The sequence below is a fragment of the Parabacteroides sp. HGS0025 genome, assembly GCF_000969845.1.
Classification (GTDB): Bacteria; Bacteroidota; Bacteroidia; order Bacteroidales; family Tannerellaceae; genus Parabacteroides; species Parabacteroides gordonii.
Genome location: NZ_KQ033902.1, coordinates 3386057 through 3501399, shown reverse-complemented (window position 1 = coordinate 3501399; position 115343 = coordinate 3386057). Strand labels below are relative to the sequence as shown.

General features: G+C 47.2%; 83 protein-coding genes and 1 CRISPR repeat array (1 of these 84 cut by a window edge). Of the genes, 48 read left to right on the top strand and 35 right to left on the bottom strand.

Going from position 1 to position 115343, the window contains the following annotated elements:
- On the top strand, nucleotides 1-2085 hold the 3' portion of the coding sequence (locus HMPREF1212_RS13790; RefSeq protein WP_232430100.1) for an InlB B-repeat-containing protein. It extends 1341 nt beyond the left edge of the window; the window shows 2085 of its 3426 coding nt (coding positions 1342-3426); its start codon lies off the left edge, out of view; it ends in the stop codon at nucleotides 2083-2085.
- A gap of 43 nt (nucleotides 2086-2128) precedes the next feature.
- On the opposite strand, the gene HMPREF1212_RS13785 is transcribed toward HMPREF1212_RS13790, so the two are convergent.
- Together HMPREF1212_RS13785 and HMPREF1212_RS13780 are read right to left on the bottom strand one after the other, a co-directional pair.
- Complete coding sequence (locus tag HMPREF1212_RS13785; RefSeq protein WP_046149744.1) at nucleotides 2129-2812, bottom strand: queuosine precursor transporter; 684 nt, start codon at nucleotides 2810-2812, stop codon at nucleotides 2129-2131.
- A 95-nt stretch (nucleotides 2813-2907) separates the two neighbouring features.
- Nucleotides 2908-3576 (bottom strand): DUF2490 domain-containing protein, encoded by a 669-nt coding sequence (locus HMPREF1212_RS13780; RefSeq protein ID WP_046149743.1) that lies wholly within the window; start codon nucleotides 3574-3576, stop codon nucleotides 2908-2910.
- 97 nt (nucleotides 3577-3673) lie between these two features.
- Here HMPREF1212_RS13780 and HMPREF1212_RS13775 point away from each other — a divergent pair, with 97 nt between their 5' ends.
- Both HMPREF1212_RS13775 and HMPREF1212_RS13770 read left to right on the top strand, forming a co-directional pair.
- Entirely contained in the window at nucleotides 3674-4345 is a 672-nt protein-coding gene (locus HMPREF1212_RS13775) for an SGNH/GDSL hydrolase family protein (protein ID WP_046149742.1), read from the top strand.
- A gap of 264 nt (nucleotides 4346-4609) precedes the next feature.
- Nucleotides 4610-5164 (top strand): GNAT family N-acetyltransferase, encoded by a 555-nt coding sequence (locus HMPREF1212_RS13770; RefSeq protein WP_046149741.1) that lies wholly within the window; start codon nucleotides 4610-4612, stop codon nucleotides 5162-5164.
- Between the two features lie 4 nt (nucleotides 5165-5168).
- Here the strand turns inward: HMPREF1212_RS13770 and HMPREF1212_RS13765 are convergent, their stop codons facing one another.
- Entirely contained in the window at nucleotides 5169-5933 is a 765-nt protein-coding gene (locus tag HMPREF1212_RS13765) for an exodeoxyribonuclease III (RefSeq protein ID WP_046149740.1), read from the bottom strand.
- A 126-nt stretch (nucleotides 5934-6059) separates the two neighbouring features.
- On the opposite strand from HMPREF1212_RS13765, the gene HMPREF1212_RS13760 reads away from it, so the two are divergent.
- From HMPREF1212_RS13760 to HMPREF1212_RS13750, 3 genes are all read left to right on the top strand, one after another.
- Nucleotides 6060-7301, top strand: coding sequence for a PLP-dependent transferase (locus HMPREF1212_RS13760; RefSeq protein WP_046149739.1), 1242 nt, complete (start codon nucleotides 6060-6062; stop codon nucleotides 7299-7301).
- Nucleotides 7298-7945, top strand: a complete 648-nt coding sequence (locus tag HMPREF1212_RS13755) for a response regulator transcription factor (RefSeq protein ID WP_046149738.1) — start codon at nucleotides 7298-7300, stop codon at nucleotides 7943-7945. Before HMPREF1212_RS13760 ends, HMPREF1212_RS13755 begins: the two co-directional genes overlap by 4 nt.
- 91 nt (nucleotides 7946-8036) lie before the next feature.
- Complete coding sequence (locus HMPREF1212_RS13750) at nucleotides 8037-8354, top strand: HU family DNA-binding protein (protein WP_255353068.1); 318 nt, start codon at nucleotides 8037-8039, stop codon at nucleotides 8352-8354.
- A gap of 86 nt (nucleotides 8355-8440) precedes the next feature.
- Here HMPREF1212_RS13750 and HMPREF1212_RS13745 read toward each other — a convergent pair whose 3' ends face one another.
- The 5 genes from HMPREF1212_RS13745 to HMPREF1212_RS13730 all read right to left on the bottom strand — a co-directional run bounded on the left by HMPREF1212_RS13745 (nucleotide 8441) and on the right by HMPREF1212_RS13730 (nucleotide 12950).
- Nucleotides 8441-10045: an MFS transporter gene (locus HMPREF1212_RS13745; RefSeq protein ID WP_028726796.1), complete on the bottom strand. Its 1605-nt coding sequence runs from the start codon at nucleotides 10043-10045 to the stop codon at nucleotides 8441-8443.
- A 15-nt stretch (nucleotides 10046-10060) separates the two neighbouring features.
- Nucleotides 10061-11131, bottom strand: a complete 1071-nt coding sequence (locus HMPREF1212_RS13740; RefSeq protein ID WP_046149737.1) for an HlyD family secretion protein — start codon at nucleotides 11129-11131, stop codon at nucleotides 10061-10063.
- Between the two features lie 20 nt (nucleotides 11132-11151).
- Nucleotides 11152-12072, bottom strand: coding sequence for a TolC family protein (locus HMPREF1212_RS27490; RefSeq protein ID WP_255353075.1), 921 nt, complete (start codon nucleotides 12070-12072; stop codon nucleotides 11152-11154).
- Between the two features lie 82 nt (nucleotides 12073-12154).
- Entirely contained in the window at nucleotides 12155-12529 is a 375-nt protein-coding gene (locus tag HMPREF1212_RS27485; RefSeq protein ID WP_255353066.1) for a TolC family protein, read from the bottom strand.
- A complete protein-coding gene (locus HMPREF1212_RS13730; protein ID WP_046149736.1) occupies nucleotides 12507-12950 on the bottom strand; it encodes a MarR family winged helix-turn-helix transcriptional regulator in 444 nt (147 codons plus the stop codon). The genes HMPREF1212_RS27485 and HMPREF1212_RS13730 overlap by 23 nt, the downstream gene beginning before the upstream one ends.
- A gap of 457 nt (nucleotides 12951-13407) precedes the next feature.
- Here HMPREF1212_RS13730 and HMPREF1212_RS27000 point away from each other — a divergent pair, with 457 nt between their 5' ends.
- The 3 genes from HMPREF1212_RS27000 (at nucleotide 13408) to HMPREF1212_RS13720 (ending at nucleotide 18043) form a co-directional block, all read left to right on the top strand.
- Nucleotides 13408-13755 (top strand): hypothetical protein, encoded by a 348-nt coding sequence (locus tag HMPREF1212_RS27000; protein ID WP_157317017.1) that lies wholly within the window; start codon nucleotides 13408-13410, stop codon nucleotides 13753-13755.
- Nucleotides 13756-13767: 12 nt separating this feature from the next.
- Nucleotides 13768-14565 carry a DUF6261 family protein gene (locus HMPREF1212_RS13725; RefSeq protein ID WP_046149735.1) on the top strand — a complete coding sequence of 266 codons (798 nt, stop codon included), beginning with the start codon at nucleotides 13768-13770 and terminating at the stop codon, nucleotides 14563-14565.
- 127 nt (nucleotides 14566-14692) lie between these two features.
- On the top strand, nucleotides 14693-18043 hold the full coding sequence (locus HMPREF1212_RS13720) for an InlB B-repeat-containing protein (RefSeq protein ID WP_046149734.1): 3351 nt from the start codon (nucleotides 14693-14695) through the stop codon (nucleotides 18041-18043).
- Nucleotides 18044-18117: 74 nt separating this feature from the next.
- Here HMPREF1212_RS13720 and cysK read toward each other — a convergent pair whose 3' ends face one another.
- Nucleotides 18118-19065 (bottom strand): cysteine synthase A, encoded by a 948-nt coding sequence (gene cysK / locus HMPREF1212_RS13715; protein ID WP_028726790.1) that lies wholly within the window; start codon nucleotides 19063-19065, stop codon nucleotides 18118-18120.
- 149 nt (nucleotides 19066-19214) lie between these two features.
- Between cysK and HMPREF1212_RS13710 the strand changes: the two genes are divergently transcribed.
- From HMPREF1212_RS13710 to HMPREF1212_RS13680, 7 genes are all read left to right on the top strand, one after another.
- Complete coding sequence (locus HMPREF1212_RS13710) at nucleotides 19215-19757, top strand: RNA polymerase sigma-70 factor (protein WP_046149733.1); 543 nt, start codon at nucleotides 19215-19217, stop codon at nucleotides 19755-19757.
- A gap of 98 nt (nucleotides 19758-19855) precedes the next feature.
- The gene (locus HMPREF1212_RS13705; protein WP_046149732.1) at nucleotides 19856-20836 is read left to right on the top strand and encodes a FecR family protein; all 981 of its coding nucleotides are present in this window, start codon (nucleotides 19856-19858) and stop codon (nucleotides 20834-20836) included.
- Nucleotides 20837-21066: 230 nt separating this feature from the next.
- On the top strand, nucleotides 21067-24375 hold the full coding sequence (locus HMPREF1212_RS13700; RefSeq protein WP_082099883.1) for a TonB-dependent receptor: 3309 nt from the start codon (nucleotides 21067-21069) through the stop codon (nucleotides 24373-24375).
- A 39-nt stretch (nucleotides 24376-24414) separates the two neighbouring features.
- Nucleotides 24415-26022 (top strand): RagB/SusD family nutrient uptake outer membrane protein, encoded by a 1608-nt coding sequence (locus tag HMPREF1212_RS13695; RefSeq protein ID WP_046150394.1) that lies wholly within the window; start codon nucleotides 24415-24417, stop codon nucleotides 26020-26022.
- 95 nt (nucleotides 26023-26117) lie between these two features.
- Complete coding sequence (locus tag HMPREF1212_RS13690) at nucleotides 26118-29030, top strand: glycoside hydrolase family 2 TIM barrel-domain containing protein (protein ID WP_046149731.1); 2913 nt, start codon at nucleotides 26118-26120, stop codon at nucleotides 29028-29030.
- 204 nt (nucleotides 29031-29234) lie between these two features.
- A complete protein-coding gene (locus HMPREF1212_RS13685; RefSeq protein ID WP_046149730.1) occupies nucleotides 29235-30890 on the top strand; it encodes a glycoside hydrolase family protein in 1656 nt (551 codons plus the stop codon).
- A gap of 134 nt (nucleotides 30891-31024) precedes the next feature.
- Nucleotides 31025-32122: a 6-bladed beta-propeller gene (locus HMPREF1212_RS13680; RefSeq protein WP_046149729.1), complete on the top strand. Its 1098-nt coding sequence runs from the start codon at nucleotides 31025-31027 to the stop codon at nucleotides 32120-32122.
- A 14-nt stretch (nucleotides 32123-32136) separates the two neighbouring features.
- On the opposite strand, the gene HMPREF1212_RS13675 is transcribed toward HMPREF1212_RS13680, so the two are convergent.
- On the bottom strand, nucleotides 32137-32697 hold the full coding sequence (locus tag HMPREF1212_RS13675; RefSeq protein ID WP_028726780.1) for an RNA polymerase sigma-70 factor: 561 nt from the start codon (nucleotides 32695-32697) through the stop codon (nucleotides 32137-32139).
- A 661-nt stretch (nucleotides 32698-33358) separates the two neighbouring features.
- On the opposite strand from HMPREF1212_RS13675, the gene HMPREF1212_RS13670 reads away from it, so the two are divergent.
- The 7 genes from HMPREF1212_RS13670 to HMPREF1212_RS13640 all read left to right on the top strand — a co-directional run bounded on the left by HMPREF1212_RS13670 (nucleotide 33359) and on the right by HMPREF1212_RS13640 (nucleotide 46719).
- On the top strand, nucleotides 33359-34243 hold the full coding sequence (locus HMPREF1212_RS13670; RefSeq protein WP_046149728.1) for a FecR family protein: 885 nt from the start codon (nucleotides 33359-33361) through the stop codon (nucleotides 34241-34243).
- Between the two features lie 214 nt (nucleotides 34244-34457).
- Nucleotides 34458-37829, top strand: coding sequence for a TonB-dependent receptor (locus HMPREF1212_RS13665; protein WP_232430099.1), 3372 nt, complete (start codon nucleotides 34458-34460; stop codon nucleotides 37827-37829).
- 22 nt (nucleotides 37830-37851) lie between these two features.
- Nucleotides 37852-39714, top strand: a complete 1863-nt coding sequence (locus tag HMPREF1212_RS13660) for a RagB/SusD family nutrient uptake outer membrane protein (RefSeq protein WP_046149727.1) — start codon at nucleotides 37852-37854, stop codon at nucleotides 39712-39714.
- A 29-nt stretch (nucleotides 39715-39743) separates the two neighbouring features.
- On the top strand, nucleotides 39744-40232 hold the full coding sequence (locus tag HMPREF1212_RS13655) for a DUF5018-related domain-containing protein (protein ID WP_046149726.1): 489 nt from the start codon (nucleotides 39744-39746) through the stop codon (nucleotides 40230-40232).
- A gap of 104 nt (nucleotides 40233-40336) precedes the next feature.
- A complete protein-coding gene (locus HMPREF1212_RS13650; RefSeq protein ID WP_046150392.1) occupies nucleotides 40337-41842 on the top strand; it encodes an endo-alpha-N-acetylgalactosaminidase family protein in 1506 nt (501 codons plus the stop codon).
- Between the two features lie 20 nt (nucleotides 41843-41862).
- The gene (locus HMPREF1212_RS13645; RefSeq protein WP_046149725.1) at nucleotides 41863-44886 is read left to right on the top strand and encodes a glycoside hydrolase domain-containing protein; all 3024 of its coding nucleotides are present in this window, start codon (nucleotides 41863-41865) and stop codon (nucleotides 44884-44886) included.
- A gap of 108 nt (nucleotides 44887-44994) precedes the next feature.
- Nucleotides 44995-46719: an endo-alpha-N-acetylgalactosaminidase family protein gene (locus HMPREF1212_RS13640; RefSeq protein WP_046149724.1), complete on the top strand. Its 1725-nt coding sequence runs from the start codon at nucleotides 44995-44997 to the stop codon at nucleotides 46717-46719.
- Between the two features lie 11 nt (nucleotides 46720-46730).
- Here HMPREF1212_RS13640 and HMPREF1212_RS13635 read toward each other — a convergent pair whose 3' ends face one another.
- Entirely contained in the window at nucleotides 46731-48023 is a 1293-nt protein-coding gene (locus HMPREF1212_RS13635; RefSeq protein WP_198293266.1) for a tetratricopeptide repeat protein, read from the bottom strand.
- A 77-nt stretch (nucleotides 48024-48100) separates the two neighbouring features.
- Nucleotides 48101-50242, bottom strand: coding sequence for an outer membrane beta-barrel family protein (locus HMPREF1212_RS13630; RefSeq protein WP_046149722.1), 2142 nt, complete (start codon nucleotides 50240-50242; stop codon nucleotides 48101-48103).
- A gap of 151 nt (nucleotides 50243-50393) precedes the next feature.
- Between HMPREF1212_RS13630 and HMPREF1212_RS13625 the strand changes: the two genes are divergently transcribed.
- Together HMPREF1212_RS13625 and HMPREF1212_RS13620 are read left to right on the top strand one after the other, a co-directional pair.
- A complete protein-coding gene (locus HMPREF1212_RS13625; protein ID WP_046149721.1) occupies nucleotides 50394-51866 on the top strand; it encodes a sensor histidine kinase in 1473 nt (490 codons plus the stop codon).
- A 9-nt stretch (nucleotides 51867-51875) separates the two neighbouring features.
- Nucleotides 51876-52550: a response regulator transcription factor gene (locus HMPREF1212_RS13620; protein ID WP_046149720.1), complete on the top strand. Its 675-nt coding sequence runs from the start codon at nucleotides 51876-51878 to the stop codon at nucleotides 52548-52550.
- Here HMPREF1212_RS13620 and HMPREF1212_RS26995 read toward each other — a convergent pair.
- Nucleotides 52543-52728, bottom strand: coding sequence for a hypothetical protein (locus tag HMPREF1212_RS26995; RefSeq protein WP_157317015.1), 186 nt, complete (start codon nucleotides 52726-52728; stop codon nucleotides 52543-52545). The genes HMPREF1212_RS13620 and HMPREF1212_RS26995 overlap by 8 nt on opposite strands.
- Before the next feature lie 111 nt (nucleotides 52729-52839).
- Here HMPREF1212_RS26995 and HMPREF1212_RS13615 point away from each other — a divergent pair, with 111 nt between their 5' ends.
- A complete protein-coding gene (locus tag HMPREF1212_RS13615) occupies nucleotides 52840-53067 on the top strand; it encodes a DUF4248 domain-containing protein (protein ID WP_028726768.1) in 228 nt (75 codons plus the stop codon).
- Nucleotide 53068: 1 nt separating this feature from the next.
- Here the strand turns inward: HMPREF1212_RS13615 and HMPREF1212_RS13610 are convergent, their stop codons facing one another.
- From HMPREF1212_RS13610 to HMPREF1212_RS13580, 7 genes are all read right to left on the bottom strand, one after another.
- The gene (locus HMPREF1212_RS13610) at nucleotides 53069-53524 is read right to left on the bottom strand and encodes an HU family DNA-binding protein (RefSeq protein WP_046149719.1); all 456 of its coding nucleotides are present in this window, start codon (nucleotides 53522-53524) and stop codon (nucleotides 53069-53071) included.
- Nucleotides 53525-53652: 128 nt separating this feature from the next.
- Nucleotides 53653-53967, bottom strand: coding sequence for a type II toxin-antitoxin system RelE/ParE family toxin (locus tag HMPREF1212_RS13605; protein WP_052725000.1), 315 nt, complete (start codon nucleotides 53965-53967; stop codon nucleotides 53653-53655).
- Nucleotides 53958-54236: a hypothetical protein gene (locus HMPREF1212_RS13600; RefSeq protein ID WP_147337558.1), complete on the bottom strand. Its 279-nt coding sequence runs from the start codon at nucleotides 54234-54236 to the stop codon at nucleotides 53958-53960. Before HMPREF1212_RS13600 ends, HMPREF1212_RS13605 begins: the two co-directional genes overlap by 10 nt.
- A gap of 58 nt (nucleotides 54237-54294) precedes the next feature.
- Nucleotides 54295-55815: a CHC2 zinc finger domain-containing protein gene (locus tag HMPREF1212_RS13595; protein ID WP_052724999.1), complete on the bottom strand. Its 1521-nt coding sequence runs from the start codon at nucleotides 55813-55815 to the stop codon at nucleotides 54295-54297.
- Nucleotides 55812-57209: a replicative DNA helicase gene (locus HMPREF1212_RS13590; protein WP_046150389.1), complete on the bottom strand. Its 1398-nt coding sequence runs from the start codon at nucleotides 57207-57209 to the stop codon at nucleotides 55812-55814. Before HMPREF1212_RS13590 ends, HMPREF1212_RS13595 begins: the two co-directional genes overlap by 4 nt.
- 26 nt (nucleotides 57210-57235) lie before the next feature.
- Nucleotides 57236-57685 (bottom strand): hypothetical protein, encoded by a 450-nt coding sequence (locus HMPREF1212_RS13585; RefSeq protein ID WP_157317013.1) that lies wholly within the window; start codon nucleotides 57683-57685, stop codon nucleotides 57236-57238.
- 383 nt (nucleotides 57686-58068) lie between these two features.
- Entirely contained in the window at nucleotides 58069-58545 is a 477-nt protein-coding gene (locus HMPREF1212_RS13580) for a hypothetical protein (protein WP_046149718.1), read from the bottom strand.
- An 857-nt stretch (nucleotides 58546-59402) separates the two neighbouring features.
- On the opposite strand from HMPREF1212_RS13580, the gene HMPREF1212_RS13575 reads away from it, so the two are divergent.
- The 3 genes from HMPREF1212_RS13575 to HMPREF1212_RS13565 all read left to right on the top strand — a co-directional run bounded on the left by HMPREF1212_RS13575 (nucleotide 59403) and on the right by HMPREF1212_RS13565 (nucleotide 64877).
- The gene (locus tag HMPREF1212_RS13575) at nucleotides 59403-62660 is read left to right on the top strand and encodes a SusC/RagA family TonB-linked outer membrane protein (RefSeq protein WP_046149717.1); all 3258 of its coding nucleotides are present in this window, start codon (nucleotides 59403-59405) and stop codon (nucleotides 62658-62660) included.
- 19 nt (nucleotides 62661-62679) lie between these two features.
- A complete protein-coding gene (locus HMPREF1212_RS13570; RefSeq protein WP_046149716.1) occupies nucleotides 62680-64176 on the top strand; it encodes a SusD/RagB family nutrient-binding outer membrane lipoprotein in 1497 nt (498 codons plus the stop codon).
- A 158-nt stretch (nucleotides 64177-64334) separates the two neighbouring features.
- Nucleotides 64335-64877, top strand: a complete 543-nt coding sequence (locus HMPREF1212_RS13565) for a hypothetical protein (protein ID WP_157317011.1) — start codon at nucleotides 64335-64337, stop codon at nucleotides 64875-64877.
- A gap of 139 nt (nucleotides 64878-65016) precedes the next feature.
- Here HMPREF1212_RS13565 and HMPREF1212_RS13560 read toward each other — a convergent pair whose 3' ends face one another.
- Nucleotides 65017-65925 (bottom strand): energy transducer TonB, encoded by a 909-nt coding sequence (locus HMPREF1212_RS13560; protein ID WP_046149714.1) that lies wholly within the window; start codon nucleotides 65923-65925, stop codon nucleotides 65017-65019.
- 75 nt (nucleotides 65926-66000) lie between these two features.
- On the bottom strand, nucleotides 66001-67263 hold the full coding sequence (locus HMPREF1212_RS13555) for a Gfo/Idh/MocA family protein (RefSeq protein WP_046149713.1): 1263 nt from the start codon (nucleotides 67261-67263) through the stop codon (nucleotides 66001-66003).
- Nucleotides 67264-67498: 235 nt separating this feature from the next.
- Here HMPREF1212_RS13555 and HMPREF1212_RS13550 point away from each other — a divergent pair, with 235 nt between their 5' ends.
- From HMPREF1212_RS13550 to HMPREF1212_RS13535, 4 genes are all read left to right on the top strand, one after another.
- The gene (locus HMPREF1212_RS13550; protein WP_028726757.1) at nucleotides 67499-68035 is read left to right on the top strand and encodes a hypothetical protein; all 537 of its coding nucleotides are present in this window, start codon (nucleotides 67499-67501) and stop codon (nucleotides 68033-68035) included.
- A gap of 113 nt (nucleotides 68036-68148) precedes the next feature.
- Complete coding sequence (locus tag HMPREF1212_RS13545) at nucleotides 68149-71331, top strand: SusC/RagA family TonB-linked outer membrane protein (protein ID WP_046149712.1); 3183 nt, start codon at nucleotides 68149-68151, stop codon at nucleotides 71329-71331.
- 14 nt (nucleotides 71332-71345) lie between these two features.
- Nucleotides 71346-72833 carry a SusD/RagB family nutrient-binding outer membrane lipoprotein gene (locus HMPREF1212_RS13540; RefSeq protein WP_046149711.1) on the top strand — a complete coding sequence of 496 codons (1488 nt, stop codon included), beginning with the start codon at nucleotides 71346-71348 and terminating at the stop codon, nucleotides 72831-72833.
- An 11-nt stretch (nucleotides 72834-72844) separates the two neighbouring features.
- Nucleotides 72845-73951: a metallophosphoesterase family protein gene (locus tag HMPREF1212_RS13535; protein WP_082099882.1), complete on the top strand. Its 1107-nt coding sequence runs from the start codon at nucleotides 72845-72847 to the stop codon at nucleotides 73949-73951.
- 104 nt (nucleotides 73952-74055) lie between these two features.
- On the opposite strand, the gene HMPREF1212_RS13530 is transcribed toward HMPREF1212_RS13535, so the two are convergent.
- Nucleotides 74056-75222: an MFS transporter gene (locus HMPREF1212_RS13530; RefSeq protein WP_046149710.1), complete on the bottom strand. Its 1167-nt coding sequence runs from the start codon at nucleotides 75220-75222 to the stop codon at nucleotides 74056-74058.
- A 139-nt stretch (nucleotides 75223-75361) separates the two neighbouring features.
- Here HMPREF1212_RS13530 and HMPREF1212_RS13525 point away from each other — a divergent pair, with 139 nt between their 5' ends.
- The 7 genes from HMPREF1212_RS13525 to HMPREF1212_RS13495 all read left to right on the top strand — a co-directional run bounded on the left by HMPREF1212_RS13525 (nucleotide 75362) and on the right by HMPREF1212_RS13495 (nucleotide 84612).
- Nucleotides 75362-76663 (top strand): phenylacetate--CoA ligase family protein, encoded by a 1302-nt coding sequence (locus tag HMPREF1212_RS13525; RefSeq protein ID WP_028726751.1) that lies wholly within the window; start codon nucleotides 75362-75364, stop codon nucleotides 76661-76663.
- 20 nt (nucleotides 76664-76683) lie between these two features.
- Nucleotides 76684-77109 (top strand): amino acid-binding protein, encoded by a 426-nt coding sequence (locus HMPREF1212_RS13520; protein ID WP_028726750.1) that lies wholly within the window; start codon nucleotides 76684-76686, stop codon nucleotides 77107-77109.
- 67 nt (nucleotides 77110-77176) lie between these two features.
- Complete coding sequence (locus tag HMPREF1212_RS13515; protein WP_028726749.1) at nucleotides 77177-77989, top strand: outer membrane protein assembly factor BamD; 813 nt, start codon at nucleotides 77177-77179, stop codon at nucleotides 77987-77989.
- A gap of 26 nt (nucleotides 77990-78015) precedes the next feature.
- On the top strand, nucleotides 78016-78348 hold the full coding sequence (locus tag HMPREF1212_RS13510; protein WP_028726748.1) for a DNA-directed RNA polymerase subunit omega: 333 nt from the start codon (nucleotides 78016-78018) through the stop codon (nucleotides 78346-78348).
- A 76-nt stretch (nucleotides 78349-78424) separates the two neighbouring features.
- Nucleotides 78425-78886 carry a DUF4293 domain-containing protein gene (locus tag HMPREF1212_RS13505; protein ID WP_028726747.1) on the top strand — a complete coding sequence of 154 codons (462 nt, stop codon included), beginning with the start codon at nucleotides 78425-78427 and terminating at the stop codon, nucleotides 78884-78886.
- 367 nt (nucleotides 78887-79253) lie between these two features.
- On the top strand, nucleotides 79254-82547 hold the full coding sequence (locus tag HMPREF1212_RS13500; protein ID WP_232430098.1) for a SusC/RagA family TonB-linked outer membrane protein: 3294 nt from the start codon (nucleotides 79254-79256) through the stop codon (nucleotides 82545-82547).
- Between the two features lie 13 nt (nucleotides 82548-82560).
- Nucleotides 82561-84612 carry a RagB/SusD family nutrient uptake outer membrane protein gene (locus HMPREF1212_RS13495; RefSeq protein ID WP_046149708.1) on the top strand — a complete coding sequence of 684 codons (2052 nt, stop codon included), beginning with the start codon at nucleotides 82561-82563 and terminating at the stop codon, nucleotides 84610-84612.
- Nucleotides 84613-84895: 283 nt separating this feature from the next.
- Here the strand turns inward: HMPREF1212_RS13495 and HMPREF1212_RS13490 are convergent, their stop codons facing one another.
- Both HMPREF1212_RS13490 and HMPREF1212_RS13485 read right to left on the bottom strand, forming a co-directional pair.
- Entirely contained in the window at nucleotides 84896-88003 is a 3108-nt protein-coding gene (locus HMPREF1212_RS13490) for a glycoside hydrolase family 2 TIM barrel-domain containing protein (protein ID WP_052724996.1), read from the bottom strand.
- Nucleotides 88004-88028: 25 nt separating this feature from the next.
- The gene (locus tag HMPREF1212_RS13485) at nucleotides 88029-90344 is read right to left on the bottom strand and encodes a glycoside hydrolase family 20 protein (RefSeq protein WP_046149707.1); all 2316 of its coding nucleotides are present in this window, start codon (nucleotides 90342-90344) and stop codon (nucleotides 88029-88031) included.
- A gap of 631 nt (nucleotides 90345-90975) precedes the next feature.
- Between HMPREF1212_RS13485 and HMPREF1212_RS13480 the strand changes: the two genes are divergently transcribed.
- Complete coding sequence (locus HMPREF1212_RS13480) at nucleotides 90976-94779, top strand: hybrid sensor histidine kinase/response regulator transcription factor (RefSeq protein ID WP_232430097.1); 3804 nt, start codon at nucleotides 90976-90978, stop codon at nucleotides 94777-94779.
- A gap of 5 nt (nucleotides 94780-94784) precedes the next feature.
- Here the strand turns inward: HMPREF1212_RS13480 and HMPREF1212_RS13475 are convergent, their stop codons facing one another.
- Both HMPREF1212_RS13475 and HMPREF1212_RS13470 read right to left on the bottom strand, forming a co-directional pair.
- Entirely contained in the window at nucleotides 94785-95447 is a 663-nt protein-coding gene (locus tag HMPREF1212_RS13475; RefSeq protein WP_046149705.1) for a porin family protein, read from the bottom strand.
- Nucleotides 95444-97225: a LysM peptidoglycan-binding domain-containing protein gene (locus HMPREF1212_RS13470; RefSeq protein ID WP_046149704.1), complete on the bottom strand. Its 1782-nt coding sequence runs from the start codon at nucleotides 97223-97225 to the stop codon at nucleotides 95444-95446. The genes HMPREF1212_RS13475 and HMPREF1212_RS13470 overlap by 4 nt, the downstream gene beginning before the upstream one ends.
- An 81-nt stretch (nucleotides 97226-97306) precedes the next feature.
- Here HMPREF1212_RS13470 and HMPREF1212_RS13465 point away from each other — a divergent pair, with 81 nt between their 5' ends.
- The 7 genes from HMPREF1212_RS13465 (at nucleotide 97307) to nhaA (ending at nucleotide 106176) form a co-directional block, all read left to right on the top strand.
- Nucleotides 97307-98671 (top strand): T9SS type B sorting domain-containing protein, encoded by a 1365-nt coding sequence (locus HMPREF1212_RS13465; RefSeq protein WP_046149703.1) that lies wholly within the window; start codon nucleotides 97307-97309, stop codon nucleotides 98669-98671.
- On the top strand, nucleotides 98652-99623 hold the full coding sequence (locus HMPREF1212_RS13460; RefSeq protein ID WP_369800838.1) for a lytic transglycosylase domain-containing protein: 972 nt from the start codon (nucleotides 98652-98654) through the stop codon (nucleotides 99621-99623). The genes HMPREF1212_RS13465 and HMPREF1212_RS13460 overlap by 20 nt, the downstream gene beginning before the upstream one ends.
- A 19-nt stretch (nucleotides 99624-99642) precedes the next feature.
- Nucleotides 99643-102489 (top strand): excinuclease ABC subunit UvrA, encoded by a 2847-nt coding sequence (gene uvrA, locus HMPREF1212_RS13455; protein ID WP_046149701.1) that lies wholly within the window; start codon nucleotides 99643-99645, stop codon nucleotides 102487-102489.
- A 152-nt stretch (nucleotides 102490-102641) separates the two neighbouring features.
- The gene (locus HMPREF1212_RS13450; RefSeq protein WP_028726734.1) at nucleotides 102642-102860 is read left to right on the top strand and encodes a hypothetical protein; all 219 of its coding nucleotides are present in this window, start codon (nucleotides 102642-102644) and stop codon (nucleotides 102858-102860) included.
- Nucleotides 102861-102863: 3 nt separating this feature from the next.
- Complete coding sequence (locus HMPREF1212_RS13445) at nucleotides 102864-103460, top strand: IMPACT family protein (RefSeq protein WP_046149700.1); 597 nt, start codon at nucleotides 102864-102866, stop codon at nucleotides 103458-103460.
- A gap of 103 nt (nucleotides 103461-103563) precedes the next feature.
- Complete coding sequence (locus HMPREF1212_RS13440) at nucleotides 103564-104769, top strand: cation:proton antiporter family protein (protein ID WP_046149699.1); 1206 nt, start codon at nucleotides 103564-103566, stop codon at nucleotides 104767-104769.
- 60 nt (nucleotides 104770-104829) lie between these two features.
- Nucleotides 104830-106176: a Na+/H+ antiporter NhaA gene (gene nhaA / locus HMPREF1212_RS13435; RefSeq protein ID WP_046149698.1), complete on the top strand. Its 1347-nt coding sequence runs from the start codon at nucleotides 104830-104832 to the stop codon at nucleotides 106174-106176.
- 12 nt (nucleotides 106177-106188) lie between these two features.
- Here nhaA and HMPREF1212_RS13430 read toward each other — a convergent pair whose 3' ends face one another.
- From HMPREF1212_RS13430 to cas6, 8 genes are all read right to left on the bottom strand, one after another.
- The gene (locus tag HMPREF1212_RS13430; RefSeq protein ID WP_046149697.1) at nucleotides 106189-106629 is read right to left on the bottom strand and encodes a Riean_0653 family protein; all 441 of its coding nucleotides are present in this window, start codon (nucleotides 106627-106629) and stop codon (nucleotides 106189-106191) included.
- 29 nt (nucleotides 106630-106658) lie between these two features.
- Nucleotides 106659-107309: an outer membrane beta-barrel protein gene (locus HMPREF1212_RS13425; protein ID WP_046149696.1), complete on the bottom strand. Its 651-nt coding sequence runs from the start codon at nucleotides 107307-107309 to the stop codon at nucleotides 106659-106661.
- A 132-nt stretch (nucleotides 107310-107441) separates the two neighbouring features.
- Complete coding sequence (locus HMPREF1212_RS13420) at nucleotides 107442-108713, bottom strand: hypothetical protein (protein ID WP_028726728.1); 1272 nt, start codon at nucleotides 108711-108713, stop codon at nucleotides 107442-107444.
- A gap of 216 nt (nucleotides 108714-108929) precedes the next feature.
- On the bottom strand, nucleotides 108930-109997 hold the full coding sequence (locus HMPREF1212_RS13415; RefSeq protein WP_046149695.1) for a CRISPR-associated protein Cas7/Cst2/DevR, subtype I-B/TNEAP: 1068 nt from the start codon (nucleotides 109995-109997) through the stop codon (nucleotides 108930-108932).
- A gap of 20 nt (nucleotides 109998-110017) precedes the next feature.
- Nucleotides 110018-111337, bottom strand: coding sequence for a hypothetical protein (locus tag HMPREF1212_RS13410; protein ID WP_046149694.1), 1320 nt, complete (start codon nucleotides 111335-111337; stop codon nucleotides 110018-110020).
- A 2-nt stretch (nucleotides 111338-111339) separates the two neighbouring features.
- Nucleotides 111340-113502 (bottom strand): CRISPR-associated helicase/endonuclease Cas3, encoded by a 2163-nt coding sequence (locus tag HMPREF1212_RS13405; protein ID WP_046149693.1) that lies wholly within the window; start codon nucleotides 113500-113502, stop codon nucleotides 111340-111342.
- Nucleotides 113499-114092, bottom strand: a complete 594-nt coding sequence (locus HMPREF1212_RS13400; protein WP_052724994.1) for a hypothetical protein — start codon at nucleotides 114090-114092, stop codon at nucleotides 113499-113501. Before HMPREF1212_RS13400 ends, HMPREF1212_RS13405 begins: the two co-directional genes overlap by 4 nt.
- A gap of 10 nt (nucleotides 114093-114102) precedes the next feature.
- On the bottom strand, nucleotides 114103-114762 hold the full coding sequence (cas6, locus tag HMPREF1212_RS13395) for a CRISPR-associated endoribonuclease Cas6 (RefSeq protein WP_028726724.1): 660 nt from the start codon (nucleotides 114760-114762) through the stop codon (nucleotides 114103-114105).
- Between the two features lie 221 nt (nucleotides 114763-114983).
- Nucleotides 114984-115343: direct repeats of the CRISPR family, unit length 28 nt; unit sequence CTTTAAATACCACTAAGGTACAATTAAA.

Below are 115343 nucleotides of genomic sequence, written 5' to 3'. Positions count from 1 at the left end.
GGACAAATGCAAGGAAAAGCCATAGCTGTAGAGGGTAAATTAAGCATCTCCATAGAAGGAGGAAGCGTCATAGAATCCATCATGTCCGGCAATGAACCCCACGGAAGTGAGTACAAAGATTGTACATTGACACTAAAAGGTATCGGCAGTGAGAACCAGCCCTATAACTTACCGCAGATAAGAGGAATAAACAATCTGGTTCTCGATAATACGATTGCAACATGCAGAGGAAGTATTCAAACCGAAGGTGGTTCCTATAATTTGGGAGGATTTGCTTTTAATGAAGATAATCCTATACACATCAGTGGTGACGGTAAATTAGTCGGTCGCGACATCTTACTTCAAACAATGGATCTTGGTGCTTTACCGCCTAATATACCTCTGGTTGTTACTGGAAATCTACCTAAAACAACCACCTTCGCAGGGCTTGTAAGGCTGGAGAGTGGCATTACCCCTGTCACCACTCTTATTTACAAAGCCGGTCATACTTACCGTCTGAAGAAAGCAGAGGAAACGCTATATACCGTAGGTATTGCCACCCCCGAAACAGAAGGCATAGGGACTATTTCCGTAAAATGGGATCAATATGCCGCAACAGACGTGATGCTCGAAGATGGCGATCAGGTGCCGAATACGGCAAATATCACACCTACAGCTACACCAAACGATGAAGGTATCACTGCTACCCTCAAAAATGGAGAAACAACCATCACAAACGGAAGCACACTCACACTCTCAGCCGATGCCTCTTTCCAAGGAGAATTTGAGATACAGCCTTTAGATCTGAATGAAAAGAACGAAGACATCACCATCTCCAAAGACGGAAATATATGGAAATACATGAAAGCTGCAATTACCCGGTCAACCCCTTCCTTACTCTCTTTCAACGGCACAATAAAAAACACCCTTGCCGACACAAAACGCATGCTGATTGATGAAACCGCCCAAGGCGTCTTGACGTTCGAGAATGCAAAAATCAACTCATCAACAACAGCTGCCCCTGCGCTGACAATTGCCAACGGAGCTAAGGTGTCTTTCAGAGGTAATTTAGAAGTGAAAGCCGGAGAGGCCAACCAGTATGGTATCTCAAATAACGGTAGCCTGACAATCACCGGAAAAAATACAGAAATCACAGCGACTAACACGACTACCGATAGTGACAAAGGGATCAAAGTGAACCTCCAAGCCTCCATGGTTGCTGAAGCAAATACAAAGTTAACCACTTCCGGCATGGATAATGCAGGAACTGTTGTCGTAAAAGAAGGTGCTACGGCTGAAACTACCACTCAGCAACCTTTGCAAAAGACCTATCTCGTGACCGTACTTGATCCGGGCAACGGAAACGAGCTGGTTCTTACAACCGGTACTGACATTACCGTCAGCAATCAAGATAAGGTAGCAAGCAATACCATACTTACTGTCAGTGGAATTCCGGCTTCCGGCTACGCATTGGAGTCTATCACCGCCACCCCGAAAAGTGGTCAGGCAGCAACACTCAGTAACAACAGCACATACACGATGCCGGAAAGCCCAGTCGCTTTTTCCGCTACATTCAAACAACAGATAACACCGCCTGAACCACCTGCAACGGTCTATTACAATGTTACCCTACCGGTCGTTGAGGGAGCTGTAACCGATCCGGTTGCCGGAGCGTATGAAGTGGAGTCATGGGGTAGCTTCCGGTTCTATCTCTCGCTCGACAAGGAGTATGACCAGTCAGTTCCGTTAGTAACGACCAGTCGTGGCGAAACCATCACCCCCCGTACGAGTGACGGTGCATATATCATTGAATATGTTCGTCAACCGCTCGATATATTCATCGACGGCATCGTGAAGAACAACCCGGTGGCCAACGAAACCCTGGCGACCGTCCCCGCCACTGTCCGCGTCTTCGGCAGTGCCTTGTCGATCACTGTCCCGCAGGCCACGACCGCCATCATCTTCGACCTGGCCGGTCGTCCGCAGCGCAACCTTCGCCTGCCTGACGGCGAGACGCGTGTGGAAGGTTTGCCTTCCGGTGCCTATATCGTCAAGTTTGAAAATGGGGAAGTGGTAAAGGTGATAGTAACCCGTTCCCGTACATAGCAAAAGCCCCGCGTCTGTAACAGGCGCGGGGCTTTTCTTCTTCTTATATATCTTTTACTTTCAACACATTGTAAGACGTCCCGATATCATACACATCGCTTCCATCCACTTTCTTGATATACTTCACCACGCGGATGGTGACAGGCAGGATCAGTACTTCATAAAGCGATTTCAGTACGGCCTGTGTCCCGATCATGATCAGCAGCTCTCGGGGCGGTATCAGTCCGAGGAAAGCGATCGGGAAGAAGATCAGCGAGTCGGCACTTTCGCCCGCCAGTGTCGAAGCGATGGCACGCAGCGAGAAGTTCTTCCCTTTGGAAGCGATCTTCATTTTGCTCATCACATACGCATTGAGGAACGAACCCACCAGAAACGCGATCAGGCTGGCAATGGCGATACGCGGCGCCATCCCGAATACGAAGTTGAACCCTGCTTCCCCTTCCCAGAACGGGGCGGCGGGAAGCATAACGGCCAGTTGGGCGAACCCGATCACAAGGAAGTTGGAGGCAAAGCCGCTCCAGATGATCAGGCGCGCCTTTTTAAATCCCCATACCTCGGCGATACAGTCGTTGATGATATACGAGATAGGGAATACGATCAGCCCGGCAGTGGCAGTGATGCCGAATACCTGGACTACTTTGGTTTCCAAAAGGTTGGAAGCGACCAGGCATATATTGAACAGGATGCCCAGCAGCATGAAGGGGATTGAAACAGTTGTCTTCTGCATAATTCTTGTTTTTTACGAGGTTTATCAAGTACTCGGGAAAGCCGGGGCTTTCCGTATCATGTCTTTTAATTTCGGGGGCAAAGATAAGTATTTTTTTAGAACCGGTGTGCATAGGTCAGGCCTATTGCATGTTTATAGTTCACCGGGTCGTATACATTAAATATATGGTAGCGGTAATACAGTTGCAGCGAGTTCTGTTTGTTTATCTTGTAGTCGCTTCCGGCGGACAGGCGTATCCGGTCGGCATGCATCCGCCCCTGATACCCCGTGTCGTTGAATACCTCGGCATAGGCGAAAGGGCAAATGCCTGTCTTCCAGATCTTGTAGGAGAGGGTGAGCATGCTGCGGAGATAGTTCTTGGGATGCTGGCCACCTGTTTTGTATGTGCTCTGGAAACGTTCGCGGAGCGACAGGGTGAAGTTGCCGACCGGGTAGTTGGCCGAGGCGTAGACGTAGTAACGGTTCCGCAGTTCTTCGGATGCTTTATATTGGCAGAGCAGCATGTAGGCGATGCCTGTCTTGAGGTAACGGTTGAAAGTGTAGTTCACCTCTCCGGTGGTCAGGAACCACTCCGCCTGCCGGAAGTCGCTTTGGGGACGTATGTCTTCTTCCACCAGGAAGGAGAAGCGGCGGTATATCTTCCCGGATAAACTGACCTTGAATGCCATTCCCGCCCCGTCCATAGCAGCGATGGGAGAGAGGGTTGCCGCAAAGAGGAGAATGCATAGAAGAAAGAAACGATTTCGTTTGAAATAGCTTTTCATGGAGCCTTATAAGTGTTTTTGTTCAGTATCGCTGCAAAGATAATGATAAAACGACTATTTTTGTACCTATTGTAACCTAATAAAAGAAATTCATCGTATGAAGAACATGAGAAAATGGTTTGTGTTGGCCATGTGTACTTTGGCCACTTCCTCACTCTTTAGTCAGCAGAACGATTGGGCGCAGTTCGGTCGTTATGCGGAAGCCAATAAATCGGTCGAGACACCTACGCGGGTGGTCTTTATGGGAAACTCCATCACGGACGGTTGGTGGAATACCGACTCTTTATTCTTTAAGAACAACCGTTACATAGGCCGTGGGATCGGCGGACAGACGACCGCCCAGATGTTGGTTCGTTTCCGTGCCGACGTGATCGACCTGCAACCTAAAGCGGTAGTGATCCTGGCCGGTACCAACGATATCGCCCAGAACAACGGCTATATCGCTCCCGAAAATATCCTGGGCAACATCATCTCGATGGCCGAGCTGGCTAAAGCCAACAACATCGATGTCGTCCTTTGTTCCATCCTGCCCGCCTATGAATACGGCTGGCGCAAAGGCCTGGAGCCTGCCGATAAGATCATCGCCCTGAACAAGATGATCAAGGAGTATGCCGACCGTCATAACCTGACTTATGTGGACTATCATTCCGCCTTGAAAGATGCCCGCAACGGACTCCCCGAAAAGTATTCGAAAGATGGCGTACACCCTACTATGGAAGGGTATAAGATCATGGAACGCTTGATCTCGGAAGCGCTTAAGAAATACTAGAACACAGTGTATAGCCCTGTCCGTGAAGGGTGGGGCTACATGTTAATATCCTGCATACCTATTGCATTTCCCGGAAATTCAGATATCTTTGCCCCGAATTATAATAACTGCTTTTTGAACACACAATCTTTACATATAGGTGCTTAATAACAGCCTGTAACTCTTTTCAGGCTGGCCACTTCTATTCTTTTGGGTAATAATCTCTACCCGAACCGATTTCTTATTTCCCTGTTTCTCTCTTTATACTTATATATAAATAAAACAATGATGGAAAATGATGTTCAGATCAGAAGGGCAACTTCTGACGATTTTAACGACGTGATGCAGATCGAAACACTCGCTTTCGGTAGTGCTAAAGAGGCTGAATGGGTAGCCGAGGTCATAGCCGTTGAGAATACGGAGCCGTATCTCTCCCTGCTGGCCTTTTACCGGGGGGAAGCGGTAGGCCATATCCTCTTTACTCCGGGGGTAGCGGAAGGTTCCGCCGACACTTCTTCGATCTATATACTTGCCCCGCTTGCAATAAAGCCGGCGTATCAGAAGCAAGGCCTCGGCGGACTGCTGATCGAAGCGGGCTTACGGTATCTGCGGGAGTCCGGCGTAAAACTGGTTTTAGTACTGGGGCATAAAGAGTATTACCCCCGGCACGGCTTCAAGGGCGATGCGGAAAGCGCAGGTTTCTTCCCGCCTTATCCGCTGCCCCGTGAGTATGCCGACTACTGGATGTACCAATACCTGACCCCCGACACGGATAACATCCCGAAAGGCCGTATCCGCTGTACAACGGCCTTGGACAAACCGCAGCACTGGCGGGAGTAATCGTTTATAGTTCTACTTCCAGTACCGCCGGGCAATGGTCCGAATGTACGGCGTCATTCAGGATGTAGGCTTCTTTCAATAAGGGTTTGACCGGTTCGCTTACCATACAGTAATCGATGCGCCAGCCCTTATTGTTCTTGCGTGCACTGAAACGGTAGCTCCACCAGGTATACTGCTGCTTCTCCGGGTTCAGGTAACGGAAGGTATCGATAAAGCCGGCATTGAGGAAGCGGGTCATCCATTCGCGCTCTTCGGGAAGGAAACCGCTGTTCGTGGCGTTGCGTACCGGGTCGTGGATGTCGATCGGTTCGTGGCAGATGTTGTAATCGCCGCAGAGGATCAGCTTCTTTCTTGTTTTTTGCAGTTCCACCACATAGTTCTGAAAGTCTTCCAGCCATTCCATCTTGAAGGTCTGCCGCTCGTCACCGCTTGTTCCTGAAGGGTGGTAAACGCTTACAACGGAAGTGTCGCCATAATCCGCACGGATGAAACGTCCTTCGTTATCATACTTTTCTATCCCCATGCCGATCTCCACATGGTCGGGTTCCCGGCGGGTGAGGATGGCAACGCCGCTATATCCTTTCTTCTGTGCACTGAAGAGGTAGGGTTTGTAGCCCAATCCTTCAAACGCTTCAGCAGGAAATTGTTCCGGTTGGAGTTTGGTTTCCTGTATGCAAAGTACATCCGGTTGTTCCTGTGCCAACCATTCCGGCAGGCCTTTGGTTACGGCGGCACGCAGGCCGTTGACGTTGTATGTGATGATCTTCATAAATCTGACTTTTATTTTGTTTATATGAACCCAAAGGTAGTATTTAACATTCTGATGTGCTAATTTTTGCCGAATGAATAATACTTTTGTAGCGGCAAAAAGAAAACAACGCTAGATTAGTACAGAATGGAAGATATTAGTTTTGAGGCCCGCGTGCTTCATACCCCTTACGAAAAGCCGGATGCATATAACGCATTATCCATGCCGGTATATAACACGGCTGCATACGAATTCGATACCGCCGAAGCGATGGAGGCCGCCTTTTGCGGAAACACATCCGACCATGCTTATTCAAGGATCACGAATCCTACCGTACAATATTTTGAAGACCGTGTACGCGCCATTACCGGAGCCATGAGCGTTACCGCCCTGAACTCGGGAATGGCCGCTATCTGCAATACGCTGATGACGATCGGACGTGCCAATGCAAATATCGTTACGTCGCCGCACCTGTTCGGGAATACGTTTTCGCTGCTGAAGAACACACTGGCCGCTTTCGGTATGGAAGCCCGCTTCTGTGACCTGACAAACCCGGACGAAGTACGTGCCAACATCGACTGCAATACCTGTGCCCTCTTTCTGGAAGTGATCACGAACCCGCAACTGGAAGTAGCCGATTTGAAGCTGCTTTCTTCTATCGGAAAAGAAGCGGGCATTCCGTTGATTGCCGACACGACGATCGTACCTTTCTCCGTCTTTCGCGGAAAGGAATACGGTATAGATATAGAGATCATATCCAGCACAAAATACATATCCGGCGGTGCGACCAGCATAGGGGGACTGATCCTGGATAACGGTACTTTCGACTGGAGCCATTTCATCACCCTGAAACATTGGTACGAACAGTTCGGCGAACGCGCCTTCACCGCTCGCCTGCGTAAAGAGATCCATCGTAACCTGGGTGCCTATATGACTCCCCAGGTCGCTTATATGCAGACCCTGGGACTGGAAACGATGCAGGTACGCTTCGACCGCCAGGGAACGACCTGCCTGGAACTGGCCGGACGGTTGCAGGCATTGGACGGCATTGTCTCCGTCAACTATACCGGGCTGAAAGATAATCCTTATTATAAACTGAGCACGGCACAGTTCGGTAAATACCCCGGTGCCATGCTGACGTTCGACCTGGTTTCGCGCGAAGCCTGCTTTGCCTTTATGAACCGTCTGAAGCTGATCCGCCGTGCGACCAACCTCTTCGATAATAAGACACTCGCTATCCATCCGGCCAGTACCATCTATGGCAGTTTCACGGAAGAACTGCGGCAGAGTATGGATATCAGCCAGCAGACCATCCGCCTGTCGGTCGGCCTGGAGTCGGTGGACGATCTGTATAACGATATCAGGCAAGCTTTAACCGCTGACGTATGAGAACCCTTGTCATAGCCGATAATCAGGATATCACTAAAGCCGGCATCTTATATCTCACAGATAAGATGCCGGAGATCGGTCTGGTGACTGAAGCGGCCGACAAGAAAGAATTGCTCCGGCTGCTGGTGCGTTATCCCGATGCGGTCGTCCTGCTGGATTATACACTTTTCGACCTGAATAGTGCCGATGAGTTGATCATCCTGCAAGAACGGTTCAAGCGGATTTCCTGGATACTTTTCAGTGAAGAATTGAGTGAAGATTTCATCCGCCGGATAATTTTCAGCAGCGAAACATTCAGTATTGTACTAAAAGATTCTTTTTTAGAAGAAATTCGTACGGCAATATTTTCCGCTTTTCGTTCGCAGTGTTTCATCTGTAACCGGATAAATAATTTACTGTCCGACAGGAAAGCCGGACAGCAAAAAGAACATCCCGTGCTGACATCTACGGAAACGGAGATATTGAAATCCATCGCTTTAGGTAAGACGACGAAGGAGATTGCCGCCGAACGTTTTTCAAGTATCCACACCATAACCACACACCGGAAGAACATCTTTCGCAAACTGGAAGTGAACAATTTACATGAAGCGACCCGCTATGCACTTCGTGCAGGAATTATAGATTCTGCCGAGTATTATATTTAAAATAAATTATTTCATTATCTTTACGGCGATTTTAGTCGCCATCGCTTGGTTTATAGGTTCTGATGAACATTCTCCGGGAGATGGTTGTTTAATGACTATAATTCTTATTTTATTAAATAAAAACTCAATGAACAGAGCAGAACTCGTAGCAGCCTTAGCCGAAAGAAGCGGGCTACAAAAACAGAAAGCAAGCAAGGTGCTAGAAGCCTACATGGAGATCGTAACTGAAGTTTTGTCAGCGAATGACGAAGTAACCCTTATTGGTTTTGGAACTTTATCACCCAGACCGCAGAACAGCCGTATGGCCCGTAACCCCAAAACAGGAGAACCTGTTATGATCGAGGCCAGAAGAACTGTTAAGTTCAAACCCGGTAAGTTCTTATTGGAAGCGATGAATGACAAGAAATGAAAGAAATGAAAAAGCGTCCTTCTCTGTGACAGGGAGGGACGCTTTTTTTATGGCCTGACCTTGCGTCAGAAGATTACTTATCTGATTTACACCATATCTTCCCCTGTCTTTACAATCTCCACCTTCAGCGTTTTATGGAAAGGAGTGAAGCGCGAAATCACCATCACGACAATAGCAAAGATCAGTACGTAGCCGATGATTGTCTTTAAGGCAAGCAGCAGGCTTTGCGTTTGGAGTGTCGTGTAAAGACTGTTACATGCCAGTGCTGTCGCGTCGGTCATACTGTGTCCCTGCGCCAGCATGCCTGTCCTGGATTGCTCATACAACTGTGCTGCCACCGGATTATCCATACGCATATTCTCCGATAAGATCGTCATGCCCTGCAACTGAACGCGGTAAAGCATATTGTTGAAGAAAGACGATGCCAGTGCCGGAGCAATCACCGAGCGGCAGGTGATCAGGAAGAAAGCATTATATATCATTAGCTTCGGGTTCATATCTTCTACGACAAATACGCCGAAAGCAATAAACAGGATCATCATACCCATTCCCCGGAGAAACATCGGAAGGTATAACATCTCATATCTCCCGTCGGGAGTGATCCCGAAATAAAGGATGGTGAGGTAAATCACATAACACAACATTCCCCCCGAAATAAGTACCCTGAAACGCCATCGTTGCCACCGGAACCACCAGAAACAAATCACCGCCCCGCATATAAAGCCCGGTAGCATCCACAGGTTGAGGAAGTTGGCATGTACGCTGTCTACCCGTATAATACTATTCATATAACTGGTAACCAGCGAACTGGTTGCAGAAAAGAACATGACCAGCATCATGTAAAAGTAACCGATCAATGCTTTGCTGCTGTTCAGCACTTCCAACCGGAGATAAGGATTCCGCGTCGTCTTTTGCCGGAACAGGAACAGCCAGACCAGGACGGGTAGCGACAACACATAAACCGTTATCTTTGTCGACGAAAACCAGTCGAGCGTCTTGCCATAGGTGGCCGACCAGATGGTAAAAAGCAGGATAGATGCCATGAGCAGGATACTTTTCCAGTCGATCTCCTTAAACGGGAAATAAACCGGACGCCTGGCATACCGGAAAAACATCAGGATAAAGGATATGGCCACCAACAGCAGCAAGATAACAAAATAATACATATACTGCCATTGATAATAATAAGCCAGCTGCGCCGTCACCGCCATCGAAACCTGCCCGGCGGAGAACACGATCGGGTAGAAGTAAGCATAAAACTCGCTGCGGACATTCTTCGGACTGAACAGCGGACGGATCATCAAAATAATCTCCAGCATTGCAAACGCTTTCAGGAAACCGATAAAGAAGCTGCATACAATAATTATATCCATCTGGTTGACCTGCGCGCAGATAAAGCTGAGTATCACCTGCAACAAAAGGTCGATCAGCAGGATCGTCTTGGTCGTCACCACCGGGCGTACTTTCGGGATCAGTGGATAAGCCACCGCCATACCCGCCGAAGTGGCATAATAAGCCATGCTGATATCCTCGCTCAACACCCCCAACGTGCCGGAAACCTCGGTGATATTTCCGGTATAGGCACCGTTGATCAGGATGATCGGGAGCATCACGACAAAAGCCGTAACGATACCCAACCAGCGGGGAACCCAGGGACGTATCGGTACACTTAAAAGTGCTTGGTTAGCCATTTATCCTACTTGTTTTTAGTCTTTTTTCAATGCTTCCGTCTCCACCATCATCCCGGCGCGGAGCCTGTTCATGTCGTCGGGTGACGCATCTGTGAGGTCGATCCTGACGGGGATGCGCTGTTGCACCTTGATGAAATTGCCGGCGGAGTTGTCGGTCGGCACCAGCGAATATTTAGAGCCGGTCGCTTCGGATATAGCCGTCACTTTACCGTGGAAGACGCGGTTGTCGATGGCATCCACCTTGATACGCACCTCCTGGCCGATATAAATGTTACTGATCTGTGTCTCCTTGTAGTTGGCCGTTATCCATTTGTCGTCGCCGCGTACCAGGTTGCTCAACGTTTGGCCGGCCTGCACCAGTTGCCCGGTTTCCAGCGTGCGGCGACCCATATATCCGTCGAAGGGAGCAGTGACGACCGTGTAGGAGAGGTTGAGCTGCGCCATTTCGAGGTCGGCTTCTTTGCGCAGGATCATGGCTTCCACGCTGCCGCTCTTCTTGCTCGTTTCCGAATATTGCGACTGCGCGGCACTTTTCTGGCGCAGCAAAGCATCGTAGCGGGCTTGCATGGCTTCGTAATTGGCCTTTACCTGTTCGTATTGCTGTTGCGATACCGACTCCTCGGCCAGCAGGTTGGCATAGCGGCGGTAATCCTGTTCCAGTTGCCACAGGCGGGCTTTCGTTTCGGCGATATTGGCCTCCTGTACGCTGACGTTGACCTCCGAAGTCCGTATGCCGGAGCTCAGGATATCTTTCGAGGCGCGGGCATCGAGCAGGGCGGCTTCTGCATCTTTCAGCTTGATACGGTATTCGCGGTCGTCGAGTATCAGCAAGGTATCGCCCGCTTTGACATGCTGGTGCTCGGTGAAACGGACTTCGCTGATATAACCGGATACACGGATGTTGACCGGGGTGATGTACTGGTCGACAACCGCATCGTTGGTTATCTCGTAGTTCACGTATTTCCAGAAATAATTGACTGTCCAGGATATCCCGCTAAAAGCCAGCAGGATACATACCGTGTTGAGGGTGATGTTACGTATCCTCAGTCGTCTGAGTTGTTTTCTTTTCTTATCTAATCCGGACATATCGGTTTGTTTTTATCTGTTTATAAATTCCCGCACGAACGCATCAATTGGTAATAACTGTAAATAACTTCCGTCCGTGCATTCGTTAGTTGCAACTCGGCTTCCAACCGGATGCTGCTGGCATCCAGCAAGTCGGTCAGGATGGAAAGCTGGTTGAGATAACGGTTCCGCACGATCCGGTAATTCTCTTCGGCTTGCCGGACGGAGAGGAGCAAAGCCTCTACCCGGTCGAGCGCCTCATGGTGCTTGATCCAGGCACTTTTTACGTTGACACGGATATCCTGCCTGACCTGTTCTTCCCGGTTCTTCCGGATATTTACATATTGCCGCGCTTCGTGCACCTTATGCTTATTTTGGTAGAGCGAAGACAGGTTGTAAGAGAGACTGAGCGCGATGTTCCAGTTGTTGGAAAACATATCCTCCATCGTCGTGCTCAACGGGCGCGCCAGCGTATTGGCGGCACGGAGCGAAAGCGAGGGGAGATAATCTGCCTTCGACAGGCGGATATCGTTTTCCGCCAGCCGCGTATTGTAGCGGGCAATCTGCAATTCAGGATAATTATCGTAAGCCTGCCGCACATATTCGTCACTGCTTTCGAGCGATACCGCCGTGTAGAGCAACCCCGTATCGGGTTGGAGCAGCAAGGTTTCATCCAGTCCGAGGACGACATCCAACTGCTGGGAGACGATGGCGATATTGTCATTCGCTTCCCGGTAAGCCAGTTGGTCGTTAGTCAGTTGCAACTCACTGCGCAACTCATCGTTGCGGGTGACGATCCCCTCTTTCTTCAAACGGCGGATATCTTCCAGCCGTCGCGCCGACTCCTCCACGTTACGGGCGAATACCTCTTTTTGCTTGTACAAGCTGAACAAATCCATATATTGGCCGAGCAGCAACAGCTTTATTTCGGCTTTGTCGTTGGTCGAATTTAAAGCGGCAATCTGCTTTTCCAGCGACGAGCGTTTGATCGTATAATGTATCTTGCCGCCAGAATTTGCCAGTACCGCAAGGACTTGCGCTTACTTATCGTTTGATCGTATAATGTATCTTGCCGCCCCGGTAGATCGGTTGCGTCACCTCTACATTATAATTATGCGACCAGTCCGGCATGTCGGGATGCACGGGTTGCGAAAGGCCCTGCCGGAAGACGGTCGGCCGTCCGATATATCCCGTGGTAGCCCCGATACTGATGTCGGGCAGCCGCGAGGTTTGTGCTGTTTTTTCCTTGTCGGCGGCTATCACCTCCTGCATGCGGGTGGCTTGCAGCCGCAGGCTATTCTCCGTACCCAGCCGAAACAGTTCGTCGAGGGTAAGAGAATAAGCCTGTTGGGAACGAGTCGCAACAGGCTTCAAAATAAACAGTAACAATAATAAACTATATCTTATCGAATATCTCATTTAGCTTCGTCAATTGCTTTATGCAGGAACCCATTTGCCGGGGATTCATTTGTTCGCCCACCTGATCGTACATACCTTTCAGTATGAACTTTATACGTCTGGCCATTTCTTCCCCTTCGGGAGTGAGGAATATCAGTTTATTCCGCCGGTCGCTGGTATCTTCCTGCCTGACAACCCAGTTTTTCTTTTCCAGGTTGTTGATCAGGTTGGTAAGGCAGGCCTTGTCTTTCGCTGTTTTCTCGGCCAGGGTTTGCTGGCTGACTCCCTGTTCTTTCCACAGGCAGTGCATAATCTGCAACATTTCGAAAGTCATGTCGACATTATTTTGTTTGAGCAACCGCTGGATGCTTTGGCGGAAGGTCATCCGTGTTTTTAATACCAGTAGATTGAGTTCGTGAGCTAATTCCCCATTTGTTGTCATGCTGTTTTTTCCCTTTGATGGCGCAAAGGTATGTATTTCTTTTGATATTAGTTTAATGTTTGACTATTTATTTTTTCGGAAAGATTAGAGATCAAAGACCCGCTGTTTTATACTCGATCATAAAAGAAAAGACTGTGTAAGTATATAGTCAATAATTATTTTTAGACGGTATTATCTATTCTATATACTGAAAATCAATTAGATATAAGTGAAAAATGAATGACTAAAAAAAACGATCGTTTTTTCTAGTCACTCATTTTGTATTGGCGCAAAGTTAAAAACAATTATTTGTAAAACAACTAATATTCAATATTTCTTTCTAAAAATCAACTGAATACAAGATGAAAATTAAAGTCGGCATAAATGTTTATGTATGTTAATTGTTTGCGAAAAAAATGACTATAAAAAACGATCGTTTTAGCTAGTCATTCTATCAAAAACACTAGTATTCTTAAAGATGAAAGAGCGAATAAAGCCATCCACCTACCCGAATGAAATAACGCATTCATACGCTATTTTACCGAAGGCCTACGACGACACGATGCAACGTTGCAAAATGCCTTCGTACCCCTACAACGACAGGGTGCAACGTTGCACGACACCGTCGTACCCCTACGACAGCACAATTCACCGTTGCAAAACGTTGTCGAAGGCCTACGACGGTACAATGCAACGTTGCAAAACACTGTCGTACCCCTACGACGACATAATGCAACGTTGCACGGCACCATCGTACCCCTTCGATACTATACATTATTATTATATACTATCAGCAAATAATATCCGACTAAATACTAATCATTAAATCATCTACATTATGGCAAACATCCAAACATGCCCTAAGACACGGTTAAGAGCCAACGAATTTCTAACCTTTTGTATCGCTGTAAAAAACGAAATCCAGCGGGCCGACAGGGATATTTCACTTTATAAACCCGAGTTCGAGAGTTTCGACGCCAATATCATTCAATTCGACAATAGTCTGAACCGTTTGAGTAAAAGTGAATATACCAGGAAGTCGAACGAATCGAAACGCAGGCTGAATGCTTCGCGCGACGGACTTTTCAAGAAGATAGCGGCAGACCTGAGTAATTCGCACGACGATTTTGTGGCGGCAGCTGTCAGCCTGATGATCGTTGTCGATCAGTTTAAATATATCAGCCATCTGTCTTTCGAGGATATTATCGGAAAGACGGACAGTATCGTTGCTTATTTTCAATCGGATGATTATAAGGATCTTATCAAATTGCTTAAGTTGGACGATCGTGTTACCCAATTGCAGATAATCAACAATGAAGCGAAAAATATCCTTAGTAAAAAAGCTACGGAAACGGGTCGCCGCAACATGCCTCGTAAAACGCCGATCACCCGCCGTGAACTGAATGTCTCTTACGACAAACTGGTCGACCAGTTGAATTTCCTGGCTCGTCGCGACGGTGATACGGATTACCTGACCCTTTTTGCCTTTTGGAACGCCCTGATCGACAAGATGCGTGTCACGATCTCGCTCCGCAGCGGAGAAGCCAAAGGCGGTAAAACCGACAGTGGCGCAAGCAACCAGCCGACCACCCCGCCATCGAGCGGTGGCGAAGACGACCGCCCCGTAATCGAATAACTATCAGCCGATAGTAACCTTTCCCCTCTCGAGAGGGGGCAGGGGGTGTGTCATAGCCCCGCCCTAAAACGGCCTGTAACACACCCCTTTATCACTAACAAATCATCATCAACCAACTACAATAAAAATGAGGACAATATTAATTTTATGTTTATCCATCCTGTTTCTTCCGCTGACGCTGGCGGCAGAAGGATTGACAGTTACAGGAGGGGAAGAAGGTACGGATTATTCTTATGCAGAGAATGTGTATACTGTACTGACTGAAACAGCACTAACCTTTTCGGGGACGACAACGACGGATCGGATTGTGATTGAAGAGGGAGTGACGGCGAATGTAACAATCAACGGTTTATCTATTGATATTTCAAGTATAGATTATGCAGCAGCTATCCAATTGAAAAAACAGGCAAAACTGATATTGAGCCTGTCGGGAACGAATGAAGTGAAGAGTGGTAGAGATAAAGCGGGTATCCATTTGGAGGAAAATAGCTATCTGAAAATTACAGCTGAAAACACCTCTCATAGTTTAAAGGCAACAGGAGGAAATAATCCGGATAGCAGGGGAAAAACAGGATCCGGTATTGGAGGATGCAGAAATGACTCTTATGAAGCAACAATCGAGATTGAAAACGGAAAAATTGAGGCTATAGGAGGTAATGGTACCAATAATCATATGGGGTATAAAGGAGCGGGAATAGGTTCGGATAATTTAAAGATTATCTTTAAGGGGGGAGAGGTTATTGCGAAAAAAGGGAACGGAGACTATAGGGCAAAAGAAATAGAAGACATCCATGGGATAATTACTGTGCATAGTGGTACTTTTGATCCCTGTAGCTTTGGCGGTGAAACCTCCGTTGATGATGGCACCTTCACCAACTGCACCTTCAATAATGTAACTATTAATGGTGGTACTTTCACTAACTGTCCTATTTCAGGAGATAAAGCGATTATAAACAAAGGAACAATCAATAATACAGATGGTAGTCGGATAACTTCAGATGAAATTATTATTAATGGAGGTAATATAAAAATTACTATTCCTCAAAGAGAGAATGGAATAGGTATACATTCTATTGAAACTAAGAAGCTGATTATTTATGGTGGAAATATTTTTATTGAAGGTCAATCTTTTAGAAATGCTAATGGCGGTTATGATAGTAAAGGAGGAAATGCTATAAATGCAACAGAATCAGTTGAAATATATGGAGGAACAATTTATTTATTAGGTGGTAGTGGAAATCCTGTTGGTGGCTATGCAGACCCTGGATTAGCAATCAATTCACCTAAAATAATTATAGGTGGAGGAAGCTTATATGCAAAATGTGGTAGTCCTTGGACTGTTTTTCCATTTGATAAGTCTATTATTAAAAATCAGAATAATAATGATATTTATCTCGGCATTACTCCCGAAATAGCAAATGCAACCGATGTATCAGTCGATGGTGTTCCTTATTATATTAGTGGGAACCATCCGGAAGGTGATAATAAGTTGTATCTTTATATGACAGGTGTGAAACATACTATTACTGTGCGTACAAATGATAACAAAGTTACAACTTACCCAGCAACTTATGTTCCTGGTGGTGTAGATGGTGATGGAAATAGTAAAGGATACTTTACATTTGATGCAGGTTCGACAACTACTCCCTCCGACAACTCTGCAATTACTTTTGAAGCCAAAGATATTACTACGACCTATAATAAAGAAAATAATGAACTGAAAGTAAAGCTCACCGTTACAGAAAAAGTAACAACCCGCAGCGCCGCCATGAACAGCGTACAACTGACATTGACGGATGGAACAAATACTTACTATTCCGATCGCCAAACAGTTACTGGTTCAGACGAATATACATTTACCTTTGATACGCAAGGATTAGATGCGGGCAACTATACGCTTACCGCTAATTATGGCGGCTCGGCAACAAGCCTGACTGCTGACGAGCAGACAAAGACTTTGACAATCGAAAAAGCAACACCAATCTATATTATACCTTCTGGCTTATCTGTTACCTATGGTAAGACATTGGCAGATATAAATTTGCCGGATGGTTGGGCTTGGAATGCTTCGGAAACTTCCGTAGGTAATGTAAGTTCATCCCCGAAAACTTTTGCCGCTACCTTTACACCAGCCGATACAAAGAATTATAACACAGTCGTGGAAAATCTTTCCATCACAGTGAATAAGGCAGAGGCTAGCAATCCGAAAGATCCGGAAGTTACTTCATCATCCCCTGTAACATACGGAGCAAAGCTATCCGATATAACAATCACTGACGATTGGCAATGGGAGGACGGAACGATTGTACCGACTGTGACTAATTCCGGTTATATGGCTTATTATCCTGTTACAGATTATGATAATTATGATTGGAGCAAGATCAATGATTATGATGAAGCTAATCATCGGGTTAGACGGAGTGTTTCCGTAACAGTCAACAAAGCTGATTTATCTGCTGCCGACTTTACCTTTACCGCCCCGACCGATCTCGTCTATAATGGTAATAAAAAAGCCGCTACGATTAAAGCTAACGACGGTTTAATGGGTGTTGGCAACATCACCCTTAAATATTACAAGGAGAGCGAGACAGCACCTGTCGATCCGACTGAAGTCGGTACCTATACCGTAAAGATTGACGTTGCAGAAGGCGATAACTACAATTCCGCCAACGATCTGAATGTGCCGGAATGGACATTTACCATTCTTCCGAAACAATATGCCATCGCCATCGATCCTGCGATCGCAAACGGCACAGTCACTGCCGACAAGACGCAAGCCATTGAGGGCGAAACCGTTACCCTGACCGTTACCCCGGCGCAAGGCTACGAACAGGAAACGTTGTCTTATACTACTGACGGTGGCACAACGGAAACCATCACCGGAACAACCTTCGTGATGCCTGCCGCCGACGTAACGGTGACGGCTACTTTCAAAGCATCGTCCGTACCGCCTGTTAATCCGCCTGTCATTCCAGATGATCCCGACGACCCCGCCCCGGTTCGCTACACCGTCACCCTTCCCACCGTGGAGGGCGCGGCAACCGATCCGGCAGCAGGCAGCTACGAGGTGGAGAGTTGGGGCAATTTCAGCTTCCTGCTTACGCTCGGCGAAGGATATCGAAAGGACTCGCATCCGGTCGTGACGGCTCGCGGTGAGACGCTTACCCCGAATGCATCCACCGGCAAATACATCATACCGAATGTACAAAGCGATATAACGGTCGGGATCACCGGCATTGTCAAAGACGTTGCCACCGGCAACGAATCACTGTCCGACGGCTTCCATATCACGACATCCGGCGGATTGCTACTGGTCACCGTGCCCCGCGCTACCCGCCTGTATCTCACCGATACATCCGGTCGCCTGATCCTTTCGCGCCTGCTTCCGGCAGGAGATACCCGCATCGACGATCTGGCCGCAGGTGTCTATCTCCTGACGCTGGAGGGAGAGAAAACAAAGAAGATAATCATAAGATAAATGAAAATGGGCTATCCTCCTTCAAGGGTAGCCCATCTTTATATGTAATAATACCAGGTGGATTCCAATTCTGTTTACAACGGATATTCTTCGAACGCATATAACACGGTAGACAAATACCGCTCTCCCGTATCAGGCAGCAGCGCGACGATTGTTTTACCCGCATTCTCCGGCAATTCGGCCAGTTTCAGGGCGGCATATACGGCGGCACCGGAAGAGATACCGACCAACAGGCCTTCGGTCTGAGCCAGTTCGCGGCTGGTGCGGATGGCATCGTCGTTTTCCACTTGGATTACTTCATCCACAATCTTACCATTATATATCTTAGGGATAAAACCTGCACCGATACCCTGTATCTTATGCGGGCCGGGCTTACCGCCGGAAAGGACAGGGGAGTCGCTGGGCTCTACGGCTACGATCTTTACGTTAGGGTTGTGGGCTTTCAAACCTTCGCCGACACCGCTGACGGTACCGCCCGTACCTACACCGGCAACGAATATATCGACCTTGCCGTCCGTATCGCGCCAGATTTCCTGTGCCGTTGTCTTTACGTGCATGGCAGGGTTTGCCGGGTTCTCGAATTGTTGCAGGATAACAGAGCCCGGTGTTTCATCGCGCAAGGCTTCCGCTTTGGCGATAGCACCTTTCATGCCGTCGGCTCCGGGGGTCAGGACGAGGTTGGCGCCGAGTGCTTTCAGCAGGTTACGGCGTTCCAGGCTCATGGTTTCCGGCATGGTCAGTATCAGTTTATATCCTTTGGCGGCAGAGACGAAGGCCAGTCCGACGCCGGTATTTCCACTGGTGGGCTCGATGATGGTGGCTCCCGGTTTCAGGATGCCTTTTTCTTCGGCATCTTCGATCATTGCCAGGGCGACGCGGTCTTTCACACTGCCTGCCGGGTTAAAGTATTCCAGTTTTCCGATCAGTTTAGCTTTTAATCCTTTACTTGCATTGAAATTAGAAAACTCCAACAGGGGAGTGTTTCCTACCAGATCGGTCAGTTTTTTTGCTACGTTTGCCATATTCTTTTATAATTCTAGTTGTTCTTATTTATACAACAAAGATAAGGCCTGATTGGGTTACGGGAAATACCATAAACAGGGTATATTTTGTTTTTGTTTCTTAACAATAAAATAATTCTCTTATCTTTGTACTATTCCGAATGTAACAGATGGAAGAGAACGAACTTATTTTATTACTAAAACAAAGTAACCAGGAAGCTTTTACTACTTTATATAAGAAGTACTGGAAGCAGGTGTACAATTTCAGCCGGCTTTACCTGACGAGTCAGAGTGTAGCGGAAGAAGTTGTGCAGGAAGTCTTTATTAAGGTATGGGAGTCGCGCGACTTTATGCGGGAGGAGGATAATTTTAAGGGATTGCTTTTTATCATCACCCGCAATCTGATCTTTAATATGCATCGTAAAAACCTGAATGAGGACTTCTATAAGATGACTGTTCTTTCCGCTATGGAAAACTCATACGATATCGAGGAAGAGATCGATGCGAAGAACCTGAGTGAATATATCGATCTGTTGATTGCCGACCTGCCACCCCGCCGGCGTGAAATATTTAATCTGAGCCGGAAAGAGAACAAAAGTTATAAAGAGATCTCCCAACTCCTGGGTGTTTCTGAAAAGACCGTTGAAAATCAAATTGGTGAAGCACTGAAGTTTTTGAGGAAGAATCTCATATTACTGTCCCTGTTTTTATAGAACCGATACCACTCCTTTCTTTTCACGAAAAAAAATTGCGGCCGGATAGGGGGTACCCGTCTGTTCGCGTGTATTTATTATAAAGTAGATAAATAGACATGGAGCACAACGATACAAAATATATATTGAAGAAACTGATGCAGGACGCATTGGCTGAACAGGAACAGGCCGCCCTGAACGATCAGGATGCCGTGAAGCGGCATATGACCGGACAATGGGAGAATGCTCCGGATGCGGCCGCTTCCGATCACGTTAACGGAAAACAGATCTGGTACCAGATCTGTCAGAGGCTTTATTCCAAAGCCTCTGACAATAGATATCTATATTATAAAATATATAGTGTAGCGGCTTCCATACTTCTGCTGCTGGCGGTAGGAGGTATGACCTTCTATTTCGCTAAAGAGAATAAGAAAGAAGCTCCGGTCTATATCGTTACTTCGGGCATCCAGAATATGCAGTCGGTCTATTTGCCGGACGGTACGGTCGTGCAACTGGGCCCCGGCAGCAAGTTGACCTATCCTTCCGTCTTCTCCGGTGATGCGCGCGAAATCCATCTGGACGGACAAGCCTTCTTCGATGTCCATAAAAATCCCGGCAAACCGTTTATCGTACATACTCCTCACATGGATGTACAGGCATTAGGCACGGCATTTGAAGTCTTTAACTATGCAATAGAGAACAAACTCGAAACCGTCCTGCTGAACGGTAAAGTGAAAATCGGGCTGAACAATCCTACCGGGGAGCGCAAAGAGTTTATCCTATCCCCGAATGAAAAGATCGTACACGATAAAAGAAGCGACCTGACTTCCATCCTGGATGTCGATGCTGATAAATATACTTCCTGGCGGAAACAGAAAATACTGAGCTTTGAGAATGAGAAGTTATCCATGATCATACCGCGCCTTGAACAATGGTACGGGCGTAAGATTATGTGCCAGCAGGATTTGGCAGAGAAATACCGTTTTACATTTAAAGTGAGGGATGAATCGCTGGAACGCATCTTATTCATGATGGGAGAATCTTCCCCTTTAGGACATCAAAAGACCAATAATGGAAATTTTATAATAGAACTGAAATAATTAATAACTTAAATTTATATGCCTATGGACAGTTAGAGAAGTTAGCCTAAAAAAATTGGAAGATACCTGCAAGTACCTTCCAATCTACGAGTTTTCGAAAAGAATGCAGGTCAAATAGAGTATAAAGGTATGACTTGCATCCGAGTATTTATCAAAAACAATACAAAGTTATGAAAAAAAACAATGACAGGGATTGTTATGTCCCGTTATTTAGAAAAACAATTCGCGTTATGAAGATCACAACCTTATTTTCGTTAGGCGTTGCCTGTTGTATATCTGCTTCTACTTATGCGCAGAATTACAAAGTATCGATCAACAAAAAGAACAGTAGTATAATTGAGATCTTGAAGGACATCGAGAAGAACAGTGAATTCTCGTTTTTCTTTAACGACAATCATGTAAACGTCAACAGGAAAGCAAGTGTAAAAGCCAAAGATGCCACTTTAGAAGAGGTCTTAGACCAGGTGTTCCGGGATACCGGATATAATTACCAGATCATCGACCGCCAGGTACTGGTAAAGGCCGACAATGCGGAAAAGACTGTCGCCGGTGTGATGGTGGCACAGCAGAACAAGATGGTGAGCGGTGTTGTTACCGATACTAACAATGAACCGATTATCGGGGCGAATATTATCGTGAAAGGGACTACGGTAGGGAGTATTACCGACCTGGATGGTAAATTCATGCTAGAAGTGAAGAACGGGGATATTCTCCAGGTTTCCTTTATCGGTTATCTGACACAGGAAATTCCTTACACCGGACAAGCTATGCTGAATGTGAATTTAGTGGAAGACACACAAAAGCTGGAAGAAGTTGTTGTGGTAGGTTACGGTGTACAAAAGAAACTGAATATGTCGGGCGCTGTTGCCCAGGTAGACAGTAAGGTATTGGAGAATCGCCCGGTGCAGAACGTATCTTCCGCCCTTCAGGGAATCATGCCCGGTGTGACGGTTACTTCCGGACAGGGACGTCCCGGACAGGATGGTGCAACGATCCGTGTGCGTGGTGTCGGTACGTTGAATACCGCCGACCCGTATATCCTGGTGGATGGTGTCGAGACCGGAACGATGAACTCGGTAGACCCGAACGACATCGAAAGCATTTCCGTATTGAAAGATGCCGCATCGGCTGCCATCTACGGTTCGAAAGCATCGAACGGGGTTATCCTGATCACGACGAAACGGGGTAAGAGCGGCAAACCGCGCATTTCCTATAACGGGTATGTCGGCGTTCAGCGGGCAACGGAGATGATCGACCGCATGAGCTCCTACGATTACGCACGTCTCTATAACCAGTCGTTGGTGAACGAAGGATTGAATCAACGTTTCTCCGATAGTGAAATACAATTGTTCAAAGATGGTACAGACCCTAATTACCCGAATACGGATTGGTATGACGAAGCCTACCAGACAGGTGTGCAGCATTCTCATAACGTAAGTATCAGTGGTGGTACGGAAACAGCCAAATACATGGGATCGGTCGGCTACCTGCACCAGACGGGTATCCTTCCGCATTCCGAAAGACAGCAGTTCAACGGCCGTACCAATATGGATATGAAGCTGAACTCCCGATTGACTGTCCGTCTGAACCTGGCTTATATCAAGAATGACTATTCCGACCCGAACTCATCCTACGCAAGCGGTAGTTCCGACCAGATCATCCGCCAGTTGAACCGTATCGCCCCGTGGATCGTGAACCGCTACGATGACGGTACTTACGGCACGATCTCCGACGGTAACCCGATTGCCTGGCTGGATGCAAACCAGACTGTCGACCGCAAGAACCAGAACTTCTCCGGCACGTTGGCAGCCGATTATAAGATACTCGACGGCCTGATGGCAACCGTTACAGGTTCTTATGTAAATAACAAGCAAGATTATACCGCTTTCCAGAAATATATCGAGTATAATCCGAATAAGAAAACAGAGCCGAATAAACTGAATAAGCATTTCTACGGCTGGCACCGTGCCTCTTTCGACGCTTTGCTGAATTACGACAAACAATTCAGTAAGCACGGCTTGAAAGCAATGGCCGGTTGGCATACCGAGAAATATGATTATAGCGAAAGCAAAGTGGAACGTAAAAACTTCCCGACAAACGACCTGACAGACATCAATGCCGGGGATGCAGCGACACAGAAGAACGAAGGCTTTACTCGTGAACTGGCCATGATCTCCTGGTTCGGTCGTGTGAACTATGATTATATGGGCAAATACCTCGTGGAAGCCAATATCCGTGCGGATGCTTCTTCCCGTTTTGCCGACGGTAACCGTTGGGGGTATTTCCCTTCGTTCTCCGGTGCATGGCGCATAAGCGAAGAAGGTTTTATGGAAGACACGAAAGGTTGGTTGAACAACCTGAAAATACGCGGTTCATGGGGTAAACTAGGTAACCAGGATGCTTTGAAGGATTATTATCCCTGGATGAATACCTATGACCTGGATGCCAAATATCCGTTAGGCGGTTCTTTGCAATCGGGTTATTATCAGAAGTCTTACAAGCTGTCTACCATTACTTGGGAAAAAGCCCGTACCTGGGGACTCGGTCTAGATGCGACGATCAACAACAAGATCAACTTCACTTTCGATTATTACGACCGCAAGACAACCGGTATCATCATGGACGTACCCGTACCGCAGGAGTTCGGTCTGGATGCTTATAAAGATAATGTAGGCGAAATGGTAAACAAAGGAGTTGAAATCGTTTTGAGCTACAACAATACATGGGGCGACTGGTCATTCGGTGCAGCCGGTAACTTTGCCTACAATAAGAACGAGGTACTGAACCTGGGTGGTGTAACCGACATGGTAGACCCCGACAACGGTAACATTCTCCGTCGCGTAGGCGAACGCCTGAACTCCTACCGTGTCTATAAGGCAGATGGTTTCTTCAATTCCGACGAAGCAGCACAAGCCTGGATGGATAAATATTCCACACAAGCCGGTTATCCGTTCGGTACCCGCAAGTTCAAAGCCGGAGACCTTATCTATCAGGATACGGACAACGATGGCAAGATCACGGCAGACGACCGTATCATGGCCGGTTCGAAAGATCCTTCCGTTACCTTCGGTTTAGATCTGAACGCAAGCTATAAAGGTTTCGACCTCTCCATGAAGTTCTCCGGTGCAGCAGGTGTACACCGCCTGATCAACCAGGAAGTGACCGGTTACTTCAACGGCGACGACTCTCATCCTGCCACTGTCTGGTTGGATGCCTGGACACCCGATAACCAGGATGCCAAGATGCCGCGCATTGCCTATTCGACTACTTCTCCCAGCTTATCGTCAAATGTGATGTCTGATTTCTGGGTACAGAATGCCAGCTATCTGCGCATGAAGAACCTTCAGTTTGGCTATACCATTCCGAAGAATATCCTGAAACCGGTCGGTATCGATAACCTACGCGTTTATTATTCGGTAGAAAACCTGTTTACGATCCATAACATGCTTGTCAATGTCGACCCGGAAATCTCCAGCGAACGTGCTTCCAGTTTCCCGTTGACCCAGACACATGCTTTCGGTGTGAATATAACATTCTAATAGGAACGATTAGTTATGAATAAAATAAAAGGATATAATATGAAACGCTTATATATATATATGATAGCCGGAATGACTTTGGCCGGCACATCCTGTTCAGATTTTTTAGATACAGTACCTAAAGATGCACTGTCTCCCGCTACCACCTGGCAGACAGAAGGTGATGCCGAAAAGTTCCTGATCGGTTGTTACGACGGTTGGGGTGATGAAACCGGTATTATGTATTGGGATTGCGGGTCGGACTTCGGCTTCAACTACCATATTCATGAGAACTGGAAGAATGTCGGCAACGGTAGTATGACAGCCAGCAACCAGGTTGCGGATTATTATGATTTCTCCATGATCCGCCGTTGCAATGACTTCCTGACCAATATCGAACCGCTTGAGTTTGCCGATTCAAAGAAGAAAGACAATATGATCGGCCAGGTAAAGACAATCCGTGCTTATCAGTATTTCAACATGAACTGGTGGTATGGCGGTGTTCCTATCATCGACTCTTACGAAACAGCCGATGACGCAAAGGTAGCCCGCAATACGGAAGATGAAGTAAAGAAATTCATTTATGACGAACTGGATGCCGCTATTCCTTTATTAAATGATGCACCTGCCGCAATAGGTTATATCGCGAAAGGTACCGCCCTGGCTCTCAAAATGCGTTCGGCGCTATACTATGGTGACTATCAGCGTGCAATAGATGCTTCAAAGGCAATTATCGCTCTGGGACAATATGACCTGGATCCCAGTTTTGAAAATCTTTTCACCATCGCAGGACAAGGATCGAAAGAAATCATCGCTTCTGTTCAGCGCGACGAAAACCTGTATGATAACTGGATGATCGGAACGATGTACAACAATGCCGATGGAGGTTGGTCGTCGATGGTTCCGACTCAGAACCTGGTAGACGCCTACGAAATGAGTAATGGTTTGACCAAGGAAGAAGCCGGAAGCGGTTACGACGCTACCCATCCGTATGCCAATCGCGACCCACGTATGGCTATGACCGTTCTTTTCCCCGGAATGGATTGGGAAGGTGGTATCCTGAATACACTGGATGCTACGATCGACGGAAATAAAAATCCAAATAATCCGGATGATGCCGATAATGCTTCCAAAACAGCGCTTACCTGGGGAAAATACCTGTCAGACAAGTCTCAATATACTGATATGTGGGCTACCAGTGCAGCGATGATTATCTTCCGTTATGCCGAAGTATTATTAAGTTATGCCGAAGCCGAAAACGAATTGAATGGCCCTTCTGCTGAGGTATATAATATGTTAGATCAGGTTCGCAACCGTGTCGGTATGCCGGCAGTAGACCGCAGTAAATATGCCACGAAGGACAAACTACGTGAACTGATCCGCCGCGAACGCTCTATCGAACTGGCTGGTGAAGGTCTTCGACGTGCCGACATCCTTCGTTGGAAAGACAGTAGCGGTAAGATGCTGGCCGAGACCGTACTGAACGGTCCGTTGACCCGCCCGGCAGGAACAGTAAATGTCAATGAACCGGATCCTTACAAACGTGCAACAATTAGCGGTACGAGCCTGATTGAAAACCGTTCATTCGCCACTCATAACCGTTATCTGCCGATCAAACAGGATTATCTGGATAAGAACCCGAACCTGAAACAGAACACAGGTTACTAATAGGTATTAGTGTATTATACTAATTAGTTTATGAGGGATATATTGGATTCTTTCTGATATATCCCTTCTTTTGTAAAGAAAAACACTTGAATCATATGAAGTATTATAAATCACTCTGTTTTATCCTGCTTTTCGCTAGCCTTCTATCTGGATACGGATGCAGTTCCTCTTCCCCTGTACGGCAGGTATTGGATATGAATACCGATTGGGCTTTCTACCGGGGCGATGTGGAAGAAGGCCATAAGGCAGACCTGGATGACTCCGGCTGGATGCCTGCCGTTATACCCCATATCATGCAACTGGAGACAAAGCATTGCGGCGGAAATTCAATCTATGACGGCATTGGCTGGTATCGCCGTTATTTCAAGCTACCGGCGGAATATAAGGGTAAACGCATTGTCGTTTCTTTTGAAGGTGTCATGACAAACTGCGATGTCTATTTGAACGAAGAAAAGATAACGACGCATCACGGCGGTTATATGGGATTTGTGGCAGACCTCACGGATCGTATCAATTGGGATGGAAACAATATACTCGCTGTCCGCGTCTCTGCCGAATATGATCCGCTGACACCTCCGGGAAAGCCGCAGGATAAGATGGACTTTTATTATTATAGCGGCATCTACCGGGATGTAAGCATGGTGATCACCGATAAGGTCTACATAACAGATCCTTTGCAGGAAAATATCATAGCCGGCGGAGGACAGTTCGTCACCTTCCCGGAAGTCACCAAAGAACGGGCAAAAACGCATCTGTCTACGCATATCCGTAACCTGACGGACGAATATAAGGATCTGACAATCCTTTCCCGGTTAAGGGATACCACAGGCCATGTGGTTGCTCAGACAGAGACTCCGGTACGCCTGCTAAAACAATCGGACGAGACTGTGGAACAGGACTTGGTTATCGACAGCCCAACCTTATGGCATCCTTATACACCTTATCTCTATACGTTGCAGACGCAATTATTATCCGGAGATAGAGTGCTGGATGAAACAAATAAAAAGATCGGTATCCGTACGATCCGTTATACAGCGGAAGAAGGTTTTTTCATCAACGGGGAGAAACTGTACATGCGCGGAGCTAACCGTCACCAGGCTTATGCTAATATAGGAGATGCAGCCTCCAACTCGATGCAGGCCAGGGATGTGATCGACCTGAAACGCGGAGGTTATAATGCCGTCCGCGCCGCCCATTATCCGGCTGATCCGGCTTTTCTGGATGCTTGCGACCAATATGGCTTGCTGGTTGTCGAATGTATCCCCGGCTGGCAGTTCTACAATCCCGACTCTACGTTTATCAGGCGCCTTTATGATATCGGGCGGCAGATGATCCGCCGTGACCGGAACCATCCTTCGGTTGTGCTTTGGGAAACGGCATTGAACGAGTCCCGTTATCCGGTTTCCTTGGCCAAAGAGATACAGGAATTATCCCATGCGGAGTATCCGGGTGACCAGATGTACACTGCCGGCGATTATTTCGGGCATGCTGATATGGAACCCTATTACGATGTCTTTTATAAGCAGGTATCCCGCTTTCCGAAAGATGGCGATGTGATGAGCAATTATCCCGAAGATTTTATTTCGGTCAAGCCTTTATTCACCCGTGAATGGGGCGACGGTGTAGGAGAGAAGCCGCGTGTCAGCCTGAAAGAGAATGAAGAAGAACAGATGCGCCAGTGCCGTAGCCGTATCGAACAGCTGAACGGACAGGGATATTTCGACTGGTGTATGCTGGATGCCAATCCACATATGGGAGGGCATTTCGTATGGAGTTACAATGATTACGCGCGGGGGAGCCAGGATGAAACGATGTATAGCGGTGTGGTCGACATCAACCGTTATCCGAAGTTCAGCTATTTCATGTTGCAGAGCATGCGCGATCAATCTGTTTCCCAGCCGGGATTATATGAAGGCCCGATGGTTTTTATCGCCTCTTATAACGCTTCGGAAGATTTTAGTTCGTCCACGACAGATATTACGGTCTTTTCCAATTGTGAAGAGGTCAGGTTATACCGTAACGATAAACCGGTAGGAAAACAGACGCGGGAGGAAAGAACCCCATTCTATCGTTCGATAGTAGAAAAAGGAGGAAGCCCTGCCTTTATTTTTAATGCCGGGGCATATGAAGCCGGAACATTAAGAGCGGAAGCCTTAACAGATGGGAAAGTAATAGCCACCCATAACGTGACAACACCGGAAAAGGCAGATCATCTGGTTGTCGATATTAAAACCAATGGCATAACTCCCGCAGCAGACGGCTCGGATATGATTCCCGTTTATGTAAAGGTCTGCGATAAAAATGGTTCTTTAGTCTATAATTCTCAACAGGAGATACGGATCAAGGTGTCTGGTGAAGGCATATTGATAGGCGACACGATCAGCCGGATCGGTATCAATCCGCAAAAGGTGGAGGGCGGTATCGGTTTTGCTTTTATACGGACAACGAAGAAAGCCGGGAATATAACGGTAGAAGCTACAGCAGATGGACTGTCTGCCGGGAAAGCCGAAATTAGAACAGTTCCCGCTGAAATTTCTTACCTGCTGGATGGAGAACATACCGCATTTACCGGTACAGAGGAAGATAATGTAATCGTGAAGCCATCTTCCTGGCAAAAACGTATGCTGGAAAGACCTCGTTTAAAGATCGCTTCCGTACAGGTCGGTAGTAGCCAGAACGGTTACCCCGCATCAAATATAATAGATAACGACGATCATACCTGGTGGATCGCAGGGGAAGATAAACTCCCACAGGTGGTTACCTTGTCCCTGGATCGTCCGGTTTATGTAGCGGCCAGCCGTATCCTTTTCCAGAAAGACAGTTCTTCCTACAAACATAAAGTAGAAACTTCCCGTGACGGCGAACATTGGGAACCTCTTTACGAACGGGAATGTACCGGCTGGGAATTTAAGCCGATGACGGTAGACCGTGAAATAAAATATCTCCGTTTAACCATCGAGGATGTCTCGGAAGGACGTGCAGGGCTGGGGGAGATATCCCTTTATTGATTTCGAGGAACAAGACAACTGTCTTGACCTACTCTCTTTATAGTGCTGAAAAGAAGCTATAATAGTCCTGTCAAACCAGCACAATAGTGCTATTCTCCTATAAGAACTACGCAAACCTTTGCGTAGTTTTTTTTCGTATAAGCGGCTGTACCCAAGCAGCAAAAGTTATACATTTGATCCATTAATAACTTAATTCTTAATACGATGAAACTCTATTCTTTATTCTTATGCGCATCAGCCGCCCTCTTACTGGGCACTCAAAATATAGATGCACAGGTCACCGAAAGACCGCGCCCGGCAGAATGGGATCACCTGGTGGAAGGAGCCCGGTTTATGGATCGTTTTCTTCCGATGCCTGCCGGAAAATTAAGTAGTGACGTATGGGGCGCAAAAAATGTAATCCCCCGATATATAGATAACGGCATTGAAGATGATGTACGTTCCTATTGGGGAGGAAACATTATAAAAGATAATGCGGGGCAATATCATCTATACGTCTGCGGATGGCCGGAAAACTCACCTAAAGGTCATATGTTCTGGCCGAACTCGACAGTTTACCACGCAGTATGCAACAATTCCATCGGCCCTTTTATGATTAAAGATACCATCGGCCCGGGACATAACCCCGAAGCTTTTCGCCTGAAAGACGGCCGTGTTGTTGTTTATGTCATCGACGGTTATTACCTGGCAGACGATCTGAATGGCCCCTGGACATACAATAAGTTCGACTTCGATAAACGCGACCGCCCTATAATCGAAGGCTTATCGAACCTCACTTTCTCCCAACGCGAGGACGGCTCTTATCTGATGGTATGCCGTGGCGGCGGTGTATGGATCAGTCAAACAGGGCTTTCCCCTTACAATCAGATTACGGATAAACGGGTATATCCCCCAGTAAAAGGCGAGTTCGAAGACCCTGTTGTCTGGCGTGATCATGTCCAGTATCACCTGATCGTGAATGACTGGCTGGGACGTATCGCCTTTTACCTGCGCTCGAAAGATGGTATCAACTGGGTAACCGATCCGGGTGAAGCCTATCTTCCCGGTATCTCTGTCCATGAAGACGGAAAAGTAGAGGACTGGTTTAAATACGAACGTATTAAAATCCTGCAAGACGAATACGGCCGTGCCATCCAGGCCAACTTTGCAGTGATCGACACCCTGAAGCATGAAGACCTTCCGAATGATAACCATAGCTCTAAAAATATCAGTATCCCGTTAAATCCGGGCTTACTGCTGACAGTCCTCGACACAAAACCTATTACACCGAATACGAAAACGATCCGTATAAAGATCGCTGCCGAAGAAGGATTTGACCCGCAAACGGATATCGATCTCAACTCCTTACGCTTCGGTGCTTCTACGGAAGTAAATTTCGGAAAAGGAAGTAAAGTCTTAAGTACTGCGAAAGAAGGGAAAGACCTGATTGTCACTTTAGATGCCAAAGGTAACGGTATCACAGCCGAAGAGTTCGCTCCCAAGTTATTAGGAAAAACAACTGCCGGCAAACTACTCTACGGATATGCCCGTCTCCCCTGGGTCAGCTATAACGATCCGATCCTTTCTGCCCGTATGCCTGTCTTTGCCGCAGATGGTCGGAATATGACTATCGAAGTGGAGAATTTCGGCCAGATAACATCCAAACCGGCCGTTTTGAAACTGAAACAACTAAAGGATGGCAAAAAGACGGAAATCGGACAAACCAAACTCCCGTCACTCGCTCCTTATGGGAAAACGAAAGTGACACTCTCCGGTAAATCGAATTTCAGTAAAGAGGAAGCCGGCAATTTCATACTGACTATCCGGACAACAGATAATATAGTCTCTACTTTCACTTATCAGACGACCCCAAATAAGTAGCAATAAAATCTGAACAGATATTCCTCTTTAGTTATAAAACATTAATAAAACAGTCATTTATAAGGGTTTAATATAATATGCCTTCTCTTTATATAAAGAAGGCATATTATATTATACTTTTTACTTGATAGATTATGAAATACTGTTTAGCTTTCCTGTTATTTATTTTATTAGCTTGTCAACAGAATCAAAAAGGTACAGTGCCTGAGATAAATCCGGATCTGTTTATTAATAAAGAAATAAAGTTGTCGGATATAGCAGACAGTGTCATATATGTATCATTTGATACGACTGTAATTTTTCGTGGCATCCGGCATTGTGAATATATGGATAGCTTCATTTTAATAAGTACGGGCGATGAATTACTAAAGTACGACAATTCCGGCAACTATATACAATCGATCGGTTCTTTAGGCCCCGGACCGGAAGAATATACCCGGTGTTTACAATTTACTGTCGATAGGGAAGATAAAAGAATTTTCATATTATGTAATCCGGAAGTAATTGTTTATTCATTAGATGGTTCTTTTCTGAACCGGATCAAATTGCCGGATAATCTTAATCCTATTTATATTAAATACCAGAATCAAAGCTTATATTGTTTTTCATTGATTCATACATCAATAAATCAATCTCCTTATCTTTGGGGAAGAGTGGATGCAAATAATGGCCGGATAATAACGCTTAAACCAAATACTGATATAAAATTCACCTCTGATGAAATCTCTATTCGAGGCAATTATACCTGTCAATCTGCAGATGGTACATTACTTTACTGGAATCATTTCAATGATACTATTTTCCATTTGAATGATTCACAAGAAAGTATGGCATATCTATGGTCACAAGGAAGTTTTCGGCTTACACCGGCAAAAATGACGGATAAAACGGATAATTCTTGTCTGAAAGCAAGAACGATTTTAGATACTCCTAATTATTTATTCATCGAGTATCGTCAGAACAGCGAATATAATCTTTGTCTGTATGATAAAAGTCGGGATCTGTTTTTCCGCCATCCGGCAAGAGAAATCCTCAATGATATAGATGAAGGTATTCCTGTATCAATTTACGATTGTTGGTCTATTGGAAAAAGAAAATATCTAATCTTTTCTTATCTTGCTCAGGAGGTAAAAGAAAAACTATCTCATACTACAAACAGGAAGCTTGCAGAATGGGCGAATGGGTTGAAAGAAGAAGACAATGATGTATTGATATTAGTTCGGTTAAAGTGATTCTTCAATTGTTTTCAATCTGCTTTTTTTAAATACGCATAAATTTTCTTGTAAGCTGTTGCAATATGTGCTTCAACCGTTTTTTGTGATATAGCTAGTAAGACTGCTATTTCCTTTTGTTTGAGTTTATCCGAAAGAAACAATCTGAATACTTCCCTGCATTTTTCTGGTAAAGAATGGATTGCTTTCTGTATAAGCTCCTGCTGCTCCTGGGCTAATAATTTAGCTTCCGGATCACTTCCATCCGAAATTATTTCTATATGATATAGCTCCAGCGAGTCTTTTTCCGGTTCATTTGTTCTCCGTATATAATGTAATGCCTGATTTTTAACAGATGTATAAAGATAGCTTTCAATGTTCTCAATCTTGTCCAACGTCTCCCGCTTCTTCCACATAATAAAGAATACATCAGACACTGCTTCTTCCGCTTGCTCTTTTGAAGATAAATAATAAAGTGCATGATGGAACAACTGTTGATAATACATGTCGAAGAGTAGACGAAAAGCCTTTTCGTCTCCCTTGGCTATATTATCGATCAGGGATGATTTAGCGTATCCTCTTGTCCTAAATTTCATACGTTCAGAGTTCAGTGGTTTATCTCGATACTAAAGAAAATAAGTAGTTTTTACAGGAGTAAATATACAGCTTTTCTTTTACGTGCAGTTTGTTCTCTATCTTTTTAATGAAATAATTAACGTAGTGATATTCCAGTAAATCAGAGGAATACAGGAGTGATTGTGGCGATGAGCTTTTATAATTCATAAGGTGACCTATTTGTGTTACCCGGAAATTCCCCGTCCGGATTGAACATAAAGAAAGCGTGGGAACTGCTGAATATACCTAAATACGAGGTTCTAGACTACCCTATAGACGATATAAACAACATCCCACGCTCTTTATTTGATATATTAGGTACACCCATGGGCATACGTACGTATATAACAAGATAAAGAACATGAGCGTTTGTTGTCTACTATCCGTCTATAATGAAATTGTCTAGATTTCGTATTTAGGACAATATTTTTAACGCTTATGTTTTTACTATGTGAATGTGCCGCAACGCTTTGCTTTTTAAGCACGAAACAAATATATATAAAAAAGTCGGAAGCTGTATCTCCCGGCTTGTTATTTTATATCTCATTTCTTTAAATGTTAAAAGTGAACTTCCTTATTAGGGTTTTTTCTGAGACCTGTCATCTATATATATGAATGGGATAATTATTATAAATAAAGAAGATGTCGAATATAAAAAAAAGAAAAGATGAAGAGATCATGAGACGCATTCAGTTCAAGCCGGTAGAAACAGAACCGGATGTCGTCTACGATAAATTATGGCAACGAATCATGAATTCAGATACGATCATTATGGGAGTATCTTCCGTATGGAAGTACACATCTATCGCTGCTTCGATCGCCTTACTTATTGTTTCCTCTTTTTTATATAAGATACATACCGAACCCAGGCCATTGGCGTATATGGAAATTACCTCTATGGCCGGTTCGAAGACACGGGTACTTTTGCCGGATAGCACCACCGTATGGCTGAATGGTAATTCATATATCCGTTATCCCGAAGTTTTTGATAAAAATACACGGCAAATAGAATTGATAGGGGAAGCATTGTTTGATGTAACCGAGAATAAGGAAAAGCCTTTTATCGTGAACCTGGAAGGAATGCGTGTACAAGTGCTGGGTACGGAATTCAATATCCTGGCAGACGCACACTCAGGAGTGATCGAGACTACATTGATAGAAGGATCGGTTGCATTATACAATGAAAAGAACAGTACTGCGACAGCCGACAGGATACTGGTTCCGGGCGAACAGGCACTGTTTGACAAAGAGAGTGGAAGTATAGAGGTACGTCCCGTCAGGACTTCTTCTTATACTTCGTGGGTGACAGGTGACTTCTTTTTTGAGAAAATCACATTTGGAGAGATCCTTGGTGTTTTGGAGCGTTCTTTTAATGTGAAGTTTCATTTAAAAAATGAATCGATAAAAGAGGTATTCTTAACAGCACAGTTTACGCATAAGGAGTCACTGGAGGAAATATTGTCTATTCTGCAAATCTCAATGCGCTATACCTTTGAGATAAAGAATAGGGATGTGTATATCAGATAAATAATTGTTGAACCTTAAAAATTAATTGAAGACCATGAACAGTACGTAAGACCAGGTAAAAAAAATTGGGAATGCTACCAACATCCCCAATTTATGCTCTAAGCGCAGATCATTTAAGTAAACGGCAACTACCAATTGCCATAAATAATCAATTAGATTTTGCAAATGTATGAATAAACATTTAATTAGAGTGTTTCATGGGGTAAAAAGCTCTATGAATGAGGAGAATATTTCTCCTAAGACACGCAATCCGATTTTAAAAATCACAAAATTAGCCTTATTGTTCCTCTTTGTTTGTATATGGGAAGCCACAGCATCTCTTTCTTATTCCCAGGTAACAAAATTGAACCTTGAAGTAAACGGAACGATCCTTCAGGTCTTGAAATCCATCGAGAATCAGTCAGAGTTTACCTTTGTCTACAAACTGGATGAAGTAAATCTCAATGAGAACGTATCCGTAGATATGAAAAATAAATCTATTAATGAAGTATTGGATGCCCTGTTACGTGACAAATCATTGGGATACCGGATTACGGACAGGCATATTGTATTATTTAAAAAAGAAGAAGTAAAGCAGCAGGCACAACAAAACAATACAGTTGTGACCGGTACGATTGTCGACGACTTCGGTGAACCGGTGATCGGTGCCAATGTCCTTGTAAAAGGGGAAACCGGTGTAGGTACAACTACCGATATGAGAGGTAAATTCTCTTTAGACCTGAAAGATATCAAAGCTCCTGTATTAGTTATCTCCTTTATCGGTTACACTACACAGGAAGTTGTGGTTGGCGGTAAGACGACCTTGAATATTACATTGAAGGAAGACTCGAAAGCGTTGGAAGAAGTAGTTGTTATCGGTTACGGTACAAACTCTAAACGTAATCTTACCTCTGCCGTATCTACCGTAGATGCAGAGAAAATCAAGAACGTTCCGGTTCCTAATATCACAGACGCGTTGGCCGGACGTGCTGCCGGTTTGATCGTTACACAAGCGGGTGGTGGTCTTGGTAAAAAGTCTACTGTGTCTATACGTGGTGGTGGAACACCGATTGTAGTTATCGACGGCTTTGTTTCCGAATATGATGACTTTGTTAATTTGAATACAGATGATATAGAGTCGATGTCTATCCTGAAGGATGCTGCAGCCGCTGCTGTATACGGTGCTCGTGCAGGTGATGGCGTTTTGGTAGTTAAGACAAAAGGAGGGCTGAAAGGACTTCGTGTAGATTATAGCTTTAACCAGAGTTGGAGCGAACCGACTTACCTGGAAGAAAAACTTAACTCGTTTGAGAGGGCTTCTTTTGATAATACGGTTCGTGATCTGTATGGTCTCGAAAGAAGATGGACGGATGATGAATTGAATAAGTACCGCACCGGTTCCGATCCGTATAATTATCCGAATGTAGACTGGCAAAAGGTAATGCTTCGTAACTTTGCACCTGAAAGCAAGCATTCATTGGCCGTTCGAGGCGGTTCGGATTTCAATAAATATTATGTTTCCTTCCAGGCATACGACCAGGGATCGATGTATAAAGGTAGTGCTGAAAGTTATAAGCGTTATAATATTCGTATGAATGAATCTTCCGAATTTAAAGATTTAGGTCTGACCTTAAACTTTGGACTGGACGGATATATTGAGAATATGAAAACACCCCGTTCACAATATTCTACCGGTTATTGGGCAACATGGAGCCATATTCAGAATAAAAGCCCGATGGAACTCGATCGTAATCAAGACGGACAGATCTATATTGGTTATGATAATCCGTTAGCGGAGATATCTTCAGAATCAGGTTATTATAAAGAAGACTTTAAAATGGTTAACGGCTTATTTAATGCCGAATGGAAGGTGATAGGTGTCGAAGGATTAAAACTAAAGGTTAGCGGTAACTATCGCTTCGGTATGTTCGATACCAAAACTTGGACAAAGACGGCTCCGCAATATGACCTGGAAGGCAATACGGGCCCTGACTATCCTGTTAGTTTAAGGTATAATACAGGAAGTTATCGCCAGTGGACTATGCAGTACTTTGCCGACTACAATCGCTCCTTTTTAGATGAAACACATAATGTTTCGGCTACTATCGGATATGAACAAAGCTATCAATTTTACCGTGGATTTAATGCTCTGCGTAAAAATTATATATTTATGATCGACCAGTTGGGAGCAGGCCCTTCCGACACGATGGAAAATGGTGGCAGTGAAAGCGAAGCAGGGCAAGCCGGTCTTGTAGCCAGGGCTGCTTATAATTATAAGAAGAAATATTATATTGAAGGTTCTCTCCGTCATGACGGTAGCGATTTATTTCCGAAAGATCGTCGCTGGGGTAACTTCTTTTCGGGATCTGCAGCCTGGGCTATATCGGAAGAATCATTCTTTCAGCCTCTTAAAGACCGTAATATCCTGAACTTCTTTAAAGCACGTATTTCTTATGGACAAGTAGGGCTTAATGCCGTTTCTCCATTCAGTTATCTTACTTCATATAATTTAAATGAACGTGGCTATGTGATAGATGGCAAGATTGTCCCGACCTTTGGCGAAGGTGCATTGATCAGTGATGATATTACCTGGTACACTCGTAACTCTTTCGACGTTGGTTTCGACTTCAATACATTGGGCGAACGGCTTGCAGGTAGTTTTGACTACTTCTATATGCGAACAACCGGTTATCTGACCTCTCCTTCAAATGTAGATTATGCAGACCCACTGGGACTGTCGCTTCCTAAAGTTAAGTCAAATGGCGAACATCGTCGCGCAGGTTACGAATTTAATCTCTCCTGGAAGGATCATTTTGGTGATTTTAATTATGAAGTGGGTGCTAACTTTACCTATTTCGACCAGTTGGTATCCAATGCCTGGGATGAAGACCTGGCCAGCCAGAAGAACCCGTATAAACGTTCTGTTCAACAAACCGGATACTGGGGTAGCGGATATACGAACCTGGGATATTATAAGAATTCCGATCAGGCAATGAATATGCCTCGCCGGGATGGTTCGACCAACCTTGTTGCCGGTGATATTATCTATAAGGATATGAACGGTGACGGTATTATCGACGATAACGACCAGTGGCGTATCGGTAAGAATAATTTCCCACGTGGTAACTATGGTATTTATGCTAACCTTTCTTATAAAGGTTTTTCTGCCAATATTCTTTTCCAGGGAGCAACCTCACGCGATATGTATCTGGATGATGTAGTACGCGGACAATCTACCGGAGGTTATACAATGGTATATCCTTATCAGCTGGATTACTGGATGCCGGATAATACGGATGCGAAATACCCAAGAATTGCAATGAACTCCAATGTGAATGGAAATAACAACTATCAGACTTCAGACTTCTGGCTGGTGAACGGACGTTATATCCGTCTTAAATCATTGCAGTTCGGTTACGATTTCCGTGCAAAGTTGCTGAAGAACGTTAAATGGCTCTATAAGTGTCAGGTAGTATTGAGCGGACAGAACCTATTTACAATCTCTCCTGCAACAAAATATGGTTTCGACCCAGAAAACGGTAGTACCAATAACTACGATTACCCGGTGCAACGTGTGTATTCAGTTAGCTTGAATCTAGGATTTTAATCACTAAATAAAGAATAGACTTATGAAACTTAAAAATATAGTATCATTAGCATCCTTATCGATTTTACTTGGAATAACTTCCTGTAATGTATTGGATACGCAGCCTTTCGAATCGTATGATGAAGCAACCGTATGGGGATCTAAATCAACGGCTGATGCTTTTGTTACCGGAACGATGAGTGATATAATGTATGGTTACATCAACGGAAACCAGACAACTTGGGAAGAACGGACAAGTAATGCCGTACACTCAAATGGAGGGATCGGCTTCGTTCGCGAGCAACTTGACCGGTATACAGATGTGCATGATTTTAAGAATCAGTTTTCTAAAATCCGTCGTTGTAACCTGATCATAGAGAAGGCGACAGAATATACCGGACAAGGACTTTCTGAATCGGACGCAAAAGATCTTGTTGCTAAAGGTAAATTACTTCGGGCTTTATTCTATTATCAACAAGCTCGTACGATGGGACGTTTTGTGTGGATAGACAAAGTGTTGGCTCCAGCCGATACAGCCAATGCCGGTTTGATGATGCCTACCACAAAAACGACTACCGAAAGTTACACCTATATCCTGAATGATATAGATGCGGCTATTCCTGATCTGCCAACCGCTCCCAAATCCGGTGAGCTGTCACGCAACATGGCTTATGCTTTCAAATCGGAGATCGCTCTGCAGGCTGCCGCTTACGAAACGGACGCTAACAAAAAGAGAGAATGGCTGAAGGCTTCCATAGCCGCAGCCGATGCAGTGGAAGGTGCTTCGCTGGCTTCTGATTTCGGGAATATCTTCAACGAGAAAGACCGTTATTCAAACGAAATCATCTTTGCCATTTACCGGGATAAGGCTAATACCAATACGGATCATATTGCCCCCTTGCAGAACATAATGCCAAACACCAACAATGACAACCTGATCAAGAATGGCTGCGGTCCTTTGTTCCAGACAAACGGCGGACAACCTTTCATCGGTTGGTTGTGGTGGGCTCCGACACAGAACCTGATAGATTGCTATGACGTGATCGACGAGGCTACCGGACAAGGCGTTCCCTGGACCGAATCATCCCAGTTCAAAAATAATATAACTCTTACCCAGGGATCAGCCCCCGCCTGGACTATCGAACAGGAAAAAGCGGAAGTATTATTCTACGGTAATGCAAAAGGTGACAAGTCAGTTAGCGAGGTCATGTACAACAACCGTGACGCCCGCTTCTACGGAACATTCGCTTACGATGGCTGTACCTGGTGGAATGAGGATATTTATATGACGGTAAACGGTAACTTATGGCGTAAATCAAACGGCGGCTTAGGCCCTCACATGGGACTGACCAATTATTACTGGAAGAAAGGCGTATATAACGTAGATCCTCGTGTATTGGCCGGCACACCGACCGACTACCATTACGTTGTGACCCGTTACGGACGTGTCCTGCTGAATAAAGCCGAAGCCATCTTGTGGTTGGCCGGAATGGGCGAAGGTAACTATGCGGATGCAGTCGCCATCTGTAACCAGACCCGCACGGTGCACGGTAAACTGCCGGCCAAACAGGTAAACAACCTGCAGGATGCCTGGAACTTCTACAAACAAGAACGCCGTTGCGAACTGCCGATGGAAAACGACTATTACTGGAGTTTGCTGCGTTGGGGTAAACACGGTGGCGCTGCCAATAACGGCGTAGCACCGGGCGGTAAGATTGCCGGATTTACAGAAATACCGACTTACGTGGAAATAACGAAAGATCGTACATCCTTCTATGTCGGTAAAGTGACGCATGGCGATAATGATATCCGCGAGTTCCGTGAAGACCGCCGTTACCTGCTTCCTATCCCGCAGGGACAGATCGACCGTAACGCTAATTTAGGCCCACAGAACCCGGGTTGGTAATCGATGATTAATCATTAATACAAAGAAGTATGAAAAAGAATATGATAAAACTGGTGAAGAATAGTCTGTTATTAATGCTTGTTTTGGTATGCTCTTCCTGTCTGGAAGGAAACCTGGATGACCTGCCCGCATTCGAAGAAGCCAATATCACAGACGTGAAGTTTGATTTCCGCTATAAAGATCCGACAGATGTATGGATCGACGGAGAACCGATCGTGAAAGTCGTGACTCTGTCTGTAAACGATAAAGTAATCAATGCGGAAACAGGAACGATCACTTGCACGGTTTCGGTTCCGGCAGCCGACGGCCCTTTCACGGAAGCGATCCGCGGTACCGTTGCACTGACCAATCTCGTAGGAAAATTCAACCTCTCCACAGCGGCAGTCATTACCCCGCAGGACGGTGCCCCGACATTGGGTTCACCCGGTGATTTTTCTACCACGCGGAGATATCTGGTAAAAGCCGCCAACGGCACGAAGAAAGATTGGACAATCCAGATCACTGCATTGAATAAGTAACCTATATATTTATATCCTTAGATCTGAAATCCTGAGGCTGTCCGACCCTGTATGAGGACGGACAGCCTTTTCTCTGTAAACAAACGAATGTAAAAATGAAGAAGATGAAGAAAACTCAGTTATGGCTGGCATGTTTTGTGTTCATGCTTGCCGGCCAGTCCTTATTCTCCCAAGGCCTGTCGAAAGAGTCGTGGCGGGAGATCTCCGGCGAGAAATACGACTGGACGAAGACGATGCAACCCGAACAGGCTTACATGCATCCCTACCATCAGATGCAATTGATGAAGATCATGCTTTCGTACCCCGATGAAAAAGGAGACCCGGTGCTTTGCTATACCTTCGAGCAAGTCCTGTCGCTCGTCAAGCAGATGGACGCCGTGACAAGGGGGCTACCGAAGACCCTCTATCTGGTAGGCTGGCAATATAAAGGGCATGACGATAAATACCCCGCCTGGTTTGAAGTAAACAACACCCTGAAAAGAGACTGCGACGCCACCGGCCGTGAGTCGTTGCTATGGCTGGCCGAAGAAGCAAAGAAATACAACACCCACATCAGCGTCCACGTCAATATGACCGATGCCTACGACGACAGCCCGTTATGGGATGAATACCTCGCTAAAGGCTTTATCTCCCGCAACACCGATGGCACCCCGATGCAGATAGGTGTATGGAACGGACGCAAAGCCTATCAGATATGTTATAAGAACGAGTGGGAGAGTGGCTATGCCGTGAAGCGTATCGACGCCTTGCTGGAACTGCTGCCTTTCCTGAAGGATGCCGGATCGATCATGATCGACGCTTTCTTTGTACGCGACAACCACTATGAAAAGATCTCATGGGAAGAAGAAGAGAACTACCAGCGAAGGATCTTCCGTTACTTCAGGGGAAAAGGGATCGATGTCACGCACGAGAGCTTCAACCGCCTGCGGGAAGGGAAAGACCTCTTTATCGGCCTGACTCCGTGGTACCTCTGGTTTGAAGCCACAGAAGCGGACTATATGAAATACCCCGCTTACCTGACCACCGGAGGAGCTTCCTACCTCTTCGCCAAACAGTTTCCCGACCTGACCCGGGAACAACTTCAACTGGGCTTCCTGTTCGGTATGAGCGGCCGGGGAGAGGACTGTTTCGGCGGAATTGACAACGACTTCCTGCCCGCACCCGACTGGATCGACAAATACCGCTACCAGTTCTATACCGGAACCCTTCCTTACGTCTACCTGAACCGTTACAAACGGGAGAACCTGACCGGAAAAGGAGAAAACCGTATCGCCTATTATAACGACGACCTCACCGTATCGCTGAAAGACTCGACCATCACCCACCATAAACGGCTGTTGCGGGATCACGACGACCTCTTTATGCCTGTCCTCTGGCGTGCCGGCCGCGAATACATGGCCTATTCCGTCAAGGGATATACAGACAAGACCTGGCAACTGCCACCCGACTGGTCGGATGTGCACAGTGTGGATATCTACCGGATAACCCCTGCCGGTATCTCCTATAAAACAAGTGTAGCCTGCGAAAAAGGAACTGTCCGCCTCTCCCTTGAACCGGATGAAGCTGTCTCCGTTTTCCCTTCTACCGGACGTTATAAATCCGAATTGTAACACCTTTAAATTATAACCGAATGAAACACTCATTATTATCCGTGCTATTCGCCTGCCTGGGAATGTCCTGCATACATGATACGCCACAGGCGCCATACACCTATGCCGTAGCCGGAACCCAATGGGAAGAAGCCCTGGGAAACCATCGTGCCGTACTGACTGTCGATAACCCCGCCGAAGCCGTGCAGCTCTCTTTCGACTGGCGGCGACCGGACAAGGACGTTGAAAACCGCCGTCTCCTGATCGTACAGGCGGAAACCGGCGACACCATCCCCAACATCCGGCGGATAAAGGTCGACAACGAACAGTGCCAGCTCGTCTTCGGCCCGGTCAAAGCGAAAGGCACTTATTATTTCTATTATCTCCCTTACCGTGTGCAGGAAGGGTGGGGAAACTATCACCGGGGTTATTACCCGCAGGAGGAAGCTCCCGACCCGCAATGGCCAGCCGTTTCAGAAGGACTCCCGCAGGCAAAAGTAACCCGTGTGGAGTCGCGTACCGCCTTCGACAGCTTCTATCCGATGGAAGTGATCGCAACGGCAAACGAGAAAGATAATTATCGCAAGGCCAACCCCGGCCGCTTCCTCGTCTTTCCCGAAGACCGTACCCATCCGATACGCATGAGAGCCCATATCCCTTATAAATGGCTGCAAAGCCCGGATCATTCCACCTTCAGGGGAACGGCCCTGCCGAACGAATACTACGCTTTCCAGTTGGGTGTCTGGGCAGGTAAAGAGGAACTCAAAAGCATCCTCTACGAAACATCCGGCCTGAAGAGCGGCAATAACATCATCCCGGCGGAAGCGATCACCTGCTTCAACCGCAACGGGGTAAACCCGTTGGGCAAACCCTTCACCAAGGAGATAAGCGTCGCCCCGGATGCCGTGCAGCCCCTCTGGTTCGGTGTCGACCTGAAAGAAGACCAACCCGCTGGCACCTATAAGGGAGTCATCGTGATAACGGACGAAACCGGTTATGCCGTCCCTGTCGACATCGAGCTGAAAGTATCCGGCAAAGCCCTCGCCGACCGGGGGGACAACGAACCCTGGCGCCACAGCCGCCTGCGCTGGCTGAACTCGACACTGGGCATCACCGATAAACCGACAACCGGTTACAGCAACCTCTCGCTCAACAGCAACAGTATCTCCTGCCTGGGACGTACCGTCAGTCTCGACATGCCAACCGGCCTTCCGTCCTCTATCGACTCCTGGGGACATGAATTGCTGGCTTCCCCCGTGCGCTTCATTATCCGGACGGATGCAGGAGAGAAAAGGCTGAACGGTACGGTCGAAGTCACCGGCCAGTCCGCAGGCAAAGTCACCGGACGCTGGAAAGCCGAAGATACCGACCTGTCGCTGACCTGCCACACGACGATGGAGTTCGACGGCTGGATCAACTATGTCTATTCCATCTCCCCCAAAAAAGATTTACAGATCAAAGACATCCGCCTGGAGATACCGATGAAAAGCGCCGCCACCCCTTATTTCATGGGACTGGGATTACCGGGACAGGAAACTCCCGACAACTATACCGGCGGCTGGGAAACCCGGGGAAAGACCGTGCACGACTACGCCGTCTCCATCCCCACCTCTAAAAGCACTTCCTGGCTATGGCCTTTCGACAGCTTCTGGTGCGGTTCCGAGAAAGCCGGTATCCATTGCGAACTGCGTGGTGCTTCTTACACCGGCCCGCTGCTGAACCTCTACCGTCCGGCCTATCCGGCAAGCTGGTACAACGACGGCAAAGGCGGTTTCCGTATCAACCGCAGTGCCGGCCAGACCGTCGCCACCGCTTATAGCGGCGAACGAACCCTGAAGGCAGGCGAAGATCTTGCATTTGATTTCTCCCTGCTCATCACTCCGGTGAAGGAGATAGAACCCCGCCGTCAATTCACCGACCGTTATTATCATAACAGTTTCGCACCCGCTCCGGAACAGGAGAACCTCGACGTCGGCGTCAAGATCATCAACGTACACCATGCCAACGCGCTCAACCCGTTCATCAATTATCCGTTTATCACTGCGGATAAGATAAAAGACTTCACGAAAGAATGGCACGCCAAAGATTGTAAGGTGAAGATCTACTACACCATCCGTGAGCTGACGAACGTACTACCCGAGGTATGGGCGTTGCGTAGCTTGGGTGACGAGATACTGCAAGGCGGCAACGGCGGCGGTTTCCCCTGGTGCCGGGAACATTACGTAACGGACTATACTCCCCAGTGGTACCAGCACCTCGACGGTCAGGGCTTCGGCATCGCCGCAGACGCATCCGTCCTGACGGCTACCGGCGATTCGCGCTGGTACAACTACTACATCGAAGGACTGGCCTGGCTGGTGAAGCACACCGACATCGACGGCCTCTACCTGGATGACGTCGCTTTCGGGCGCGACATGCTGAAACGTATGCGTCATGCGATGGACGATGTGAAGCCGGGTTGCATCATCGACCTGCATTCGAACACCGGCTTCTCCCGCGGCCCGGCTACCCAGTATGCCGAATACTTCCCCTATGTGGATAAGGTATGGTTTGGCGAGAGCTTCATGTACGATGAGATGTCGCCTGCCAACTGGCTCGTGGAAGTCTCCGGCATCCCCTTCGGACTGATGGGCGATATGCTGCACGGTGGCGGCAACAAATGGCTGGGTATGCAATACGGCATGACCGTCCGCCAGCCCTGGGTTACGGAAGGTGTCTCCTGTGATCCCCGCTTCATCTGGAAGCTCTGGGACGACTTCGGCATCATGGACGCGCAGATGGTAGGCTTCTGGGAAGATAACCCGCCTGTCACCTCTTCCGACAAGGAGGTCAAAGTAACCACCTACATCAAGCAAGGCAAGACCCTTCTCTCGGTCGGTAACTATTCTACCGCCCCGAAGCAGGTTAAACTCAGTATCGACTGGAAGCAGCTCGGCCTCGACCCGTCGTCTGTCCGTATGGTAGCCCCGGCAATCGCCGACTTCCAGGAAGCGCAGGAATTCACCCCCGGTACCCCGATCCCGGTCGATCCGAAACGGGGTTGGTTGATTGTCCTTTCGGAATGATGCGAATAGTCCACCGTCTGCGGATAGGTTTCACTGCTACTGTATGAGAGGTGTCATCACCCTCGTGTAGGTAGTAGCACTATTTATATATACAAACAATTTATCATCATGAAAGCACTTTTTTATATTCTTACACTATTCCTCTTCCTCTCGTGCAGCACGCAGGGTACGCTGGAGAAGATAGACATCCAACTGGATAAGGAAACCCTGAACCCTGTGCGTAACCCCGGCGAACGGGGAACTATTCAGATCACAGGGCATTACTCCAATGGCAAGACGATTGACATTCCCTTGTCGGAGGTTGCTCTGGCTGTCCGTACGGTCAGTGCGAGCGGCAACGTGGAGGTAGTGGCACTGTCGGGCGACCAGTTGCTCCCGAAAGAGGGAGGCCTAGCCGAAGTCACCGCCGTCTACCAGAAAGACGGTACGACTTACGCTGCCGCAAAGCAGGTCGTAGTGGCTCCTTACTACCGCGACTATCACCAGACACTCGTCATGAAGCTTTTCGTGGCATACGACGGTGAACTCAATGAGCCCGACCCAAACAACGTCATCTTCCAGCACAAAGACCCTTCGCGCCTGTGCACCTTCAGCGAAGCCCTGGACGTGGTCAAGCGGATCGACAACCTGACACGCGGCATTCCGAAGATCATTTACCTGGTGGGGTGGCAACGTGGCGGACACGATCACCTGTACCCCGACTGGAGCATCGTCAACCCCAAACTTAAACGGGAGGAAGATGCCACCGCCCTGGAAAGTCTCCGCTGGCTGATCCGTGAAGCACGGGCTTATAACACGACCGTCAGCCTTCATATCAATATGGTCGACGCCTTTGAAGAAAGCCCTCTCTGGGACACTTACATCAAGAACGACATCATCGCCCGCGATGCCAACGGCAACCTGAAGTCGATCTGGGAATACATCAAAGGCCATAAAGCCTATCACCTGAGCTATACGAAAGAGTGGGAGAAAGGCTTCACCAAACCCCGTATTGACCGGCTGATCGACATGATACCCGAACTAAGAGACGGCCACACCATCCATATCGACGCCTTCATGGCTTACTGGCAACCGGAAAACCGTCCGTTGAGCCCCTGGCACGCCAAGCCGGAGAACGGCGGGATCGACTGGTACAAAGAGGTGGAAACCCAACGCAAGATCTTCAAATACTGGCGGGAGAAAGGTTTCGACGTCACGGGAGAAGGCATCTTCTGGGCGCATCCACCCGGCGAAGGTTTCGTTGGATTGCAGCCTATGTCGTGGTGGTTCCCGGCGGATATAGGTTTCCAGATGCAGATACCCGAAAGGCTGTCGGCACGCGGACGTACGCATCGGGATGGGCAGGGCGATTTCCGTTTCGGTTCGAGTATGCAGGGAGAAGAGATCCTTCAGAAAGATAAGGAGAATATGCCCGGCTTCCTGTCGCAGTTCTGCACGATGACGCTGCCCTGGTATTACCTGAGCCGGCTCGACCGGGTTGCTCTTATCGACGAAGCCCTCTATTACAGCAACGGTGTCGTGGCACGTGTGGAAGACGGAAAGAACATCATCCGCAAAGGTGATTTCATCCTGCGTGAGAACGACAATCTGTTCGTCCCCGCCCTCTGGAACGACAACGAGATCATCGCTTATTCGGGCGACGGATACGAAGGCCGCAGCTGGCTGATGCCGGAAGGTTGGGAGAAAATATCTTCCGTGGATATCTACTCCATCTCCCTGACCGGTTCGACCCTGAAGCAATCCGCCGTCCCCGTACGCAATGGCCTGCTGATGCTCACGCTGGGGAAGGAGGAAGCCGTTTCGATCGTTCCCGCCGGACAAGCGCTTCAATAGCACCGGCTTGGTTAATTCCCTTTGAAGAATTCTTCTTCCCTGTAATACTGCAACCTCTCTTCGGCAGCGTCTTTCAGCTTTTGCATATAGCCGGATAGCTTTTCGCGCCGGCTGATGCTGTCGAGGAAGAGCTGGTAGTATCTGACCGCATTCTTGTTGTCTTTCAGTATATCGTAGGCATAGGCGATGTGGTTGAGGGTGACGGACGATTGCGGGTTGTAAGACAGCGATGTTTTCAGGGCCACGATCTCCTCTTTCAGTTCACGGCGCATCACGAACCCTTTGGCCAGCGTGTTGTACAGCGAGAACATCAGCGTACTGTCCGGCATGATCAGCTCGATGGCCTTCTTCGTTGCCTCGATTCCCTCGGTGGCATATCCGGGCATTTCGATAGCTGCAATCCCCAGGTAAGTGAGTATCTGCGGGTTCTTTTCCTTTGCTTTCTTGTTGGCCATGTCCAGGCATTCGTAGGCTTTCAGTAGGCTGTCGTTTTTCAGGTAGCAGAGTCCCAGGTAATAGTTGGTGTTGGCCGTGTTATCTCCCAGTTGCGAGAGGTTCCGGTATTTGTCGAGGGCCGGCCGGAACTGCTCTTTCTGGAAATAGGCGAACGCATTTACCCGGTTGACGGGCAGATTCAGGGAGTCCAGTGCGATATACTCGTCGGTGTACCGGATCGCTGCATCCACAGAGTCCATTTCCAGGTACAGGTTCGACAGGCGGAGCACTGCCGCATAGTCTGACGAGTCCCTTTCCAGTGCCCGCTTATAGATGAAGAGGGCGGAGTCCGGTTGTTCCGTTTTCCCGTAGCAATCGCCCAACAGGCGTAAGGCATATTGGGTGGTGTCACCGGCCAACATGGTTTCGGCCAGAGCTTTGGCTTCTTCGTACTGCTCGTTGCGGAAATACAACTGTCCTATCTTTGTCCGGATGTAGGTGTTGCCGGGAGCCAGTTCCAGTGCTTTTCCGTATTCTTCCAGTGCTTTGTTATCGCTGTTTTGCATCAGGTAGCAGTTGGCGCGTTCGATGTACAGGTGCGTGTTCAGCGAGTCGGCCGCGATCATTTCGTTGAGCAGGCGTACTGCGTCGCTATACCGGTTCAGTTCCTTGTAGGCGGCTAGCTTTTTCCGTTGCAGGTCGGGAGTCACAGAGTCTAGGCGGCCGATAAGGTCGATGGCCTGCCGGTAGTTGTAACTGTTTATTGCTTCCTCAATGGCCTGCAAAGAGGTGTCCTGAGCCTGTACCGGAAAACCGTATGTGCACAGCCAGCAAAGGATAATGAATAAATAAGAGCTTCTTTGTTTCATATTCATGTTTTATCAGTTTTGTATGTAGTGTCGTCGGTAGGGGCGGTTCGCGAACCGCCCTTACAAGGCCTGTTATTTCAAGTCCCGAACCGTGACGTATCCACCGCCTTCACTTTCTTCTCCTTGAAACCGCCGAAGCTGTAACGGACTGTCAGCGATACCGACCGTACGTCCTGGAACAGTTCCATCCGACTTTTCTGCCCCTGCTCGTCGATATGGGTGAGGGGCTTCTGGCTGTTCAGCAGGTCGGTACCCTTGAGGGTGAAGCGGAGTTTCTGCCGGGGGAGCGTCCATACCAGGGCGGCATCGATACTATATAGCGGGTCGATGTCGTAGATACCCTGTATGGCGGGCGAACTGTAATCGCCGCTGATGTCGAGCGAAAGGTTCTTGTCACGTGTCAGGAAGATCGTATTGGTCAGCATCGCCCGTCCGAACAACTTCTTCCGGTCGAAGGAGACGTCTATCAATGTGCCCTTGTCGTGGATGGCAAAGCCCATCAGCGTCAACCGCGAACTGAGCACTTCCCCGGCACGGAAAGGGACGACGGCCATTAGCCCGAATGTGTTATGTACATCCAGGTTGATCGTATGGAATACCGATTGCAGGCGGTCGGGGCATTGGTACGACATCTGCAGTATCCTGTCCGGCTGGAAATTGGCGAAAGCCCCCAGCACGTATTTGTTCTTCATCACATAAGTTAGCTGCATCGAATAGTTCAGTTCCGGTTTCAGATTAGGGTTACCTTTTATCACACTATACACATTCATATAATAGGTATTAGGTGTCGTAGCCCAGTAGGAAGGATACTTCCGGTTGCTCGACAGCGAGAACTGCAACATATTGGATCGGTCGATCCGGTAGACCGCAGACAACGACGGGAACAGGTCGGCTTTGTCCCACAACGTACTTTCCATTCCCGCCGAGTCGACCGAAGCCTTGTAATACCTCACCGTCAGCGAAGCATCCAGCGAGAACTTCTTCCCGAACGCATGCGATACCCCGGCGAAAGCACCCACGGAATATTCCTTCTGCTTCAGGTCGAACGTACCTTCGCTTTCCTGCTCGTTGTCGAGAAGCGCGTCCGCCTCATTAGTCGTACCAGACAGCGAAGCTTCCAGGCCGTAGGCTATCTTCCATTTACCAGATGTCGTGACGGAATGGTTCAGGTACATATTAGCCCGTTGTGCCTGCTGGCGGCTTTCGTTGCGCCTGTTTTGCTTATCGGCATCTTCAAAATTGTTGACCAGCTCCTGCAAGGATTTATCCTTGTAGAACGTATAGTCGATACCCGCGTTGAGATTCTTATAGCCGTTGTAGTCGGCACGTGTACTGTGCAGGGAAGAAGGGCCGGTTGTCCGGCTGGTTGTGTTCACTGTTTCGATGTCCGTGAAATCCGTCCGTCCACCCCGGTAGGAAGGGGGGGCGTCCTGTGTGTACCGTCCGGTGTAGGAGAGGGACAGCTTGTCTTTGTTGTCGAAATCATACTCGAAGGCAGCCCGCAGGTTGTGGGTTATACTTTTGTTTTCCGACCAGTTCTTTTGCAGGATATCATATTTCTCACCGTTCACGGTCGGTTCGGCATGCATATCTTCCGTAGAACGCCCGTGGCGGTAACCGGCCGAGTAGGAGAGGTCGGCCGCATATTTCTTACCGGTGTACGACAGGTTCACCAGCCCCGAAGGAGATAAATAATAAGCCTGCTTTCCGGTCAGCGACACTTCCCCTTTCAGTTGCTCTTTCAGGCTCCTGTCGTTTTCGATGATCACGTTGATCGACGCACCTCTTACGCCGTATTGGGGCGGGGTGCTGTACATCACCTCCACCTTCTTTACCTTGCCCGAAGGGGTGGCCTTCAGCATATCGGCCAGCTGTTCCGTCGTCATGGAGCTTTTGCGGCCGTTGATAATGATGGTCGTCTCCGATGTACCCAGCAGGGTGATGTCGTCGCCGCTTTTGCCTACCCCCGGCAGTTCGCCCAGGATATCGAACGCGTTGTCTACCGGCTTGCTCTTTATCAGGTTGGGGATGTCGTACTCCAGTTTTCCGGCGGCCATCTTCACCAGCGGGCGTTCGGCTTTCACGAATACTTCCGGCAAGTCCAGCGTGATACTGTCGTTCACCAGGAGGGTGCCTGAAGCGGTTTTCGTCTGTGCCAGCATCCCTTCATGCAGAGGGAAGAGGCCTGTAATTATCCATAAGTACCAGATCTTTTTCATGGCTTTGTGTTTTCCGGCGAATGTAGACGGGGGAAATGGAATATCCAAAAAAGCCCTTCATTTGGTAAGACTAAATAACATTCGCCCGAAACTGTGTTATTTTGGTTTAAAGCGGAGAGCGGCAAACCGGAGAATACCTATATTTGTTTGCATGAAATCATCGTTCAAATATATTATCCTCCTGGTGATCCTGTCGATGTCGGGTATCTTCGTCTATCAGCTGTTCTGGATCAGCGGGCTCTACCGTTCCCTGCAAAGGCAGAACCGGGAATACATCACCCAGGCTATCCGCAATGCCGACCATGTCGAGTTGTTCAGCCGTGCCGACTCTATCGGCAAGTTGGCCAATAAACGGCGGGAGACGATTTCTTTTGCCGATGACCTGGGCGGTACCGCCTTGACTACCCGTTTCCGTGACAGGGACTCAGTAGTTCCTCCCGTCCGGATCATCGAGGAGAGAGCCGGGATTCCCTATTCACAAGGTATAAGTGAGGAAATGAAGAAAGTCCTGCAATCCGGTAATGTCAAAGTGGGTGAAGACTTCAGTTCGCTGGGCGAGTTGGGATTGCAGATGCAGCGCAGCCTCCACGAAGTGCTCGACACGAACTTCCCGGTCGACCTTGTCCGGTTCGACAGCCTGCTGTCGGCCAACCTCCGGGAGAAGAACCTCCACCTACGCCATTTCACGGAGATACGGTCGCTTACCGACAGCACGGTCATTGCCAGCTCCGTTCCTGCCGGGGAAGACACCGGCCGTTACCGGTTATATACGTGGGAATATACCACCTACCATCCCAAGGCTTTCTACGTCTATGTGGAGTCCACCCGTATGGCTTCGCTGGCTGGGATGAGCGGGATACTCGTCTCCTCCTTCCTGATCCTGCTGATCCTGGCCTTGTCGTTCGCCTATATGATCTGGTTCCTGATTCATCAAAAGACGGTGGAGCAACTGAAAGACGACTTCACCCACAATGTCACCCACGAACTGAAAACACCGATCGCCATCTCCTATGCCGCCATCGAGTCGATCATCCATTACAACCTGCTCGACAACAAGGCGAAGGCCGACAAGTACCTGCATCTCTGCCACGAAGAGCTGGAGAGGTTGGGAGGCATGGTGGAACAGATACTCTCCATAGATCTCGAACCGGAGAAAGAAATGCGCTTGCAGAAAGAAACGATTCCGGTTGCCGGTATGCTGGACAAGATACGGGAGCAACAGAAGATCAAGTCGCCGCGTCCTTTCCGTATGGAGATCGATTGCCGCCCGCCGGATATCTCCCTGAAAGCCGACCGGATGCATCTGTTCAATATCCTGTCCAACATCATCGATAATGCCCTTAAATATACGCCCGGTGAGCCGGAAATACAGATACAGGTATCGGTCGAAGAAGGAAAGGTGCAGTTCCGTATCCGCGACAACGGCCCCGGCATTGCCGCAGAATACCAGTCGCATATATTCGATAAGTTCTACCGGATACCGGGCGAACGGCGCACGGCCGTGAAGGGATACGGGATCGGCTTGTTCTACGTCAGGACAATGGTGGAGAAGCACGGGGGAACCATCACCGTCGAAAGCGTGCCCGGGGAAGGCTGCTGTTTTATTATCATTTTACCTCAATAACCGGAAGATATGGATTATATATTATTAGTGGAAGATGACGCCTCGCTGGCGATGATCATAAAAGACGCCCTGGAGGAAGAGGGTTTCGGGGTACTTGTCGGACGTGACGGGTTAGACGGGATCGGGCAGTTCTTCCGGCAGTCGCCGGCACTGGTCATTGCCGACGTGATGATGCCGGAGATCGACGGTTTCGAAATGGTTCGCCGCATACGCCGTGCCGACAAAGAGGTGCCTGTCCTTTTCCTGAGTGCCCGGTCGAGTGTGGACGATATCGTGCAGGGGTTCGAATTGGGTGCGAACGATTACCTGCGGAAACCTTTCAGCCTGCGTGAACTGATAGTCCGCGTAAAGGCCCTGATCGCCAAAAACAACCCGGAGTCTGTTCCCGCCACTTTCCATGAGATCGGGTTGTATACCTTTTTCCCTTCGCGGCAGATACTGGAAATAGCCGGGGAGGAGGCGGAGCTTTCGTTCCGGGAGTCGGAGTTGCTGAAGATGCTTTGCGAAAGCGGCAACCATCCGGTAGACAGCAAAGACATCCTGTTGAAACTTTGGGGCGACGACAGTTTCTATAATGCCCGCAGCCTGCATGTCTTCGTCACCAAGCTGCGCCATAAACTGGAAAAAGACCCCCGGATCAAGATACTGAATGTCCGGGGGATCGGGTATAAGCTGATCAGATGACAGGATGGTTCCCACTGCCGCCATCGCTACTTCCGTCTCCTTCAGGATCAGGGCTGTCAGGGCTATGATGGTCAGGAAGGGCGTGATCCGGATGGCAGTGCCTCCCGTTGCCTTTTCCGGGAAAGATGATCTTTACGACGGAAAGGATGAAATCGAAAATTACTTTGAGTGTTGACATAAAGAGGTTGATTTATCGGTCGTCAGACCGTAAAAAGGTTCTCGATAATTTGATTGTCTGCTTGTTAATGAGTATATTTACGTATTGTAAAACAAGCAAAAACTAAGAGTTATGTCCGACAAGAAACAGAACTTCAAGCGTGTGTGGGGCTACCAGGAGCTGGCCCTGTTATACTTTCCCGACAGCAAGCCCGAATGTGCTTCCGTGCAGTTGCGGCGCTGGATCAAACTGAGTGACGAGCTGACCTCCCGGCTGACGGCCTGTGGCTGGAAAGCCGGAAGGAAGGTGCTTACCCCCAAGCAAGTGGCTTGTATAGTCGATCATCTGGGGGAACCTTAGGCTACTCGATCACCGGCCTGTCGTCTTCGCCACCGCCATCTGCCGGCGGGGTGGAAGGCGTTGCGCCGCTGGTGTAGCGCTCCGTCTTGAAGTTGTCCGCCATCTGCTTGAGCAGCTTGCCGGGACGGAAGAGGATGCGCCGGCTTTTGATCATATTGGCGGTGAAGTCCTTTTCGGTAGCCGCCCCTTTGCTTCCCAGCACAGCCTGGATATATCCCAGTTCGCCGAGTTGCACGGTCTGCCCCTCCGGTAGTTTCTGTTGCAGGACATGCATGATGCCGTCGAGCACGAGTTTGACATCACCCGCAGTAGCCGCCGAGCGGTCTGCAATAATTTCACACATCTGGTTGGTGTCGCACATACCTGTCGAACTGCTTACCGCATACACCAACTTGCCGTCTTCCGGCGCATCCTTACTCATGTCCTTCCTCAGGACTAAACGATATTTTACTGCCATGATTAGAAATGTTTTAATAGTGAATAACTTTGTTGCCTGTTGTAATATTACACTACAAAGCTACGACATGGCCGATGCGGGCAGTTCGGGGGTGTTCGGGTGGGTTGGCTTGTGTTTGGATAATCGTGTTATTTAATGCGTTTAGCTAATTTAGCAGGTTCACGACGGGTATCCCACATATCTGCAATTTGTATGATACCTTTATTTGTTATGTAATATATTAATTTGAAGTGATCGTGTATGATAAGACCCCGGTAACTACGTTTACGGTTCTGAAGTAATGGCTCGGGAGGGCCTAGTAAAGGATTTTTAGATAAACGTTTTTCATAGTCGCTTAGTTGCCTGTAAAAGCGTATCGCAATGCGTTCACCGAATAAATCGACACATTGGTTGATGATAATATCTAATTGTAGTAAGGCTTTGCGAGACCAGTTTATTTGCATAACCAGGGATATTTTTTCTCTAATATGTCATGTACCTGTTCGCTTGTATAAACCCTTCCGGCATCAATATCGTTTTCTGCTTCGTCTATGCGGGCATTTAATTCATCCAGGGTATATTGTGATTGTAAGAGTTGTTCCGCAGCATCACTTAATCCATAGGACACTATGGGTTCATTGATCGTGGAGCCGGAAGTTTCTTTCACCTTATGGGAGTAATTCTTTTTTGTCATGGATTTGGTTCCTTTCTTTATTTGAATGATTGTTTCCACAAAGGTAATCAATTATATGAATTTAATACTGTAGGGGAAGAAAAACTTTTCCCTTCCCTCAAAACCACCTCTCCCCAACCGCTGCCGTGCGGCAGGTCTGGCGGGTGATTTCGGTGAGGAGGCGGAGCTGGTTGCCGAAGGCGTGGAGGAGGGGCGGACGGGAGGATGCCGACTGGCAGTGGAGATGGTTGCGCAAACGACGGGCGGAAGCCATGATCCTTTCCTCGTAGTATTCGAGACAGAGGGTGTGGAGGACAGCTTCGGGCGACAACATATCCTCCGACTCGAGCATCCCTTCCGGCACACCGGGCACGTCGGGCAGCGGAGGAAACAGGGCGGGCAGGAGCGACCGGAGGAAGGAGGCGAAGACGGCAAGCTCCGGCGGGAAACCGTATGAGGTGTCGTCTGTCGTCCCCGTGCCGCTGCGTAGCTGAGCGAGGGAGAGGTGTCGGAGCAAGTCGTTGTAGTCGCTGTCGGGGAAGGGCATGTCGTCCGCTTCGAGCATCCGCGTGAGGTGGGGAGCAAGCGAGGGGTAGCGCAGGCAATATCCCAGCAGGCGGCGGGCACAGAACCGGCCTTCCGCCGTGAGGTGGCGGATATAGGTGCGGAAATCCGTTTTCCCCAGGCGGCGGAACAGTTCGTCGGGATCTTCGGCGGTCGGGATCACGAAGGGGCGGACGGTGAAGCAACCTTTGCGTTCGCGGGCAATCTTTGCGGCGGCATTACGTCCGGGGAGGTCGCCGTCCAACAGGAGATAGAGGCCGGAGGTATAGCGGGCGAGAATCTCCGCCTGCCCGTCGGTCAGCGCCGTGCCGCAGAGGGCGACGGTGTTGCAGTAACCGGCCGCGTGCATGGCCAGCACATCCTTGTAGCCCTCTACCAGGAAGACGAAGCCCGCCCGGCGGATCGCCTCGGTGGCACGGTGGATGCCGTAGAGCGTGCGGCTCTTGTCGAAAAGCGCGTTGTTGGTGGTGTTGATGTATTTCGGGGAGTCGGAGGCGATAGCAGCCGGGGAGTCGCCATCCCTTCGCCGTGCCCCGAAACCGGTCAGGACACCTGCTGCGTCGTAGATCGGGAAGATGATACGTCCCCGCATGGCACGGAAAGCGTCGGGCACGAAGGACGGGGCAAGCCCTACACCGAAGTCGAGCCAGGTGGGCGACAGTTCGCTGTGGCCGGAGGCGAAAGGGAGGAGGGAGCGGAGGAAAGTCCGTTGTTCTTCGGATAGTTTGTCGGGATGGCTGTGACACACCCTCTGCCTCCTTTCGGGAGGGGAAACAGATACCTTTGCGTCGCTATCGATAAGCTTATTTGTGCTGTGTGTTTCTCCCCCCAGCTTCTTCACCGCCTCTGCGAACGAGCACCTTTCCATCCCCATCACCAGCCCGATCACATCGCCGCCCGCCCCGCAGGCATGGCATTTGAAGAACTGCCTGCCCACATGCAGCATGAGCGAAGGATGGTGGTCGTCGTGAAACGGACACAGCATCTTAAAGTTTGCACCTGCCTTCTGAAGGCTTCCGTAACGTGCCGCCACCCGTTCGATCGGGTTGGCGGCTTTCAGTTGTTTAGTGTTCATAATGAATTGTTTTTATACGCATAAATCTGTGTCAGGCAATTATTGTAGCGGAAGCGGACTTCGCCGGTGGCTCCGTTGCGGTTTTTGGTGATGAAAAGCTGGCCGACGCCCCGCATATCTTCCTTCGTGGCCTTGTCGTAGTATTCCTGGTAATGCTCGGGACGGTAGACGAACGCGATACTGTCGGCTATCTGCTCGATCTCGCCCGAGTTGCGCAGGTCGCTCATCACCGGGACATGGTCGGTGCGCGCTTCGCAGTTGCGGTTGAGCTGTGCCAGCAGGAGACCCGCCACACCGGCTTCCATCACCAGGTTCTTGATGCGGCGGCACACGTCGCCCAGTGCCAGATCCATCGTGTCTCTCACCTCTCCCCGGGCGGCGGGGTTGATCTGTATCAGGTTCAGGTAGTCGATGACGATCAGGTCGAGTGCCGTGCGGCGGTGCAGCGCCATCGTCTTGGCACGTATCTCCTCGAAATTGCAGCCGCTGCAATAGTTCAGGAACAGCGGCAAGCGGTCGAGCTCCTCGCTGGCCGCACCCAGCCGGGCACGCTCGTCGGCATTGAGCAACTTAAACCGCAGCTTGTCGGGTTCCACCCCGCTTATCGTGCAGAGCAGGCGGCTTATCAGTTGGCGTTCGGTCATCTCGAGGCTGAAGAAACACACCCGTTTCCCTTTCCGTGCCGCCGCCAGTGCCATGTGGAGCGCCAGTGCCGTCTTTCCCATCGAAGGACGTCCGGCCAGCACCAGTAGCTCCCCTTTGAAAAGGCCGCCCAGCCCGCGGTCGAACTCGTCGATACCCGTCGTCACCTGCAATTCTTCGCCGGCGGCACGCGCTTTTTGTTCACCGTAGATCTCTTCCAGCACCCGGCGGCTCACCTCTCCGGCCCGGCGGGTGGTACTGCTCACGGCAAAGAAATCCTCCAGCTTCTGCACCCCTTTGTGGATGCCGCCCAGGAGTGTCACCACGTCGACGGCCGGGTCGTGCGCCTTCAGGGTATGCTCCTGCATGTCCGCACAAAGGCGGCGCAACACCCAGCAACGGATCACCGAGGCGGCATAGGTACGGATATGCGCCGCGTTGCGCACGGTCAGCATCCGGTCGGCGATGAATCCGAGGCCGTTGAGTTCCGCGGCCTGTGCAGGGTCGAGCAAGCGCATTTCGTTTTCGATGCTCAGCATGTCGATGTCGGCTTCGCGGTCGTGGAGGGCGGTCATGGCACGGTACACCAGGCGGTAGGCGGGGTTGACGAACATGTCCGGCAGCAGGCGTTCGGCCACGTCGGCAATGGCTCCGCTCTGGGCGATAACGGCCATGATGACGGCCAGTTCCATCTCTTCCGATGCAGGGATCGGGGCGGGTAGGGGTGGCTGGAAAGTGCTTTCTTGTTTCATAATCATATTTGTTTATGTGTTTGACATTAATCAGCGAGACGCGGGTAATAAATCCTTGCCGCCACCGGGGCGGACGGTTTGCCCGGCAAGACGGGCGGGAAAGTGAGGGGTGTTTTCATCATGTCATCGTAGCGGACGATGGTCACCACCGTAAAGCGGGAAAAGTACCTGGTAGTTACCAGCCCGTCGTTGGTTAACAGTTCCAGCAATGTTTTGACACAACTGCGCGCAATGCCCGTTTTCTCTTCGATCGTCCGGTAGGTCGTCACCCATTCGCCCCGCTTGCAGGGGATACAGAGCTTGCCTACCTTGATTATTCCATCAGCAAAATAGGCATGGTAGAGCAGGCAAAGAAATAATTTGCCGTGTAACCGCGCAACTGCATTGTCGGAGTAGATTTCTTCCAGAATGTCGTTCGGTACTTTCATAAAACCTCTTGAAAGTAGCTTAAGTGATTTAAGTTTAGATTGTTTCATGTCGATGTTTTTTATAGGTTATACATGTTGTTTATTTTTACGGACGATCTCACGGACGATCATGGGACGATAAAAATTGTTTGTAAGTATTCGTCTTTCTGTTCGTTACGAGCCTTTCGGAAAGGGGCTTCGGACGATCTTCGGACGATCTCACGGACGCTCTCTTAATATAATAAGACTTATTTCTCTATAAAGACATAAAAGGGCATCTGCTTTTCGTTTTCAAAGATACAACGGGGGATAGCTACTCCGTATAACCCGATTTTGGAAAGGTAAGAGTTTGGTTGTTAGTTGTGTAGGTTTTGAAAACAGGCTCCTGCGTACAAAAAACGGTAATTATGGTCGGCAAAAAAAGTAAATAAACACCTCTCCCGGATTAAATACTAGATATTCTTTGTGATATGCTTTGCCAACTCTTCAACCTTTATGTAAATATCCCCATATTCCGGTTGTGGATTTTTGAGTCGGTTGACCATCCCCGCCTGGTCGTAGTCCGTATCGAGGATGCAGACCAGTATACATGCAAGCCGTTTGATGGTCATATTGCCCAGGTAACCCGCTTTACGTGTGGCGTTCATCATTTCGATCAGGAATTGCTCCCACACCTTGGTTTGTATGCGCAGATGATCGGGTAGAACCTCACTGCATCCGGAGTTGGAAGCCAGTTCGCGGGCATAGGTCTCGAAAAATTTATTTTTAAAGGCTAACAGTCTCTTATTCGGATTCTTAAGGTGTAGAAGGTGGTTGGCCGTCTCGTTTAGTACCTTTTTTCTGTCTGTTTGATGCTTCAGATACTTCTGGAAAAGAGCGAACGTTGGTTTGCTCTCATTGAAAAAACTTATTGTTATTGTCTTTTTCATGATATGTAAAATTGAGGGAGAGGCGTTTGGTATGAATTTGTCATCTGTTGTCGACAGATACGATGTTTTTTGGCCTGTTTGACGAAAAGATTGATTGTTATTGCTGATTTGTCTGTTTTCACTATTGTGTCACTGATTTGTCACCGAAGTATTAGCGTAATAACACTATTATGTTGAGAATATAAGTAGCATATGTTACTGTTTTTATTTGTATATGTGACGGCGTGATATATAAGCCATTAACTGCAAATGTAGTTTATTTTTTATTTTATTTGTGCTATATAGAAACTAAAATTGAAAATGGTTATAAGGCGTTTTTGGAGGCGTTTATAAAGAAGGGAAAAAGGGGTGAGTCTTGTAAGAACTACGATATTTTCTTATTGTAAAAAAATTATATTGATATAATCTGCTGATTTTATATCATTTACAGTACGCATATAAATTTACAATAAGAATCGGGTATCAACTCGGTATCTTTGTCATTAATATAAATTCAATAATAAATGCTTATCGAGCGATTAAAATGGCCTTTTTTCTACTGAAATTGCCATTCCCGTTGTTTTAATTAAATGATTAATATTTTATATAACAGTGCAAACATAAGTAAAAAAAATAAATAAAACAAGACCTTATTCAAATAATTTATTACTATAATACCTTGAAATCCTGCATTTACTATCATTATCAACCTTTTTTACACTTAATCTGTGTGTTTACAGATATTTTCAATAATGTGTTAAATGTATGTAAAAATAAGAATCCGTTCCTATTCAATTGACGTAGTTCTTACAAGACTATGTTGATAAAACATTATAGTATAAATTTTTTATGTTAATCTGAATTAAACAAATGTGTCTATGAAGAAGCGATTTACAATGACCTTGCTATTCTTCTTTGCAAGTATAAGCATGGTGCTGGCTCAGACAGTGAAGGTGACCGGATCGGTGACCTCGGGCGATGACGGTGAACCGATTATCGGTGCCACTATTCTGGTAAAAGGGACAAGTATCGGTACGATTACCGATCTGGATGGAAAATTCTCCCTGGATGTTCCTGAGAAAAACAAAATTTTACAGATTTCCTATGTCGGTATGACTATGCAGGAAGTGGCCGTAAAACCGCATGTAACGGTTGTCCTTCAATCGGATGTGAAAAACCTGGAAGAGGTGGTCGTAACGGCTATGGGTCTTAACCGTGAAAAAAAATCACTGGGTTATGCCATCCAGGAGGTGAAAGCGGACGAATTGACGAAAGCCGGTAGTGCCAGCCTGACCAGTTCGCTGAGTGGTAAAGTGGCCGGTGTACAGATCAACCAATTCGGTGGTACGGTGGGAGCCTCTTCACGTATATCCGTGCGTGGTAACTCTTCGCTTGCTGCCGATCAGCAGCCGCTTATCGTGGTGGACGGTATCCCTATTGCCAACGATACGCAGCGTACGGGTGATAATGCCTATAATGGAGTAGACTACGGTTCGGGTCTGAATGATATCAACCCGGAAGATATCGAGTCGATCTCCGTATTGAAAGGTGGATCGGCCGCCCTCTACGGTATGCGTGCAGGTAACGGTGTTATCCTGATCACGACCAAGTCCGGTAAAAACGGTAATGGCGTGTCTGTTTCTTATGATATGAATGTGACAATGGACTTTGCTGCCAACCTTCCCAAGTTGCAAAACTCATACGGCCAGGGACATGACGGTGATGAATACCATTGGAAAAACGGTTCGCACGCTGACCTGAGCTATCAGGATTATGCAACTCAATATGGTTTCGATTATTCCAAGGGTGTAAATACCGGTTACGACGAATCATGGGGTCCTCGTCTGGATGCAGGGCTGAAAATCAGCCAATACGATAGTAACGGGGAGTATACCGACTGGGTATCCCGTCCTAACAACGTGAAAGATTTCTTTCAGACCGGAGTTTCTATGAACCACATGGTTTCCGTACAGGCTAAAGGCGAAAATGTAACTACACGCGCCTCTCTTTCTTATCGCGACCAAAAAGGTACCGTACCTAATACCGACCAGAAGAAATATTCCGGTCAGGTAAATACGGATATGAAACTAAACAAATACATCTCTTTCAATCTTTCTGCCAGCTATACCCGCACAAAGAGCGATAACCTGATCGGACAGGGATACGGAAGTAACAACCCGATCAACTCGCTGGTGGCATGGACTGGTCGCCAGATCAATATGCAAACCTTGAAAGACAACTGGAATCAACGGGATGCCAATGGCGATTATACCTATTATAACTGGATCGATGCTTATCACATGAATCCCTATTTTACAGCCAATGTAAATACGAACAGCTTGCAGCGCGACCGTATTTTCGGTAAGTCTTCTTTGTTCTACCAACCGTTCGACTGGTTGAAGTTTGAAGGACGTATCGGTATGGATTACTATAATATGCAGACATTCGAACGTCATTATTTCGACCGTGGCGACTGGCCCGAAGGCGCTTTCTACCAGCAGGCAACGAAAAATACGGAATTGAATGCCGACTTCCTTGCAACAGTGAATAAGACATTCGGCGATTTTAACCTGAGTGGTGTATTGGGTGCCAACTATCGCGATCTTAGTTGGGAGACTAGTAAAATCGGTGCAGACGCATTAACCGTGCGCGGTGTTTATACAATGGCCAATGCGAAAGGTACTGCCGTTGCAACAATGGATCATAGCCATATCCGTTCGAACTCTATTTATGCGAATGCTTCATTGGGATGGAAGAGCCAGTTATACCTGGATGCCAGTGCACGTAACGACTGGAGTTCTACCATACACGATTCGTTCTTCTATCCTTCGGTTAGTTTGAGTTGGATTCCTACCGCTTCGTTTGAAAACTTACAGAATGATATCCTTACTTTCTGGAAGTTGCGCGGTGGTATTGCACAGATTGGTTCGGCTACATCTGCTTATCGTAATAGTTATTACTATTATGCCGAATCATCTTCTTACAATGGTGTGGCACAGATGTATAAGAGTTACACATATCCTAATTACGGCCTGAAACCGGAAAGTATTACGACCTGGGAAGTAGGTACCGAAGTCGGCTTGTTCGATGACCGTTTGCATTTCGACCTGGCTTACTATCAGAAACAGACAAAAGACCAGATTCTGTCGGTTTCAACCTCCAACGTAGTCGGATTTGCAGCCATGTTGGTGAATGCCGGACGAATCGACAACAAAGGTGTCGAGCTTCAAGTAAGAGGAGACATTTTCCGCAGTAAGGGTGACGGTTTCAACTGGTCGACTACACTAAATTTTGCGAAAGACAGAAGTAAGGTAGTGGAACTTTATAATGATCCGGAAACAGGCAAGCCTTTGCTCGAATCGTATGGCATGGGTTGGACATGGGGTATCGATACCCAGGCACGTGTCGGTGAAAAATGGGGTGCCCTGGTAGGTGAAGGATATGCCCGCGTAAGCGAGGAAGATGTTGCGGCCGGCAAGGCTACAGCCGACCAGATCGGTGCGATCAAACTGTATACAAACGGTACTCCGCAGAAAGAAGCTTCGAAAATTATCGGTAATGTAACGCCCGACTTCCTGATGGGATGGCGCCATGACTTCACTTATAAGAATTTCGGATTCGGCTTCCTGCTCGATTTGCGTATCGGTGGCGATATCTGGTCGCAGACTATGAGCCACTCTTATTCAGCCGGTGTGGCCAATGTAACAGCTGAAAACGGTATCCGCGAACGTGCTATCGTGGCCGGTAAGGATGTAATGACCGAAGAACGTTTCGTGATTCCCGATGCCAACGGTAAGTTTGTGGAAAACAATTTTGAAACCGATGCATATACCTGGTTCAACTCTAACGGTAACGCTGAAACTTATGTGTTCGACGGCTCTTTCCTGAAATTGCGCGAAGCATATATTTCTTACGACGTGCCTAAATCGTTCCTGAAGAAAACCAAATATTTCAACCGTGCAACGGTTTCCCTGATCGGTACAAACCTGGCGTTGCTTTGGGTACATTCTTCCAACAAGTTGCGTCTTGATCCGGAAACGGGTGGTGTGTCCAGCGATAGCCGCGGTGTAGGTTTCGAACAGGCTTCTACTCCGAATTCACGCAGTATAGGTTTTAAATTAGGTCTGACATTTTAACTGAATAATAAACAGGGTTATGAAGAATAAATATAAAATATGGGCACTCTCGTTAGCGATGATTGCCACAGGATGTACAAGTTCGTTTGATGAAATAAATACCGACCCGGATGCTTATACCCAGGTACCGTTTACGAATATGCTGGGAAATATCATTCGGAGGACTGCCGATCAGTATGGGGGCGACCTGGATATCGCCCAGTGGGCAGGTTACGTTTCCGAAATACAGTATTTGAACGATTACAGCGGGTATATACCTTCCAACAATACGTATGGCAACCGCTGGTACCAGTCATACTACGGCCATGTGCAGTTGCAGGATATCCTCGACCGTACGGAAGATGCACAGGAAGCGAATAAGAATATGCGCAATGTTTGTATCACGTTGCAGAATTACCTGATGGTGATGTGTACCGATTGTTTTGGCGATATTCCTTATTCGGAAGCGTTCAAAGGGGCTCCGGAGGCCGGAAGCGTGTTGAAGACTCCTTATGATGCACAATCGGAAATCTATCCGAAGATATTGGCGAACCTGAAAACGGCTGCCGACAGCTGGGCTTCCGGAGTAGGCACCGACGATCTGGGGGATGGCGACTTCCTGTATAAAAAGGATGCTGTAAAGTGGCAAAAGTTCTGTAACTCGTTGCGTTTGCGTATAGCGATGCGCATTTCGGGTGTATATCCGGAGGCACAAGCTGTTGTCGAAGAGATCTTCGGTAATCCGACGGCTTATCCTTATATTACGGAATGTGCGGATAATGCTTATTTCTGGTGGCAGGGTTCGGGCAGTTATTTCGAACGTTATTACAATAACTTCCGTACGCGTGATGACGATGGTATGTCGTCGATCTTTATCGACCACCTGAAAAAGATGGACGATCCGCGTATTGCCACATTTGCCAAGCCAGCGAAAGCGGATGGCGAATACCGCGGTTTCGAGAATGGTGCAAAGGATGCCCCGAAATCGTTGGACGATATATCCCGCATGGGAGCGAAGTTCCGTGAAGATCCGGCCGGTTTCTCTCCGTTCTACCGTGCCTGCGAGAATTATTTCATCATGGCGGAAGCTGCGTTGAAGGGCTGGAAGGTGCCGATGACTGCTGCCGATGCGTATGAAAAGGCCGTTCGTCTTTCTATGGAAGATAATGATATCGATACAGCTGCTGCCGATGCTTATCTGGCAGGAAAAGGAAAATGGAACGGTTCGTACGAACGTCTGTATTTTGAATGGTGGGTGGCTTTGTTCAAGCAGAATATCGAAGCTTGGTCGCTATACCGCCGTACAGGTTATCCGACCTATATCCATACGGCTGTTGCTGCGGATGGCGTTACGCCTCAGTATCCGGGTGCACGTTCTGCTTATAAGGGAATCCACAATGATGTTCCTTTCCGCTTCCCGTATCCGCAGAACCAGTATCTGTACAACGAAGCTAACGTGACTGCCGCCGCTACAGGTATTCAGGATTATGTCTGGGGTAAGCAGATGTGGTGGGATACCCGTACCGGTGTCAAATAGCATTAACCAACCAAACACATTTATTAAATCAACAATAGGGTTACAACAACCCGTAAGTCCAAAACCAGAGAGTAATTAAACAAAGACACATTATTTTAAAACCAGGATGGACAGTGATGTTCGTCCTGGTTGATTTTTAACCTTAAATTAATTTGCTTATGAAAAGTTCTTGGCATGTAATATATATTATTACTTTAATAATGCTTTTCAGCATTTTCGGGTGTAAAGCTCAAGATTTCCATCTGGTTGATGAAAAAGTATCGGGAAACACTATTTTTCTTACTCCGAAAGGAAAATCAATGCCTGTCCTGAAAGCGGAGGGGTATACGTGGGGGTTTGAGTATCCCTTTAAGATTGAGAATGTAAGAAATGAAGCTGTTATTTTTTTCAGGATATTTGAACCGTTAACATCTTCGGAACGTGACATAATGAGAAAAGTGTATGCGGAGATCATCTTTACAAACGAGCTAAAGATGAGTTATTACGACATTGCTATCCCTAAAGAATATCGTGATTTTTTTCTTGCTAGGGAGCAAAAGTTAGTTCAGTGGGTTGTAGAATCTTTTTCTGATATGTCAAAGGACCGGAAGGAGTTTAATATAGTGAATCCTGATACATTTGAAGGAAGCAGTTTTATGGTACATATACGCGGTTTTTATATACATGCAAGTGACTTGCTTCCGGAGAACGGGAGCAGATAGAACTCCGTAGTGAGAAAGTGCGGAACCTGATCGGTCAGATTCCGCCTTTTCTTATCCAATGGGGAAATACTATTTTGGTAATTATTTTGGTGTTGCTGGGTATTGCCTGTTGGGTGATTGTAAAATGAAGCCGGGATAATCAATTAACAATTGCAGGCTTATTAATGTCTTCTTTGAATGTTACCGGAATAGTGTATTTAACTATTTGGTATTCACGGTACTGTCTTTTGTTGTATCCTTCCGGAACATCCTCGAATTTCCAGTCGGTTGTTTCACGTGCTTGATTTTTTCCAACCGCCCAGGCCGGCATTTCACTGAGAAGGCGTATGGCTTCTTTATCCATTTCCGGGTACTCGTTTCCGCCACGTATGATTTTTATATTATCGACCATACCGAATATATTTATATCGACACTACAAGTCAGGCGTTTGCTTATTCCACTTCCTTTTAGTGATTCGGGGTAACGGATATTCTTTTGCATATATTGGAGCAACATTCCCTGACCACCGGGGAATTCGGGCATACACACAAATCTACCCTGTCCAAAGATGTATCTGTTGTTCTCCCGCCATTCTATTTCTTTTATCATATCCTCTTTTCTTTTCCTATGATATGCCCGATAAGCGTTCGGGGAAAACTTGATGGACAGTTCGTATTTATACGGAACCGGTTTCCCGTCTCTGACGGCTGGTCGGATTCTGGGAAACGACTGAATAATACGAATTGCTTCTTTGTTCAATAGGGAGTGGGCCTTTTGTAATAACTTGATATTCTTTGTTTCTCCATCTTCGGTAATTGTGAATTTGCACGTAACAGTTCCTCCGGTGTCTTCTTTCAATAGGGAAGGGGGATAGATTGTGATCTCATTGATTATAAGATTTACATCATCAGGAAATGTTGGTGGCATATCACCTTTCGGGATTGCTGTAGGACGTTTATACTCCGGCTTATCACTACTGTGGGATTGTGTTATAGCGCCTGTATTAGTGATGGATAAAATGACTAATAACAGGATAGCCGGTAGGAATGATGTTCGTTTCGTTTTCATGGCCCGGATAGTTTAGATGTCTTTTCCAAAGATAAGAAAAAGATTTGTTATAAACACTTCTGGGCCATGAATTTTCTACATCTCTATCACTTTCCCTTCTTTCCTGCTCCTCTCCGCCGCAAACGCGATCAAATGGCTTTCGAGCGACTCGTCGAGCGGGGTGCTCATCAGGCTGGCATCCTGTCGGCGGATGGCTTCGATCCAGTCGCGGATCATGCCGGCATCGCCGCCGCCGTGGCCTACGCCTTCGTAGTTGAGGGCGTCTTCGGCGTTGGCGTTGTATGTTTTCGAGACGCCGGTGGCAAAGTCGGTGTGGGTGAACGTCTCCATATCGCCGACGATGTCGCCGCGTGTCCCCATGATACGCGTACGGCGGCCGCCATAGGAAGTGAACCCCTCGATCGAGAAGTTGACCGTTACGCCGCCTTCAAATTCCATCAGCATCATATAATGGTCGGGCTGGTTGTTCTCGCAATGGTAGACACATTTGCCGTACGGGCCTGTCTTCAGGTTTTCGAGGATCACGTCACCCTGCTTGTCCGGGTCTTCCGGGAGGTCGAAGACGTACAGCCAAGTGCGGTCGCGGTAATAGATTTTCAGGGCGGAGAAGGGGCAGGACGCTTCAGCCGGACAACCGTCGGTACAACGGGCTGGAGCACCTTCGGGGGCGTTGCCGGCCTTGAAATGCGACAGGTCACCGAAGGCAACTACTTTCTTACAAGGTTTGCCGATGATCCAGTGAAGGATATCCAGGTCGTGGCTCGATTTGGCCAGTACCAGCGGCGTACTCGCTTCCGCATTGCGCCAGCTTCCGCGTACGTACGAATGGCTCATGTGTACATGTTCCACCGGCTCGAAATGCTGGATGCTGACCAGGTCGCCGATCGCTTTGCTGCTCACCATCTCTTTCAGCATCCCGAAATAAGGCGAATAACGCAGGACGTGGGTGAGGCCTACGATCTTTCCTTTTTCTTGGGCATAAGCTACCAGGCGGCGGCATTCCTCGTCGGTCTGCGCGATCGGTTTTTCGAGTAGGATGTCGTATCCCAGGTCGAGCGCCTTCATGCAAGGGGCGTAATGCAGATGGTCGGGCGTGGCGATGATGACGGCATCGGCAAACCTGGGACGGCTGAGTATCTCTTCCCAGGTGGCGACGCGATTTTCCCGGGGGACATGGTATTTGTCACCGTATATGTTGCGGCGCAGTTCCACCAACTCGGCAATACCGGTGATTTGCAGGTCGTCCGGATGTTCCAGTGAATAATCGCCGTACAATTTACCTCTTCCGCTGGCTCCCAGAACGATGGCTGTTACGGGAGTGGTCTTTTCTGTGTTCATGGTCTGAAAGATATAATAGATTAATATTTTTCAAATATAGGATAATTTCTTTATAAACCGTTCATATGGCAGTTTATCAGTCAATTTTTAATGCCTGGCAGCTAACAGTGTGATGATATGGAGTGTTACGTTCCTTTGTAACAAAAAGGTAAATGTATCTTAATTTCTTTGTTGCGGTTTTGTAATATGGCACCTCTACATTTGCAGCATAATTTAATAGATAAAAGAAATCGTTATGAAAAAGAGTTTAGTGTTATTAGTTGTTTTATTGGGTACTTCGTTCTCTATGCTGCATGCCGTGACAGTTGCCGATGGAGATAACGACAAGGCAAGCAAAGCAAATGTGGAAGCAGCTCCTGTCGAAACGTGGGAGTTCTATTCTGCCGTGCAGGAACCTACTGCTGAAGAACTGGCTAACGCAAACAATCATAAGTTCGGCAAAGAGGTCGGATGCTTGTACAATGCGTTCATGGATATGTATGTAGTCAAAGAGGAAATAGTACCGGGCGACCCGTCACGCCGTACGGTGATCCGTAAACCGGGTATCTATAATGCCGTCCGTTCGATCGAGAAACAGCTGAACAAAGATGTGAAGAGCAAGAAGCTGACGAAGGAAGAGGCGTCGGACGAATTCGCCAATGTGCTGAAGATCGCCCTGGCCGCTATCGACTCCGATACCAATACGTTTGAAGAAGCCCTCCAGGGTAACAAGAAAGACTCGTCGCGTCTGCTGGCTATCTTTGATAACGTCAAGCTGAAAAGCCTCTACTAATTTTCCCCTCTCTACTCCCCATCCCCTTATATTTTAGTGGAAACGAATGTTTTAGGGCAAGTCCGAGACCTTGCCCCGGGACTTCGTGCATGTACATCAATTAATGTTTATATATGAAAAGCAAATTTTACTTATTGATTTGTAGCTTTCTGATTTGTTCGACTCTGGCCTTTGCCCAAGCGGTGAAAGTGACCGGGACGGTAACAGACAAACTGGGCCCCGTGACAGGAGCCGCAGTAGTGGTTAAGAATTCAGTTGTCGGAACCGTAACGGATATAGATGGTAATTACGAGATCGAAGCACCGAAGAACGGTACGCTGGTCTTTTCTTTCGTAGGATATGAAACGGTGGAACGCCCGATAGGCAACCTGAAGGTTATCAATGTGGAAATGTCGGACGACGTGAAGCTGATCGACGAAGTGGTGGTGACTGCCATCGGTATCAAGCAGCAGAAAAAGAAACTGGGATACACCACCCAGCAGGTGAGTACCGAAGCGTTGGAGCAACCCGGTACGGTTAACGTGGGCAACGCCCTTTCCGGTCAGGTGGCAGGCCTGACGGTCAACAATCCTACCGGCATGTTCCAGGCACCCAGCTTCTCCCTTCGCGGCAAGACGCCGCTGATGGTGGTGGACGGTATTCCTGTCGAGTCGGATTTGTTCGATGTCTCTCCGGAGAATATCGAGAGTATCAACGTGTTGAAAGGGACGGCAGCGGCTGCCTTGTACGGTTCGCGTGGTAAAGACGGGGCGATCCTGATCTCTACGAAACTGGCTAAGGAAGAAGGGCTGGTGGTCACTGCAGGTATCTCCAGCATGGTGACAGCCGGTTTTACGGTATTTCCTGAGACACAGAACGAGTTCGGTTCCGGCTCGAACGGACAGTATGAGTTCTGGGACGGTGCCGACGGTGGTATCTCCGATGGCGATATGACCTGGGGGCCTCGCTTCGAAGGGCAGAAGATCGCCCAGTGGAACAGTCCGATCCGCGACAAGCAGACGGGAGAGGTGATCCCCTGGTGGGGAGATGTGGCCGGATCGGTTTACGACGACCGTACCCGCTACGAGCGTGTGCCGACCACCTGGGAAGCCCACGATAACCTGAAAGACTTCCTCCGTACGGGTGTCATCACCAAGGCTACTTTCTCGGTGGCGAACAAGACGAAAAAGGCGAACTACAATTTCAACGGCGACTTCTCCAAGCAACGCGGGCAGGTTCCGAATACCTCTATCTATACAGGCGGTCTGAACTTCAACAGTATGTTCAACCTGAGCAATACGGTGACGTTGTCGGCCAACCTGTCGTACAACAAGGTCTATTCGCCCAACTATCCCCGTTACGGCTACGGCCCGAAGAACCATATGTACACCATCCTGCTCTGGATGGGTAACGATGTGAACGGCAAGGATTTGTCCGAACATATGTATCGTCCCGACTCGGAAGGTACACGCCAGGCAAACTACAACTACGCCTGGTACAACAACCCCTATTTTGCAACCAACGAGTTGACCCAGAAGCATGACCGCAACACGACGAACGGGCAGGTGAAACTGAACTGGGACGTATTGTCCGGCCTGACTGTGCAGGGGCGTGCCGCCGGACGTCTGGAGAACACGTTCGAAGATATGAAAAGCCCGAAGTCGTACATGAACTACGGCGACTCCCGTAACGGTGATTACAAGACCTGGAACACCGACCAACTGAATATCAATGCCGACGTCCTCGCAACCTATACGCAGGCGGTGAGCAAAGACTTTGCTTTCACGGCCAACCTGGGAACCTCCCTCTATTACCGCCAGATACGTAAGGAAGCGCAGGCAACGGACGGTCTGATCGTTCCGAAAGTGTACAACCTGGGTAACAGCCTGAATCCGGTGAGCGCAACGAACTCGATGAACGAGAAGGCGATCGAAAGTATCTACGGCTCCGTTAATATCGACCTGTTCGAGTCGGTCTTCCTGACTTTTACCGGACGTAACGACTGGTCGTCCACCTTGTCTGCGGCAAACAATTCTTATTTCTATCCCTCCGTATCCATCAGTACGTTGGTGAATGAGTATGTGAAACTGCCCTCCTGGATGGATTACCTGAAGGTGAACGGGGCATGGGCGCAGGTGTCGAGCGACCTCGATCCGTATGCTTTGCAGGCCACCTATGCGAAAGGTATCCTCTACGGAAGTACGCCTTCGGTGACTTATCCTAATGCAGTGACCGATCCCTCGGGTTCCGGTACGGTTACCGCCCTGGTTAATCCGGATATCCTGCCGCAGAAGACCTCTTCTTTCGAAGTGGGTATGTCTACCTCATTCCTGCATAACCGGCTGGGATTGGATCTGACCTATTACCGTATGCTGGATGAGAACAGTATCATCAAGTTGCCTATATCCGAAGCATCCGGTTTCCCTTACCGTTTCGTCAACGGAAATGAATACACGACAAACGGTTTCGAGTTGATCGTTAGTGCAACTCCGGTGCAGAACAAGAACTTCACCTGGAATCTTTCCACCAACTGGAGCAGCAACATCCGCAAGCTTACGAAGATCTACGGCGGACAGGAGAAGTTCGGCGACCTGAAAGTGGGCGACCGTGCAGATGCCATGTACGCTACCGAATGGGAAAAGACTCCCGACGGGCAGCTCATCCTCGACAGCAACGGTATGCCTACCCAGAGTGCCTTCAAGACCCACGTAGGCAACCAGTCGCCCGACGTGCGTTATGGTCTTCAGAATACATTCAAGATAAAGAATTTCACGGTCAATATCGATATAGACGGGGCGATCGGCGGTACGCTGATCTCTACGACGACCCAGAAGATGTGGTGGGGCGGCAAGCATCCCAAGTCGACGATGTACCGTCAGGAAGAATACGACAACGGCGGCAAGGCGATCTATGTGCCGGAAGGGGTGAATATCGTGAGCGGCGAAGTTACCTACGATGTCAACGGGAATATCCTCTCCGATACGCGCCAGTACAAGAAGAATGAGACGGCTGTCAATATCCAGACCTGGGCGCAGAACTATCCCTACCGTGCCGTGGTACGCACCGCCGAAAGCGAATTGTTTGCCAATACATTCAACCGTTCTTACCTCAAACTGCGCCGTGTGGCTGTTTCCTACGACCTGAAGAACCTCTTCGAGATGAACAAGATCAAAGGACTCGAAGTAACCCTCTTCGGTAATAACCTGGGAGTATGGAAAAAGACCCCGTACCTCGATCCCGACTTCGGTGCAAGCGACAGCGACCTGCAAGACCCGTCGGCACGTTATATCGGTATCAGCGCATCAATCAAATTATAATCACAGATAAAACAATGAAGAAGTATCTAAAATATATCGTTGCCGGTGCCGCATTGGCGTTTACCTGCAACTCCTGCATCGACCTGGAAGAAATGAATATCGACCCGAACAACCCGACAACCACCGATCCGGCGTTATTGCTCACCGGCTTGTCGTTCACCACGTTCGAAGAGTCGAGCGCTTCGGTCTGCCATGCCACGAAAATGTTGATCCTGACTTCTGGCGAGAGCACCTACCAGGTGTACAAATGGACACGCGGCGGTTTCGATTATTATAACAACCTGCGCAACGTGGCGAAGATGAAGGAAGAAGCCGCCAAAGGCGACCAGACCGCTTATGAGGCATTGGCTCTTTTCTTCGAAGCCCATTATTACTACATGCTCACGATGCAGTTCGGCGACGTGCCTTGCAGCGAAGCCATGCAGGCGGAAACAAACGGCTTGTACCAGCCTAAATACGACTCGCAGGAGACGGTACTTGCCACGGTGCTTGCCAAACTGGAAGAAGCGAACACCTTGCTGACCGACAATAACAGTATTATAAGTGGAGACATCATCTACAGCGGCGATCTGATGAAATGGCGCCGCCTGGTCAACGCCTACCGCCTGCGTGTCCTGATGTCGTTGTCGAACAAGCAAACCGTAGGCAGCCTGGACGTGAAATCGACCTTTGCCCGTATCTCGCAGAACGAACCGCTGATGACAAGCGATGCCGACAACGGTCAACTGGTCTTCCTCGATCAGCAGGACGACCGTTACCCTTACTTCAACGACAGCGACTTCGGTTCGGGACGTTATATGGACTCTACCTATGTGGCTGCTCTGGCTACCCGCAAAGACCCGCGCCTGTTTGCTTTCTGTACCCAGACCCCGGCTGCGGAAAAGGCCGGCCTGGCTATCGACGATTTCTCTTCCTACGATGGGGGAGACCCTGCCATTGCCTACAGCCTGGTGAACGACAAGGTGACGCTGGGCGGTTGTTCCAAGCCGGCCACCCGCTATTACCAGCATGCGACAAACGAACCGATGATCCTGCTGGGCTATACGGAGCAGCAACTGATCCTGGCGGAAGCCGTCGTGCGTGGTTGGATAACGGGTGACGACCGGGCTCTTTACGAGTCTGCCGTCAAGGCTTCTTTCCGCTTTTATGAAAAGTATGCACCCACTGTGGCCGGTTACCTGGATGAAGAGGCGGCCGCGGCTTACCTGCAAGGCGAGAAGGTGGCTTACAGCTCTTCGCTGACAAAGGATCAGAAGATAGAACGTATCATCCTGCAGAAATACATACCGACCTTCCTGCAAGGCAGTATGTGGATGCCGTATTACGACCAGTTGCGTACGGGTTATCCCGAATTCCGCAGGGCTGCGGGCGTAAACCTGCCTTACCGCTGGATGTATCCGCAGAACGAATATAATAACAATGCCGCCAACGTAGAGGCCGCCCTGCAATCGCAGTTCGGGGGCAACGACCGGACATCCGACAAACCGTGGTGGATTAAATAAGTTATAGTGAAATGAATAGAAAAGAATTTTTACGGACATCGGGGCTTTTGCTCCCGGTGTCTTTTCTGGGAATATCCGGTACGAAAGCAGCCGAAAAGGAAACGGCAAGCGTAACAGGTGCGACAGGCGCTTCTTATCTGGATAGCCCGTTGTATAAGGCACATGCCGGCAAACTGAAGTTCCGTGCGGACGGTACGTTCAAGATCGTACAGTTTACCGACATCCACTGGGTGCCCGGCAATCCGGCTTCAGAAGAAGCAGCTGAACGCATGAACGAAGTGCTGGATGCCGAAAAGCCCGACTTCGTGATCTATACCGGCGATATCGTATTTGCCAAACCGGCAGCAGAGGGTTTCCGGAAAGCTTTCGAGCCTGTCATCTCCCGCAATATCCCGTTTGCCGCTACGCTGGGTAACCATGACGACGAGCACGATATGACCCGCCGCGAGATCTATACCTTTATCAGTGAAATGCCGGGAAACCTGACCGGAACGGTGGAAGGTATAACCGGAGTAACAAACTTTATCCTTCCCGTCAACAGCTCGGACGGTTCAAAAGAAGCCTTTCTTCTCTATGGCTTCGACAGTCTGGCCTATTCTGTAAAGGAGGAGACGAAAGGTTACGACTGGATCAAACCCGATCAAATCGACTGGTACAGGAAGAGCAGTGCCGCCCTGACCGCAAAGAACGGGGGAAAACCGCTTCCTGCACTGGCCTTTTTCCATATCCCGGTGCCCGAATATAACCAGGCTGCTTCCGACGAAAATACGTTGCTGATCGGCATCCGTAAAGAGAAAGCCTGTGCTCCCTTTGTCAATTCCGGACTGTTCACGGCAATGCTGGAAGCAGGCGATGTAATGGGCACGTTCGTCGGCCACGATCACGTAAACGATTATGTGGCCAAATGGAAAGGCCTCTTACTGGGCTACGGACGTTTTACCGGAGGCAAGACCGTCTACCATGATGTGCCCGGAGGAAACGGCGCCCGTGTATTCGAACTGACGGAAGGCAAACGCTCTTTCAAGTCATGGATACGCCTGAAAGATAACAAGGTCATTTCATCCATCCATTATCCGGCAGACTTTGTGAAGGGTGGGGATACGAATCCGTTCGGCTAGGCATGTAGGAATAGTTTCACTAGGGAGAAACAACTGTTTCATGCCGATGGAACAACTGTTTCACCCTAATGAAACAACTGTTTCAAGCAAGGGAAACAATGAAACTATTCCTGACTGGTCTTTGCTGTCAGCTGAAGCCAAAGGAACAATGCTCCCGGAACCATAATAATCGCAGCCGATGCCAGCAATGCGACCTGCAACGAGTACATATCGTTCAGCCAACCGATAAACGGTGCGATGGCTGCAAACATCAACCGGATGATAAAGTTACGGATGGAGAGGACGGTAGCCCGCATCTCCGAAAACGTCATCTGGTTGATATATCCTTTTAATATAGGGGTGGCAAACCCTCTGATCACATAGAATACCATCAGGATCGCCAGTCCGAAATAGGTCAGGTTGAAAGCCAGGGCGATATAACCGCCTGCCACGAAAGTAAGGATCAGTATCCCCATCTTCTTAGGCCCGAAGTAACTGTCTACCCGGTCTGAATAAAGGGCGGCAATACCTACCGTCAGGTTCAGCACTGTCCAGATCACACCGAACCACGAGGTCGGCGTTTTCATATACATCAGGTAAGGTTGCACGAACCAGGCCATTGTCAGCGTAGCAGCCCCGATAATCCCCGAAAACATAATGTTATAGCATAACCGCCGGTTGGTGACAAGGGAATATTTGATGATCCGCACGATCTCATTCATAGGGCTTTGTATCTTGCTTTTTATCTTCAATTCCTGCAAGGCAAAGGCCGCTGGAATACCGCTGAAAGCAATGAGTGCCTGTGCATAGAACGGGTAACGCAGCGAATAAGCTGCCAGCAATCCACCGAAGATACCGGCAATGGCCTCCGCAAAATTCCCGATCATCGTGATCCGCCCCTCATACCGCAGGTAAAGGTTTTCCTTTTTGTATTGCACGGTCGTATCATACAACAAAGCAGAGTCCGCCCCATTCACCAGCGTCTGCCCAGTCCCCAGCAGGATTTCCGCTATAACGAATGCTGCAAAAGTGGAAGTAAACGAATAGCAGAGATATCCGAAGAAGAAAAGAATACACCCCAGTATCAGGCATTTGCGCCGTCCCCACACATCCGCCAGATAACCCGAAGGTATCTCCAGCGCCACGGCAGCGATCGAATAAACGCTCTTCAATATAAATACATCCTGCAATCCCAGCCCGTGATCTTCATAGAAAAGCACGATGATAGGCATCACGAGGGTAAACCATTTGGATAGTTTAATAATGTATAGTGCAAGTATGTTTCGTTTCATTTGGCTGTTTCTTTTCTTATCGCACCGCAAAGATACAATGTTTTGATTTACCCTTATTATTTATTGCCAGTTAGTAAAAAAGTTCTTACTTTGCGACAGATTTAGACTACTAACATTTAAAAGATAACAAACTGATACCATGATTTGGAATGAGACTATTGAATGTATGGACCGCGAAGAAATGCGGAAATTACAGAGTATCCGGTTGAAACGGGTTGTAGAACACGTTTATCATAATACCCCCTTTTATCGTAAGAAAATGCAGGAAATGGGTATTACCCCGGATGATATTCAATCTATTGAAGATATATCCAAGTTGCCGTTTACGGTAAAACAGGATTTAAGAGATAATTACCCGTTCGGGCTGATGGCTGTGCCGATGTCCGAGATCGTTCGTTTACATGCCTCTTCTGGTACGACCGGGAAACCGATCGTGGTGGGATATACCCGTAAAGACCTGTCTATCTGGTCGGAAGTGGTGGCACGATGCCTGACGGCTTATGGTATTACGAAAGACGACTCCGTGCAGGTGTCTTACGGCTACGGTTTGTTTACCGGTGGCCTGGGTGCGCATGGGGGAGTGGAGAATATAGGCGGTACCGTGATCCCGATGAGTAGCGGTAACACGCAGAAACAGATCCAGTTGATGCACGACTTCGGGGCAAAGGGCTTGGCTTGTACGCCTTCGTATGCCTTGTACCTGGCCGAAACGATCCACAGTTCGGGTATTCCCCTGGAAGAATTCCAACTGAGGGTAGGAGCCTTCGGAGCGGAACCTTGGACGGAAAACATGCGTAAGGAACTGGAGCAAAAGCTAAACATCAAGGCATACGATATCTACGGCCTGACAGAAATATGCGGCCCCGGTGTCGGTGGCGAATGCCAGTGCCAGAACGGTACGCACCTTTGGGAAGACCATTTCTTCCCCGAGATCGTCGATCCGGTAACCTTGCAACCGGTTGAGCCGGGCGAACAGGGCGAGTTGGTATTCACTACCCTGACCAAGGAAGGTATGCCGATGATCCGTTACCGTACGCGCGACCTGACGCACCTGATCTATGAAAAGTGCGAATGCGGCCGTACCGCTGTCCGTATGGGACGTATCCTCGGCCGTAGCGACGATATGATGATCATCCGTGGTGTCAACGTATTCCCGTCGCAGGTGGAATCTGTCTTGCTGGAAATGCCGGAATTCGAACCGCATTACCTGATCGTGGTAGACCGTGTGAACAACACCGATACCTTCCAGATCCAGGTGGAAGTACGTCCGGACTATTATTCGGACGAAATGAACAAGATGATCGCGCTGAAGAAGAAGATCGCCGCCCGCATGCAGAGCGTGATCGGTATTCAGCCTGATATAAAGATTGTGGAACCGCGCAGCCTCGAACGCAGTCAGGGCAAGGCTAAGCACGTGATCGACAATCGTAAGTTAGTTTAAACCTAAAAAAATAAAGTGCTATGTTAATTAAACAGTTATCTATCTTTCTTGAAAACAAGAAAGGCCGTTTTACGGAAGTGGCAAAGATTTTGGGTGAGGCAGGAGTGAACATGTCGGCCTTTACGGTGGCAGAGAATTCCGATTTCGGTATCCTGCGTCTGATCGTATCAGATACGGAAAAAGCTATTCAGGTACTTCGCGAAAAATTATATGCAGTGAGTGTGGCGGATGTCGTATGCCTGCATTGCCCCAACCAGCCGGGCGCATTGGCTAAGGCAATGGAGATCATCACTTCAGCCGGTATATTTGTTGAATATATGTATGCATTCTCGCAGGGAGAGGCGGCTAATGTAATTATCCGTCCCGACAATGTGGAGAAGTGCGCGGAGGTTCTGAAAGCCAACAAACTGGAGCTTATTGCTGCCAGCGATTTATATAAGTTGTAAATATTAACGTTATGCGCTTCGTTATTTTGCAATAAAAAATGTAACTTTGCGCGCTAAAAGTATGTGAATGAAAAAGGTTGTATTTTTATTGATGATGATTACGGTCTTGTTATCCTCTTGCGGGGAATATAACAAGATATTGAAAAGTACGGACTATGAGTTGAAGTATTCGTATGCAAAGAAGTATTTCAATGCAAAGCAATACAACAAGTCCGCTACCCTGCTGGATGAACTGGTTACAATCTTTAAAGGAACTGCTTATGCCGAAGAATCCCTGTACCTGCTGGCCCAGAGCTATTACGGACAGAAAGATTATCAGACGGCTTCGCAATACTTTAATACGTATTATACCACCTATCCGAAAGGCGAGTACACGGAGTTGTCACGCTATTATTCGGGATATGGTTTGTATCTGGACTCTCCCGATCCGCGGTTAGACCAGACACAGACGTATGAAGCGATCAACCAGCTACAGCTCTACCTGGAGTATTATCCGCAGAGTGAACGGGCTGCCGAAGCACAGAAGATCATGTTCGAATTGCAGGAAAAGCTGGCCTACAAGGAATTATTGGCAGTCAGACTGTACTTTAACCTGGGTAATTATATGCGCGATAACAACTTTTTATCTGCTGTAATTACTGCTGAGAATGCATTGAAGAACTATCCTTACTCTAAATACAGAGAAGAATTCATGTTCTATATATTGCGTGCGAAGTACGAACAGGCTGTGTTAAGTGTGGAAGAAAAGTTGCAGGGTCGTTATCGTGAGGTGGTAGACGAATACTACACCTACATGAACGAATATCCGGAAGGCAAATACGTAAAACAGGCACAGAAGTTTTACGATTATGCCAGCAAAAGAATTACAGATGTGTATTAACGATATTATTTAATCAATAAAGTAAAATGGATTACAGAAAGTCTAACGCCCCTTCGAATACGGTTACCCGTGACATGATGAAGTTATCGTCCGACACGGGAAATGTGTATGAAACAGTAATGATCATTGGTAAACGGGCTAACCAGATTGGTGTTGAAATGAAGCAAGACCTGGAAAAGAAACTTCAGGAGTTCGCTTCTTATAACGATAACCTGGAAGAAGTTTTCGAAAACAGAGAGCAGATCGAGATCTCCCGTTATTATGAAAAACTTCCGAAGCCGACATTGATCGCTGCTCAGGAGTATGAAGAAGGTAAGGTTTATTATAAGAACCCTGCTAAGGAAAAGAATAATTTCTAAGAAGAAATATTGTTTAAAACATGAAAAGGCTGACCCTGATAGAGTCGGCCTTTCCATTTAAAACGAACTAATAACCATGTTACAAAGAATACAGACAGTTTACTTACTTATCATCGTGGCCTTGATGGTCGCTACGTTATTTTTACCGTTGGCCATGTTTCAGGCCGGCGACCAGTTTTACTCTTTCGATGCGACAGGCATCAGCACCATCGCTGCAACGCCCGAGCTGGTCTATCCGACCTGGGGACTTTTTGCCCTGACGGCTGTGATCTCTATCCTGGCATTGGTTACCATCTTCCTGTTCAAGAAACGTATGTTGCAGATCCGCCTTTGTATCTTTAACGGGATACTGATGCTGGGTTTCTACGGCCTTTTTGCTTTCTTCGTATGGGTATTGAAAGACCAGTTGAACGATGCCGCACTGAGTGTGAAGATCGCCCTCTCTTTCCCGCTGATCAGCCTGATCCTGGATTATCTAGCCATCCGTAATATCGGAGCCGACGAAGCATTGGTACGTTCGCTGGATCGTTTGAGATAAGATAAGAGATATTGTCCGTAGCGGACAGAAAAAGTTATATATAAGCGCAGTCATGTAGTAAATACATGGTTGCGTTTTTTTATTTGTTAACCTAGTCCGGATTTAACCGTGAACACTCCTAATATATCCTGTACTTATCTCTAGCACTTGTTGTTCAGTCGATTTAATAAATAACGAAAATACTTTAGACGATTTCAAACATTTAATGCCCCTCGTATTACTTCTTTTGCTGTGTGAAATAAACAAAAAATTGCCTATGATTTAAAAACGAAAACAAGCATTGATCAAAAGGGAAAACCACCCTTTAAACTAAAAGAGAGAAAAGTTACCTAGAAGAAAAAAACTTAAAGAAAAAATGACATTAAACATGAAGAGAGAGAATTTCCGGGGAATGAAAAACTGGAATGTGGCCTTCGCCCTTCTTTTTTTATTCTCTGCCGCTCCATCGAAAGCGGATACAGGAAAAGGTTCGATTGCCTTAAATCCTACTATTAAAGAAAGTGCCGGTATACCGGTCAGCCAGCAAAATGAACGTATCATCAAAGGTGTTGTAAAAGATGTTACAGGTGAAACGGTGATTGGAGCCAACGTTTCTGTTGTTGGTTCAACTAATGGTACAGTAACCGATATAGACGGCAACTTCTCATTGAAAGTACCGGCAGGGGCTACCCTGAAAATATCCTTTATCGGTTATAAAGATGTAAACGTAAAAGTCACCAACCAACAATCGCTGAATATCGTTCTGGAAGACGATTCACAAGCATTGGACGAAGTGGTAGTCGTTGGTTTCGGTTCACAGAAGAAAGTGAATGTAACGGGAGCCGTAAGTATGGTAAAGGCTGAAGCACTAGCTGATCGTCCGGTTGCTAATGTGAGCCAGGCTTTGCAAGGTGTGGTTCCAGGTTTGAACTTCTCTGTGCCTAGAGGTGGTGGGGAATTGGATAACGAAATGACATTTAATATTCGTGGTTCAGGTTCTATTGGTGATGGTTCCAAATCTGCTCCATTGGTGTTGATCGATGGTATGGAAGGTGATATGAATACAATCAATCCACAGGATATTGAAAGTATTTCGGTATTAAAGGATGCTGCTGCATCTTCTATTTATGGTTCTCGTGCTCCGTTCGGTGTGATTTTGATTACAACAAAATCAGGTAAGAGCGGTAAAGTAACGATCAACTACAATAATAATATCCGTTTCTCTGATCCTTTGAAGGTTCCTGAAATGATGAACTCTTATGATTTTGCACGTTATTTTAATACAGCCGGTATTAATGGTGGACAGGGCTTGAAGTTCGGTCAGGAAGTAATGGATCGTATCATTGCTTACCAAAAGGGAGAGATTACTGCGGGTACTGTTGCTAACGATTCGGGAAACTGGCAGGAATACACTGGAGCGAATGCGAATACAGACTGGTTCCAAGAACATTATCGTCATTGGACTCCTTCCCATGAACATAATATAAGTGTGAGTGGTGGTTCTGAAAAAGTAAACTATATGGTTTCCGGTAACTATATGGATCAAAAGGGTATGTTGAAGCATTCCGATGATAGCTATAAACGTTTTTCATTAAACGCAAAGTTAGGTGCGGAAGTAACAAAATATATCCGGATGAATTATACTTCCCGCTGGGTACGTAATGATTATGACAAATCATATTACCAGAATGGTTTGTTCTTCCATAACCTGGCTCGACGCTGGCCGACAAACCCTGTTTATGATCCGAACGGACATTATATGGTAGGTAGTGAAATTATCCAGTTGGAAGAAGGTGGACGTGATAATAAATCCACTGATTATCTGACACAACAGTTACAGTTAGTTATCGAGCCTGTCAAAAATTGGACAATAACAGCTGAAGGGAATATCCGTACGGAAAATATGGGACGTCGTTATAGTATATTACCTGTCTTTAATTATAATGAGGCTAATGAACCGATAGCTATGAAGTACGATGAAAGTCATGGACCTGGAGTGACTGAGCATCAGGCTGAAAAGAGCAGACGTAATTACTATACAATGAACTTCTTTACTGATTATTTCTATCAGACAGAAAGCGGACATTATATAAAGGGTATGCTTGGTTTTAATGCTGAATTGAATAAATTCGATAAAGTATGGGGATCACGTAATAACTTGATTTCACCAACAGTTCCCTCATTGAGCACTGCTACGGATAACATGAAAAACGGCGATGAGCTGAATGAATGGGCTACAGCGGGTTTCTTTGGTCGTGTCAACTATAACTATAAAGAGCGTTATATGGCTGAAGTAAATGTGCGTTATGACGGTACTTCCCGCTTTATCGGAGATCAGCGTTGGGGCTTCTTTCCCTCATTCTCTGCAGGTTGGAATATTGCCCGCGAAGAATTCTGGAGTGATTTGGAACAATATGTGAGTACATTGAAATTAAGAGGATCATGGGGTGAACTGGGAAATCAGAATACGACCAACCTCTATCCGTTCTATCCTTCTATGGATATTAAAGTAGGTAACGGTGATTGGCTGGTTAATGGAGGTCAACCTACAACTGCTGTAATGCCTGGTTTGGTTAGTAGTCTGATGACATGGGAAACTATCCGTTCATGGAATATAGGTCTTGATTTTGGTGCTTTGAATAACCGATTGACAGGTTCTTTCGATTACTTTAAACGTCAGACGTTGGATATGGTAGGACCTGCTCCCGAACTTCCAGTTACACTAGGTACAGCTGTTCCTAAAATAAATAATGCGGATATGGAGTCTTACGGGTTTGAACTGGAATTATCTTGGCGCGACCGTATCGGTAAAGTCAGCTATGGTGTAAAGGCCGTTCTTTCTGATGCGCAACAGAAAATTACACGTTATCCTAATGAAACCATGAAGTATAGCAATTGGTATGCAGGTAAGATGGATGGTGAAATCTGGGGATATACGACTGTCGGTATCGCAAAGAGCCAGGAAGAGATGGATGCTCATCTGGCAAAAGCAGATCAAAGTGCTATCAGTAAGAACTGGGGTGCCGGTGATATTATGTATGCCGACCTAAACGGTGATGGTAAAGTTGACGGAGGAGCCGGACTGGTCGGAGACTCTGGGGATAAGAGAGTTATAGGTAATTCAACGCCACGATATAACTATGGTATTACATTGGATGCATCATGGAATGGTTTTGATATCAGTGCCTTCTTCCAAGGAATAGGTAAACGTGATGTAGAGGTGGGTGGTCCTTACTTCTGGGGTGCTCTTGGTGATATGTGGCAATCTGCAGGATTTGTTGATCATTTGGATTATTTCCGTCCAGAAGGGGATGAAATGGGAGCTAATCTGGATGCCTATTATCCACGGCCTATCTTTAATAATGATACAGGTAAACGTAATCAGCAGACACAAACGAAATATTTGCAGAACGGTTCTTATCTGCGCCTGAAAAACTTACAGGTTGGTTATACGTTCCCGAAAGCATGGATGAGTAAGGTTGGCATACAATCATTACGTTTGTATGTTTCCGGTGATAACTTATTCACTATTACTAAAATGGCTGGAATGTTTGATCCAGAAACTGTTTCTGGTCGTGTATGGTGGGATACTTCGAATTCAGAACCGGATTCTGTTGATCAGAATGGTAAGGTATATCCATTGTCAAAAGTAATTTCTTTTGGTCTTAATGTTAATTTCTAATTTGAATAATCACATGAAACAGAAAACTAAAAATATATTATTATTATCATGTATGCTGACAAGCACATTGATGCTGGGAAGCTGTAATGATTTTCTGGATAGGGAACCGCTGGACAAGGTAACAGCTAATTCTTATTTCAACTCTGAAGCCGACTTGGCGGCATTTACGATTAAGCAATATAATTTATTCCCGAATGATCGTGATCAGTGGAATATGGGACCGGACGCATTGCGCGATAATGATACTGACAATCAGGCTACTTCTGGTGGAAGTAATAAAAGATGGGAACCCGGACAATGGCGTGCACTGGAGAACGAGGAGAAATCAGACCTTGATCAACAGGAATGGCGTTTTACCCGTATCCGTGCTTTTAATTTCTTTTTTCAGGAAGTTGAGGCTAAGTTGGAAGCTGGACAGCTTGCCGGAACAGAATCGAATATCAATCATTATATCGGTGAAGCGCATTTCCTTCGTGCTTACGAATATTTTTCTTTATTGAAAAAGTTCGGAGACTTCCCGATTATAGAAGATGTGCTGGTTGATGAGAAAGAACAACTGGTCTTGGCTAGCCAGCGTAAACCACGTAATTTGGTTGCCCGTTATATCCTCTCGGAACTGGATAAGGCACTTGAACTGTTGCAGGAAAATCCGAATGGTGGAAAGAATCGTATTACCCGTGATGTGGCTCTATTGTTTAAATCACGTGTAGCTTTGTATGAAGCCACTTTCGAAACTTATCATCGTGGTACTCCGCGTGTTCCGGGTGAACCTGGTTGGCCGGGAGCTAATATGGATTATAACAGTGGCTTTTCTATTGATTTGGATCAGGAGATCGCTTTCTTCACGGATCAGGCAATGAGTGCAGCGAAAGAAATAGCAGATAAGATCAAGCTAACAGACAATTCCGGTCAGATTGATCCTGATTTTGGACAAAGTGCCGGATGGAACCCTTATTTTGAAATGTTTGGTGATGTGGATATGAATAAGTATGCTGAAGTATTGATGTGGCGTGATTTCGATGCCAGTATCAATATTGCAAATGCAAATGCTGTTTATATTTTTAATGGTAATAATACAGGATTGACTCGTGGTTATGTAGAAAATTTCCTGATGAAAAATGGATTGCCTATCTACGCTAATGGATCGGGTTATTCAGGAAAAGACCAGAAGGTCGACTATGTAAAAGAAGGTCGCGATGAACGTCTACAGCTTTTCATGGTTTCAGAAAGTACCCGTCGTAATGTATTTCTGGATAACGATTCGGCTACGGCATACTTCGGTACTCCAAATGTAATTGACTTGAACGAAGTACGTAAAGTTACTGGGTATCATATGCGTAAAGGGTTAAACTATATGTATGATTTCCGTACGCTGGGCAGTGGTATTTCTCAGGAAGGTGGGCATGTTCTCTTCCGTGCAGTTGAAGCATATTTGAATTACATGGAGGCTTCTTGTTTGAAAAATGGTGGTAATTCTATTGACGGTACTGCCCGTGAATATTGGAAGGCAATACGCAATAGAGCCGGCGTGAGTGATGATATCGATAAAACTATTGCAGCAACGGATTTATCAAAAGAAAACGACTGGGCTGTTTATTCCGGAGGTTCTCAGGTGTCTTCGATAATGTATAATATTCGTCGTGAACGTCGTTCTGAGTTTGTTGCCGAAGGTTTTCGTATGGATGACCTGATTCGCTGGAGAGCTTTGGATCAAGTGAAGGACTATGTTATCGAGGGATGTAATTTCTGGGATGAAATGTATAAAGATAAACTCTTTATCGATGAAGCAACCGGACAGTCTAAGTTGATCCCTGCCGGGACACCCGACAAGACTGCCAACGTTTCCAGCAAGGAAAAAAGTGGTAAATATATTCGTCCTTATCAGGTTATTGAAAATAACAATGGTTTGTACAACGGATATACTTGGATGAAGGCAAACTATTTACAGCCGATCGCAATCAATCACATGCGCATGTCTGCAACGAATGCTTCGGATGTAACGACTTCGCCGATCTATCAGAATCCATATTGGCCGATCGAGCCGAATCAGTCGCAGTTGGAATGATTTCATAGGTATTAGCATACATAATTGATGTGGGAAGGTCTCCTCCTCTGTGAAGAGGGGGAACCTTTTTTTTAATATCTGTAGGATCTATGATTTTGTTAATAATACAACGATCACTATCATTTATCAATAAGGAAACGGAGTAAATTGATTTTTAACCTTTGCTGATGACCTACACTCCGAGATTTGAAGAAGTCAGCGCCATGTGATGAAGGACTTATATAAAGAAGAGCCGGAAGTAACATTTACTCCCGGCTCTTCCGGTATCTGTCGGAATATAGTATTATTCCACAGGCTGAATAACAAACTCAAACGTTGTCTTTTCTACCGGAACCAGATATTGCGGCAATACACCCGGGCCGCAGGTGGCTGTACCTACGCCTGCCTGCTCGGCGTCCAGATGGACGGTGACTGTACCGCTTCTTCGCAGTTGGTTTATATGTGTGGAGGCGTCTATATTGCTGTCGCTGAACGGAACCAGGCTGAACTGCCACGGACGGGCGGCGGTGACATGCAAGCCGCTACCCGATTCATTCGTGATCGTTGCCCAACGCATATCCGTACGGTTTCCGGTGGATTGCGGTTTCACGTAGTAGTGGAACATCCGTTCGGCATCCGTATGGTCGATGGCGATACGGCCGCTCTGGATACGGTCGACATACGTTTCGCCGGTACGTCCCAGATAAGAAACCTGTGCATATTCAGCAGGCATTTCAAACGTCAGGCCGATACGCGCCAACGATTTGACGACGGACGTGTCGGGTGTGAAGGTTGTTGCTATCACTACTGTACCGTTAGGATTGAGTTTATAGTCCTGCGTGGCTGTCCCTACTGTTTCGCCTTTGTCATTCAGTAGTGCTACCGTTGCCTGTACACTGTTTTTGCCTGTCCGGAAAGTTTTTGCCTGCTGAGTTAGTTTGTCCAGGCCGGCGGCTTTCCAGAGACGGGCACCGTTACGGTCGCGGTTGTCGTTGTCGGTGATCGGACGGTAAAGGCTGACGGTGACAGGGGTCGAAAGTAATTCCTTGCCGTCGAATTGGTAGGATGTCATGGCTCCTGTCTCCGGTGAGAAGGAAATGCTTACGCGATCGTTGCCGAATGTGTTGCCGGATTGTTTCAGGGTAGAGGCTTTCAACGACGGCTGTTTCGGCCGGTAGTTTTTGTTGGCTGTCAGCACGAATTGGTCGTATGCCACTTCATGGGTGACGGGAATGAAAGGGCGAGCCTGTTTAGGTGTCCAGCTCAGGTTGAGGAATACCTCTTTGCAATCCTTCGGTAAGGACGTTTTGCCGAGTGTCAGCGTCGTTGTTTCGTGGGGGAGACAGTCGACGGATTCCGTTCCCTGACGGATGATGCGGCCGTCGTCGGCCAGCAGTTGCCAGTTTAGTGTGTATTCGTTGAGGTTGCTGAAATCGTACCAGTTTTTGATGGAAAGCGTCAGCGTACGTTCGTCCGTCAGCTTTGTTTTGATGTATTGGTATACCTTCTTCACTTCGTTCAGATGCGGGTGAGGGATGCGGTCGGCACCGATCAGGCCATTACAGCAGAAGTTGTCGAAGCTGGGGATGCCTTTGGGGCCGTAATCGCCGCCGTACGACCAGAACCAGTTGCCGTCTTTGTCGATCTCGCGGAACGACTGGTCTACCCAGTCCCAGACGCAACCGCCCTGTGCCATCGGTTCGTTCTCGAATACATCCCAGTATTCTTTCAGTCCGCCGACGCTGTTACCCATTGCATGGACATATTCGCAGAGGATGAAAGGACGGTAAATTTGCGGTTCCTTCTGGTTCAGGTATTCTTTGATAACATCTACGCTGCGGTACATGCGGCAGTAGATGTCGGTGTTGTAGTTCTGTTCGGCACGCTCGTACTGAACGGGGCGTGTTTTCTCGACCGACTTCAGCCAGTCGTAGGTACGTTCGAAATTGATACCGTTACCCGCTTCGTTGCCCAGCGACCAGATTACGATGCAAGGATGATTCTTGGAACGTTCGTACATCCGGTGGGTGCGATCCATATGGGCAGGCAGCCAGGTCGAGTCTTTCGCCAGCGACTCGGGGCCGTAACCCATGCCGTGCGATTCGATGTTGGCTTCGTCGATCATATAAAGGCCGTATTCGTCGCAAAGCTCGTACCATAGCGGGTCGGTGGGGTAGTGGGAGTTGCGTACGGTGTTGATGTTATGCTGCTTCATCAGTTCGATATCTTTCAACATGAGTTCGCGGCTGACGGTACGACCCAGTTGGGAGTGTTCGTGGCGGTTGGTACCTTTCACCAGTGTAGGTACGCCGTTCACGCAGAAACGGCCGTCTTTGATCTCCGAGGTTCGGAAGCCTACCCGATTCCCGGTAATTTCCGTTTCTTTCCCGTTCCCGTCTTTCAAGGTGAGGAGAAGGGTGTATAGGTTCGGATGTTCTGCACTCCAGGCTTTTACGCCGGGGATAGTTACCTCTTTAAATGCGATCCGGTTGTTGTCTCCTGCGGGGACTTTCATTTCTTCTTTCAGGACGATCGCGCCATCGGCATCTTTCAGCTGGTAGGCGATACGGGCATCCGGGTCGGACGAGCCGGCAATTTGTACATCGAGGTTGAAAATACCGTCTTTGTAGGTATTCTTATCGAGTGTCGAAAGCACTTTGTAGTCGGCGATATACTGTTTAGGAGTACTGTACAGGTAGACGCTGCGTTCGATACCGCTCAGGCGCCACATATCCTGGCATTCGAGGTAGGAGCCGGAACTCCAGCGGTAGACCTCCAGCGCAACGGTATTTTCACCCGGTTGCAGCTTGTCGGTAATGTCCCATTCGGCCGGAGTTTTGGAACCCTGGTTGTAACCGATCTTTTCACCGTTCACCCATATATAATAGAAGGAGATAACGCCTTCGCAGCAGATTACTACGCGGCGGCCGTCCCACTCGGCCGGAACGGTGAAGGTGCGGCGGTAGGAACCGACTTCGTTCTCGGCATAAGGCACGAGCGGGGGATTCTTCTTGAAGTTGAACATCGGGTCGTCGAACTCATACGTTTCGTTTACGTAGATAGCGGTTCCGTATCCCTGCCGTTCCCAATTGCCGGGGACGTTGATGTCGGCCCATCCTCCGGTATAGAAGGAAGGTTTGTAGAAGTCTTTCGGACGGTTGTCCGGGTTCTTTGTCCAGTGGAATTTCCATTTTCCGTTGAGGCTCCGGTACCAGGGCGACGATTCATGATCGCGTTTGGCAAGAGCTTTCTCGTTCTCAAAAGGCCAGACGTAAGCGTGAGGTTCCAGTTTGTTCTGTCCGATTGCGTACTGGCTTTGCCATTCGGGCTGGTTGTTGTCTGTTGCGCCTGAAGCTGCCTGGGTTGTTCCCAGGCAGATCAGAGCAAAAATAGATAACAGAGTTTTCTTCATGTATTTATAGAATTAATATGTTTCATTATTTCACTATTATTTCATCAATATAGACCCAGGTGCCCTGTCCGGGACGGGTATGGTCTTCAGGACATTTACCGGGGTTTTTCAGGTCTACTTTCAGGTAACGACCGGAAGTCTTCAGGTTGTCAAAGAGCTGGTCTTCGATGCGGATGCCTTCGCGGAATATCTGTTCCGGTGTGAAGCTGCGTTCTGCTACCGGCGTGAATGTCTTGTTATCGTTGGAGACAGACACCGTTATTTTTGCCGGGATATGCGCTCCCATTCCGTAGTTGGTGATGCAGCCGAGTGCTATCTGTTGTATGTCCGTTTCTTTTCCCAGGTCTATCGTGAAGCCGGCATCCGTATCGTGCCAGCCGCACCATTCGAAATCAGACTGTTTGTCGCTGCCGCGGAGTCCGTTTGTCAGGCGGTAGGTTTGTCCGTTGCTGTCCGTTACCGGGCGTGCGGTCGCTTTGTTCCAATGCAGCGGTAAGGTCAGTGTTTGGCCTTTCTGTTCGCCGTTGGCAAAGGTGGCGGCTTTGATCGTCAGGTCGTTTGTGATAACCAGTGAATCCTGGTAGAGGGCAGAGGTGGCCTGCGGTTCGCTGCTGTCTGTCGTGTAGCGTACTTCCATATCCGGACGGATACAAGTGAGGGCTACTTTCAGGGTGTCGTTGTCTCCCGTCACCAGGTGGTCGAGGTTGAACATCGAACGGGCATAATTCACTCCCATATAGTCGTAATGGCAAGTCAGTTTATCCAACCGTTTGAGGAAGCCGGGCCAGTCTTTGGCGTCTTTTCCCGACCAGGCGATTTCTGCCAGGGCAGCCAGGCGGGGGAAGAGAAGGTATTCGACATCGTCGGCCGAGGTACAGAATTCAGTCCACATACAACCCTGTACGCCCATCAGGTTTTCAGCCACCTTCGGATCCCAGTCCGGTTGTACCGGCTCGTATTTATAAACGTTTTCCAACGTGTTGTTGCCGAAATAAGTACGCGGTTCGAACCATTGCGGGCCCTGGTAACGGATCAGGTAGAGTACGCGGGCCGGTGTCATGATGAAACGGTGTCCCAGTTGTCCGGCCTTGTATCCGGCCGTACCGAGTCCCTGCCAGCCGAGGATGATCGCGTCGTCGGGTATTTTGCTGTTGGTCAGTTCGTCCCAACCGATTACCTGCCTGCCTTTACTTTTCACATAGTCAGCCATGCGATTCATAAAATACCCCTGTAACTCTTCGATGTCCGTAAAACCTTCCGCTTTCATACGGGCCTGGCAAAGCGGGCATATTTTCCAGTATCTCTTGGATGCTTCATCGCCCCCCAGATTGATGTATTGCGAGGGGAAGAGAGCCATCACTTCGTCGAGTACATCCTGAAGGAAAGAGAAAATCTTGTCGTTGCCGGCGCAGTAGACGATCTCAGCCGCATGCCCTCCCATACCGGGTATGACGCGGATAGGGTCTTTCACCACCGGGCAGGCCAGTTCGGGGAAAGCCGCCAGCGATGAGTTGGTATGTGCCGGCATCTCTATTTCGGGGATGATCTCGACCTGATGTGTATGGGCGTAGGCAATGATCTCTTTCATATCTTCCTGTGTGTAGAAACCGCCGACAGGTGTAGGTTCGCCGGCTTTTGCGTTTTTGCGTTGGGAGAAATCCTTTTCGCGTTCCACACGCCAGGCACCTATTTCCGTCAGCTGCGGATATTTCTTTATTTCCAGACGCCATCCGTTGTCGTCCACCAGATGCAGGTGGAGTTTGTTCAACTTCAACATCGACATGCAATCGATAATTTTGACCACATTCTCTTTGGGGATAAAACAACGGGATACGTCCAACAGCAGGCCGCGATACGGGAAACGAGGGCTGTCCTGAAGGGTCAGTGCCGGTACGTTCCATTGGACATTGAGTACCTGTCCCTTACTTTCTATAGTGGAGGGCAGAAGTTGGCGGATAGATTGTGTAGCATAGAAAAAACCGCTGTTGTCTGCTGCTTTAACAGAGATCAGGGAAGGGGTTATTTTCATTTTGTAGCTTTCGGCCGCCAGTGTCGTATCTGTGGAGAAAACGATAGAGGCGGAAGTTTCGGATGCCCCTATTCTTACAGTGGGAGTGAACCCTGCGGAGGTCGTGAACAAGTTGGCTAACAATTCGGCAACAGGTTGTTGTTCCTGGTTCTCCACCTGGATCACGGTGTGTTTGCTGAATGCGAAATGGCCGTTGCCGGATGTCTGCTGTTCCGGTTGTGGGATGATGTTTATTTCTGACGAACCGGAGGTTGTGCATCCGGTAGCAAGCCAGATAAAAAAGAAAAAGAATAAGAGCTTGTCTTTTTTCATTTGATATATTGTTGTGTTAACATTTCCTTTCTATGCTTTCTGGTATGTAGCTGCAAATTTAGAGGTATGCGTTGGTGGAGATGTCCGGTATTGTACAAAAATGTTCAATATTTGTCCAGAATAAGGTGGTAAGCTTGTTTTTTAGGCGTTTCAGGGTGGGTGTTTAGTTCCTCAAGAACTCATGCCATTTGATAATAGACAAAGATATAAAAAGATTTATTTACACAAAGAGACTTTTCTTAGTCTTTATAAGACAGGCTATTATTTCATGTCTCTATTCCGTTGTAATTAAGAATACCGTAGTACGGAATTTGTACAACAACTGATAATGCCCTGTTTTATGCTCTTAAATAGGGGGTAATGGTTGGAAATTTATGGTTGAATATCTACCAGTAAACTACCGGACGGTCCTTAGTCTATTTTAATGTATTAATATTCAGACATCTAACTATAAATGGCATGAGTTCTTGAGGAACGATGTTATTAACGTACTAAACAAGCCTTTAAGATGTTAGCTATAACGAAATATATTTATTTGTGTTTTCTGTCTTTTTATTGTTTAACCGTAGTTCAAGCTGCACCAGAGTACCATTTCAAGCAGATTTCACTCAGGGAAGGATTATCAGAGTCTATGGTTAAATGTGTTTTGACAGACCATAAAGGAATAATCTGGATTGGTACCCATTTGGGGTTGAATAGTTTTGACCGGGAGAAAATAAAGATTTACTATCATGATAAAAAAGATCCCTGTTCTATTCCTGATAATAATATTCGTTTTTTGGTAGAAGATTCTTTACTTAACCTATGGGTTTCGACAGGACAGGGGCTGGCCTTGTATGACCGTGAAAAAGACATCTTCCACCCGGTACTCTTCAATGAAAATCAATTAAATATCCAGGCTTATGTGTCTGTAAAAGACGGACTCTTGCTTTTTGGGAGAGGTGAGTTTTATAAATATAACTATTCCGACAGGCAAATCGTCTCCTTACCGATCCATGCTACGGAGGATGCCCGTATCTGGTTTGAAAAAGCGTGTGGCTATCATCAGTCGGACAACCTGATTCTGTTGGCATCCCGTTGGAACGGCTTGTGGGAGTATAATGTAAGGACAGGAACTTTGCGGCGTTCCTCTTTGGTAAAAGACTATCAGATTGCTGCACTGCTGATTGATTCTTCAGATAATTTATGGTTGTCACCCTACGGAAAAGGGCTTATCGGGTACGACCGCACTAAGAAAGAGATTTGCCGCCTGCATGCTTCCCGGGATTTATCCAATGGGATCATTCTGGATATAAAAGAGCGGGAAGGCAAACTCTGGCTGGCTACAGATGGAGGCGGTATCAATATATATGATAAAGAGAAGGGAACCATAGATGTTATAAACCATGTTCCCGGCAAGTCATCCTCTTTGCCTGCCAGTTCCTTTTGGTGCCTGTACAATGATCCGGATAATAATATGTGGGCGGGCAGTATCAGAGGTGGCCTGATCGGTATGAAGGAGATCTATATAAGGACGTATCAGGATGTATTCCTCAATTCGGCTTATGGCTTGAGTGAAAAAGTCGTGGTCGGAATGTTTGAAGATCGGGATAGTATGATCTGGTTGGGTACGGATGGGGGAGGTATGAACCGTCTCGATCCTCATACCGGGTTGTTCCGCCATTACCCGTCCACCTATCCGTCGAAAATTGTTTCCATAATCGATTATGATGCGACGAAACTGCTCTATTCTGGCTTCGGAGAGGGGTTGTTCTTACTTAATAAGCAGACCGGAAAGGTGCGGGAATATCCGGTAATTAATACAGATAAACATAACACCTTGTTCAAGTCAGGTAAATCGGTACATCTGTTCCGTCTGGATGAAATGCGTTTTTACCTGTTGGCAGACAGTGTTTATCTGTACGACCAGTCTGCCCGTAAACTGACGACGGTGGATGCGGAGGTGGGTGGAGCGACGTTCTCTTCCCTCAATCTGATAACCAGGGAGAAGAACGTTAGTTATCTGTGGGGAGAAAATGACCTGTTCGTATTGGATCATACGAGGAATAACATACGGGTGCTCCATTCTTTTGCAGACTCGATAGGAGTGATTGCCGCAGCCACCAAAGGTCAGGGCGAAGATATATGGATCGGGACTTCGGTAGGATTGTACCGCTTTCATCCGGAAAAGAAAACGTTGAGCCCTATCGAGAACGACCGTTTCCTCGGTACTACCTCGCTTGGCTTCGACAAATCCGGCCGTTTATGGATCGGAACGCATAACGGGCTATACGCTTATATGCCGGATGACGGTAAAATCATGATGTTCGGCGAGTCTGACGGTGTGTATGCGAACGAATATATTGCTAAACCTCCGCTGATAACCGGAGACGGGGATATCTATATGGCCGGTATGATGGGACTGGTACATATCGAGAACGATCTCCCTTTTCCGGAAAATCCCGATCCCGTAATAGGTCTGCTGGATGTGATACTGAACGGGGCATCTGCCGGTTCGGCGGCAAGCCGGGATGGGAATATGATCTCTGTCCCCTGGAATTATACCTCGTTGATAGCTAAGGTGATTGTCAGGGAGAATGACCTGATGCGGAAGAAGCTGTTCCGCTATTATATAAAAGGTACGCAGGAAGAGATGGTGGAGTCTTCCAACCATACGATCGCGTTTCATGCCTTGTCTGTCGGTAAATACGAAATATGGGTGTCCTGCAATAAGAAGAACGGGGATTGGAGCGTACCCGTCAAGCTCCTGTCCGTGGAGGTGACGCCGCCCTGGTGGCGGACAAACTGGTTCCTGTTCTGTTGCGTATTGGTGGCGGTGACCGGCCTGTCCGTCGTTTTCTGGCTTGTTATGAAGAGACAGGAGACAAGGATGATATGGGCGATGAAGGAACATGAACAGAGGACATATGAAGAAAAGATCCGTTTCCTTATCAACCTGAACCATGAGCTTCGTACGCCCCTGACCCTGATCTACTCGCCGCTTAAACGGCTCCTCAATTCGGGAGAGATCGACAACGCCGCCCATAGCAGGCAACTGGAAGATATTCTGAAACAGACCCGCCGCGTGAAAGACATCATCGATATGGTACTGGATGTCCGTAAAATGGAGACCGGGACGGAAACGCTTTCCATCGGATCGCATAAACTGAATGATTGGATACGCGAGGTGGCAGATGCATTCAAAGAGGAGTTGCTTCATAAGAATATTAACCTGGAATATCAGTTGGACAGTTCGGTCGGGGAAGTCCCCTTTGATGCGGCAAAATGTGAGATAGTCCTGTCGAACCTGATAATGAATGCGTTGAAATTCAGTAATGCGAACACTTGTATTACCGTATCTTCTCATTTGGAAGAGGATTATGTGCATGTCTCCGTTTCCGACCAGGGTATCGGGCTGGATAATGTCGATATAACCCGGCTGTTTGAACGCTTCTACCAGGGTACCCACGACAGGCACGGGACAGGGATCGGCTTGTCTTATGCCCGCTTATTGGTGGAAATGCACGGAGGACGCATCGGGGCGGCAAACAATGCCGGGAAGGGAGCCACATTCTTTTATGAATTACCCTTGAATAATACGACGACATCGATCGTTGCCAGGCCTTACCTGAATGAGCTGTTGGTTTCTTCCGGAGAAAAAAACGATACGGCTGTCGATTTCTCCGTCAGGAAATACTCCGTCCTGGTCGTGGAGGACGAACCGGAACTGCGGAACTATCTGAAAGTCTCCCTGAAAGAGTCTTTCCGGCAGGTATATGTGGCGGGGGATGGTGTCGAGGGGTTCGATATGGCTATCCGCCATTTGCCGGATATCATCATCAGTGATGTCATGATGCCCCGTATGGATGGTTTTGAGTTTTGCCGACTGTTGAAGAGTAACCTGGAAGTCAGCCATATTCCGGTCATCCTGCTGACAGCCCGTACCGATCAGGCCAGTACGGTACAGGGATATAAGGAAGGGGCGGACTTTTATCTGCCGAAACCGTTCGACCTGGAGTTCCTTCTTGCCATCGTGCGCAACCTTTTGAAGAACAGGGAAGCCGTCAAACTACGTTATAAAGAGGGTAAGGGAACTGTCTCGCCTAAAGAAGATACGATCAGCAACGCCGATGAACAGTTTGTGAAAAAACTGAATGACCTGATTAGGGAACAGCTGGAAAACCCGGAACTGGATGTGAACTTTGTAGCTACGCAAATGGCCATGAGCCGGGCCTCGCTATACAATAAGCTGAAGGCACTGACGGGTGTCAGCATCGGCGATTATATCAATAAATTCAGAATGGCCCGTGTGATGGAGCTGCTGGCCGATAAGGAGCTGAGTCTTCTGGAGATATCCGAAAAGGCCGGGTTTACCAACCAGCGCTATTTCAGTACGGTATTTAAACAGGCTTATGGGACTACACCGTCTAAATACCGTCAGGAGCATTTCTCCTGATGAATTTATTGAATGATAGGCAGCAGGTAAATGATACGGGCAGAGATTACCTGGCCGGATGCTTTGCTGAAATGATCGCTTTTACGGGTGTTGTAAATATCTCCCAACGCATAGTAGTAACGCCCTTCGAGCAGGAAATAACCGATACCTGTGCGTAGCTCGATACCGGGGCCACCGCATAGTCCCCAGTCGAATTTCTTCTGGATAGGCAGATTATGTTGTGTATTGTCTCCTGTATTCGGCGATTGACCGTTCAGGTTCTCACTGGTGCTTTCGCCAAAGGCATAGCCCAACTTCGGCCCCAGGTTCACATAGAACTTGAACTTGTTGCTACCGAAATAGATATGGGTGAAGAACGGTATTTCGAAATAGTTGATCGTGCGGCTGTAGTTATATTTCGGATCGTCGAACTCCTCTTCCCAACCCTGCTGGCTGAAGTTGAGCTCGGTTTGCAGGCCGAGATTCTTTTCCGAGTTCCAGCGCAGTACCAGTCCGCCGTTGTATCCCTGCTTCATCTTGGTCGATACCCTGGGACTAAAGCTGACGGACGAAAAGTTCATACCGAACGAGGCGCCAACCGATACTTCCTGTGGAAATTTACTCTGTGCTTTGCTTCCGGCAATAACAGCCAGGCACAAAGAGGATATGATTAAAATCTTTCTGATCATCTTACTTCGCTGCGTGTTACATTATAGTCGTTCTGGTAGTGAACGATAAATATATTGGTATTGATAAATCCTCCCCAGTTGTTGACCCGTTCGAAGTCGAAGCCTGTCTGTATACCTTTGTAACGGATCTTGCCCAGGTTGTTCTCGAAGTTCGCTCCGTATTTCTTGATCGCATCGAAGAAGAACATACCGGTATCGAAACCTAATATACCATATTTAGGGAAGTAATTGATCAGGCTCTTGCTGTACCAGGTCTTGTATTTCGAATAGAAATCCGAGACTTCGGGCGATAGGTTGTCCGCATAGAAGTTACTATATATATAGGTATTCAATGCGAAGAAATCGTCGAGGCATTCGCGGGTGTAGGTCTGCCATTCCGGATAACCGAAAAGGGTGATGTTGTATTCCGGCTTTGCTTCCGAAAGCATACGCAGGGGCGATTTGAATTTGTTCAGTGCTTCCAGCTTGCCGGTAGTCGGGACGACAACGTTTCGTTTGTCCTTGCTCATTGTCGCTTCCAGATCGGTCGGGAATGTCTCGGCCGAGTAGGTCAGTTCGCGCCAGGCGATGTTCCGCTGTTTCATTTCGGCTTTGAAGGCTTTCATGAAGTCGGCCTTGTCTTCTGTTCCGGGAACGGTCAGCAAAACGATGTTGTCGTTGGCAAACAGGTCGCAACCGGCCTGCGAAGCCTTGGCATACAGGTAGGAATGCGGGGTATTTACCTGGAAGATATTTGCGTTGGATAATACATCGTCGTTTCTGGATGTGAACGGGATCACGTATTTGATATTATTCTTTTCCGCAAATTCAGCAACCGGGGCTATCTGTTCGTTTTGAACGGCTCCGATAATCAGGTTGGCTTCTTTCAGCTTATCGTCTTTCAGTATTTCTTTCAGCTTCTTGGTTCCGTTGCCGGTGTCGAATACCGACAGTTCGATGGAACATCCGCTGTTGCGCAGGCTATCGACGGCAAGCAGCATACCTTCGTAATATTCAATGAAGCGGGGAGACTCATCCGTCATGAACGGCAACAACAGGGCTACCTTGATCATATTCAATCGCTTGATCTCTTTGGGGGCGGACAAGAGGGCATTCACGTCCCTTTCGTGCATCACCGGAGCGGATTCGGTCACGACATCTTTTGTCTCTACCGGTATTTTAATGACCATGCCGGCTTTTACCCCGTTTTTCAGTTCCGGGTTCCGTTTGATCAGTTCAGCGCTGGATATATTGAACTTCCGGCAGATACGGTACATGGTTTCTTTTTTAGCGATCGTATAGTCGATCTCCTTTGTCACGGTCTTTACCTCTTTGGTAGGCAGCGACTCGATAGGAGTGGCCGGGATACGGATCGTTTTGCCGATTGTGAAGGTGGAAGTCGACAGTCCGGGGTTTGCTTCAATGATGTCCGGGCCGGGTACAGCATACCGGATAGACAGGGAGTAAAGCGTTTCTTTGGGCTGTATCGTGTGATATAAAAAGTTATCTTCCGTCTTGTCCAATGAAGCGGAGCCTGCATCGCGCTGCGGGATCTTTAGTGTAGACCCAGCTTTGATCGACTCGCGGCTTTCGGGATTCAGGCGATAGATGTCGTCGACAGTTACCCCGTACATGGTAGCGATAGAGTAAACGGTCTGTCCCCGCTCTATGGTATGATAAAATATATTATCATTTAGTTCGTTAGTAGTAATAATCCGTGCTCTGTTGTTTTGTGAATGCAGGGAAACGCAGGCAAAACTCAGGCACAACGTCAATACGTATATACTAATCTTATTCATTTGCTGATTGGAATATTTACCGCAAAGATAGTGTATGTCCGTATAAAATACTAATTTTGGAAGCTAATTAGGTGATAATATATGCAAAGGAATTGTTTAAGAAGAGTGCTCGGGACGCTCTGTTTTCTGTTGTTGGTACTTACAGCACATGCTCAAAAATATACGGTGACAGGGGGGCAAGGGACGCCGCTGCTGGCTATCGATAATAATAAAGGGGCTGCCAGTGATAAGCTACAGGTATACCTTGTATATGGTATGGATAATGTGGAGATACGATATACGCCAACTTCAAGCTCTTATCAATGGTATCGCTATAAGAATAAGGCTTTGGAAGGGGAGCCCATATCGTCTATTCAGGAAGGTGGAACAACCGTTATACGTAATTTGGAAGAAGGGTATGGCTATTATGTAAAAGAAAGCGATGCCATAGGTGGTGTTTCCGGGTATGTCTGGATCATCGATTACAGTCAATATGCTTTTAATGTCACCAGCTTTTATGTAGATACTCAAAAAAGTAGTTGTGATAATATGTTTTTTGGCGGTACGGGTGATATGAAGGAAATGAGATATACGACCCCAAGTGGTTCTTCTACCATACTGCAACGTAAGTTTTTAGTCACTTACCAGACGATGGAGAGAACGGAAGATGAACTGGATTTGATACCGGTAACTGTGACCGATACGATCAATAACCCTTTTTCCGGTTATACCAGGGCTCCTTATTATGATACGGATGTTACTTTAAAAGGTGACCTGTTCGCTCAGCATTTCGGAATGGAGAAAGTTATAACGAGTGATGTTTACCAAGCGGTAGCCGTAGACGCAGTGGTGAAGATAGACACTGTGTCATACGCAAGCGATGTTCCCAACCTTGTAGTGAAGGGAGACAGCTTATCGGCTCCTGTCGAGTTTAACTTTACGGCAATAGCCAATACTCCGGTAGCGGCTGTGTTCAAATGGACTATCTCCCAGAAGAATGAAGGCGGAGAAAATACGTCGCTGTCCACTTCTCCCAATGAAGATGTTAATTATACCTTCAACCAGAATGGTACCTATTTTGTTGATTTAGAAATATCAGACCGTACGTTGGCATGTACATGGAAGCTGGAAGAACCGATTACCATAAACATTTCAGACACATATATCGATGTCCCGAATGCATTCTCTCCCGGTACGACTCCCGGCATAAACGACGAGTTCAGAGTGGCTTACCGCTCCCTTACCCGTTTCAAATGCTGGATATTCAACCGATGGGGGGCTGAAATATATTACTGGACAGACCCGTCGAAGGGCTGGGACGGTAAGAAAGGAGGGAAGTATGTTGCTCCCGGTGTTTATTTTTACGTGATAGAAGCGACCGGCTCGGACGGTAAGTCAATAAAGAAAAAAGGTTCAATTAACATTCTTAGATCAAAACGAATTGATGATGAAATTATCGAGGAATAGTATATTTAGTTTTTTATCGGGAGGCCTGGTTTGCCTGACGGCTTGCCTTTCGATCAGTTCAAGTGACTCTGAAAAAGTTTTGGAGGGAAAGCCGGTCGTTATGGCGATGACGGCTTCACCGGATATCCCTTCGTCCGTTGTCTTTTGTGGAGAGCCGATAGACCTCACCCGCTACAATATGCGTGAGGGGTTCGATCGCGAATTAAGTAGCTTTACTTATTTCCATTCGACTACGATGCTCTTGATCAAACGTGCCAACCGTTACTTTCCGGTTATCGAACCGATACTGAAAGCCAACGGTATCCCTGACGATTTTAAATACCTGGCTGTGATAGAGAGCCATCTCGATCCTCGGGTATCTTCTCCTGCGCGTGCAGTCGGGATGTGGCAATTCATGGAAGCGACAGGCAAGCAGTACGGACTGGCCATTACTCCGACCGTCGACGAACGCTGCCACGTAGCCAAGGCGACCGAAGCCGCCTGCAAATACCTGAAAGCGGCGCATGCCAAGTATGGCGACTGGGCAAATGTAGCCGCCTCTTACAACGCAGGCATGGGGCGTATCTCCGGCGAATTGACCAAACAGACTGCCGACAGTACCTTCGACCTTTGGCTGGTAGAAGAAACGAGCCGTTACGTATATCGTATCATGGCAATCAAGCAAATATTCGAGAACCCGTATAAATATGGCTTTGTGCTTCGTGCCGAAGACCTGTACAAGCCGATCGCGTGTGAAGACGTAGCCGTATCGTCCGATATCCAGGACTTATCCGACTTCGCACAGAAGAACGGGATCACCTATGCCGACCTGAAGCGTTTCAACCCCTGGTTGCGCGACCGTAAGTTGCAGACCCTGGGCAAGACCTATACGTTCCAGATCCCCAAACAAAACGAAATGTATTACAAAACTCCCAACACCTATGTACATCATTCGGGTTGGGTGGTAAGATAAAACGCCGATAGTAAAGAGTATGAACGATAAGAATGCACTGGAGGGCGGGCGTATTTCCGTTTTAGGCGCCCGTGTCCATAATTTAAAGAATATAGACGTAGAGATACCGAGAAACAAACTCACCGTGATAACCGGGATGAGCGGTAGCGGAAAGTCGTCGTTGGCTTTCGATACGATTTTCGCGGAAGGACAGCGCCGTTACGTGGAGACATTCTCTGCTTATGCGCGTAACTTCCTCGGGAATATGGAACGTCCCGATGTGGATAAGATCACAGGCCTGAGCCCGGTTATCTCCATCGAACAGAAAACGACGAACAAAAACCCCCGTTCGACTGTCGGTACCACTACCGAGGTGTACGATTTCCTTCGTCTGCTTTATGCCCGGGCGGGAGAGGCCTATTCGTACCTGAGCGGCGAGAAGATGGTAAAATATACGGAGGAGAAGATACTCAACCTGATCCTCGAACATTACAGCGGAAAGAAAACTTATCTGCTGGCTCCGCTGGTTCGTAACCGTAAGGGGCATTATAAGGAACTGTTCGAGCAGGTGCGTAAGAAAGGCTATCTGAATGTCCGCGTCGATGGCGAGCTGAAAGAGATTTTCCACGGGATGAAGCTCGACCGTTACAAGATGCACAGTATCGAGGTGGTGATCGACAAAATGGTTGTCTCCGCCTCCGACGAGCGACGCCTGAAGGAAAGCCTGCGTGTCGCCATGAAGCAGGGGGATGGCCTGGTGCTGATCCTGGATGCCGATACGGACGAAGTGCGCCATTACAGCCGCCAGTTGATGGATCCGGCCACCGGGTTGTCTTACAGCGAACCGGCTCCCCACAACTTCTCCTTCAACTCCCCGCAGGGAGCTTGTCCGAAGTGTAAAGGCCTGGGGCAGGTGAACCTGCTGGATATGGAAAAGATCGTACCCGACCCTTCCCTCAGTATCTACAATGGAGGGATAGTCGCCCTCGGAAAATATAAGAATTCATTGATCTTCTGGCAGATCGAAGCCCTGTGCGAAAAGCATGGCGTGACGATCAAGACACCGATCAAGGATGTACCGGAAGAAGCGATGGACGAGATCATGAACGGGACGGACGAACGCCTGCAGATCAAGAATGAATCGCTCGGTTCTTCCAATTACTTCCTTTCTTACGAGGGAGTAGCCAAATACATTCTGATGCAGCAGGAAAGCGAGGCTTCTGCTTCTGCCCAGAAATGGGCAGGCCAGTTCATCAAAATGACTACTTGTCCCGAATGCAACGGCCAGCGTCTGAACAAGGAAGCGCTGCATTACCGGATTGCCGGCAAGAATATCGCCGAACTGTCTGCTATGGATATCGCCGAACTGTATGAATGGCTGGACGGAGTGGAAGCGAAGCTCGACCAGAAACAGATACAGATCGCTACCGAGATATTGAAAGAGATCCGTTCGCGTCTGAAGTTCCTGCTCGATGTGGGACTGGATTACCTTTCGTTGAACCGTGCGTCGGCAAGCCTTTCCGGTGGAGAGAGCCAGCGTATCCGCCTGGCTACCCAGATCGGCAGCCAGCTGGTGAATGTGCTCTATATCCTGGATGAGCCGAGTATCGGCTTGCACCAGCGCGATAATGTCCGCCTGATCAATTCGCTGAAGGAACTGCGCGATACCGGCAACTCGGTCGTCGTAGTGGAACACGATAAAGATATGATGCTGAATGCCGACTATGTGGTCGACATGGGGCCGAAAGCCGGCCGCCTGGGAGGAGAGGTCGTTTACGAAGGAACGCCCCAGGATATGCTGAAAGTAAATACGTTGACCTCTGCCTACCTGAACGGGGAGACAGAGATCGCGATCCCTACCGAACGCCGGCAGGGAAACGGTAAGTTCATCACGATAAAAGGTGCCAGCGGGAACAATCTGAAGAAAGTGGACGTCACCTTCCCTCTGGGGACGCTGATCTGTGTGACCGGTGTGTCCGGCAGCGGGAAATCGACCCTGATCAACCGTACCCTGCAACCGATCCTGAGCCAGCATTTCTATCGGTCGCTGGAAGATCCGTTACCTTATAAGTCGATCGAAGGTATCGACAATGTGGATAAGATCGTCAATGTCGACCAGTCGCCTATCGGGCGTTCGCCGCGAAGTAATCCGGCCACGTATACAGGAGTCTTTTCCGATATCCGTAACCTTTTTGTCGATCTTCCGGAATCGAAGGTGAGGGGCTACAAACCCGGGCGTTTCTCGTTCAATGTCTCCGGCGGACGCTGTGAAACCTGCAAGGGTAACGGGTACAAGACGATAGAAATGAATTTCCTTCCCGATGTATTGGTTCCCTGCGAAGACTGTCATGGCAAGCGGTATAACCGTGAAACCCTGGAAGTCCGTTTCCGCGGTAAATCCATCGCAGACGTACTGGATATGACGATCAATATGGCTGTGGAATTCTTTGAGAATATCCCGACCATCCTGTCGAAGATCAAAGTCCTGCAGGACGTAGGGCTGGGTTATATCAAACTCGGACAACCTTCCACTACCTTATCGGGCGGAGAAAGCCAACGTGTGAAGCTGGCAACCGAACTGGCTAAGAAGGATACCGGTAATACATTATATGTACTGGACGAACCGACTACCGGACTTCATTTCGAAGATATCCGTGTCCTGCTGGGTGTCCTCAACAAACTGGTCGAGAAGGGCAACACCATCATCGTGATCGAGCATAACCTCGACGTAATCAAATGTGCTGACTACCTGATTGACATGGGCCCCGAAGGCGGCCGTAAAGGCGGCCAGCTCTTATTCGCCGGTACACCCGAAGAAATGGTTAAGAAAAAGTCAAAGAGCTATACGGCTCCGTTCCTGAAGGAGGAGCTGAAGGCGGCGAAATAGGTTAGTAGTGCTACGAACAGTCACTTAGTAGTGCTACCTGGGTTATCTTAGTAGTGCTACTCTACCTGTCTTAGTAGTGTTGTTAACCCGGCATAGGTAACCTGGCCGGACAAGTGTGTGGAAAATAATTTAATTAATAAAGAAATTAGAGAATGAAGAATCCTATCCAAATGATCAAGCAATGCGTGGAAAAGGAAGAACCCTATTTCCTGCTGCGCGGACAAGATATATGTGCTTTGGCAGCCATTGAAACATACTATGCCGAAGTAAAGAAGAATGTTAAAGATCCTTACTTTATCGAGGAGATCGAAGAGATAATGAAAGACTTCCGGGCTTTCCGGGAAGAACAGCAAACCCATATCCCGGATTGATCGATGGCAAACGACAGTTACAGAACCATTCAGCAAGTAGCCGAGGGCTATTACACGGAAAAGCGAAGCCGCTTTATCTCGTATGCCATCCCTGTGCGTACGGTAGAAGAGGTGAAAGAGGAACTGGATAAATACCGGAAACAATATTACGATGCCCGCCATGTCTGCTGGGCTTATATGCTGGGAGCCGACCGGCAAACTTTCCGGGCAAACGACGACGGGGAACCGTCTTCTACGGCCGGTAAACCGATCCTGGGACAGATCAATTCCAATGAGTTAACGGATATCCTGATTATCGTTGTCCGTTATTTCGGAGGGATCGAGTTGGGCACCAGCGGCCTGATCGTCGCATACCGCACCGCTGCGGCCGAAGCGATTGCCGCCGCCGAGATCGAGGAACGCACGGTCGACGAAGACATTACAGTTGCGTTCGAATACCCCTATCTGAACGGGATTATGCGGATAGTGAAAGAAGATAACCCCCAGATTGTGTCACAAAAGTTTGAAATGGACTGTGAAATGACCTTGCGCATCCGGAAGGGAGAAGCCGAACGGCTTAAGAACCGATTATTGAAAGTGGAGTCGGCCTATCTCAAGTAAATTATTAATAATCTGAAACATGGGTTATCGGCTATTTTCGATTTGAGAGGATTTGCTTATTTTTGTTCTCTCAAAATCTAAACAAAAAATAGCTGATAGAATAATGAGGAAGATCCTTTTATTTTCTTTTTTCTTGGTGATTGGTCTGGTCGTGTCGCAATTTCTTCCTACACTGGTAGGAGATAGTTATTCGATGGTGAAGACAGTATCCAATACACTATTGTATGTGTGTCTGGCCTTTATTATGATCAACGTAGGCCGGGAGTTTGAAATGGACAAGACCCGTTGGAAATCTTATACGGAGGATTACTTTATCGCAATGGCTACCGCAGCCTTCCCCTGGATATTTGTTGCATTGTATTATATGTTCGTGCTGTTGCCCGACATCTACTGGTCGAGCGGCGAGGCCTGGAAAGAGAACCTGTTGTTAAGCCGTTTTGCTGCGCCTACTTCCGCCGGGATCTTGTTCACTATGCTTGCTGCCGCCGGGTTAAAAGCATCGTGGGTCTATAAAAAGGTACAGGTATTGGCCATTTTCGACGACCTCGATACTATTTTGCTGATGATCCCGCTTCAGATCATGATGGTGGGAATGCGTTGGCAGCTGGGTGTTATTATCCTGATCGTGATGGTATTGCTTACGCTCGGATGGAAGAAGATGGGGTCTTATAACATGCGTCAGGACTGGAAGGCTATCCTGCTCTATGCGGTAATTACGCTGGCGATTACGCAGGGTGTCTACCTCGTGTCCAAACATTTTTACGGCGAAGAGGCCAGCATCCATATCGAAGTGCTGCTGCCGGCATTTGTCCTGGGTATGATTATGAAACATAAGCATATCGACACCAAAGTGGAGCACAATGTGGCTACGGCGATATCTTTCCTGTTCATGTTCCTGGTGGGAGTCAGTATGCCGGTGTTCTTTGGCGTCGACTTTGCCAAGCAATCGGCCGAAGCTGCAACGATTACGGGAGCACAGCCGATGATGTCGTGGCCGATGATCCTGCTGCACGTTCTGGTTGTTTCTTTCCTATCGAATATCGGAAAGCTATTCCCGCTGTTCTTTTATCGCGACAGACGCAAACGTGAACGTTTGGCCTTGTCGATCGGTATGTTTACACGCGGTGAAGTAGGGGCAGGGATTATATTTATAGCCCTTGGTTATAATTTAGGTGGGCCTGCACTGATGATTTCTGTGCTTACTATTGTGTTTAATTTAATTTTAACTGGTATATTTGTCGTCTGGGTGGAGAAACTTACCCGCAGTGCCTATCAGCTTGAGATGGCTGAGAAGCAGCTCGAAAAATAACAGTTAGGAATATAACCGGAGACAGGCCAGCAAGCTGTCTCCGCAAACTTTAAACACATAATGGATCGTACTATTAATGTTATCCTGAAACCATTGCGCCGCTTCGCTACACAGAAGTCGAGTGCCAGTTTTTTATTGTTTATGGCCACTATTCTGGCTATGTTACTGGCAAACTCGCCTTGGGCGGATGCTTATCACCACATCTTATCTTATCCTATAGACCTTCAGATCGGTAAATTCAATCTGTTTGCCCATCACGGGGAACCGATGCCTATGTTGGCTTTCGTGAATGATGCCCTGATGGCTGTATTCTTTTTTGTGATAGGGTTGGAGATAAAGCAAGAGGTACTGATAGGTGAACTTAGTTCGATGCGTAAGGCGATCCTTCCGGTCATAGCCGCTTGCGGTGGGATGATCGTGCCGGTTCTTTTCTATATCCTCGTTTGTAATACTTCTCCGGAGATACGTGGTGCTGCTATTCCGATGGCTACCGATATCGCTTTTGCCCTTGCTGTTTTGGGGCTGTTGGGTAAACGGGTACCTCTGGGTATGCGTATTTTCCTGACGGCACTGGCGGTTGTCGACGATATTGGCGGTATAATTATTATTGCCTTGTTTTATAGCGGCGACATTGCCTATCAACCTCTGCTCATTTCGTTGGCGTTGCTGGCATTATTATATGTAGGAGGGAAGATGCGGATCAATAATAACCTGTTTTATTATGTGGTCGGTTTCTTTGTATGGGTGTTGTTCCTGGAGTCAGGTATTCATCCGACCATCGCGGGGGTATTGGTGGCATTCACCGTTCCTGCCCGCCCGAAGATTAACCTGGATGATTTTACCTGTGATATGACCGGCTATCTGAATATGCTGGATTATACGGAGGTACGCCAGTCCAAGAAAGCGGCGGTGCTGACGCCGACACAGATACAGGTGCTGAATAATATACATTCGCTGGCCGATAAAACGATCAGTCCGTTGCAGAGTATTGCCGACAAACTGCATCCTTTGGTCAACTACCTGATCCTTCCGTTGTTTGCGTTTGTCAATGCCGGTGTTACGTTCGGGGATATCCAGCCGGCGTCGTTGGTAAATGTTCCGTTGGCTGTCCTTGCCGGTCTGTTTATCGGAAAGACACTGGGAATTTTCTCTTTCACTTATCTTTTTGCCCGTACGAGCATAGGCTCTTTACCGACAGGAATGACCCGCATGAATTTGTTCGGCGTGTCGATGCTGGGCGGTATCGGATTTACGGTAGCCCTGTTTATCGCCAACCTCTCATTTGCAGGCATGGGCGATGCAGGTATCGACTTGCTGAACCAGGCAAAACTGGGTGTCTTTGCCGGCTCATTCATCTCCGGCCTTTGCGGCTACCTGATTTTGAAGAAGGTGTTGCCGAAAGAGTAGTGGTGAATCTTTTTACTTACTGTAGTGCACATCAAACCGTCCGAAAGTGACACGTTCGCCTTCAAATCGTCCGCTGATGATTTGCGCGGTGCTGTCAAAGCGGGTGATAAAGACTTTTCCGTCTGATAGAGCTTCGTCGCCCCATGTAAATTGGGTATAAGGAATTTCTTTGTTCTCTTCCGGATTATCCAGACAGAAGCTGATGGTCATGTCTGCTTTCACCCATACATTTACCTGCATGGTTTTATTGTAGGAGATATAGTCGAAGTTGATAGAAGGCTGGGTGAGCGGGCTATATCTGCCGCCAACGTATAACCAACTGTCTACCAGGCATCCGAAAGTATCAGCGCCGATCGTAGTTTCTTCCGGCATCACGGTGATATCTACTGATTCATCTTCCGTACAGGAGAAAAGAAAAGGAATGAGGCATAAGAGAAATATATACTTTTTCATGATGTGACGAATTTAATGATTGCTTCTACTTAAAAATGATAACCCAGACCGAGTGATATGTTTAACCTGGAAACGTTCAGCCGTTCTTCCGACGGGAACCTGACCAGAATCGTTTCTCCGTGATATTTCGAATTTACTTTCCTGAGATTAGTCAGTATATACTGTAGATCGGCAGAGATACCCCAATGAGAAGATAGCATATATTCAGCATTAACTCCAATATTTCCGGCAAAGCGTCCACCGGTTACCCGGCGATCTTTTTCATATACCGTACTGTTGTTTCTATATCGCAGATAACCGGTTCCTGCACTCAGGCGTATATTCATCCGTTCGTTGTTTAAACAATACAAAGCGAATTGCGGTGCTATATAATGTGTATATACATGGTCGGAACTATGTTCTAACGAACCTTTCGAACTGTATCCGGAGTATAGCAAACCAAAGCCGATCATCTTCTTAAAATGCCAATGGTATTGTGCATCCCAGGAAATGCCCGAACAGAGGTCACGCTCATAACTATGGGCTGAATTTGTCAAACCGGCTGTTCCGCTCAACATATTGGCATATCCCGTATGCAGGGATATGGAGTGCGGGTTGTTTACCGGGTTTTCGGCATATGAAGGCCAGGAGATTAGTGATATGCAGAAGATAGTCAGATAGAGTAACTCTTTTGGTTTCATAAGAATTAGAATTTATATATTGCACAAATATATAAAAGATTATTGTTTGATTAGGCATGGAATTGAGGTAAAAAGAAACGGCACCAACTTCGTAATGAGCTGGCGCCGTTGTTTTTATGGATATAAGACGGATTATTGCATACGACGGATTTTGCCGTAATCGAAGTTATCGTCCAGATATTCATCTTCAGTGAATTTGTATCCCTGAGGCCCCCAGTTACCCATAGCGAGCATGGCAATCATTGTCATTGGATTAAAGTTGGTCATATCTCCACCTGCTGCTTCCAATGGAATGGATACCATCTGTTTGCGCATGGAGTGGCCATAATTCTCATTGATCACCATATTGCGATATAAAGCAAGCACTCCGTTACCTTGTTCTTTACGATCCCAGGCCAGCACATAAGTTCCATCATTAGCATTTGCCTTAGCCAGAATATTAGTTAGTTTAGGAGAGTTCTTATCAGCGATGATAAAGGTCACGAAACCTTTCTTGTCTACTTTCTGTAACTTTTCATCATAGACTGAGATATAAGAATAAGACTCGGAAGAACCTAAGCAGACAGACCAGTAACGTACGTCGGCAGTAGGATATTCACTCACACTCTTCGGTGCTGTAGGCGGTATGAAACTGAAAGTGGCAACTTCGCCTTCCTTCAGATTAATACGGGTGAATAAATATTCGGCCGGACTGTTCGGATACATCAGGTTCAGTGGAGCACGCATGAAAGGAAGTGGTTTTGCATCAGAAGAAAAGTCCATAGAAGGCAATTGCAATGACTCATGGATATTACATTTCTCGCGTTTCGGGAAACTTACTTCCTTACCGGTAGTTACATCGAAAGCCTGAATTTCCGGCATTTCTACACCGCCATATTCGTCACCGCTATATTGTTTTGCCAGATAAAGACGCATAAACGTAGAAACCATATTCAGCGTATCCGGAAATTCACACACATTCTTCATAGAAGCACGCATGCTTGTCGGAGTACTTTTGGGAATGATATAAATGGTATAGCCATTCGATCCATAATCTGCAGTCTCTTTAACATAAGGATTGACAGAACTGTCGTCCGGTTGTACATTCACATCTTCGATACTGGATACATCGATTTGTGTTTCATCATTATATACAGTGAAGTTAAAGAAACGTGCCTTTGGAAATTTCCCGGTCAGACGCAAACCGATGTTTGGATTATCTTTATAAGAATAGGTATATTCCCAATAATCGGCAAAAATGTCAGGGAAAGCCAATAAAGATTGGTCGTCTCCGCGGAGTGTTTTTCCCCATTGTTCTTTTGGCGCGGGATTTGGTTCCGGAGCGTTGTTGTCGTTGTCGTCATCACATGCAGTGAACAGCCCAAAAGCAAAGGCTATAGCTGCCAGGTAAAAAGTCTTTTTCATCTTTTTTGTTTATTAATTTTTTAACGGGGGACAAAAGTAACTGAATAAATATACCGGAACGAATCTTGCGTAAAGATGGAATGTCGATTATTAAATTTGGAATATAGATAGTTGAGGTTTACTGTCAAAATACGGCCAGCCACCGAAAATACGAAGGTGTAGATTTCTGTAGAAGATACCTCTTACCTTTTTCGTAAGAGATATCTTTATTGTGCGTTATAGTTGGTTTTCGTAATCGAAAGAAGAGATTAGTTCGATTAGTTTGTTTTCTGCTTTCTTTAGGGCATCCACGGAACCTATCGAGCCGGCAATATAACTATTGGCAATTGGAGTGATGAAAATATCGGCATGGGAGGTTTCATCTATTACAGGTTTGGCATCCGGCCTTTCGGTGTTGTCTTTCAAGTCACCGCGAATGGCATATGCTATTTGATTGGCATCATTGCTGATGGCTATGGCCACTGTCTCCATTAAGCTGAAGGTTCGCGCCTGATTGGATGTGATACGCCAGTTGATAATCGCTTTTGCGAGTGCTGGAATTATTTCTTCCCTTTTCTCTTTAGGACAGATCAGGCAGTTCCCGAAAATGTTTTTGCCTTCGATCCATCCCTCTTTCCTGAGTTTGGCTTCGATTTCGGGATAAAGTTCCGGTTCAAGTTTATTGGTGGAAACACAGAACAATGTCCTCAGATCGATGGCGATGTCATAAACAAAAAGACCGGATGCCCTGGTTTGATCCTGTATGAAAGCTCGGTTGGGAAGAGACCTGCTATTGGTTGTCAGCCATTCATCCAATTCTTCTTTACTTAGTTCGCCACCTCTTTTTTTGTTTTCCATCCAATAGACCTTGACAGTATGGTGTTCCGGATGTGATGTCCTGTCGAAGGTGATATTTTCAGTCGGTGACTCGATACCGCCCAATAAAGGATGAAGCGGTCGCATGGCCGAAACAGATAAGGGGCTGCGACGCTTTACCGTCATACTGCCGCTTTCTGCTTTCATATATCCACCCAATAGTTGATCCGTAAAAGAAGGATCGCACGGAGAGTGGGGCTCTTTCTGGTTTGCCTTATTTTCTTTTTTGTCGATTTCCCAGTTGAATGTTATTGCTGCGAAAGGCATATTCAACGCCTCTATAACGGAGCGTTTTACCTGCTGGCCGCTGGAATAGGCCATTCTTTTCCCGAACTGAGGATCAAAGTAGTATTTCTGTCCGTCATTTACACCGAATACTGTATGTTCCGCATGGCGAAGGCCACGTAAGTAGATAAAAGGATTGTCCATAACTATAGGTATTAAGAAGTTTAATTTTTTGATTTCCAGTAAGTATATTCAAAGTCAATCAGAGTCATGAATAGAGGAAAAGAGTCTTTAGGAATATAGAAAGCTTCTATAAAGGCTTTTCTGAATACCTCATTGTCTGATGATTCATATTCCATTATTTCTTTGAGTTTTTGTCCGAAGAGCTCGAGTTTATTGGCCTTTCTTACTTCTTTCGACAAGTTTGAGTAAACAGTTTTGCCCTTTTCCGCAGTTCGTTCAAACTCTATAAGAGCCTTTGCAACCGCAGTTGCCAGTTCCAGTAGTTCTGTTTTGTTTATCATAGCAATAATCCATATTTTATATAGTTCATAATTGATATACGATTCTTCATTGTTGAATTTGTATTCTTTCCCTTGCGCATAAGGCATGGAACCTATGGGGAAATACTGTCTCAACTTATCGGGTTCAATCGCTTTTAATCCGATAGTACCTTGTTTGCAAGCTGATTTGAAGTTGTAGTAGGTGTTAAACGACTCTATTTCTTCATCAGACAGGATACTTTGCTTTCCGTCGAAAAATAGTTTATCCCTGAAGTCGAACAAAGAGTGGACTTCGGGGAGATAGAGATTGATAAACCCCAGCGTTGTGTTTGTCTGGGATAGATTATAAGAATAAGCAGTTATTACCTTATCGGGGTATTTCTTGGATAAAGCCATGATGATCTCAAGCCAGGGCTTGGTCGGTATGGCGAGATTACCCATCGATTCGGTAAGCATGATATGAAAGCTTTTGTACGGAGTTAGATCATTATAGAACTTCCGGCACCAATGGGATAACCAATGTCCGTTCCATGTTTCGATCTGTTTGTCTTTGACATTGGGTGTTTGATTCAGATACTTCCTATAGTATTTCCAACCGCAAAACAGTTGCCATAAAATGTCCGGTTCGTCCAGCAAGATGGCAAAACCTCCGCTTACCCCAATGGCAAGCGCTTCGCCGATCCAGGAGGCATACATCTCGTTTCTATCGATAAAGGTTTGTACTTCGGATATCTGTCCGGAGGTTGTTCCTTCCATATCTTTTGCCGCATATCCGACAAAGATCGACATGTTCGGTTCGTCGCCGGCTATGGCCGTTTTCAGATTATTATATTGGGCGAGCGGCTTACTGCCATATTTTTTTACATCTTCTTCTCTCGGCTTTTGGAAAAAAGGAGAATTGCTGACATGTATCAGATGCCTTTCGTCATTGAAAAACAAATTGAAGAATATCCGGTCAAAGAACTCCTCTGCGGAAATATCCGTATGCATCTTCTCATTATATATCTTCAGGAACTTTTTACCGATGTAGCTTGTATACATATCTAAATGAATTTATCATGTTCCACTAATTGTAATCCAAAAATCTCATACTCTGCCTGCGACATGGGAACGACAAAAGGATTTGCTCCTATATCCTGCAACTGTTCGTATTTGTTCCTGTATCGGGAGATCGTTTTCCAGTTAACAGGTATTTCCATATTGATCCGCTCTTCCCAGGTGGCAGTGATGTAGTTATCCCTGTCGGCGGATAGTATGCAGGTCGCACTTTCTATTTCCAATGCTTTCAAGAGGACAGCTTCAGTCCGGCTGGTCAGGTTTATAAGCGAGAAGTCTCCGTCTTTTACAGCCAGGTGAATATCGATCTCCTTTGTATCGACCGATCGATATACATTGTCTATTTTTTCCTGCAGACATCTTTCCTGCAAAATATCCCCGTTGTCCGGCAGTTGGTCGAAACTACGTTTCAGTAGCTCCATTTTGTAAGGAAGCACATTCCCTTCGGGAGAGATCACATGAATCGGCCTGTAAACCCGGTGATTGACTGCTACTCTTTTTCTGTTTATTCTTCCGAATCGCTGTATCAGACTATCCAGAGGAGCGCATTGGGTAATCATCCTGTCGAAACTGATATCCAGACTGACTTCTACCACCTGTGTCGAAACGACTAGGCAGGGGCATTTCCCGTTCCTGTGTTCTTTCCCGTCGCCGTTGAATTCTTCTTTCAGTAGCTTTTCAAGTTTAACGCGGTCGCTTCGTTTGAAGCGGCTATGGATAAGCATCATGGGGATATCAGGAAATTCTTTCCTGAATTCCTTGAAAGCAGCCTGCGCTTTGTTGACGGTATTGTAAATGACGAGTACTTTCTCTTTTTCCTTAAAGGCATTCGCCAGGATAGGGGAGACGTTATCCTCACTGTCGAGTTTGAATATCTGATGGCGGTCGAATGTGTCCAGTATTTCATCCGGTAGTTTGACTTCATATACATTCTTTTTTCCACCCAGTATTTCCAGTAACTGTTTGTATAAAGCGGAAGGCATTGTAGCTGTTCCGATATGGATACGGCATTCAAACCTTAAAAGTGCTTTGACGATTTCCAGTACCATTGCTTGCGAGTAGTCTGAATAAGTATGTATCTCATCCAGGATGATATCACACCCCTTGATATCCAGTATGATACTTTCAAAACCGAAAGTACCGAAAATAATGGACGACAGTTGATGGGGCGTCAACACTTTGATGCTAGATCCGATCAATGGTTGTAACATCCTTTCTTCCATATTCTCTCCGACAACGATCTTCGATGTTGCATGCAGCAAACGGATATCCTTGTTGGGAATAGTTGCTTTTAGCCTTTCCCACATAGCATTTATGGAAGCTTGGAAAGGAAGGGTGTAAAATATGCGGCCTTTACATCTTTTCAATAGAAAATCGGTCTTTCCTGCACCTGTCGATGCGACTACCAAAGTGTGCGGGCGTTTGTTGTCTACCCCGATCAATGACAGGGGATATAGAGGATTTATCCGCTCCGTTCTAAAATAGCCGGACAGATCCGGTACTTCGAATATAGACTCAAGTTCCTTTTGAGTAGATGAAGAAAAAGCGGAAGCAAAATGATCTGCAGCCATTAATAAACCTCTCCAAACTGACCATCCGAAAGTCTGCGATTCGCAATACTCCACAGTATAAAGTAAAGCCTGCCGGGCTTCTTCCCGATCTATTCCGGAACATGGATATCCGAATCTATTCAATATCAGTATTCCGTATTGGCTCCATTCTTCCCAGTCCTGTAAATGATTGTCTAGCCAATGGCGATCCCCCGGGACAATATCTAAAATACCTCTTCGCCGGGGATCGTCTATTATAGATTTATGATGGGCTACAACCATTTCTATCAGCGTATCCCATTCCCATCTCGGAAAGGCTGGTAGGAATGCCAAAGATGACAATTCATGTCGATGGATGAATTTAGTACGCCTGTTCGACAGTGAACCGTCAACAGTCTTATTCATCCGGTTCTGAAAATACTTATGTGCTTTACCCAAATCGTGTAAAGTCGCTCCTTTGAGGGCTATCTCCGTATCAAAAGGAAAATCTGTTCGCTTGGCGAAGACTTCGATAGCCCACCGGGTATGCAGGCTATGTTCAAGAAGTGAAACATGACCATTATCAGGACTTTTTGCCAGTATTTCGTCGATAGATTTCATAGGGTACTTCTGATCGGGTTACCTTTTACATGTAATATTCCATACATCTCTTCACCTCCGTGATATCTGTTATATCCGGCTTTGAACCCTTTTTCTTTATCAGAAGGTATCCACTCGAAACCGTCTATCTGTTCAAAATCGTCAAGTGACATTTCGGTAGGACGATCCGGTAATAATATATCTTCATTTCTGCATAAACAGATCGATTGTTTTGCTGCGCGCGATGCATCGTCATAGTTCTCAAAGGCGAGATATAAATGGGGGTATAGGAGAACGCCACGGGTAATGATACTGATGTTTTTAGGAATATAATAAACATTCCCTTGTGCATCTTTCTTTTTCTCTTTGACAAACCCACCTTTAGACCAGGTTCGTTCCTGTTGCGAATCCAACCCGCAATAGTTAAGACGGTATCTGCTTATCTTTTGAACTCTTTCCGTCGTATTCAGTAACTCCGGGAAAAGTTTTTTTTCGATCCCCTCTATCGTGGACGTTATCAGGAATTGCAGACTGAATGTTTCACTATCCCTGACTGCTGTCCAGGGCTTGATAAATCCAAAAGGACCTGAGTATTTTACTACGTAATACATGATGTAATTGTTAGATTATTGAACCGCAACCACTACCGGTTAAAGAGCCAATGCCGCAATTCCATGCGAAGGCTTTTGTCAGAGGTGTACCTTCAATGATAAGAGGACACATGCTGCATTTGTTACTGATATTATGGATAGTAATGAGTTTTTCTTTTTTATTGGGATAACTAAGGTCAAACTCAATCTTTAGGGACGGATCTTCCGGAAGTCCGGCAATCTGCATTTTGCGTCTTAATGTTTCGGCCATCATCTCTCCGGTATTCTCGTCTTTATATGTAAAGTGTTTATGGTTGCCATCACAAAAACGTTTTATAAAGATGGGGCTTCCGAGTTGGAAATGATTTTGGGTGGATAGATCGGGAGTTTCCTGAATAACAATCCTTTCTACTTTCATTCCGCAAAACATATCTGGTGAGTCCATGATTGCATTTATTATGGTCTTGACATAATTCTCCTCACAAAAAGAGATAAACCAATTGGCTCCATAAGGAAAATGAAGTCCATTTTTGTATCTTTTTCCTCCCTTTAACCATGAGAAGGAGTATAAGGATATTTTATCATGTAGTTCGTTTGTTCCGAGCCAGCGATGCAATACACCAAGAAGTTTCTGCTGGTAATTGAAAGGTACGAGTTCGTTGTTGGCGCTCGTTGATAAATGTATTCTCATATAGTAATTCTGGTATTATATTTAGGTTATATATTATATAAGGTATAGATATAATCTAAGTAAGTTAATAGTATACTAAGTTTCTCCCAAATATAGTCATATATTTGGTCTGGCCTATGAATTTATTGCTTTTTTTGTGGCATTAAAGGATGGCTCCTCCCTTTGAAGAGAGAATTGTCTTTGATTAACAGATGGTTTCGCTGTTAGAAAAAGTTAGAAAAAGATTTATACCACTAAGGTACAATTAAACCATTCCCTACACGGAAACCTACATAAGCATTTGGTTTCTTTAAATACCACTAAGGTACAATTAAACCCTGTCAGACCTTGGAGAGCTTGCCTACAAAGACGCTGCTTTAAATACCACTAAGGTACAATTAAACCCTTCCGGTATAGTAGTGTTCTCCTGAATGTACTGCCTTTAAATACCACTAAGGTACAATTAAACCCTGCATAGATTCATCAATAGTGTTCAAATACTTCTCAACTTTAAATACCACTAAGGTACAATTAAACCAAATAAGCGTTGAGAACGGCACATTCGTTCTTAATTCTTTAAATACCACTAAGGTACAATTAAA

Excerpts from the sequence above, each read along its gene's own strand:
- HMPREF1212_RS13785 (WP_046149744.1), bottom strand. The coding sequence starts at position 2,812 with ATGCAGAAGACAACTGTTTCAATCCCCTTCATGCTGCTGGGCATCCTG.
- HMPREF1212_RS13780 (WP_046149743.1), bottom strand. The coding sequence starts at position 3,576 with ATGAAAAGCTATTTCAAACGAAATCGTTTCTTTCTTCTATGCATTCTC.
- HMPREF1212_RS13775 (WP_046149742.1), top strand. The coding sequence starts at position 3,674 with ATGAAGAACATGAGAAAATGGTTTGTGTTGGCCATGTGTACTTTGGCC.
- HMPREF1212_RS13770 (WP_046149741.1), top strand. The coding sequence starts at position 4,610 with ATGATGGAAAATGATGTTCAGATCAGAAGGGCAACTTCTGACGATTTT.
- HMPREF1212_RS13765 (WP_046149740.1), bottom strand. The coding sequence starts at position 5,933 with ATGAAGATCATCACATACAACGTCAACGGCCTGCGTGCCGCCGTAACC.
- HMPREF1212_RS13760 (WP_046149739.1), top strand. The coding sequence starts at position 6,060 with ATGGAAGATATTAGTTTTGAGGCCCGCGTGCTTCATACCCCTTACGAA.
- HMPREF1212_RS13755 (WP_046149738.1), top strand. The coding sequence starts at position 7,298 with ATGAGAACCCTTGTCATAGCCGATAATCAGGATATCACTAAAGCCGGC.
- HMPREF1212_RS13750 (WP_255353068.1), top strand. The coding sequence starts at position 8,037 with ATGACTATAATTCTTATTTTATTAAATAAAAACTCAATGAACAGAGCA.
- HMPREF1212_RS13745 (WP_028726796.1), bottom strand. The coding sequence starts at position 10,045 with ATGGCTAACCAAGCACTTTTAAGTGTACCGATACGTCCCTGGGTTCCC.
- HMPREF1212_RS13740 (WP_046149737.1), bottom strand. The coding sequence starts at position 11,131 with ATGTCCGGATTAGATAAGAAAAGAAAACAACTCAGACGACTGAGGATA.
- HMPREF1212_RS27485 (WP_255353066.1), bottom strand. The coding sequence starts at position 12,529 with ATGAGATATTCGATAAGATATAGTTTATTATTGTTACTGTTTATTTTG.
- HMPREF1212_RS13730 (WP_046149736.1), bottom strand. The coding sequence starts at position 12,950 with ATGACAACAAATGGGGAATTAGCTCACGAACTCAATCTACTGGTATTA.
- HMPREF1212_RS27000 (WP_157317017.1), top strand. The coding sequence starts at position 13,408 with ATGAAAGAGCGAATAAAGCCATCCACCTACCCGAATGAAATAACGCAT.
- HMPREF1212_RS13725 (WP_046149735.1), top strand. The coding sequence starts at position 13,768 with ATGGCAAACATCCAAACATGCCCTAAGACACGGTTAAGAGCCAACGAA.
- HMPREF1212_RS13720 (WP_046149734.1), top strand. The coding sequence starts at position 14,693 with ATGAGGACAATATTAATTTTATGTTTATCCATCCTGTTTCTTCCGCTG.
- cysK (WP_028726790.1), bottom strand. The coding sequence starts at position 19,065 with ATGGCAAACGTAGCAAAAAAACTGACCGATCTGGTAGGAAACACTCCC.
- HMPREF1212_RS13710 (WP_046149733.1), top strand. The coding sequence starts at position 19,215 with ATGGAAGAGAACGAACTTATTTTATTACTAAAACAAAGTAACCAGGAA.
- HMPREF1212_RS13705 (WP_046149732.1), top strand. The coding sequence starts at position 19,856 with ATGGAGCACAACGATACAAAATATATATTGAAGAAACTGATGCAGGAC.
- HMPREF1212_RS13700 (WP_082099883.1), top strand. The coding sequence starts at position 21,067 with ATGAAGATCACAACCTTATTTTCGTTAGGCGTTGCCTGTTGTATATCT.
- HMPREF1212_RS13695 (WP_046150394.1), top strand. The coding sequence starts at position 24,415 with ATGAAACGCTTATATATATATATGATAGCCGGAATGACTTTGGCCGGC.
- HMPREF1212_RS13690 (WP_046149731.1), top strand. The coding sequence starts at position 26,118 with ATGAAGTATTATAAATCACTCTGTTTTATCCTGCTTTTCGCTAGCCTT.
- HMPREF1212_RS13685 (WP_046149730.1), top strand. The coding sequence starts at position 29,235 with ATGAAACTCTATTCTTTATTCTTATGCGCATCAGCCGCCCTCTTACTG.
- HMPREF1212_RS13680 (WP_046149729.1), top strand. The coding sequence starts at position 31,025 with ATGAAATACTGTTTAGCTTTCCTGTTATTTATTTTATTAGCTTGTCAA.
- HMPREF1212_RS13675 (WP_028726780.1), bottom strand. The coding sequence starts at position 32,697 with ATGAAATTTAGGACAAGAGGATACGCTAAATCATCCCTGATCGATAAT.
- HMPREF1212_RS13670 (WP_046149728.1), top strand. The coding sequence starts at position 33,359 with ATGTCGAATATAAAAAAAAGAAAAGATGAAGAGATCATGAGACGCATT.
- HMPREF1212_RS13665 (WP_232430099.1), top strand. The coding sequence starts at position 34,458 with ATGAATGAGGAGAATATTTCTCCTAAGACACGCAATCCGATTTTAAAA.
- HMPREF1212_RS13660 (WP_046149727.1), top strand. The coding sequence starts at position 37,852 with ATGAAACTTAAAAATATAGTATCATTAGCATCCTTATCGATTTTACTT.
- HMPREF1212_RS13655 (WP_046149726.1), top strand. The coding sequence starts at position 39,744 with ATGAAAAAGAATATGATAAAACTGGTGAAGAATAGTCTGTTATTAATG.
- HMPREF1212_RS13650 (WP_046150392.1), top strand. The coding sequence starts at position 40,337 with ATGAAGAAAACTCAGTTATGGCTGGCATGTTTTGTGTTCATGCTTGCC.
- HMPREF1212_RS13645 (WP_046149725.1), top strand. The coding sequence starts at position 41,863 with ATGAAACACTCATTATTATCCGTGCTATTCGCCTGCCTGGGAATGTCC.
- HMPREF1212_RS13640 (WP_046149724.1), top strand. The coding sequence starts at position 44,995 with ATGAAAGCACTTTTTTATATTCTTACACTATTCCTCTTCCTCTCGTGC.
- HMPREF1212_RS13635 (WP_198293266.1), bottom strand. The coding sequence starts at position 48,023 with ATGAAACAAAGAAGCTCTTATTTATTCATTATCCTTTGCTGGCTGTGC.
- HMPREF1212_RS13630 (WP_046149722.1), bottom strand. The coding sequence starts at position 50,242 with ATGAAAAAGATCTGGTACTTATGGATAATTACAGGCCTCTTCCCTCTG.
- HMPREF1212_RS13625 (WP_046149721.1), top strand. The coding sequence starts at position 50,394 with ATGAAATCATCGTTCAAATATATTATCCTCCTGGTGATCCTGTCGATG.
- HMPREF1212_RS13620 (WP_046149720.1), top strand. The coding sequence starts at position 51,876 with ATGGATTATATATTATTAGTGGAAGATGACGCCTCGCTGGCGATGATC.
- HMPREF1212_RS26995 (WP_157317015.1), bottom strand. The coding sequence starts at position 52,728 with ATGTCAACACTCAAAGTAATTTTCGATTTCATCCTTTCCGTCGTAAAG.
- HMPREF1212_RS13615 (WP_028726768.1), top strand. The coding sequence starts at position 52,840 with ATGTCCGACAAGAAACAGAACTTCAAGCGTGTGTGGGGCTACCAGGAG.
- HMPREF1212_RS13610 (WP_046149719.1), bottom strand. The coding sequence starts at position 53,524 with ATGGCAGTAAAATATCGTTTAGTCCTGAGGAAGGACATGAGTAAGGAT.
- HMPREF1212_RS13605 (WP_052725000.1), bottom strand. The coding sequence starts at position 53,967 with ATGCAAATAAACTGGTCTCGCAAAGCCTTACTACAATTAGATATTATC.
- HMPREF1212_RS13595 (WP_052724999.1), bottom strand. The coding sequence starts at position 55,815 with ATGAACACTAAACAACTGAAAGCCGCCAACCCGATCGAACGGGTGGCG.
- HMPREF1212_RS13590 (WP_046150389.1), bottom strand. The coding sequence starts at position 57,209 with ATGAAACAAGAAAGCACTTTCCAGCCACCCCTACCCGCCCCGATCCCT.
- HMPREF1212_RS13585 (WP_157317013.1), bottom strand. The coding sequence starts at position 57,685 with ATGAAACAATCTAAACTTAAATCACTTAAGCTACTTTCAAGAGGTTTT.
- HMPREF1212_RS13580 (WP_046149718.1), bottom strand. The coding sequence starts at position 58,545 with ATGAAAAAGACAATAACAATAAGTTTTTTCAATGAGAGCAAACCAACG.
- HMPREF1212_RS13575 (WP_046149717.1), top strand. The coding sequence starts at position 59,403 with ATGAAGAAGCGATTTACAATGACCTTGCTATTCTTCTTTGCAAGTATA.
- HMPREF1212_RS13570 (WP_046149716.1), top strand. The coding sequence starts at position 62,680 with ATGAAGAATAAATATAAAATATGGGCACTCTCGTTAGCGATGATTGCC.
- HMPREF1212_RS13565 (WP_157317011.1), top strand. The coding sequence starts at position 64,335 with ATGAAAAGTTCTTGGCATGTAATATATATTATTACTTTAATAATGCTT.
- HMPREF1212_RS13560 (WP_046149714.1), bottom strand. The coding sequence starts at position 65,925 with ATGAAAACGAAACGAACATCATTCCTACCGGCTATCCTGTTATTAGTC.
- HMPREF1212_RS13555 (WP_046149713.1), bottom strand. The coding sequence starts at position 67,263 with ATGAACACAGAAAAGACCACTCCCGTAACAGCCATCGTTCTGGGAGCC.
- HMPREF1212_RS13550 (WP_028726757.1), top strand. The coding sequence starts at position 67,499 with ATGAAAAAGAGTTTAGTGTTATTAGTTGTTTTATTGGGTACTTCGTTC.
- HMPREF1212_RS13545 (WP_046149712.1), top strand. The coding sequence starts at position 68,149 with ATGAAAAGCAAATTTTACTTATTGATTTGTAGCTTTCTGATTTGTTCG.
- HMPREF1212_RS13540 (WP_046149711.1), top strand. The coding sequence starts at position 71,346 with ATGAAGAAGTATCTAAAATATATCGTTGCCGGTGCCGCATTGGCGTTT.
- HMPREF1212_RS13535 (WP_082099882.1), top strand. The coding sequence starts at position 72,845 with ATGAATAGAAAAGAATTTTTACGGACATCGGGGCTTTTGCTCCCGGTG.
- HMPREF1212_RS13530 (WP_046149710.1), bottom strand. The coding sequence starts at position 75,222 with ATGAAACGAAACATACTTGCACTATACATTATTAAACTATCCAAATGG.
- HMPREF1212_RS13525 (WP_028726751.1), top strand. The coding sequence starts at position 75,362 with ATGATTTGGAATGAGACTATTGAATGTATGGACCGCGAAGAAATGCGG.
- HMPREF1212_RS13520 (WP_028726750.1), top strand. The coding sequence starts at position 76,684 with ATGTTAATTAAACAGTTATCTATCTTTCTTGAAAACAAGAAAGGCCGT.
- HMPREF1212_RS13515 (WP_028726749.1), top strand. The coding sequence starts at position 77,177 with ATGAAAAAGGTTGTATTTTTATTGATGATGATTACGGTCTTGTTATCC.
- HMPREF1212_RS13510 (WP_028726748.1), top strand. The coding sequence starts at position 78,016 with ATGGATTACAGAAAGTCTAACGCCCCTTCGAATACGGTTACCCGTGAC.
- HMPREF1212_RS13505 (WP_028726747.1), top strand. The coding sequence starts at position 78,425 with ATGTTACAAAGAATACAGACAGTTTACTTACTTATCATCGTGGCCTTG.
- HMPREF1212_RS13500 (WP_232430098.1), top strand. The coding sequence starts at position 79,254 with ATGAAGAGAGAGAATTTCCGGGGAATGAAAAACTGGAATGTGGCCTTC.
- HMPREF1212_RS13495 (WP_046149708.1), top strand. The coding sequence starts at position 82,561 with ATGAAACAGAAAACTAAAAATATATTATTATTATCATGTATGCTGACA.
- HMPREF1212_RS13490 (WP_052724996.1), bottom strand. The coding sequence starts at position 88,003 with ATGAAGAAAACTCTGTTATCTATTTTTGCTCTGATCTGCCTGGGAACA.
- HMPREF1212_RS13485 (WP_046149707.1), bottom strand. The coding sequence starts at position 90,344 with ATGAAAAAAGACAAGCTCTTATTCTTTTTCTTTTTTATCTGGCTTGCT.
- HMPREF1212_RS13480 (WP_232430097.1), top strand. The coding sequence starts at position 90,976 with ATGGTTAAATGTGTTTTGACAGACCATAAAGGAATAATCTGGATTGGT.
- HMPREF1212_RS13475 (WP_046149705.1), bottom strand. The coding sequence starts at position 95,447 with ATGATCAGAAAGATTTTAATCATATCCTCTTTGTGCCTGGCTGTTATT.
- HMPREF1212_RS13470 (WP_046149704.1), bottom strand. The coding sequence starts at position 97,225 with ATGAATAAGATTAGTATATACGTATTGACGTTGTGCCTGAGTTTTGCC.
- HMPREF1212_RS13465 (WP_046149703.1), top strand. The coding sequence starts at position 97,307 with ATGCAAAGGAATTGTTTAAGAAGAGTGCTCGGGACGCTCTGTTTTCTG.
- HMPREF1212_RS13460 (WP_369800838.1), top strand. The coding sequence starts at position 98,652 with ATGAAATTATCGAGGAATAGTATATTTAGTTTTTTATCGGGAGGCCTG.
- uvrA (WP_046149701.1), top strand. The coding sequence starts at position 99,643 with ATGAACGATAAGAATGCACTGGAGGGCGGGCGTATTTCCGTTTTAGGC.
- HMPREF1212_RS13450 (WP_028726734.1), top strand. The coding sequence starts at position 102,642 with ATGAAGAATCCTATCCAAATGATCAAGCAATGCGTGGAAAAGGAAGAA.
- HMPREF1212_RS13445 (WP_046149700.1), top strand. The coding sequence starts at position 102,864 with ATGGCAAACGACAGTTACAGAACCATTCAGCAAGTAGCCGAGGGCTAT.
- HMPREF1212_RS13440 (WP_046149699.1), top strand. The coding sequence starts at position 103,564 with ATGAGGAAGATCCTTTTATTTTCTTTTTTCTTGGTGATTGGTCTGGTC.
- nhaA (WP_046149698.1), top strand. The coding sequence starts at position 104,830 with ATGGATCGTACTATTAATGTTATCCTGAAACCATTGCGCCGCTTCGCT.
- HMPREF1212_RS13430 (WP_046149697.1), bottom strand. The coding sequence starts at position 106,629 with ATGAAAAAGTATATATTTCTCTTATGCCTCATTCCTTTTCTTTTCTCC.
- HMPREF1212_RS13425 (WP_046149696.1), bottom strand. The coding sequence starts at position 107,309 with ATGAAACCAAAAGAGTTACTCTATCTGACTATCTTCTGCATATCACTA.
- HMPREF1212_RS13420 (WP_028726728.1), bottom strand. The coding sequence starts at position 108,713 with ATGAAAAAGACTTTTTACCTGGCAGCTATAGCCTTTGCTTTTGGGCTG.
- HMPREF1212_RS13415 (WP_046149695.1), bottom strand. The coding sequence starts at position 109,997 with ATGGACAATCCTTTTATCTACTTACGTGGCCTTCGCCATGCGGAACAT.
- HMPREF1212_RS13410 (WP_046149694.1), bottom strand. The coding sequence starts at position 111,337 with ATGTATACAAGCTACATCGGTAAAAAGTTCCTGAAGATATATAATGAG.
- HMPREF1212_RS13405 (WP_046149693.1), bottom strand. The coding sequence starts at position 113,502 with ATGAAATCTATCGACGAAATACTGGCAAAAAGTCCTGATAATGGTCAT.
- HMPREF1212_RS13400 (WP_052724994.1), bottom strand. The coding sequence starts at position 114,092 with ATGTATTACGTAGTAAAATACTCAGGTCCTTTTGGATTTATCAAGCCC.
- cas6 (WP_028726724.1), bottom strand. The coding sequence starts at position 114,762 with ATGAGAATACATTTATCAACGAGCGCCAACAACGAACTCGTACCTTTC.